The following is an 89,619-nucleotide window of genomic DNA, read 5'->3' as shown; positions in this document are numbered from 1 at the left end:
TGTCCGCGTACCCCTTTGTATGTCGTGAGGGGTACGCGTAGACGTGTCGTTCTGGCCGTACCGGGTCAGGCCACCTGCTCGTTCTCCTGGAGGGCGGCGAGGCGGTTGCGGAGCCGGTAGCTGGAGCCGTTGATCGTGATGACCTCGCAGTGGTGAAGGAGCCGGTCAAGGATGGCTGTTGCCAGTACCTCATCTCCGAACACCTGTCCCCATTCTCCGAAGCTCTTGTTCGAGGTGAGGATGATCGAGCCCTTCTCGTAGCGCTTCGAGATCAGCTGGAAGACCAGGTTGGCCTCGGCGCGGTCCAGGGGCTGGTAGCCGATCTCGTCCACGACCAAAACGTTCGGGCGGGTGTAGGTGCGCAGGGTGCCGGCGAGGCGGCCGATGGTGTCGGCGCTCTTGAGCTTGCGGACCATGTCGTCCAGCGTCGTGAAGTAGACGGAGAACCCGGCTCGGCAGGCGGCGACCGCGAGGGCGACTGCGATATGCGTCTTGCCCACCCCGGGTGGGCCGAGCAGGGCGGCGTTGCCCTTGTCCTCCACGAAGGACAGCGAGGCGAGGTCTTTGACCCGGCGGGGGTCGAGCTCAGGCTGGAAGGAAAAGTCGAAGTCGTCCAGCGTCTTGTGGTGCGGCAGCTTGGACAGCCGCAGCGCGCTGCGGAAGCGGCGCTCGTCGCGGTGGGCGGCCTCCTCGTCGAGGACCAGGTCGAGGAAGTCGAGGTAGCCCATGGAGGCTTCCTCGGCGCGGCGGGCGAAGGCGTCGAGCTGTTCGGGCAGGTGAGTCAGGCCGAGCCGCTGGGCGGTGGCACGGATGCGGGTGGTGACCAGTTCGTTCAACGGTCTTCCTCAACGGCTCGCAGACGGGCGGGAGATGGGGCGGGGTGGGCGTGGGCGAGTTGTTCGTAGAGTGAGAGCGGGCGGCGCTCGACCGCGACAGCCGCGGCAGCGTTGCGGGTCAGCAGCGCCTGCAAAGGGCCTGTGACCGGGGTGGGAGCGGAGCGGTGCAGGGGCACGACGGTGCCGCCCGCCGGCTCGGAGTCTTCGTGGCTGATGGTGACGGCGCGGGTGTGGCCGTCGGGCAGGCCGTCCCAGTGCGCCTCGTCAACGACGCGCTGGCGGGGACGGCAGGCGCGGGGGTGCTCGGCGAGGAGGTCGCGTTTGAGCCCGTCCGGGCCGACGGCGTGAAGGGTGACACTGTCTGCGGTGGCGCGGACCTCGACGAGCTGGCGGAAAGCGACCTTGCGGGCGGGCACCGAGTACAGGCTGCCGTTGAAGGAGACCAGGCAGTCCTTGCCGACGTGGCGCCACTCTCGGTGGGCGGGCAGGTAGTCGGTGGCCGGCAGCGGCTTGAGGGCGGCGTGGTCGCGGCGGGCGCGGAAGCCGATGATCTCGCCGTGGGTGGCGTGCACCCGGGCGCGGCGCAGCGGCACCCAGGCCAGGAACGCGGCGTCCAGTTCTTCGATCGAGGAGAAGGAGCGGCCGGCCAGCACGTGGTCGCGCACGATCCGCACTTGCCGCTCCACCCGGCCCTTGCCGGTGGGCCGGTAGGCGGCCAGCACGTCCGGTTCGAAGTCGTAGTGCCCGGCGAAGGCAACGGCCTCCGGATGCAGGGGGACTGCCTTGCCCGGCGCGACGTGGCGACGGACCACGGTCTTGGTGCGGTCGTAGACGATCGTCGCGGGCACCCCGCCGAAGTGCGCGAACGCGGCCCGGTGGCAGGCGAAGAAGGTCTCGATGTCCTGACTGGTGGTGAAGCAGCAGAACGGGTCGCGGGAGTACGACAAGGTCATGTGGAAGGAGTAGACCTTCTCGATGCCCATGTGGGCGAGGACCTTGCCCTCGTCGCCCCAGTCGACCTGAGCCTGGCTGCCTGGGATCACTTCGAAGCGGCGGTGCAGCCGTCGCATCTCGTCCACGGACATGCCCAGCTCGGCCGCGATCCGGGGGCGGGCCTCCTGCAAGTACAGCTTGACGCGCTGGTAGCTGCCGGTGAAGCCGTACTCGGCCACCAGCCGCTCGTGCACCACCGTGCCTTTGATCAGCAGCTCGGCCCGGAGCATCGCATCGATGACCGCAGCGAACTGACGGACCATCTGAGCCTTCTGACGTACCGGCCGCGCGGCCGCCTTCGGCGGCCCGTCCTCCACACCGTCGGCCAGGTACTTCTTCACCGTCCGCCAGTCCAGACCGGTCTCCCGGGCGATCTCCGCCAGTGTCGCCCCGGCCTCCAGCAGACCACGCCACCGACGCAACTCCAGCCAGCGTTCCGCATCCAGAACCATCCGGCACCCCGCAGCACAACCGACGCCATCAACGCCGCCGAGCCTGGCCGAGACACCTCACTGACGCGACCGACACGTGCACACAGACCTACACATCTACCCGTACGCACTCATGCACATCTCGTCGTACCGCGACAGCAGGTCCCTCGCCGGCCGCCTGCGCGAGGACAGATGATCAAGGACGCTCCAGACATGCGGGCGCCAGCCCGCGATCACCGAGTACCGCCAGCCGCAGGCGGCCGCCACTTCCCTGGCCGCCGCGAACTTCAGCGCGTCCTCTTCCTTGATCAGCTCCATCGGCCGGACGTCCAGCAGCCACATCCCGCCGTCGATCACCGCCAGGAAGTCCGGGATATGCCATGCCTGTCCGCCCGTATGCTCGAAGTCCAGCCGGAACGGCTGCGACAGCACCTCCGATGCCTTCAAGAAGTCCAGCGCGACGAGCAAGCGCAGCTCCTCCAGCGACTCGAAGCCGTGCATCCTGCCTGTTGAGGCCATCACCTCCAGGCCGGGGCGATGCCGCTGTTTCGCCCGCCAGGTGAACCCCCGCATCGGCCGTGATGACAGCACCGGCACGTGTGCCATGTCGCGGATCGGCCAGCAGACTTCGCCGACACCCACTCGCCATGACGAACTCCACCGACGAGGCCAGTCGTTATCGAGCCGTAGCCGATCCCGCTGGGTGACATCCCCGTCATACTCCATGGCCAACTGGTCAAGGTGACTTGACTCCGACGGGATCACTGCCCTCGTTGCGTCGCCCATCTATCCACGGCAGCATCCTCTGCTCAGCGATTGCGGCCTTTCTCTGAAATTGATCACAAGATGGCACCGGGAGTCGAAAATTTGCAAAGTGATGTACTCATCCCCTTCGCTTGGTGTCTCACGCAATGATGTAAAGCGGTGTCAGGGTGTGCCCCTGCAGTCATCGCACAGGGCCTTGATCCAGGTGCCGTGTTGGTCGCCGTGGAAGCGGATGCGGCCCGGCTTGCCGCAGGTCTCGCAGGTCTTCTCCGCTTCGACCTCTGCCGCTTCAGCGAGGCGGCCGGCGGTGTCGGCCCAGGTGCCGTCGAACTCGCCGTCGCTGTCGAACCGGTCCGCGACGTAGATCCTCAACCCGCCGAGCCTCGGCGTGAGTTCTTCGAGGCGATAGTCCGGGGCCAGGGCAAGGAGTTGATCGTGCAGCCGCATCAGCAGAGGGCGCCAGCCGGGTCCGACCGTAGACAGACAGTCGGGAATCTGCTGATCGAAGGCAGTGCTGCGGGACGATGCTGCGGTCATGAGCAACAGGGTCTCGCGCACCACTGACAATCAGGGTTCGCCGATAGAACCGCAGGTGACGGCCGAGGCCGCCCCGTGAACTCTGTCCGGGGGTGCCGTGCCCTTGCTGTCGTCGGTGAGGGTGTCACTCCGACTCGACGACTGCTGCCGGCATCGAGGGCCCTCCATAGCAAGTTGATGTGTTCAGAGCTAGGTGAACTTGTCGTAGGGGGCAGGCGGGGTGGTCAACGTCGAGGGCAACCGGGCGAGTGAATTTCCCGCAGCGCGTTGCTCGGCTCTCTTTGAGAGAGCGTCATTGTGCGTTGTCCTTCTGCTCGACGGCGTCGAGCACGCGTCCGCGGATCTTGCGCTGCTCGATCTTGAGGCGGGACAGGCGGAGCTCGCCGATCGCGGTGGTCCTGGCGAGTCTGCGGGTCTCCCAGAACTGGGCCATCCATTCCGGATGAGTGACCTCCCAGAGATAGATAGCGAGGTTCTCCCTGAGGAGTTTGGTGAGCTTCCTGCCGTCGAGGATGCGTTCGCGGACGTCGATGTTCTGGCGGGGGCCGAGGTATTGGACGGCGGTGAGGAGATCCTCGGTGTCCAGATGGTCCGGCGGGAGTTCTCCGGCCTCCTGCAGGGCATCTGCGAGCTCGCGGACCTGCTGGGGTGCGGGGAGGTCTGTGGCGGAGTGGAGGGCGAGCATCGCGGCGACCGAGTCGGTGTTGGTGGGGCGCATGACGCGGCCTTCGAAGCGGACCCGTTGCCGCCATTCGACGGCTTCGATCTGACGCTGCTGTCCCGTGAGCTCGGCGACGTTCTCGTCCGCCAGGGCGGCGGCTCCGGCGGGAGTGCCGGGGCGGGTGTTGCCGTGGTAGTGCGTCCACGAAGGGCTGCCCGCGCCCCAGGACAGGGCCCTGGTGGTGATCATGGTCTGCCAGAGGCGGCCGACGAGCAGGGCGTCGTCGCGTGGATCGCTGTCGCCGCGTTCGGGAGACATGCCGTGCATGCCACCGCCCGGTCGCAGTCCGGGGGCGGATGAGGGCTGGTCGGGCTTGGTGCGCGGATCGCGGAGGTTGGCCTTGGCCAGGGCGGCCAGGCCGCAGCCGGTGGGGTAGCGCTTGCCGCGGATGCGGTGGGCGAAGGCGAGGGTGTCGACCGTTCGCTTCAGGAGGGAGTCGGGATACCTCGGTGACCATGGCGGCCACGCGGAGGTCGGTGGTGAGGATGCCGTGGCCGATGACAAGCTGTTTGCCGTGCAGGGCGTTGATCATGCGGCTGGCGGGGCGGGGACCCTCGATCAGTTCCTGGCCGGTGACCCGCAGTTCCTCGCCGTTCCACTCGGCGTGGACGAGCCCGGCTCGGCCGATCACCCAGCCTTCCGGCGGTGCGGGTGCGACCCCGCGGCCGTGGGCGCGGGAACCACGTTCGAAGTCGACGTCGCAGAAGGTCAGCGTCACTGGACGTGGTGATTGCCCTTGCCTGTGTTCTCGGCGTCGCCGTGATGCTTTCCCCATGAGGGTGGCCCTCCATCCAGCTGGCGTGACGTAATGCGGTCGCATCGTGACATCTGGCACTGACAGTGAATGCTGAGCTGGGGGAACGCGGAGGGGCCTTGGCGTTTTCCCCGCCAAGGCCCCCGTACCGGTAGAAACTAGCGTCGTGGACGACGCCGGTGCGGCGGCCGGAGCACGATCGCCAAGCCGCTCAGCGGCGGGACATCAACGACGTGGCGGATGTTGGCACTGCGGCCGGGGATGACGATGCGCACGTCCTGGCCGTCGGCGATGGCCCTCCTGATGCGTCGGGCGGAACCATCGGGAACCCGCATGATCCGCAGAGCCCAGCCGTCCCTCGGCAGCGAGCCGGTGGCCAGACGGGCCCGGACCCGCTTGACGGTCATCGCGCAGTAGATCCAGCCCAGTAGTCCGAGGCAGGACAACGCGATGGAGGTCGTGACGAAGTCTGCCGGGCCCTCTGCAGTCTTGCTCAGGTGGGTGAGCCAGGATGCGAGAACTACGATCCCCAGCAGCATCCAAGGCCAGGGGCGGCGGCGCTGCGACGATCGCCCCAGCAATCCGGGGCTGCGGTAGTGCCCGGAAACCGTGACACCTCGGTGATGGTCTGCCGGCTGATTTCCGGCCTGGGCGTGCCGACTGCCGGGGACCTGGGATTCCGAGGGCGTTTCGGCGCGGGAGTCGTCGGCTCGGCCCGAGGGCGACGCCGACGTGGAGACGGTGGGCCGGTTGATGGCCCGCAGCGTCCAGGTGCCGCGCAGCGCGATCCAGATCGCGAAAAACAGTTTCAGCAGCTTGCCTGGCCGCTCCTCCAGCAGTGCGAGCCACTCTGCCTCGTAACGGTCGGTGGCCTCGGAGTTTCCGAGCATGCGCGCGGCGCCGCGCAGAATGCGGCGCGCGAGCCAGGGGGAGACCTCGGTGCACTCGCCGACAATCATGCCGAGGGCGGTGGGGACAAGCAGCTGGGTTAAGACGTCGCTCACCAGGCGCCCGCCCATCGCGTCAGGAAACCGAAGGCGAGCTTGGGGCGAGGCTGGGCCGGAGCCCGGGTCGGCAGCTGGCCGCGGCGCTCGATCACGACGCTGCGTGCCTCCTCGGCCCCGGTCGGGGTCAGGAAGTAGAACCGGCGGCGGGGCCGGCCTTCCTCGGGGTGCTCCGTCTCCCAGTGACTGTCGAGCCAACCCGCCTGCTCAAGCCGGGCCAGGATCGGATAGATGGAGCCGGTCGGTTTGCCGGCTGCTTTGGCGACCGCGAAGCCATGGAGCTCTTCGCCGGACACCAGGAACGCTTCGAGAACGTCGAGCGTGGCCGACGTGATGCGAAATGGAGTCCTCACAACTCCTAACTCTATATATGCGTCGGAAGCCGCAAGGCGGAACGCGGGAGTCCTCAAGTGGAGGTTCAGGGAAGGGAGTTGGGCAGCGCGCGCAGTCGTCCTTGTACTTGTTCGTCGTCATTGCGGTCATTGTGTCGACCCGCGCCCTGGGCCGGACAGCCCGAGAGCGGGTCTCAGCATCGGGCGGGCGACGCCGTCCGCGTCACTCCGGCTCGATGGCTGCTTCTGGCAGCGGAGACCGGGCGGTGTTGTGCAGCACCGGCTCGGCTGTGGGTGTGGCGGTCAGCGTGATGATCCCGCCCCACTGGACGGGGTAGGACTCGAGTTCTTGTCGGGTGGCGGGCGTGGTGCCGACGGTGCTTGCCTGCTCACCGGCTTGGTCGAAGGCCTCGACGCTGTCGTAGTGCCTGACATTGGTGACTCGGGCGAGCCGGGCGCCGTCTCGGCTGGTGAAGAGGAAGTGGTAGGGCTCGCCGCAGGTCACGTGGCGCCAAGGCCGGGCTGGCAGGTGCATGGTGATTGGCTGACCATCGCCAAGGCGGGCGAAGAGGTCTGGGGCGATGGGGAATTCATGCGCCGGGGTGTCGATGCGGGAGCGTGCGGCGCTCACGGTCTGGCGTCGCCGCTGGTGCTCGCGCTGCATGTCGCGGTGCTGCTTGGCGTCGGCGAGGAGACGTTCGAGGTCGGCGATGTAGGCGTCCTCGCGCGCATCTCGTGCTTCGGCCTGTTCCCGCTGCGAGCGGTCCCAGGCTTTGCGCCGGGCGTTCTGCTCCTCGTCGGTGAGGTCGTGGTGGAGGTCGTCCAGGGCCCGGCTGGCGGGCAGGTCGGTCGCAGGGGTGCCGCGGTGTCCTGCGGCCAGGCGCTTCGTGCTCTGCTTCAAGGTGTGCTGCATCGCGGCGGTTCCCACGACCATGGCGATGTTCCACCAGCGGGCCATGGCCCGGTCCAACGTGGGGCCGTGCTCGGCGGTCGTCATCTCCTGCCATGCCCGGACGCGCTCGGTCGGCGCGAGCGCATCAAGGATGCCCAACACCGTGCGGGGGACGTCTGCGATCTTGGTCAGGGTGGGGAGATCGTCGAGTTGATGCGGGCTCCAGCAGGACAGGAACACATCGTCGCCGGCGCGCGGGTCCGGCTTGGTCCAGGGGACGAACGCCGACTCGACCTCCTCGATCGCGAGGCGGGCCCGTTGGGTGACGATGAGCCCGGCTGTCTCGACGCACCAAGCGGTCACCGCCAACGCGTCGGCGTCGCGCGCGTCCAGTTCGCGGGCCTTGTCGAGCGAGGCGGCGTACTTCTCGGCGTGGTCGGGCAGCTCTGCGGCCATCAGGGCCAGTAGCCGGTCGGGGCTGCGTTCTGCGCGGCCGGGAATGGGGACCTCGGTGCGGTCCCGTCGGAGCTCGGGCTCCTCGCCGTCCCGGGCGAACAGGGCGTCCGTGAGGGCGTCACGGGCAGCGGTGTAACCGGTGCCGGTTCCGGTCAGGCCGTCGGCTGCCGCCGTCCAGTGGCCGTGTTCGTCCTGCTCGATGGTCGCGACGTAGACGCCCACGATGTCACTCCATTCGGTCCGGCAGACGAACGAGCCTATCCCTCGGGCAGCCGTGCGGCGTCCCTGTCCCCGATCCCCGGCGTCCAGGCCGCGGTCAACGAGGGGCGGGCGGTTCAGACTGCGGCGGAGCGGGCGCCGGGCCCTGTCACGATGGACGGCATGACGGGTGACGAGGGTGTGCTGGAGCAGGCCGTGGCGGAGCTGCGGACGGCGGAAGCGGCGGTGATCGAGGCCCGCCGGAAGGTCACTGCGACGATCATCGCCCAGCGCCGGGCCGGCATGCCGGTGCCGGAGATTGCCGAGCGGACCGGGAGGACACTGATCGACATACGAAACGTGCTGAACGTCGCCGGCCTGACCTAGCGGTCCGACTTCTCGGTGCTGCGAGCGTTGTGCAGGCGCCGGTCCAGCTCGGCGTCGACGATGTCGTCGGTGTCGATGAGGAAGCCGGGCGTGAGGAACTCTTCGACGCTCTGCCCGCGCCGGGCGGCGATCTCCTGGCGCAAGGCGTCCTTGGACTTCCCGTCCTCGGCCCGTTCGGCGGCAGCCTCCCGGACGTAGGTGTCGAGAGGGACGCCGCACTGGGCGGCTTGCTCAGCGACGGTCGCGTACTCGTCCGCGGAGAAGGTCACCGTGACCGTGGTGTCGGAGGAACTCATGGCCTCCATGGTTCTCCCGTCGGCGCCTCTTTGTCGAAAACCCGGCCCCTTCGGCCCCTTCGTCCCTTGTCTCTCAAACCAGCAGGCCCGTGACCATGTGGTCGCCCGGTCCGGGCCCGCCGTGAAGCGCGCCGGGGTCAGGGGCGGCCGAGAGCGCGGACGTTCCAACCAGCCTCGCGCCAGGTGTCGGCGTTGAGGGTGCCGCGGCCGTCGATGACGCGCGGGGTGGCGGTGCGGGTGGCGAGGCGGTGCGGGTCGATGTGGGAGAACTGCGGCCACTCGGTCAGGTGCAGCAGCAGGTCGGCGTCCTGGACGGCGGCGATCGGGTCGTCGACGTAGTCGAGCTCTGGGTGCGTCTTGCGGGCGTTGTCCAGGGCCTGGGGGTCGGTGACGGTGACCATGGCGCCGAGCTCGTGGAGCTTCTGGGCGACGGCGAGGGCGGGTGAGTCGCGGATGTCGTCGGTGTTCGGCTTGAAGGCGGCGCCCCAGACGGTGATGCGCTTGCCGGCGAGGTTGCCGTCGAGCTGTTCGCGGGCGAGGTCGACCATGCGTTCGCGGCGGCGGTTGTTGATGGCGTCGACCTCGCGGAGGATCGTCAGGGCCTGGTCGACGCCGAGTTCGCCGGCGCGGGCCATGAAACCGCGGATGTCCTTGGGCAGGCAGCCGCCGCCGAAGCCGAGGCCGGGCCGCATGCCGCGGCGGCCGATGCGGGCGTCGTGGCCGAGGATGTCGGCGAGCTGGCCGACGTCGGCGCCGGAGGCTTCGCAGATTTCGGCGATGGCGTTGATGAAGGAGATCTTCGTGGCGAGGAAGGCGTTCGCGGATGCCTTGGCGAGCTCGGCGGTGGCCCAGTCGGTGACGATCGTCGGCGTCCCCGCTTCGATGATCTTCTCGAAGCACTGTCGCAGCATCGCCTCGGCCCAGGAGTGCTCGGTCTCGAAGCCGAGGACGAGCCGGTCGGGGCGGAGGGTGTCCTCGATGGCGAACGACTCGCGCAGGAACTCGGGGTTCCAGGCGACCTCGACGCGGTCGCCGGCCGGGGCGTATTCGTGGAGGAGGTCGCGGACGCGGGGTGCGGTGCCGACCGGGACGGTCGACTTCACCGCGATGACGGCCGGGTTCTTGATGCGGGGTGCGAGCTGGCGGACGGCGGAGAAGAGGTGGGTGAGGTCGTAGGCGTTCTCGCCGGGCTGCTGCGGGGTGCCGACGCCGATGAAGTGCAGGTCGGCGAAGGCGGCGGCCTCAGCGTAGGAGGCGGTGAAACGCAGGCGGCCCGTCGCGGTGTGGCGGGCGAGCATGTCGTCGAGGTCGCGTTCGTGGAAGGGGGCTTTGCCGGAGTTGAGGACGTGGACCTTGTCCATGTCGCTGTCCATGCCGAGGACTTCGTGGCCGAGTTCGGCCATGCAGGCCGCGTGGGTGGCGCCGAGGTAGCCGCAGCCGACGACGGTGAGTTTCATGGGCGGGGTTCCTTTGCGAGGTGGGGGCCGCCCGGCGGCCCCCACCTCTTTCCCGCCCGGGAAGGGCGGGGTGCTCAGGCGGGCCGGGCGGCCAGGTAGCGGTCGATGCCGTAGCGGATGAACGGCGGGATCGTGAGGATGTCGAGGTGTTCGGGGGCGAAGAACTGGAGCTTGACGCCCTCTGCGAGGGGCAGCTGCGCCTCGTCGCCGTCCCAGGAGGCGGCGAAGAAGGTGATCAGCTGGCCGGAGCCGTGCTCGTCGCGGATCTCGAACAGCTCGGTGAGGTCGTCGACGACGAGGCCGGCTTCTTCGTCGAGCTCGCGGACGATCGCCTGGCGGGGGTCCTCGCCGGGGTCGCAGCCGCCTCCCAGAACGCTCCAGTGATCCGGCCAGGCGATCTTGCCGGGCAGGTTGTCACGCAGGTGGAGGAGGAGTTCGCCGCGGCGGTTGGCGATGATCGCGACCGCTCCGCGGGCGGTGGCCGGGCTCTCGGCAGTGGTGTCCTGGTGCATCCGGACACCGTAGTGAGGTGAGGGAACGTCATGCGGCAGCCCTCACGCTCTGGTTGCAAAACCAGGCGGCCGCCATGAGGGCCTGCATCCGGGTGCGGTCGAACCGGCCGCCCGGCTTGAGTCCGCCCTCCAGCAGCGGCCGCATCGCGGTCGGCGCGTCCGCGAGGGCGGTGTGGATCTGGGCGTCCGCCCAGGCCGCGAGCTGGCCGTTCAGCCAGGTGGGGACCGGGGAGGCGAAGCCGAGCTTGTCCCGGCTGCCCCAGACCTCCCGAGGCAGGCCCAGGGCCCGCGCGGCGTCGCGGAGGATCCGTTTGCCCTCGGCAGGGTGGTCGATCTTGTGGTCGGCGGGCAGCCGGTAGGACAGTTCGACCAGGTCGCGGGCCAGGTAGGGGGACCGTCGTTCGAGGGCGTAGGCGGAGGCGAGCTTGTCGCTCGTCATCACCAGCGGCCGCCAGGCCGTCGCCAGGTCGGCGAGGGTCAGCGCGCGGGCGAGGTCCCCGCCCGCCTTGTCCATCGCGGTGGCAATGTGGTCGCGGATGCGGCCGTCGGGGTCGGGGCCGCGCAGGACGAGCCGGGTGACCGCGTCAGCGGGGGCGAGTTCTTCGCCGGCGGTGTGCAGGAGCTTGGCGGCCAGCGGCCGGTAGGCGTCCATCCCCGCGGCCAGGACGGCGTCCGGGCCGAACAGGACCATGGAGTGACGGACGTAGCCCATGAGGAACTCGTCCGGGCCGAGCCCGCCGATGGCGACCTTGAGCCCGAGGTCGGCGATCTTCCGGTAGGCCATGTACTCGGAGAAGGTGGACGCGTTGCCCATCGGGTAGTCCAGCGCGGACATCATGTGCGGCAGGACCTTGGTGAAGTCGATCGGGTCCGGCTCGACCACAATGAGCTCGGCGCCGATATCGGCCGCGATCCTCGTGGCGATCACGGACTCGTCGAGACGGTCCTGGCCGGGGTAGCGGACGGTGACACAGACCGGCGGCCGCAGCAGGTAGGCCAGCACCGACGAGTCCAGCCCGCCGGAGAGTAAGAGGGCGAAGTCGCAGCCGGGGGCCCGCAGCGGGACCTGCTCGGCCAGGACGACGGAGAACTTCGCCAGGGCCTCGGCATAGGTGCCCTCGAAGGGCTGCCAGTCGGCCAGGTTCCAGTAGGTGTGCTGGTCGAGCGACCCCGTGGCGATGTCGAAGGTCAGCAAGGTCGCGGGCGCCAGCAGCTGGATGCCCTGGAACGGGGTGTCGACGCCGACCGGCGTCTCGATGGCGAGGACCTCGGGCCGCAGGACCAGCGGCGCCGGGCCGTAGCCGGTCAGGGTGGTGACCTCGGAGGCGAAGGCGAGCCGGCCGCCGTCCAGGCGCCAGTAGAGCGGCTTCTCCCCGAGCCGGTCCCGCGCGAGGAACAGCTTTCCGGCCCGCGGGTCATAGACCGCCAGGGCGAACATGCCGTCCAGTCCGTCCAGGCAGGACCGGCCGAGCTTGGCCCAGGCCCGCAGCACGAAGTGCGCGTCCGTGTCCTGCGGACCGAGCGGGATGCCCCAGGCGGCGGCCTGCTGACGGTAGTTGTAGATCTCGCCGTTGAAGGCCAGCAGCACCCCGGTATCGCGGTCGAGGTAGGGGCCGGGCATGGCCTGCGGGTCGACGATCAGCAGCGTGTTCATGGCCAGCACCGCCCGGCCATCGTGAGAGGCGGCGTGCATGGTGCCGTCCGGGCCGCGGTGAGCCTGCGTGGCACCCATGGCGCCGACCGTGTGCTCGTGCCGGGCAGCGTCGGCTCCGGCCAGTCCTGCGATTCCGCACATATCTGGTTCACCCCCGAGTGTGGTGGTGCCTTGGCGGCGGCCGCCGCCGGGGGCCTTCCTCCCAGCCCGGCGGCGGCCTGGGCTCTCATCACAGCCGCCCGCGAAGATCGCCGGGAGGGCTCGCAGGGGGGCTCACAACTCGCAAACGCGGTTCGCGGCCCACCGGGGAGGAATATCGTCAATGACCCAACACGCGGAACATGTACGACTCTTCGTCCCCAGTCGAGTACGGATCTCGTGCTCCACCAAGTACAGACATACGTACTCAACTACTTGTTCGAGTCGCGCATGCTCCCCTCCGCCGGCCAAGGGAGAGTCGTGGCATCGACCACCCGCCGGACCCGTCCGCCCAACGCGGACCTGGCCCGGCTCATCGAAGCCAGCGGCGCGAGCCACAAGTCTCTGGCTCTGCGCGTCAACCAGCTCGCCCATGCCGCCGGGATAGAGACCGACTATTCACACACGTCCGTGGCGAACTGGTGCAAGCGGGGGATGACGCCGAAATGGCCGGTCCCGAAGCTGTTGGCGCAGGCCATCGGCGAGAGGCTCGGCCGTCCCGTCAACCTCGGTGAGATCGGTATGGGCGAGGCGGAGACAATCGACGCGGATGTGGGGTTGGATTTCCCGCGAGACCCCGCCGACGCCGTCCGCGTCGCCACCACGTTCTGGAGCTCCGTGAACCGCCGCGACTTTCTGGCCGGATCCGGCTTCGCCGCCTCCGCCTTCACCACCCCCGTCACCAGATGGCTCGTCACCCCCGCCGACGAGACCGCCGACCACAAGGGCGGCGGCCAGGTCGGGCGGGCCGACCTCGACGAACTGCGTGAGGCCGCCGACGAAGCGAGGCGGTGGGACTCGAAATACGGCGGCGGGAACTGGAAGGCGAACTCCGTCACCGACTGCCTCGACCACCGCGCGGGCCCGCTGCTGCAGGGCTCCTTCTCCGACGAGATCGGCCGCGAACTCTTCAGCGTGACCGCCGAGTTGTCGCGTCTGGCAGGGTGGACGGCCTTCGACGTCGGCCAGCACGATGCCGCCCAGCGGCACTTCATCCAGGCCCTCCGCCTCGCCCGCGCCGGCGGGGACGTGCAGCTGGGCTGCTATGTGCTGACCACGATGGCGATGCAGACGCTGATGCGCGGGTTCGCGTCCGAGGCGGTGGACATGGCCCAGGGCGCCTTCAACCGCGCGAAGGGCCAGGCCGTTCCCAGGGTGCTGGCGTTCACCAAGCTCATCGAGGCCCGAGCCCATGCCCGCGAGAACGACCCGCGTGCCGCCTCGAAGGCCCTGAAGATGTCCGAGGACCTGCTGGACCAGGCCAAGGACGACAGCGGCGACGAGCCCGCGTGGATCGACTTCTATCACCACGCCCGCCTCTCCGCGGACGCCGCCGAGATCTTCCGCGACCTGAAGAACCCGAAGATGGCCCTCGCATGGAACCAGCAGGCCGCCGCCATGCCGACCGGCGTGTTCACCCGCTCCGTCGGCATGCGGCTCGCCATCGTCGGGACCGCCCACCTCCAGGCCCGCGACCTCGACCACGGCCTCGAGCTCGGCAACCGCAGCGTCGACATCCTCGCCCGCGTCCAGTCCAGCCGGGCCAAGGACTACGTGGCCGAGTTCAACGCCGCCCTCGCCCCCTGGCGGCGCGAGCCGGCCGTCCGGGACTTCGTCCAACGGACCCGCAAGGAACTCGGCGTCGCCGCCTGAGCACGACTTCGACCTGCGGCATAACCCGCAAGGCAGTGCCGGTCGCCGTGGGCGGCCGGCAGCGGAGCCAGGCAGCCCGGGGTAGACCGGGAGCCTGCTCTTCCGGATCTCATACGGAGCGGCAACATAGACCTTGACCTCCGTGCCAGACTCCCGGTTCGTGGCCAGCCCGTGCATCGCGTCGATGTAGGCGGCCCGCTGTTCAGCCGTGGCGTAGCTGGTCACCGGGGCGACAGAACCACTGCCCGTCGTCACGCCCTCCGTAGTACCCGCCACCCGGCGCTCTCTCCCGGCACGTCACCAGTGGCCGTGCTGCCGCCCGCGCCATCTCCGCCCGGGGACCGGGGCCTACCACTGAACGTCCGCAGCCGCGAACATCCTCCGCCGTACACCAGCGGGTACGAGGCCGCGTGCTCAACTCGCCGCGACCGGCTCTCCGGCTGCGCACCTGCTCTGGCTACACAGCGTTACAGGACCAAGATGTGCCAACTAGCGTGCTCCATGTGCCAACTAAAAGGCTCGGTCACAACACAGGCGGGCGATCGAATGCGGCGGATTGCATAAACGTGCAGGGAAACGTATAGTCATGCCGTCCAGGAGGAGGATGTCATGGCGGTACGTGCGGCAGTGGCCGGAGCGAGTGGATACGCGGGCGGTGAGCTGCTGCGTCTGCTGCTGGCGCACCCCGAGGTCGAGATCGGTGCCCTGACCGCGAACTCCAACGCCGGCCAGCGCCTCGGCGCGCTCCAGCCGCATCTGCTGCCGCTGGCCGACCGGGTGCTCCAGGAGACCACGGCGGACGTCCTCGCCGGACACGAGGTCGTCTTTCTCGCGTTGCCGCACGGCCAGTCCGCGGCCGTCGCCGAGCAACTCGGCCCGGATGTACTGGTGGTCGACATGGGGGCCGACTTCCGGCTGAAGGACCCGGGGGACTGGGAGAAGTTCTACGGCTCCGCGCACGCCGGGACCTGGCCGTACGGCCTCCCCGAACTGCCGGGTGCCCGCGCTGCGCTGGAGGGGTCCAAGCGCATCGCGGTGCCCGGTTGCTACCCGACCGCCGTCTCGCTGGCGCTCTTCCCGGCGTACACGGCCGGCCTCGCCGCGACCGAGGCCGTGATCGTCGCCGCGTCCGGCACCTCCGGGGCGGGCAAGGCGCCCAAGCCGCATCTGCTGGGCAGCGAGGTCATGGGGTCCATGTCGCCGTACGGCGTGGGCGGCGGCCACCGGCACACCCCCGAGATGATCCAGAACCTCAGCGCGGCCGCCGGCGAACCGGTCGCCGTCTCGTTCACGCCGACCCTTGCTCCCATGCCGCGCGGCATCCTCGCCACGTGCAGCGCGCAGGCGAAACCCGGCGTCACCGGGGACGCCCTGCGCGCCGCCTACGAGAAGGCCTTCGCCGACGAGCCCTTCGTCCATCTGCTGCCCGAGGGCCGGTGGCCCGCCACGGCGTCCGTCCACGGTTCCAACGCCGTTCAGGTGCAGGTCGCGTACGACGAGGCGGTGGGCCGCATCATCGCGATCAGCGCGATCGACAACCTGACCAAGGGCACCGCGGGCGGTGCCGTCCAGAGCATGAACCTCGCCCTCGGGCTCGACGAGACCACCGGGCTTTCCACGATCGGAGTCGCACCGTGAGTGTCACGGCAGCAAAGGGATTCACGGCGGCGGGCATCGCCGCCGGGATCAAGGAGAACGGCAACCCGGACCTGGCCCTCGTGGTCAACAACGGGCCCCGCCTCGCCGCCGCGGGCGTCTTCACCTCCAACCGCGTCAAGGCCGCGCCGGTGCTGTGGTCCGAGCAGGTGCTGAAGGGCGGGCTGGTCTCCGCCGTCGTGCTCAACTCCGGCGGCGCCAACGCCTGTACGGGGCCGAAGGGCTTCCAGGACACGCACGCGACCGCCGAGAAGGCCGCCGGCACGCTGGGGCTGAACGCCGCCGAGGTCGCGGTCGCCTCCACCGGCCTCATCGGAGTCCTGCTCCCGATGGACAAGCTGCTGCCCGGCGTCGAGACCGCGGCCGGAGCCCTGAGCGAGCACGGCGGCGAGAAGGCCGCCATCGCCATCAAGACCACCGACACCGTCCACAAGACGTCCGTCGTGACCAAGGACGGCTGGACCGTCGGCGGCATGGCCAAGGGCGCGGGCATGCTCGCCCCCGGCCTGGCCACCATGCTCGTCGTCCTCACCACCGACGCCGACCTCGGCGCCGACGTCCTGGACCGGGCTCTGCGGGCCGCCACGCGTACGACCTTCGACCGCGTCGACTCCGACGGCTGCATGTCCACCAACGACACCGTGCTGCTCCTCGCGTCCGGCGCCTCCGGGACCACCCCCGCGTTCGAGGAGTTCGCCGAGGCGGTACGGACCGTCTGCGACGACCTCGGCCAGCAGCTCATCCGGGACGCCGAGGGCGCCAGCAAGGACATCAAGGTCGAGGTGATCAACGCCGCGACCGAGGACGACGCCGTGGAGGTGGGCCGCTCCATCGCCCGCAACAACCTCCTCAAGTGCGCGCTCCACGGCGAGGACCCCAACTGGGGCCGCGTGCTCTCCGCCATCGGCACCACCGCGGCCGCCTTCGAACCCGACCGGCTGAACGTCGCCATCAACGGTGTCTGGGTGTGCAAGAACGGCGGTGTCGGCGAGGACCGCGACAAGGTCGACATGCGCTACCGCGAGGTGCACATTGTGGCGGACCTCGCGGCAGGCAATGAGTCTGCGACGATCTGGACCAACGACCTCACGGCCGACTATGTCCACGAGAACAGCGCCTACTCCTCTTGACGTGCCCGCTTGGTTGTCGCGGGTCCTCGTCGTCGCCGACGAGGGTTCCTGTTTCACAGGCGGCCGCTCGCCCTCGGACGAGTCCGGGGCAAGTCTTACGCCGCCTCCACAGGCCAACACCGCCCGCCCGGCGGCTGATCCAAGATTCTTCCGAAAGTCGGCTATGACGGTCAATCACTCAGAAGAGCGAAAGTCTTCGACCCGTAAGCACACCGCGCTACCCAAGGCCCAGATCCTCATCGAGGCGCTGCCCTGGCTCGTCCGGCACAACGGCAAGACCGTCGTCATCAAGTTCGGCGGCAACGCCATGGTCGACGAGGAGCTGAAGGCCGCCTTCGCGCAGGACGTCGTGTTCCTGCACCATGCCGGCCTCAGACCGGTCGTCGTGCACGGCGGCGGCCCGCAGATCAGCGCCGCCCTCGACAAGCACGGCATCGTCAGCGAGTTCAAGGCGGGCCTTCGGGTCACCACCGAGGACGCCATGGACGTCGTACGCATGGTGCTGGCCGGGCAGGTGCAGCGGGAGCTGGTCGGGCTGCTCAACCAGCACGGGCCGCTCGCCGTCGGCCTGACCGGCGAGGACGCGCACACCATCACCGCCACCAAGCACCAGCCCCAGATCGACGGCGAGCTGGTCGACATCGGGCGGGTGGGCGAGATCACCGAGATCGACACGGGCGCGATCGAGGCGCTGCTCGCCGACGGCCGCATCCCGGTCGTCTCGTCGATCGCCCGTTCCCAGGATGACGGACATGTCTACAACGTCAATGCCGATACGGCGGCTGCGGCACTCGCTGCCGCGCTGGGCGCCGAAACGCTCATGGTCCTCACCGACGTCGAGGGCCTCTACGAGGACTGGCCGAACAGCGACGAGGTGATCAGCCGCCTCACCGCTTCCCAACTGGAGAAACTGCTGCCGGAGTTGTCCTCCGGCATGGTGCCGAAGATGGAGGGCTGTCTGCACGCCGTGCGAGGCGGCGTCACCACCGCCCGGGTCATCGACGGCCGTGTCCAGCACTCGATCCTGCTGGAGATCTTCACCGACGAGGGCATCGGCACCATGGTCGTGCCCGACGAGCAAGAGGGGGATGCCGTATGACCGCCAATCAGGACCTGACCGCGCGGTGGCAGGGCGCGCTCATGAACAACTACGGCACCCCGCGGCTTCCCCTGGTGCGCGGGGAGGGCGCCAAACTGTGGGACGCCGACGGCAAGGAGTACATCGACTTCGTCGGCGGCATCGCGGTCAACGCGCTCGGCCACGCCCACCCGGCGATCGTCGAGGCCGTGAGCCGGCAGATCGCCTCACTGGGCCATGTGTCGAACCTGTTCGTCGCCGAACCGCCGGTCGCGCTCGCCGAACGGCTGCTCCAGCTCTTCGGGCGGGACGGCAGGGTCTTCTTCTGCAACTCCGGGGCCGAGGCCGTCGAGGGTGCGTTCAAGATCGGGCGGCTGACCGGGCGGACGCACATGGTCGCCACCGACGGCGGTTTCCACGGCCGCACCATGGGCGCCCTCGCGCTCACCGGGCAGCCCGGCAAGCAGGCCCCCTTCCTGCCGCTGCCCGGTGACGTGACCCACGTCCCGTACGGCGACGCGCAGGCGCTGGCCGCCGCGGTCACCGAGGAGACGGCCCTCGTCGTCATCGAGCCGATCCAGGGCGAGAACGGGGTCGTGGTGCCGCCGACGGGCTATCTGAAGGCGGCGCGGGCGATCACGGCCGCCACGGGCAGCCTGCTGGTGCTGGACGAGGTGCAGACCGGCATCGGGCGTACCGGGCACTGGTTCGAGTACATGGCGCACGAGGGCGTCCTGCCGGACGTCGTCACGCTCGCCAAGGGCCTCGGCGGCGGGTTGCCGCTGGGCGCGACCGTGGCCTTCGGGCGGGCGGCCGAACTGCTCCAGCCCGGGCACCACGGCACCACCTTCGGCGGCAACCCCGTCGCCTGCGCGGCCGGACTCGCCGTGCTCGACACCATCGCGAACGACGGGCTGCTGGACAACGTCAAGCGGCAGAGCGAGAGCTTGCGCGAGGGAATCGAGTCACTGGACCACTCGTTGATCTCCCATGTCAGGGGCGCGGGGCTGCTGCTGGGTATCGTGCTCACCGAGCCGCTTGCGCCGCAGGTGCAGCACGCGGCCCAGGTCGCCGGTTTCCTGGTGAACGCGCCCGCCCCCGATGTCGTACGACTGATGCCGCCCCTCAATCTGGGCGACGACGCGGTGGACGCCTTCCTCCGGGCGCTGCCAGGGGTCCTGGACGCGGTGGACGAAGGGGACGGACGATCCGGAGAATGAGACGACGACGATGAGTCATGCGCAGGATCACGAGCAGCACAACGGGCCTGCCGTGCCGCAGACCCGCACCGCACGTCACCGCCGGATCGTGGACATCCTCAACCGGCAGCCCGTGCGGTCGCAGAGCCAGTTGGCGAAGCTGCTCGCCGACGACGGGCTGACCGTCACCCAGGCGACGCTCTCCCGCGACCTGGACGAGCTGAACGCCGTCAAGATCCGCAACACCGACGGCGACCTGATCTACGCGGTGCCGAGTGAGGGGGGTTTCCGGACCCCCCGTGCCCCGCTGGGGGAGTCGGCGAAGGAGGAGCGGATGCGGCGCCTCTCCGCTGAGCTGCTGATCTCCGCGGAGGCGTCGGCAAACCTCGTGGTCCTGCGTACCCCGCCCGGTGCCGCACAGTTCCTCGCCTCGGCGATCGACCAGGCCGAGCTGCACGACATCCTGGGGACCATCGCAGGGGACGACACGTTGCTGCTGATCAGCCGGAATCCGACGGGCGGGCAGGCGCTCGCGGACCATTTGCTGCGGTTGGCGCAGAACGGCCATTGAGGTGGGTGGGGCGGTGTTCCGCCGAGTGCGTGGGGGCCGGTGGCCGGTCGCGCAGGGCGCCGGCGTCACTCGCGGCTGTTGAGGCGGGCGGCCTGGCGCGTCAGGTGGTCGACTTCGGCGAGGCTCGGGGCCCTTTGGGCTGCCTCGGCGTAAAGACGTGCCGCCGTGTCCAGGTCGCCGTCGCGCTCGTGGAGGTAGGCGGCGACCGCGGTGTGGCGGGGCAGTGATTCGTCCAGTTCCGAGAGCGCCGCGAGCCCGGCGCGCGGTCCGTCGGCCTCGCCCACGGCGACCGCGCGGTTGAGCCGGACGACCGGGCTGTCGGTCAGGCGCGTCAGCTCGTCGTACCACTCGACGATCTGTACCCAGTCGGTCTCCTCGGCGCGGGGCGCATCCGCGTGGAGGGCGGCGATGGCGGCCTGGGCCTGGAACTCGCCCAGCCGGTCGCGGGCGAGGGCGGTCTGGAGGATCTCGACACCCTCGGCGATCGACCTGGTGTCCCACCGGCTCCTGTCCTGCTCGGCGAGCGGCACCAGGCTGCCGTCGGGCGTGGTCCGGGCGGGGCGCCGGGCGTGGTGGAGCAGCATGAGGGCGAGCAGCCCCGCCACCTCGGGGTGGTCGATCGCCGCCGCGAGCCGGCGGGTGAGCCGGATGGCCTCGGCGGCGAGGTCGACGTCACCGGAGTAGCCCTCGTTGAAGACCAGGTACAGCACGCGCAGCACGGTGGCGACATCGCCGGGCTGGTCGAACCGCAAGGTGGAGACGGTGCGTTTGGCCCGGCTGATGCGCTGCGCCATGGTCGCCTCGGGCACCAGGTAGGCCTGGGCGATCTGCCGGGTGGTCAGTCCGCCGACGGCGCGCAGCGTGAGCGCGACGGCGGACGACGGCGTCAGCGAGGGGTGGGCGCACAGGAAGTAGAGCTGCAGGGTGTCGTCCACGGCGGGCGCGGGCCCGGGCGGCGGCTCTTCTTCTACGAGGTCCTCCCGCCGGCGGCGGGCGGCGTCCGCGCGGGTCGCGTCGAGGAACTTGCGCCAGGCCACGGTGACCAGCCAGCCCTTCGCGTCCCGCGGGGGGTCGGCCGGCCACACGCGGACCGCCTCGACGAGCGCGTCCTGCACGGCGTCCTCGGCCGCCGCGAAGTCTGCTCCGCGGCGGACGAGGATCCCGAGCACGCTCGGCGTGAGGCTCCTCAGCAGGGCCTCGTTCATCAATGGCACTCGGTGACGGTGGGCGACGGGGCCAGGAACGGGCGCAGCTCCAGCCACTCGTGGATCGGCTTCCCGCCCGCCCCGGGGGCGGCCGACAGCTCCCCGGCCAGCTCGACGGCGCGCTCGTAGCTGTCGACGTCGATCACCATCCAGCCGGCGATCAGGTCCTTCGTCTCGGCGAACGGGCCGTCGGTGACCGGCGGGCGCCCCTCACCGTCGTACCGGACCCACGTCCCCTCCGGGGCGAGCGCCTGACCGTCGACGAATTCGCCGGTCCCCTCCAGCCGGTCCGCGAAGTCCTTCATGTACTGCACGTGCGCCGAGATCTCCTCCGGCGCCCACTGGTCCATGGGCACGTCGTTGACCGCAGCCGGCGCACCGCGGTAGTGCTTGAGCAGCAGGTACTTGGCCATGACGGTTCTCCTCGGTGTCTTGCGACCCATTGTGGTCGCGTTCACTGCAGGGACGGAGCCCACGATGGATTCTCGACATCACCGAGCAACTTTTTTCCACACGGTCCCCCGGACCAACAAATCAGCCCCCATGACGCACGCCCCGTCTGGGGCGGCACCCACTTGGCATGCGCCTTCGCCCTGCGCACACCCGTCAGGCTGCGGGCAGTCGTGTCGCCTGTGCCGAGGCTGATACCGCGGCCAGGCGCATCCGCGCAGCTCGGGCATCTGCGCGGCCAGGGACGAGACTCACTCCGTAGACGACCGGGTACACGCGCCCAGCTGCGTCCACCCGCCAGACGGCCGGGCACGGGGCCTGCCGAGCTGCGGGTGCCGGGGCGGTCTGGGGCGGCCTCCACCTGGCAGACGGGCGGGCCAGGGTCCGCCCAGCTGCGGGCACCGGTGCAGCCGAGGGCGGCGCCCACCCGGGCAGGGGGCCACGCCCTGCGCCCGCCCAGCTGCGGGCAGTCGTGCCGCCTGGGGCGGCACGGGTGGGCGCAGGCGGCATCCCGTCAGCGCCGGGCTGCGCGCCCCCCCCGCCCGAGCCGCCGCGCCGGGCAGCGTACCCACTCGGCCCAGCCGCCGCGCCGGGCAGCGCACCCACCCCGCTCCCAGTCATCGCGGACAGTCACCGCACCCGCCCCGCCGCCGCGACCGGTCAACCCAGTCGTGCCGCCAACCCCCCGGTGCACCGCACCTCGTCGCCTGCCGTCACGAGCAGCGCCTCGACGTCGGGGAGGGACTCCAGCCACCGCAACCCCGCCCGCGAACCCATCGCGAACGCGGCGGTGGCCCAGCAGTCCGCCCACGTCAGGGAAGGCCCGACGACGGTCACCGCCACCAGATCGGTCACGGCGGAGCGCCCGGTGCGTGGATCGACGATGTGGGCGCCGCGCTCGGCCGTCCCGGACGTGGCGACGGCCAGCTCCTCCACCCCGGCAGCCGACACGACCGCCGCAAGCCCGCCCGGCCGCAAGGGATCCGCCACCCCGACCCGCCACGGCCGATGCGGCCCCGGGATGCCGAGCATCTGGACGTCACCCCCGCCGTTCACGCTCACCCCGCTGACCCCGACCGCCGCCAGCGACCGGGCCGCCCGTTCGACGGCCCACCCCTTGACGATCCCGGTCGGATCGAGCCGCCCCTCGTACGACGTGCTGAACCAGCCCTCGCTCGTCCGCTCCGCCTCCGCGGCCAGCTCCAGCACCTCGGCGACCTCCGGATCGCAGTCACCGACGCTCAGCTCACCGCGTGCCAGCCGCGACACCTGGCTGTCCTCCCGGTAGGTGCTGAACACCTCATTGACCCGGTGCAGCCCGGCGACCGCCTCCTCCAGCGCCGCCTTGACCGCACCGGGATCCCCGCCGCGGACGTCGAAGGAGAAGACGGTCCCCATGACCTCCTCCACACGACGTACCGCGGCGGGAGCTGCTGCCGATCCGGCGGGCTCGGTCACCGCCTCAGACACCGGCCTGATCCAGCGCCGACTGCAGGGACTCCTTGTACCCGGCGCTGGTGTAGGTCGCCCCGGACACCGCGTCGATGTCCGCGCTGCCCGCGGCCACCGTCTCCTGGTTGAGCTTGGGCACCGCGTCGTTGGAGACCGTGGTGCTCCGCCCACCACTGGGCGCCTGCACCGCCGCGGCCTGGACGATCTCGCCGTCGCGCATCGTGATCCGGACCTGCACCGGCCCGTACTCCGTCTGCACGACCTCGCCGGTGACGGTCCCGGTCCCGTTGGTGACACCGCCGCCCGCGTCCTGCCCGGCACCGGCACCGGCATCGGCACCGGCATCAGCAGGGGCGCTGGGGCTGGGGGCGGCACCCGCGTCCGCCTCCGCCCCGCTCCCCGCCTCCGCGCCGCCTCCCGCGGGCTCGACCTTGTCGAGCGCCGACTGCAGCGACTGCTTGTACCCGGCGCTGGTGTAGGTCGCCCCGGACACCGCGTCGATGTCCGCGGTGCCGGCCGCCACGGCGGCCTGGTTGAGCTTGGGCACCGCGTTGCTGGTGACCTGCGTGCTCTGGCCGCCGGTCGGCGTCTGCACCGCCTCGGCCTTGGTGATCTTCCCGCCGTCCACCGTGATCTGGACCTGCACGGGCCCGTACTGCGTATCCGCCACGTCCCCGGTGACGGTCTGGGCCTGCGCGGCGCCGCCCCCCGCACCGCCTTCGGCCGAGCCGCCGCCCTGCGCCGCGGCCTTGTCGAGCGCCGACTGCAGCGACTGCTTGTAGCCGGTGCTGGTGTAGGTCGCCCCGGAGACCGCGTCGATGTCGGCGCTCCCGGCGGCCACCGCGGCCTGGTTGAGCTTGGGGATCGCGTTGTCGTTGATCTGGGTGCTCTGGCCGCCGGTCGGGTTCTGTACCGCCTCGGCCTTGGTGATCTTCCCGCCGCTCACGGTCAGCCGGACCTGCACGGGCCCGTACTGCGTGTCGGCCGCATCACCGGTGAACGTTCCGGTGCCGATCGCCTGGGCGCCGCCCTGGGCGGACTCCTGTGCGCCGATCGACTGGCCCGGCGCCACGCCGCCCACCGCCTCGGACCCGGAATCCGAGCCCGGTTTCAGCGACAGCAACAGCACGATCCCGGACACGGTTGCGGCGCCGGCAAGCACGACACGCCGAAGGGGATGGGTCTTCCTCATCGCTCCTGAGCTCCTGATTCCCGAAGATTCCCGAAGGTCCTGAAGACCCCGAAGGTCCTGAAGACCCTGAAGGTCCTGAAGACCCTGAAGGGCCTGAAGATCCTGAAGGTGTTGAAGACCCTGAGGTCCTGAAGTTTCCCGTCGTCACATCTCGAACGACTCGTGATGGATACGGCGGGCGGGCACCCCCGCGCCGCGCAGCGCCTCGTACACGCCCTGCGCGAAGCCGGGGGGCCCGCACATGAACACGTCGTGCTCGTCGATGTCCGGCAGCTTCTGGCGCAACCGATCCGCCGAGATGTCCGGGCGTTCCCCGTCCGGGGAGTTGACGGCGTACATCAGCCGGGCGCCCCGCTCGTCGGCGATGGCGGCCAGCTCGTCCCACAGCGCCAGGTCCTGGGTGCTGTTGGCCCGGTACAGCAGGGTGATGTCACCGGCGGCGCCCGGCAGTGTCTCGAACAGCGCCCGCATCGGTGTGATGCCGACCCCGCCGGCCACCAGCAGCACCTTGCCGCGGCTGCGGCGTTGGGCGGTCATGGCGCCGTACGGGCCCTCGGCCCACACACGCGTGCCGGGCATCAGCTCCCGCAGCCGGGCGCTGTGGTCGCCGATCGCCTTCACGGTGATCCGCAGCATGTCCGGCCGCGGCGCCGCCGACAGCGAGTAGGGGTGCGAGCTGAACCGCATGCCCGGTGCCAGGAACCGCCAGCGGAAGAACTGGCCCGCCTCCGCGCCCATCCGGTGCAGCTTCCGGCCGCTGATCAGCACGGACACGATCCCGGGCGCCTCCTCGATGACCGCCTCGACCCGCAGACGGTGGCGCATGTTCAGCCGGATCGGGGTGAGGATGCGGTACCAGACCACCAGGGCCGTCACCGCACCGTACAGCCCGTACCAGAAGGTCTTCGCGAGGGGCTCCACGGCGAACTCGTTGCCGGTGGTGAGCTGGTGCCAGAAGGACAGGTACACCGCCGCGTACGTCAGCAGGTGGACGTGGTACCAGGTGTCGTACGGAATCCTGCGACGGACCGGGCCGATCGAGATCAGCCCGATGAAGAACAGCAGACCGGTGCCGATGGCGGCCTTGCCCATGTCCGGCAGTACGCTGATGGAGCCGATCGTCTGCTGGACGATGAAGCCCAAACCCTTTCCGGCCTGGAGGGCATAGCCCCACATGATCAGGAAGACATGGGCCAGCGTCAGCGAGAGCGTGTAGCGGCCGCTCATCGCGTGCCAGCGCGTCACCCGGTCGGAGCCCACCCGGCGCTCCAGCGCGGGCACCCGCGCCATCTGCAGCACCACGAGCGCCATGAGATAGCCGGCGAGCAGACCGGTGATCCGGCCCGCGGCGATGACCCTGCCGGTGGTGTCGCTGATGGACGGGGTGTTGGACCACCACAGCCACAGCACACCGGCCGCGCCGGCCCAGACGGCGACCAACAGCAGGGTCGCCGGGGAGCGGCGCGGACGGATGCGGCGCATCGTCTGGCGTCGGGCGGCGCGGCCGCCTGCGAGCGTGGTGGTCACGGTTCCTCCGGGGCGGGCAAGGGGGGTGGTGTGATCCCTTGGCCCTCAGATACGTGCCACGACGCCCGTGCGTTCAGAGCCCTGCGGAGTCCAGTGCGGACTGAAGTGACTGGCGGTAACCGTCACTCGTGTACGTCGCCCCCGAGACCGTGTCGATGTCGGCGCTCTGGGTGGCGAGCGCCTGCTCCTCCAACTGCGGCAGGGCGCTCTGGTTGAGCGCCGTTTCGAACGGATCGGCCTGCGGGTAGACGATGGCGGTGACATCGGTCAGCCTGCCGCCTTCCACCGTGATGCGGACCTGGACGGGGCCCCAGATGGTCTGCGCCGAGTCGCCGGTGATGGTCCTCGTCCCCGTGGACGACCCGCCGCTCCCGCCGGAGTCGGCGGTGGGCCCGCTGCTCGGAGCGCTCGACGGAGCCGGGGCGGGAGCCGCCGATGCCTCGGGCGCCTCGTGCGGCTTCAGAGCAAGCAGCATCACCATCCCGGTCACCGTGGTGGCGCTCGCCAGGACGATGCGTCGCAGAGGGCGGTTCTTCTTCAACGGATGCACGTCAACGCCTCACAGCTCTCGTGGCTCTACAGTTCGAACGACTCGTGGTGGATGCGCCGGTCCGGCACACCGGCGGCGCGCAGCGTCCGGTACACCTCCTGCGCGAAGGCGTGCGGACCGCAGATGTACACGTCGTGGGCGACGAGGTCGGGCACGGACGCCTTCAGGTCCTGCGTGGTGATGTTCGGGCGCTGCCCGTCCGGCCCGTTCAGCGCGTACAGCACCCGCGCCCCGCGCCACCGCGCGATGGCGTCCAGCTCGCCGCCCAGCGCGAGGTCCTGGACCGTGCGGGCCCGGTAGAGCAGGGTGACCTCGCCCGGCAGCGTCTCGAACAGTGCCCGCAGCGGGGTGATGCCGACGCCTGCCGCGATCAGCAGCGACTTGTGCGCGGTGCGCCGGTCGACGGTCAGGGAGCCGTACGGTCCCTCCGCCCACACCCGGGTGCCGGGCCGCAACCGCGGCACGGCCGTGCTGTGGTCGCCCAGCGCCTTGACGGTGATGCGCATCCGGTCCGGGCGCGGCGGCGCCGACAGGGAGTACGGCGTCGACGTCCAGCACAGGCCCTTCGCCAGGAACCGCCAGCGGAAGAACTGCCCGGGCCGCGCGCCCAGTTCGTTCAGGTGCCGGCCCGTCACGACGACCGAGTACACCCCCGGCGCCTCCTTGTGCACGGACTCCACCCGCAGCCGGTGGCGCAGGTTCAGCCACACCGGGGCGAGGACGCGGAACCACAGCACCAGCGCCGCCACGCCTCCGTACAGCGCCCGCCAGACGTCTTCCCTGGGGTGGATCTCGTTGCCCAGCCTCAACTGGTGCCAGAAGGCCAGGTAGATCCCCAGATACGTGAGCAGGTGCACGTAGTACCAGAACTCGTAGCTGAGCTTGCGGCGGGCGGCCCGCGCCGAGGTGATCCCGACGGCGATCAGGATGACGGTGCCGAAGGCGGCGGAGATCATCTCCGGGTAGTCGAAGATGATGGTCCTGGCCTCCTCCAGGAGCGAGACCTGTTCCCGGGCGGCGTACCCGGCGGTGATCAGGACGGCGTGCGCGATCACCAGACAGATCGTGTAGCGGCCCGCCATCGCGTGCCAGCGCGCCACCCGGTCCGAGCCGACCCGCCGCTCCAGCACCGGGACCCGCGCCATCAGGCCGACCAGCACCGCGCAGGAGTACCCGCCCAGCAGCCCCGCGATCCGCCCGGCGCCGGTCAGCCAGCCGTCCGTGCCGGCCACGGTGTCGGTGTTCGTCCACCAGAGGGCGATCACGGCCGCCGCCCCGCCCCACAGCAGGGCCAGCACAGCGCCCGCGGGGGTCAGCCGCGAGGCCGGTTCGGCCCGCTGCTCGTACACGGTGGTCATGGATGCCGTCCTCTCTCAGGTCCGGGGCCCAACTCTGCAAGGGGAAGCTCTCAGCACGCTCTGAACCGGGACCCGCTGAGCGCACTCTCAGAGAAAATTCAGAGCCTCCCCGGACCCCCGGCCCGCTGACGAGGGGTGATCCTTGGAGGGTCACGAATCCTGGAAGGGCCATGACCACCACCAGATCCGGCCGCCCCGCCCTCACCCGCCCCGACGGCACCCCGCTGCGCGTCCTCGTCGTCGATGACGACGACGACCTCGCCGAGGTCCTCTCCGGCGCCCTGCGCTACGAGGGCTGGCAGGTCCGCACGGCCGGCGACGGCGCCTCGGCGGTCGTCGCCGCCCGGGAGTTGCTGCCCGACGCCGTCGTCCTGGACGTGATGCTCCCGGACACCGACGGCTTCGCCGTGCTGCGTTCCCTGCGCACCGTGAAGGAGGACGTCTGTGTGCTCTTCCTGACCGCGCGGGACGCCGTGGAGGACCGCATCGCGGGCATCACGGCGGGCGGCGACGACTATGTCACCAAGCCGTTCAGCCTGGAGGAGGTCGTCGCCCGGGTGCGCGGCCTGCTGCGCCGCGCGGGCATGGCCCGGCAGCTGGACGGGGGGCCGCGCATGACCGTCGGCGACCTGGTCATGGACGAGGAGGCCCGCGAGGTCACCCGCGCCGGCGAGCTGATCGACCTGTCCCCGACCGAGTTCGAGCTGCTGCGCTTCCTCATGCGCAATCCGCGGCGCGTGCTCAGCAAGACGCAGATCCTCGACCGGGTGTGGTCCTACGACTTCGGCGGCCGCGCCCATGTCGTCGAGCTGTACATTTCCTACCTGCGCAAGAAGGTCGACGCCGGCCGCAAGCCGATGATCCACACCGTGCGGGGGGCGGGATACGTGCTGAAACCGGTGGCACGATGAGGCGCATCCTGCCGCACACCCTGCGCGCGCGGTTCATCCTCGGCCTCGTGGTGCTGCTGGCGGTCGGCTGCGCCGCCGTCGGTGTGGCCGCCGTGGTCGGACTGAAAGGCTTCCTCACCAACCGCCTCGACGAGAGGCTGATCGACACCGGTGACCGGTTCGCGGTCAGCCTGGAACTCAAGGGGCTGATGCCCGACGGTTACGACGGCGACGTGTACGGCGACACCCGCCTTCAGACCGCGGGCACGTTCGGCGCCCGGCTGATGGACGGCACGGTGACCCACGCGGCGGTCGCCCGCTCCACCGGCGCTCTGAACGTCCACCTGACCGCCGGCGACAGGAAAAGGCTCGCCGCGGTCCCGGCCGACGACAAGGTCCACAGCCTCGACCTGTCCGCCCTGGACACCTACCGGGTTCTCGCCTCCCGGGGCATGGACGGCGACATCCTGATCACCGGCCTGCCCCTGGAGCCCGTCGAGGCCACCGTCCACCGCCTGGAACTGGTCGCCGGGATCGTGTCCGGTGCGGCCCTCACGGCCGCCGGCGTCGCGGGCGCCCTGTGGGTGCGCTGGTCCCTGCGACCGCTGAGCCGGGTCGCCGCGACCGCCACCCAGGTCAGCGAACTCCCGCTGGCCAGCGGCGAGGTGGCGCTGCCGCCGCGCGCCCCCGAGGCCGACCCGCGCAGCGAGGTGGGCCGGGTCGCCGCCGCCTTCAACCTGATGCTCGGGCATGTCGAGGACGCCCTCACCAAGCGCCACGCGAGCGAGGAGCGGCTGCGCAGCTTCGCCGCCGACGCCAGCCACGAACTGCGCACCCCGGTCGCCTCGGTACGCGGCCACGCCGAACTCGCCCTCCTGCATCCGGGACCGGTTCCGCCCGAGGTCACCCGGGCCCTGGAGCGCATCACCGCCGAGTCCACCCGCATGGGCGCGATGGTCGACGACCTCCTGCTGCTGGCCCGTCTGGACGCGGGCCGCCCGCTGGAGGCATCCCCCGTCGACCTGACCCGCCTGGTCCTGGACGCGGTGGCGGACGCGCGGGCCGCGGGCCCGGACCACATCTGGGGACTGGACCTCCCCGAGGAACCGGTGACGGTGACCGGCGACGAACACCGCCTGCACCAGGTGCTGGCCAACCTGCTGGCCAACGCCCGCTTGCACACACCCTCCGGCACCAAGGTGACGGTGACCCTGGCGGCCACCGGCACGACGGCGACACTCCAGGTCCACGACGACGGCCCCGGCGTCCCCGAGGACCTTCAGCCGAGCGTCTTCGAACGCTTCACCCGCGCGGACCGCCGCACCAAGAGCGCGACCGGCGGCGCGGGCCTCGGCCTGTCGATCGTGGCGGCGGTCGTGGAGGCACACGGGGGCCGCGTGACGGTGCGCAGCCGACCGGGATCGACGACGTTCACGGCCTGGCTCAGTACCTGGTGATCGCCGCGGGCCCGCTCGTCGTCCCGATCGCGATGTGCGGACCGCGGCCGGGGTCCGCCCACTGGAGGATCCGCCGCATCGCGTCCACCGGTACCGACACACAACCGGCCGTCGCTCCGCGCCCGTTGACATGCAGGAAGATTCCGGCCCCGCGGTGGCGGACGGGCTTGCGGTAGTTGAAGTCGACCACGAGCGCGTGGTCGTACTGCGTGGGGTACGAGAGAAGCTGCTCCGACTCGGAGGCCCGGCAGTCGGCCGCCAGCGGCTCGGTCCAGCGGTTGTAGGACCGCGAGTCGTTGTCCTGGCACCACCAGGAGTTCCGGTGCACCGGGCGGTACTCGTACGCCGTCCCGCGCGGCGCCGCCTTGATGCCGAAGGCGTACGGCATGCCGTACAGCCCGGTGGGAGTGGTGTTCGTGCCCTGCCGGCGCGTGGCGCCCTCGGCGAGGCCGTTCGCGCCGAAGCGGGCGGCTGCGGAACCCGCCTTCACCCAGCGGCCGTCGCTCAGGTCCCACCACGTGACCGTGCCGGTCGTGGCGCCGGTCCGGGGTGCGACGGCCGTGATCAGCTGGGTGCCGCCACCGGTGTCCGCCATCCGCGCGGGCAGCGGCTCGGCGCCCTCGGGCGCGGCACCGAGCAGGAGGAAGGACGGGACGGCGAGGGCGGCGACGACACCGGGGCGCATGCCTCAGACCGTAGACGGCGGCAGCGGCAGCCCGGGTAGGCCATCCAGGCTCGTTCCGATGTGCTCCTTCTTCTGGAAGTAGGCGCTGAGCGAGGCGTCGTCCTCGCGCGCGAAGCGCCTGCCGTGCAGGTCGCGGTCCTCGTCGTAGGTCATGAAGGGCACGGCGTATCCGCAGCTGTCCCGCACCAGGTCCGCCGTCACGACGATGATCGCGCGCAGCCCGTGCGGCGTCGGGTCGATGTCCGGGAAGTGGGCGAGGAGTTCCCCGAAGCGGGGGTCGTCGCGGAAGACCGGCTCACCGCGACCGTGTACGCGGACGATGTTCGGCGGCCCCTGGAAGGCGCACCACATGAGGGTGATCCGGCCGTTCTCGCGCAGATGGGCGACGGTCTCCGCGGTGGAGCCGGCGAAGTCGAGGTAGGCGACCGTGTGCTCGTCCAGCACCGCGAAGGAACCCTTCAGGCCCTTGGGTGAGAGGTTGACCGTGCCCTCGCCGGAGAGCGGGGCGGTCGCGGTGAAGAAGAGGGGCTGTTCCTCGATGAAGGTGCGGAGCCGGCCGTCTATGCGCTCATAGGTCTTTCCCATGTCTAACGATCATAGGCGCAGTTAGTTCGCCTGTCTAAGGAATTATGCGGTCCGGTTGTCCGGCCCGTGGCCGCCCCGGCCGGCGCTCACGCGGGGCGGCCACAGCGCCTGTCACGTCACTCGGTGAGCGTGCAGGCAGCCAGGGAGTCCAGTCCCTGGGGCTTCTCGGCGCTGCGGCCGATGGCGGTGGCGATGCGGTTGACGGTGGCGACGCGCTTGTCCTCCAGCGGGCCGAGGATGGCGTTCTGTACGAAGTTGGGGCCGCCCTGGCCCACGGTGTCGACCAGCCGCTGGTTCGCCTCGGCGATCTGGGTGTCGAGCAGGGCCAGATTGCGGTCCACCTCGGCCTGGGCGGAGGCCGGGATCGCCGGAAGCTGCGAGGCGACGTCCGGGCAGCTGATCGTGGAGGCGCCGGTGTTCCCCGCGTCGCCCGCGGCGTCGCCCGCCTCGTCCGCGGCCTCTTCGCCGGCATCCGCCTCTTCGCCGGCACCGGCCTCTTCACCGGCACCGGCCTCCGCACCGGCACCGGCCTCGGCCTCGGCGCCCGTGTCCTCGCCGGTGGTGGCCTCCTCATCCGCAGCCGCGCCGCCGCCGTCCCCGTTGAGGGTGCAGGCGGCGAACGCCTCCAGCCCCTCCGGCTTCGCCGCCGCCCGGCCGATGGCGGTCTCGATGCGGTTGAGGGCGGCGACGCGCTTGTCCTCCAGCGGGCCGAGGATGGCGTTCTGTACGAAGTTGGGGCCGCCCTGGCCCACGGTATCGACCAGTCGCTGGTTGGCTTCGTCGATCTGGGTCTGGAGCTGGGCCAGGTTGCTGTCGACCTCGGCCTGGGCGGAGGCGGGGATCGCGGGCAGCTGGGAGGTGACGTCCGGGCAGCTGATCGTGCCGGGGCCCGCCAGGGTCCGGACGCCGTCGCTGCTCTCGGACGTCTCTCCGGCGAGGGCGGACTGGGCGATGACCGCGCCGGTCAGCACGACCGCGGCGGCGCCGCCGATGAACGCGACGCGGCGCTTGTTGTACTTCGGAAGAGCCCTGGACATGAGGATGCCTCACTCGGGTCGGGAGTCGGTTCGGTGGTTTCCGAACGACTCGGTTGTTGACAAACGCGGCGCCTGCGTCCGGCGAGAGATACGGGCAAGCGATTTCCCGCGTTCAAACCCGTCCGCGATTCGTCTTCCGAGCCACCGAGATTGACGAACCATGCAGACTCCTGCATACTCATGCATGTCAGCGAATGCACTGTGAGGAGAAACCCGTGACCGAGCGCGTCGTACTCGCCTACTCAGGCGGACTGGACACCTCCGTCGCCATCGGCTGGATCGCCGAGGAGACGGGCGCCGAGGTCATCGCCGTTGCGGTCGACGTCGGCCAGGGCGGCGAGGACCTGGACGTCATCCGCAAGCGCGCCCTCGCGTGCGGTGCCGTCGAGGCCGAGGTCGCGGACGCCAAGGACGAGTTCGCCGAGGAGTACTGCCTCCCGGCGATCAAGGCCAACGCCCTCTACATGGACCGCTACCCGCTGGTCTCCGCCCTCTCCCGGCCGACGATCGTCAAGCACCTCGTCGCCGCCGCCCAGAAGCACGGAGCCACCACCGTCGCCCACGGCTGCACCGGCAAGGGCAACGACCAGGTCCGCTTCGAGGCCGGCATCGTCGCCCTCGCGCCCGACCTCAAGTGCATCGCCCCGGTCCGCGACTACGCGATGACCCGCGACAAGGCCATCGCGTTCTGCGAGGAGAAGAACCTCCCGATCGCGACCACCAAGAAGTCCCCGTACTCCATCGACCAGAACGTCTTCGGCCGTGCCGTCGAGACCGGCTTCCTTGAGGACATCTGGAACGCCCCGATCGAGGACATCTACGAGTACACCCAGAACCCGGCCACCCCGCGCGACGCCGACGAGGTGATCATCTCCTTCAAGGCGGGCGTCCCGGTCGCCATCGACGGCAAGCCCGTCACCGTCCTGCAGGCGATCCAGCAGCTCAACGAGCGCGCCGGCGCCCAGGGCATCGGCCGGATCGACATGGTCGAGGACCGCCTCGTCGGCATCAAGTCCCGCGAGGTGTACGAGGCCCCGGGCGCGATCGCCCTGATCACCGCCCACCAGGAGCTGGAGAACGTCACCGTCGAGCGCGAACTCGCCCGCTACAAGCGGCAGGTCGAGCAGCGCTGGGGCGAACTGGTCTACGACGGCCAGTGGTTCTCCCCGCTCAAGCGCGCCCTGGAAGGCTTCATCGACGAGGCCAGCCAGCACGTCAACGGCGACATCCGGATGACGCTGCACGGCGGCCGCGCGGTCGTCACCGGCCGGCGCTCCGAGACCTCGCTGTACGACTTCAACCTCGCCACGTACGACACCGGCGACACCTTCGACCAGGCCGCGGCCAAGGGCTTCATCGACATCTACAGCCTGTCGTCGAAGATCGCGGCCAAGCGCGACCTGGCGTAACCGCCGCAGGACACCTCACCTGAACTAGCCTGACAACCGCCTCCTCACTCACGTCGTGGGGAGGCGGTGGCACATCCAGACCTCCCTAGGAGCAACGCAGTGAGCAGCAACAGCGGTGACGTACGCCTCTGGGGCGGCCGTTTCGCCGACGGTCCCGCCGAGGCCCTGGCGAAGCTGTCCGCGTCCGTCCACTTCGACTGGCGGCTCGCGCCCTACGACATCGCCGGTTCGCGCGCCCACGCGCGCGTGCTGAACAAGGCGGGTCTGCTCACCGAGGAGGAGTTGACGCAGATGCTGGCCGGGCTCGACCAGCTGGAGGCGGACGTGGCGGACGGTTCGTTCGTCGGCACGATCGCCGACGAGGACGTCCACACGGCCCTGGAGCGCGGCCTGCTGGAGCGCCTCGGCCCCGACCTCGGCGGCAAGCTGCGCGCGGGCCGGTCGAGGAACGACCAGGTCGCGACCCTCTTCCGCATGTACCTGCGCGACCACGCCCGTATCATCGGCGGCCTGATCGCCGACCTCCAGGACGCGCTGATCGGCCTCGCCGAGGCCCACCCGGACGCGGCGATGCCCGGCCGCACCCACCTCCAGCACGCCCAGCCGGTGCTCTTCGCCCACCATGTCCTCGCCCATGTGCAGTCCCTGTCCCGGGACGCGGAGCGCCTGCGCCAGTGGGACGAGCGCACGGCCGTCTCCCCGTACGGCTCGGGTGCCCTGGCGGGCTCGTCGCTGGGCCTGGACCCGGAGGCGGTGGCGAAGGACCTCGGCTTCGAGCACGGGTCGGTCGCCAACTCGATCGACGGCACGGCCTCCCGTGACTTCGTCGCCGAGTTCGCCTTCATCACCGCGATGATCGGCGTCAACCTCTCCCGGATCGCCGAGGAGGTCATCATCTGGAACACGAAGGAGTTCTCCTTCGTGACCCTGCACGACGCGTTCTCCACGGGCTCGTCGATCATGCCGCAGAAGAAGAACCCGGACATCGCGGAGCTGGCGCGCGGCAAGTCCGGCCGCCTGATCGGCAACCTGACGGGCCTGCTGGCGACGCTGAAGGCCCTGCCGCTGGCGTACAACCGCGACCTCCAGGAGGACAAGGAGCCGGTCTTCGACTCCTGCGACCAGCTGGAGGTCCTGCTCCCCGCCTTCACCGGCATGATGGCCACCCTCACCGTCCACCGCGAGCGCATGGCGGAACTGGCCCCGGCCGGCTTCTCCCTCGCCACCGACATCGCCGAGTGGCTGGTCAAGCAGGGCGTCCCCTTCCGCGTCGCCCACGAGGTCGCCGGCGAGTGCGTCAAGGCCGCCGAGGCCGAGGGCAAGGAACTGAACGACCTGACGGACGAGCAGTTCGCGAAGATCAGCGCCCAGTTGACCCCCGAGGTCCGCTCAGTCTTGAACGTGCCGGGCGCACTGGCCTCGCGCAGCGGTCGGGGAGGCACGGCGCCAAGTGCGGTGGCCGTACAACTGGACGAGGTCAAGGCGAACGTGGCGGCGCAGCACAGGTGGGCAGAAGCGAAGCACCCTTAGGAGCGCGGGAGGCGCCCGCGCTTCACCGCAGGTCATCTCGGGTTACGTTGGTCGCAAGCCGTACCGGAGCCGACCAACGGAGCCCGCGATGCCCTTCGCCCGACTGGCCTCAGCCACGACCGCCACCTGCCACATCGGCCTCGGCCTCGCCGCCGTCGGGCGCCCCGGCTACATCAACCTCGGCCGGGACCGGGACCTCGGAGACAACCGCAGCGTCGACACGCTGCGCGCCCGTACCGACGAACTCCTGGACGCCGCCTACGCCCAAGGCGTCCGCTACTTCGACGCGGCCCGCTCCTACGGCCGTTCCGAGGAGTTCCTCGCCGACTGGCTGAACGCCCACCCCGACGTCGACGACGTGGTCATCGGCAGCAAATGGGGCTACACCTACACGGCGGGCTGGTCCACCGACGCCGAGCAGCACGAGGTGAAGGACCACAGCGCCGCGACATACGAGCGCCAGCGCGCCGAGACCGGCGCCCTGCTCGGTGACCGGCTCGACCTCTACCAGATCCACTCGCTGACCCCGGACAGCCCGGCTCTCACCGACAAGGAACTCCACGCGAGGCTCGCCGAGGCCGCCGCCCAGGGCCTGACCATCGGCTTCTCCACCAGCGGACCCGCCCAGGCCGACACCATCCGTGCCGCCCTCGCCGTGACGGTCGACGGCGAGCCCCTCTTCCGTACCGTCCAGTCCACCTACAACGCGCTGGAGACCTCGGCCGGTCCCGCGCTCGCCGAGGCCCACGACGCCGGACTCACGGTCATCGTCAAGGAAGCCATGGCCAACGGGCGGCTCGCCGATCCCTACGCGCCGGACGCGCTGAAGGCCGTAGCCGAAGAAACGTCTCTGGGATGCGATGCCGTCGCCCTCGCGCTGATCCTGCGGCAGCCGTGGGCCGGTGTCGTCCTGTCCGGTGCCGCGACCGTCGTCCAACTGGCCTCCAACCTGCACGCCGCGGTCGTCGACCTCGACGAGGCCCAGCTGTCCCGGCTGGCGGCGCTGGTGGAGGACCCGCCCGCGTACTGGGAACGGCGCGGGCAGTTGCCCTGGCACTGAGAAGCCACGCGAGGGACAGGGAACCACGAGGGACAAGGGACCACGAAAGACAAGGAACCACGAGGGACAAGGTCCGTGAGACGCACGCGCACCGAATGAGACAAATATGTCTCACATGGAGTATGGTCGTCTCATGGCTGTCGACCGTGACCATGTGCTGCGCAGCGCAGCCGCCCTGCTCACCCGCAAATCCACCGCGACCATGGACGAGGTCGCCAAGGCCGCCGGGATCAGCCGGGCCACGCTGCACCGCCAGTTCGCCGGGCGTGACGCGCTCGTGCGGGCCCTCGAATCGCTGGGCATCGCGGAGTGCGAGGCCGCGCTGGACGGGGCCCGTCTGGACGAGGGCAGCGCAAGCGACGCCGTGAGACGGCTCGTCCGCGAGATCGAACCGGCCGCCGCACTGCTGGCCTTCCTCTACACCGAGAACCAGCTGTTCGAGGGCGGGCAGCAGAACGAGGGCTGGACCCGGATCGACGACCGCGTCGCGGCCCTGTTCCGGCGCGGTCAGGCGGCCGGCGAGTTCCGTATCGACCTCACGCCGGCCTGGCTCACCGAGGCGCTCTACGGCCTGCTGGCCTCCGGCGCCTGGGCGGTGTCCGAAGGCCGCGTGGCCTCCAAGGACTTCAACTTCATGATCGTCGAGCTGTTGCTCGGCGGCGCGGTACGGAGAGAGGAACCATGACCAGCACCCTGCAGTCGGCGAGCCCCACCGAGGCGGTGAAGCGCCCCGGACGCTGGCTGGCGCTGGCCGTCCTCGTGCTCGCCGTGCTGCTGGTGGCCGTCGACGCGACCGTCCTCGGCCTTGCGACCCCCTACATCAGCGAGGACCTGAGTCCCACGGGCACCCAGCTCCTCTGGATCGGTGACGTCTACTCGTTCGTGATCGCCGGTCTGCTCGTCTCCATGGGCAGCCTGGGCGACCGCATCGGCCGGAAGCGGATCCTGCTCGTCGGCGCCACGGCGTTCGGCGCGATATCCGTGCTCAACGCCTACGCGACGACCCCGGAGCTGATGATCGCGGCCCGGGCGCTGCTCGGTGTCGCGGGCGCGACGCTGATGCCGGCCACGCTCGCCCTGATCCGCAACCTCTTCCACGACCCGCGCGAACGCAGCCTCGCGGTCGGCATCTGGGGCGCGACCGCCTCCGCCGGTACGGCCGTCGGGCCGATCACCGGCGGCTTCCTGCTCGAACACTTCTGGTGGGGCTCGGTCTTCCTGATCAACCTGCCCTTGATGGTGGTCCTCGTCCTCGTCGGCATCAGGACGCTGCCGGAGTCACGCAATCCGAACCCGGGCCCGTGGGACCTGCCCAGCGTCGTGCTGTCACTCGTCGGCATGGTCGCGACCGTCTACGCCGTGAAGGAGGCCGCGAGCCATGGCTTCACCTGGCAGACAGCCGCCGCGGGCGTGCTGGGCCCGGCGTCGCTGTACGGCTTTGTGAGACGCCAACTCGTCCTGCCCAAGCCCCTGTTGGACATGAGGCTGTTCGGTAACCGGGGCTTCGGCGGGGCCGTCCTGGCCGACCTGCTGACCGTCTTCGGCCTGTCCGGCCTGGTGTTCTTCCTCTCGCAGTATCTGCAACTCGTCCAGGGCCGAGGCCCGTTGGAGGCGGGGCTGGCCGAACTGCCCGCCGCCATCGGCGCGGTGGCGGCCGGCCTGATCGCCGGTCGCGCGGCCCGGCGCTTCTCCGTACGCGCCGTCGTCTCCGGCGGCCTCGCGGCGGTCGGCCTCGCCCTGGCCGCCCTGACGGTCATCGACCAGTCCACCGGCTACCCCCTGCTCGGCGCCGCCCTGCTCGTCGTGGGCATCGGCGCGGGCTTCTCCTTCACCGTCACCGCGGACGTCATCCTCTCCAGCGTGCCGAAGGAGGAGGCGGGCGCGGCATCGGCGGTGTCCGAGACGGCGTACGAACTGGGTGCGGCCCTCGGCATCGCACTCCTCGGCTCGATCGTGACGGGCGTCTACCGCGGCTTCGCGGGTCCGGCGGAAACTCCGGGCGCGGCACACGAGTCGCTGGGCGGTGCGGTGGAGGCGGCGGCGGGGATGCCGGCGCAGACGTCGGGGGCGATGCTGGACGCGGCGCGGAGCGCCTTCGTGGACGGACTCGCCCTGGCGGCAGGAGCAGGCGCGGCAGTCCTGCTGGCGGCGGCAGCGGCGGCGTGGTTCATGCTGCGAACCCAACGGCTGGACAGCAGGCCTTGAGGTGCGCGGGGCTGGTCGCGCCCACAGGCCCGCGGACGGCTACGCGGCCTTCGCCTTCGTGGCGTACACGTCCACGTACTCCTGCCCCGACAACCGCATGACCTCTGCCATCACGGAGTCGGTCACGGCCCGCAGCACATACCGGTCGCGGTCCATCCCCTCGTACCGCGAGAACTCCATCGCCGCACCGAAACGAACGGTCACGCGGCCGGGCCGCGGAATCCCCGCACCCCCCGGCTGCAACTTGTCCGTGCCGATCATCGCGAACGGCACGACCGGCGCCCCCGTCATCAGCGTCAGCCGCGCGATCCCCGTCCGACCCCGGTACAGCCGACCGTCGGGCGAGCGCGTGCCCTCCGGGTAGATGCCGAAGACCTTTTCTTCCTCCAGGATCCGGCGCCCCGTCATCAGCGCGGCCACACCCCCGCTCGCACCGTCCCGGTCCACGGGGATCATGCCGACGCCGGTGAAGAACCAGGCCATCAGGCGGCCCTTGAAGCCCTTGCCGGTGACGTACTCGTCCTTGCCGATGAAGAAGACCTGACGGTCGCAGACCAGCGGCAGCACGATCGAGTCGATGAACGTGAGGTGGTTGCCGGCCAGGATGACCGGACCGTCGCCGGGGATGTGCTCCGCACCCTCCACCCGGGGGCGGAACATCAGGCGCATGATCGGGCCGAGCACTGCCTTGATGAGCGCGAAGCGGGACAACGGGCCCTCCGGTGTCAACGGGTTCGGTATAAGTCTGTGCAGGTGAGGACGATACTCGCGGCTCGGGGGGTAGTGCACATCGGGATTCGCGGGTTCACCGAGGTATTACGCACTGTTGACCCAGGTTTACCTGCGGTGGCGTCCCGATGCGCGCCGGTAATCCACCCGGAACGATGTGACGGAAGTCGCGCACGATGGGGCGACCGGTCCTCAACCGTGTCAACCGGTCGCCTACCCGGAGCCATGCACTCGATGCCGACGAACCATCAGAAGCCTGACCCCATACGACGTCAGGCGTCACCCCCGTGTTCCGACGCCGGTCTCCTGCTCGTCATGCGCACGCCCCTACGATCGGCCCGCATCAACGGGCCGATCGAGGGAGGGCGCTCATGGGGGCGCAGGAGTCGAACGAGCAGGCGCGCGGGACCGGACGACGGGCGGTGCTCGGCGCGGCGGTGCTGGGCACGGGCGGAGCGGTGCTCGGGCTGCCCGGCACGGCGAGAGCCGGCACACGGCACGGGGGCGGCGGAGTGAAGAGCCTGCCGGTACCGACGATCATCGGCCACCGGGGCGCCAGCGGCTACCGGCCGGAGCACACCTTCGGCTCGTACGAACTGGCCCTCGACATGGGCGCCCACGTCGTCGAGGCCGGCGACCTGGTGCCCACCAGGGACGGGCACATCGTCTGCCGCCACGAGCCGGAGATAGGCGGCACCACCGACGTCGCCGACCACCCCGAGTTCGCGGGCCGCAAGACCACCAAGGTCCTGGACGGCGTCTCCGTAACCGGCTGGTTCACCGAGGACTTCACACTCGCCGAGCTGAAGACGCTGCGCGCGATCGAGCGCATCCCGGACAACCGTCCGCACAACAAGCTCTACGACGGCCGCTGGGAGATCCCCACCTTCGAAGAGGTGCTCCAGTGGCAGGACGAGCAGACCCGCAAGCGCGGCAAGCAGGTCTGGATCTACCCCGAGACCAAGCATCCCACCTACTTCCGCAAGCTGGGCCTCGGCCTGGAGGAGCGGGTCGCCGACATGCTGCGCACGTACGGCAAGGACCGGAAGAACTCGCCGGTCATCCTGCAGTCCTTCGAGCCGAGCAGCATCCAGCGCCTGAACAAGCTCGTCGGCAACCCCCTCGCCGTGCTGCTGTCCGGCCCCACCACCCGTCCCTGGGACTTCGTCGAGGCCGGTGACCCGCGCACGGTCGCCGACCTCGTCAAGCCCGAGGGCCTGAAGTGGATCGCCTCCTACGCGAACGGCATCGGCCCCACCCTCGACCTGATCATTCCGAGGGACGCGAGCGGCAACCTCACCCGGCCGACCACGCTGGTCGAGGACGCCCACGCGGCGGGCCTGATCCTGCACCCGTGGACGCTGCGCAACGAGAACCCCTTCCTGCCGGCGAACTTCCGCAAGGGCACCGGCGCCGACGCGTACGGTGACGTCTTCGGCGCCTACCAGGCCTACTTCGCCACCGGTATCGACGGCGTCTTCACCGACCAGCCGGACACCGGTCTGCTGGCCCGCGAGGACTTCGTCAACGGCTGAGCCTTCCGGCCCCGATCGAAGTGACATCCGGCCGCCCGGGCAACCTGCCGCTCGGGCGGCCGCGTCGTGTCGCATATGACGTACGACCTGGTGACCGCACTTCGGCCGCTGCTCATCGCCGAGGCCTCGGCCGAGGCACATGCCTCCGGAACCGAGCCCGGCGACCTGGAGCAGGCGGTCTGGCTCCGTCTGCTGGAGCGCCTGGACGCGGAGGGCCCGCCGAGCGATCCCCAGCGCTGGCTCCGCCAGGCCGTCCGCTCCGAGGTCCGCCGCACCCGCCGTACGACCCGACACGAACGGCCGTACGACACCGAACCCGCCGACATCGGCGACCACGGCCCGGAACACCTCGCGCTCACCGCCGCCCGGCACCGCGCCCTGCGCGACGCGGTGCGCCGCCTCCCCGGCCGCTGCCCCCGCCTTCTCGAAGCCCTCCTCTCCCCGAATGACCTCACATACCGGGAAATCGCGGGGGAGTTGGGTATCTCACAGGGCAGTCTTGGCCCGGAACGCTCCAGATGTCTGGGATGTCTGCGTCGATTGCTCACGCCGGAGGTTGCGGCCCGCGAAGCACGGGGATAGGAACGAGGAACAACAGGCGACAGGTGAGCGGGAGGCGTGCACACATGGGCATGAGCGTGACCATCTCCGTGGCGGCCGAGCAGGATACCGAGCAGATCTTCCGGCTGCAGTACCTCTGCTTCCAGAGCGAGGCGGCGCTGTACGGCAACTACCGCATCGACCCGCTCGTCCAGACGCTGGACTCGGTGCGCGAGGAGGTCGCCAAGGACTGCGTCTTCGTCGCCCGCCTCGGCGACGAGGTGGTCGGCTCGGTCCGCGGCGCGCTCACCGACGACGGCGCCGCCGCCATCGGCAAGCTCTGCGTCCACCCCCGCCTCCAGGGCCACGGCATCGGCGCGAGGCTCCTGCGCGCCGCCGAATCCGCCCTCGCCGAGCAGCACGGCGCCAAGCGCTTCCGCCTCCACACCGGCCACCGCAGCGAGGGCAACCTGCGTTTGTACCGCAAGGTGGGCTACCAGACGGTGGGCACGTCGAAGGGCGAGGACGGGGTACCGATGATCGTCCTGGAGAAGCCGGCCGGCACATACGCGGCGACGGCCTGAGGTCCGGCCCAGGGCGCGCTCAGCCGGGCCGCTCGCTCGGCGACTTCCGCAGCCAGTACATGGCGGTCATGGGCAACAGCACGGGGATGAAGAGGTACCCCATGCCGTAGTCCGACCACACGGTCGCATCGGGAAACGCTGACGGCTCGACCAAGGTCCACGTGCCGACCGTCAGCACACCCAGCAACTCCGCGGCGCAGCATCCCAGCGCCACCTTGCGGGCCGTTTCCCCACCCCGCACCAGCGAGTACGTGATGAAGCCGTACACGAGACCCGCCACCGCGGACAGCGAGTAGGCGAGCGGCGCGTGGTCGAACTCCGTGGAGATCTGGACGACCGAGCGCGACACGGCACCGACGACCATCACGCCGTACAGCCAGACCAGCAGCATCCCGGGTCCGCTGATCAGCCGGGTCCGCTTCTCCTCCACGGCTGCCGCCACCTCAGCCTCCCCAGATGTCATAGAGCCGCACCTCAAGAACTGCCAGCACCACGCCACCGGCCGCCACCGTCACGGAGCCCCAGCGCGTCCGCTCCGCCAGCGACATGAACCCCGCCGCCGGAATGCACGCGAGCGTCCCGATCAGGTACGCGACGAAGATCGTCGTCCCCTGCTCCGGCTCCTCGCCCCGCGCCAACTGCACGATCCCGATCACCAGCTGGACGAGGGCCAGCACGGACACCACGGCCATCCCGATGAAGTGCCAGTCCTTGGTCGGCTGATCTCGGTACGCCGCCCACCCGCACCACGCGGCCAGCAGCAACGCGGCGACACCGGTCGTCAGCGTCAGGGCATCAAACATGCGGTGAGCCTAATACGGCCCAAAAGGCCTGGTGCCGCCGCCCCCGGAGCGCCCCGTAGGGTCGAGGGCATGAAGATCCGCGCACAAGCCCTGCTGTTCGACAACGACGGCACCCTCCTCTCCTCCCTCGACTCCGTGGACCGCTGCTGGGCGCGATGGGCCGAGGAGTACGGCATCACGGAGGAGTTCGGCGGGGTCGAGCTGCACGGACGCCCGGCCGTCGAGATAGTCGCGGAGCTGCTGCCTGCCGACGTCGTGCCGGAGGCCGTCGCGCGGATCGAGGAACTGGAGGTGGAGGACGTGCCCGGCGGGGGCGCGCACCTGCTGCCCGGTACGAAGTCGTTCCTCGACTCCCTGCCGGCCGATCGCTGGGCCGTCGTCACCTCGGCCACCCGGCGGCTCGCCGAGGCCAGGCTCGACGCCGTCGGCATCCTGCCCAAGACGCTCATCTCCGCCGACGACATCACACGCGGCAAACCCGACCCCGAGCCCTACCTCCTCGCCGCCCGCGAGCTGGGAGTCGACCCGGCCCACTGCGTCGTCTTCGAGGACGCCCCGGCCGGCCTCCAGGCGGGCCGCGCCGCCGGGATGACCACCGTGGCCCTGACCACGACCCACCAGGCCCACGAACTGGACGCCGACCTGGTGGTCACCGACCTCTCAGCCCTGTCCGCGCTGGTCACCGCCGGAGGAGTGGAGATCTCCGTCCGCCGTGTGGACGGCGGTGCCCGGTAAGGACGGTGGCTCTGATTTCAGGCACTGGGGAGCGCTCGCGCTCGACCCGCAGACCACCCGCTCGATCCTCCGGTTGGTGTGGGCCCCGTGGTGCGGTTCGGTGCTTTCATGCTGCATGCTGGGCAGTTCAGCAGGCCCTGCAGGTTCCCGAAGGTTACGGAGCGGCGCATGACGAGCACCTTCCCCGACATCTCCATCAGCACGGAGCGGTTGGTGCTGCGCCCCTTCGAGGCGCTGGACATCGACTCCCTGGCCGAGATGATGAACGACGAGATGGTCACCGCCTGGACCTCGGTCCCGCACCCCTACACCCAGGCCCACGCACGCACCTGGGTCACCGAACAGGCCCCCGCCGAGCGGGCCGACGGCCGCGGGATCGTCTTCGCGGTCACCGAGTTCCTCACCCAGCGTCTCGTCGGCATCGTGCACCTGCAGAACACCGACTGGCGGGTGCGCGCCAGCGAGATCGCGTATGTCATCGCCCCCTGGGCCCGCGGCGAGGGCTATGCCTCCGAGGCGGCCCTCGCCACCGCCCAGTGGCTGTTCCACGACCAGAAGTTCGAGCGGCTGGAACTGCGCACCGCCGCCGGCAACACCGCCTCCCAGCAGGTCGCCCAGAAGATCGGGTGCATCAGCGAGGGCGTCCTGCGCAACGCATGGATAGCCCGCAGCAGAACCGAGACCGGCGACTGGGCCGACGTACGCACCGATGTGATCGTGTGGAGCCTGCTGCCGGAGGACCTCGCGGGCGTCGGCGACGGCGGATTCACCGCGTTCGCGGACTGGAACTGAACCCGCCGGCGACCACCGCCCTCGCGGGTCTCCCGACGCCACCGGGTACCCTCACGGAGCCCGGGTACGGGCCACACCCTGACGACCTGCGTAAACCCTCTGGAGACTGACGACGATGGCCGACCGGGTCACGGTGATCGGCTGGGACGGTTCGCCCCTGACCGCCGCGGCACGCGCGGCCCTGGGCGCGGCCACGCTGGTGGCAGGCGCCGCGCACCACCTCGCGCTCCCCGAGGTACCGCACACCGCCGAGCGGATGCGCCTAGGCAGCGTCGCCCTCGCCGCCCGCCGCATCGCCGGACACCGCGGCACCGCGGTGGTGCTCGCCGACGGGGACCCCGGCTTCTTCGGTGTCGTACGGACGCTGCGCGCACCCGAGTTCGGCCTGGAGGTCGAGGTCGTACCGGCCGTTTCCTCCGTCGCCGCCGCCTTCGCGCGCGCCGGGATGCCCTGGGACGATGCCCAGGTGGTCGTCGCACACCGACGCACCCTGCGACGCGCGGTGAATGTGTGCCGGGCCCACACCAAGGTCGCCGTCCTCACCTCACCGGGCGCCGGCCCCGCCGAACTCGGCCTGCTCCTGGAAGGCGTTCACCGCACCTTCGTCATCTGCGAGGAACTCGGCACCGAACGCGAGCGGGTCACGATCCTCACCTCCGACAAGGCCGCCGACCACACCTGGCGGGACCCGAACGTCGTCATCGTCATCGGCGGGCCCGTCACCGCCGCCGCCGAGGGCGGAGGCTGGATCGCCGGACGCGAACCGGCCGCCGGGCCGCGCGGCTGGACGCTGCCCTCCGCGGCGTACGGCGGCCTCATGGGCGAAGGCGAGCTGGAACCGCTCCGCGCGGCCCAACTCGCCCGCCTCGGCCCGCGCGTCGGCGACCTCGTATGGGACATCGGCTGCGGCAGCGGCGCCTTCGCCGTCGAGTCCGCCCGGGCCGGCGCCGCGGTCATCGCCGTGGACGGCGCGCTCGAAGCGTGCGTCCGCACCGAGTCCTCCGCCCGGCACCACGGCGTCCAGCTGCAGGTCGTGCACGGCAGCGCCCCGCACGTCCTGGAGAACCTGCCCGAGCCGGACGTCGTCCGGGTCGGCGGCGGGGGAGCGGTCGTGGTCTCCGCGGTCGCCGACCGACGCCCGCAGCGCATCGTCACCCACGCCGCCACCCGCGACGCCGCCGAACTCCTCGGCCGCGACCTCACGGAACACGGCTACCAGGTCGCGTGCGCCCTGCTGCAGTCCGTCGAACTCGACACACGGGCCTGGACGGAGAAGGAACGCAGCGTGGTGTTCCTGCTCAGCGGGGTCCTGCCGGAACGCGCGGGCTGATCCCGATCCCGTCCCCGTGATCCTGTTGTCGTACTGCGCGCGGTAGGCTGGCCGATCGTTGTACCGCACTCGGTCACCCGGCGCTTCGTCGGTCAATGTCCGGAAAGCACACCCGTTTTGGGGTGGCTGTGGTACGGCAGAACCGGAGGACGCGCAACGTGGCGCAGTCCACAGCGGTCTCGTCGCGGATCATGCTGTCGCGACGGGGGAACGGCCGCGACAATGCCAGTTAATGGCTTTGTCGTCATTTGCCGACGGGTCGTTCGTGCCGCTGGGCACGCACGCTCGTTCTTCACTACGGGGGCGGTCGGTGCGCCGTCCCCGGTGAGCAGGTCGTAGAAGCACTAACCGATGGGCGAGGGGTACGCATGACCGACACCGGCCAGGTCCCGGGCGAGGGGCTGCCGGAGAACGCAGGCATGGTGGAGCAGCCGGGCGCCCCCGCGCACGGTGCGTACACCTACCTCTCCGAGACCACCGCCGAGGACGAAGACCTGTTGCTGCTGCCGGGCGCCCAGGGCGCATGGGGCAACGAGGTTCCGCCGCCCGCACCGGAGCCGGTCGTCGAGGCCGTCCACGAACCGGGCCCGCACGAGACCGCCGGCCGCGACAGCGGCAACGTGGACCTGGGCGGCGTCCGCCTGCCCACCCCGACGCCGCCGTCCACCCCGGCGGCGACCGCTCACCGCCGTCCGCTGCACCTCGGCCCGCCGATCCCCGACCAGTCGGCCAGCCCGGTCCGCTCCCTCGCCGACCGCGGCCCCGCGGGCACGCCCGCCGGCCGCCCCGGCCCGTACCCGACCGGTCCCGAGTACCTCGACGTCCCGCAACTCGCCGAGACGGCCCCCCAGAGCGCGTCCCCCTGGGGCGCCCCCGCGCCGGGCACGGTACAGGCCCCGGTGCACACCGAGGCCTCCCCTGCGGAAACGGTTGTCCCGACAGCCGAGCCCGTCGCCGAGCCGATGGGCACAGCCCAGGCCGCCGCAGCCCGGCTCGCCACAGAGGCGGTCGCGGTGGCGGCTCCGGGGACGGCGGAGGCAGAGATGGGTGCGGGTGCATACGGTGTGGAGGGCGCCGAGGATGCCGAGGGCGCGCTCATCGCGGAGGGCGCGGAGGGCGCGGAGTTCGCGCAGGACGGCGAGGCGTCGTACGGCGGAGAGGGAGTGCCGGGTTCCGGTGGGGTGTCGGGGACGGACGGTGCTCCGACTCCCACAGCTCCGGCGGTTCCGGCGGGCGCGGTCGGGCCGGAGGCCGGGCAGGCGCCCGCGGACGCGGCTGGTTCGTTTGGCGAGGTGCCCGGGACTTCGCCTTCCGAAGCGGGGACGACGCCGGAAGGCGCCGCGCTCGTAGCGGAGGGCGGGCAGGCTCCCGGGGCCGGGGCCGGGGCCGGGGCCGGATTCGCGGGCGGTGCCGGAGCCGATAGCGAAGCCGAAGCCGAAGCCGGTTCCGACGCCGGTCCGGTGGCCGAAGGCCTTTCGGCGCCGGACGCAGGGCAGGTGCCTGAGGGTGCCGCGGTGCCGGATGCAGGGCAGGCGCCTGAGGGTGCCGCGGTGCCGGATGCAGGGCAGGCGCCCCCCAGCCCCGTCATCCCGGGCGCAGGGCAGGTGGCCGAGGCTTCAACCGCTCCCGAAGCGGACCCCTTGCCCGGCACGGGCGTTGCCCCGGATGCCGCTCAGGCCCCGCTGACCGTAACCGCCCCGGACGCCGGGCACCCCGCAGAGGTCGCCGCCCCAGCCCCGGACGCCGGTCAGACCCCCGTTGCCGCAGACACCCTGAACGACCCCGACCCCGACCCCGACCCCGAGGCCGTGCCCGTCGCGGAAACAGCCGTCGTACCGGAGCCCGCGCACGCTCCGGACGCGGCCGTACCGGAGCCGCCACACGCCCCCGATCCCGCCGCCCCCATGACCCCGCAGGCCCCCGACCCGGCCGTACCCGAGCCCGTGTCGGATCCCGCCCCGGCCATGTCCGCGCCCGAGCCGCAGACCCCCGAATCCGCCGTGCCCTTCCCGGCGGCACCGGATGCTGCACAGCCTCTCCGGCCCGCCGACGTCGAGAGCCCCGCGCCGGCCCGGCACGAGCACCCGGTCACCGGCGTGCATCACACGCAGGGCCCGCAGCACGCGGCCCCGCACGTGCCCCCCGTCGAGACGCCGGACGCCGTGGCGGCGCAGGCGCAGGGCATGGCCGTAGGCACGCCGACGAATGACGCGGAGGAGGCTCAGCCGCTCGCCGCCGAGGACGTCGCCCCGGCCGAACCCGTCGACGAGCAGGCGCAGTTCGAGGCGCCCGCCGCCCCCGACCACGGGGGCGATGCCACGGTCACCCTCCCGGTCGCCGGTGTGTCCGAGGAGCCCGTGGGCCAGTTCGTCCCGGTGGAGGGCTCGGTGCCGACGACCCCGCACCTCGCGCCGACGCCCCCGGAGGCCCTTCAGCTCCCGGTGGACGACCACCAGGAACCCCAGGTCGTCGTCCCCGCCCCGCGGGACGGAGACGCCGAGCCCGCAGCGGCGGAGCCCGACCCCGAACTCGTACAGCACGCGGAGGATCTGGACACCCGGGCCGCCGACCTCGAAGACGGCACGGCCGTAGTGCCAGGAGCGCCGGAGCCCACCGGCCCGGCCGCGCCCGCCTACGAAGACACCGAGCGCGAGGCCGTCCTGAAGGTCATGCGCGAACGCCGCGACGTCCGCAACGGTTTCCGCAGCGACCCCATCCCGCACGAGGTCCTGCTCCGCGTCCTGGAGGCGGCGCACACCGCTCCCTCCGTGGGCCACTCGCAGCCCTGGGACTTCGTGGTCATCCGCTCCGCCGACACCCGCCGCACGATGCACGAGCTGGCCATGCGTCAGCGCGACGCGTACGCCAAGTCGCTGCCCAAGGGCCGGGCGAAGCAGTTCAAGGAACTGAAGATCGAGGCCATCCTCGACACCCCGGTGAACATCGTCGTCACCGCCGACCCGACCCGCGGCGGCCGGCACACCCTGGGCCGGCACACCCAGCCCCAGATGGCGCCGTACTCCTCCGCGCTCGCGGTCGAGAACCTCTGGCTCGCCGCCCGCGCCGAGGGCCTCGGCGTCGGCTGGGTCAGCTTCTTCGACGAGCGCGAGATGGTCCGCACCCTCGGCCTGCCCGAGCACCTCGAAGTCGTCGCCTACCTCTGCGTGGGCTACGTCGACGAGTTCCCGGAGGAGCCCGAGCTGATGCAGGCGGGCTGGTCCAAGCGGCGCCCGCTGTCCTGGGTCGTGCACGAGGAGACGTACGGCCGCCGCGCCCTGCCCGGCGAGGACCCGCACGACCTGCTCGCCGAGACCGTCGCGCAGATCCGACCGCTCGACGCCAAGGCGCTCGGCGAGGCCTGGGAGCGGCAGAAGCGGATGACGAAACCCGCGGGCGCCCTCGGCATGCTGGAGATCATCTCCGCCCAGCTCTCCGGCCTGTCCCGGCAGTGCCCGCCGCCGATCCCGGAGCCCGCCGCGGTCGCGATCTTCGCGGCCGACCATGGTGTGCACGCGCAAGGAGTCACCCCCTGGCCCCAGGAGGTGACGGCCCAGATGGTCGCCAACTTCCTCGGCGGCGGCGCGGTCTGCAACGCCTTCGCCGGCCAGGTGGGCGCCGAGGTCTGCGTCGTGGACGTGGGTGTGGCGACCGACCTCCCCGCCACACCCGGCCTCCTGCCCCGCAAGGTCCGCGCCGGTACGTCCGACATGACGACCGGCCCCGCGATGACCCGCGAGGAGGCCAAGCAGGCCATCGAGGTCGGCATCGAGACGGCCCGCGACCTGGTGGCGGCCGGCAACAAGGCGCTCCTCACCGGCGAGATGGGCGTCGCGAACACGACGGCGTCGGCGGCCCTGATCTCGGTCTTCAGCGACACGGACCCCGCCGAGGTGACCGGCCGCGGCGCCGGCATCAACGACGAGACCCTGGCCCGCAAGACCGAGGTCGTCCGCCGTGCCATCGAGGTCCACCAGCCGGACCCGGCCGACCCCATCGGCGTCCTCGCCGCCATCGGCGGCTTCGAACACGCCGCGATGGTCGGCCTCTTGCTGGGCGGCGCGTCCCTCCGCACCCCGGTCATCCTCGACGGCGTCAGCGCCGGCGCCGCCGCCCTGGTCGCCCGCGCCATCGCCCCCGAGGTCCTGGCCGCCTGCATCGCCGGCCACCGCAGCGCCGAACCCGGCCACGTGGCGGCCCTCAACAAACTGGGCCTCCGCCCCCTCGTCGACCTCGACCTCCGCCTCGGCGAGGGCACGGGCGCACTCCTGGCCCTGCCGCTGGTCCAGAGCACGGCACGGGCGATGCACGAGGTGGCGACGTTCGACTCGGCGGGCGTAACCGAGAAGTAGCGGTTCCTGAACGGGGAGATCCCGCAGGACGGCGGGAGGGAGGGGCTGCGGGACGACGGGAGGGCCCGCGGTCCAGCACCCTGGGCCCGTTGCCGGCCCGCCCTGAGCCTCCGGGCAGCCGCCCGTGGGCCTCCGGGCAGCCGCCCGTGGGCCTGTGGGCAGTCGTTCCGCAGGGCGGCACGGGTGGGCACGGACCCACGCACCCGCACCCGGCGACGAAGCCCAACCACCGGACACCTGACCCGCCACACCCGCCCGCCCCGTAAAATCCGCACGTCAGGGCCACCGCACCGCCGTAAAGAGGAGCCGCACCCTCATGGCCGAACACCCCGCCTACCCCGTAGGCCTCCGCCTCACCGGCCGCCGGGTCGTCGTCCTCGGTGGCGGCCAGGTCGCCCAGCGCCGTCTCCCCGCCCTCATCGCGGCCGGCGCCGACATCCTCCTCGTATCCCCCGAAGCGACCCCCTCGGTCGAGGCGATGGCGGACGCCGGCGAGATCACCTGGCACAAGCGCCCGTATGCCGACGGCGACCTCGCCGACGCCTGGTACGCCCTCATCGCCACCAGCGACCACGAGGCCAACGAAAGCGCCTCGGCGGAAGCGGAGCGCCACCGCGTCTGGTGCGTCCGCTCCGACGACGCGGATCAGGCGACGGCCTGGACTCCCGCCACCGGCCACAGCGAGGGCGTCACCGTCGCGATCCTCACCACCGACACCAAGTCCCGCGACCCCCGCCACACCGCCGCCGTCCGTGACGCGGTCGTCGAAGGCCTCCGCGACGGCAGCCTCGTCGCCCCCCACCACCGCACCCGCACTCCCGGCGTCGCCCTGGTCGGCGGCGGCCCCGGCGACCCGGACCTGATCACCGTCCGGGGCCGCCGCCTCCTCGCCGAGGCCGACGTGGTCATCACCGATCACCTGGGCCCCCGCGATCTGCTCGCGGAGCTGCCCCCGACGGTCGAGGTGATCGACGCGGCGAAGCTGCCGTACGGCCGGTTCATGGCCCAGGAGGCCATCAACAACGCGCTGATCGAGCACGCCAAGGAAGGCAAGTCGGTCGTACGTCTCAAGGGCGGCGACCCCTTCGTGTACGGACGCGGCATGGAGGAGGTCCAGGCGCTGGCCGAGGCCGGCGTCCCGTGCACGGTCGTGCCCGGCATCTCCAGCTCGATCTCGGTCCCGGGCGCCGCCGGCATCCCGGTCACCCACCGGGGCGTGGCCCACGAGTTCACGGTGGTCAGCGGTCACATCGCGCCCGACGACGAGCGCTCCCTGGTCGACTGGCCGTCCCTCGCCCGGCTGACCGGCACGCTGGTGGTCCTCATGGGCGTCGCCACGATCGGGAAGGTCGCCGAGACGCTCATCGCCCACGGCAAGTCCCCGGACACGCCGGTCGCCCTGATCCAGGAGGGCACGATGGCCGCCCAGCGCCGGGTGGACGCGACCCTCGCGACGGCGGGCGAGACGGTGCTGACCCACGAGGTGAAACCGCCGGCGGTGATCGTCATCGGCGAGGTGGTCAAGGTGGGCCCGCACCCGCCCGCGTAACCCGGGGTAACAGAACCCGTCCCGAGCCGTTGGCACCGCACGTACGACAAGGCAGTATCACCCTGTGGCCGATCTCATCACCGTCGAGGATCCCGACGACCCGCGCCTGCACGACTACACGGGCCTGACCGACGTAGAGCTGCGCCGTAAGCGCGAACCCGCCGAAGGCCTGTTCATCGCCGAGGGCGAGAAGGTCATCCGGCGGGCGAAGGACGCGGGCTACGAGATGCGTTCGATGCTGCTCTCCGCCAAGTGGGTCGACGTCATGCGCGATGTCATCGACGAACTCCCCGCTCCCGTCTACGCGGTCAGCCCGGAACTCGCCGAGCAGGTCACCGGTTACCACGTGCACCGCGGCGCGCTCGCCTCCATGCAGCGCAAGCCGCTGCCCACGGCGACCGAACTCCTGCAGACCGCACGCCGGGTGGCGGTCATGGAGTCCGTCAACGACCACACCAACACCGGCGCGATCTTCCGCTCCGCCGCGGCCCTCGGCATGGACGCCGTGCTGCTCTCCCCGGACTGCGCGGACCCGCTGTACCGCCGCAGCGTGAAGGTCTCGATGGGCGCCGTCTTCTCGGTGCCTTACGCCCGCCTGGACACCTGGCCCAAGGGCCTGGAGTCGGTCCGCGAGGCCGGCTTCACCCTCCTCGCCCTCACCCCGGACGAGAAGGCCAAGACCCTCGACGAGGCCGCGCCGCACCGCATGGACCGGGTGGCCCTGATGCTCGGCGCCGAGGGCGACGGCCTGTCCACCCAGGCCCTGGTCGCCGCCGACGAATGGGTCCGCATCCCCATGTCCCACGACGTGGACTCCCTCAACGTGGGAGCGGCGGCCGCGGTCGCCTTCTACGCCGTGGCCACGGGCCGCCCTCAGCTCTAGGTCCTGATCCAGGTCCTGCTCCAGGGCCTGGATCAGGACCTGGAGCCGCCCGCAACCTGCCGCCCGTCCGACGACGACGGCTCATGCGGTGGTACGGCCACCCGCTCCTGCTGTCGTACGAACGTCCCGGTCACCGCCGAGCCCCCGCGAGGGTCCCTGGCAGCCCTGGGCCGCCGCGATGCCGAGCGCGACCAGCAGGGTCACGACGACGAACACGAACAGCCGCTGCCGCAGCAGCCGCGGATTGGCGGGCCGTCGCCCGGCGCCCGTGGTCCGGGGAACGGGACGACCGCTGCCACCGCCCGCGCCTCGCGGCGCTGGTCTGCTGCCGTTGCCCGAGCGCGTCGAGTTCCGTGCCGCGGGCATGGTCCGCGGACTCCCCTGCCGGGGGGCCGACGTGCCGCCGCCGCGTGAGGCGTTGGCACCGCGGGGAGTGCCGGCGCCCCGCTGCGGAATCCCGTTCCGGGACGACGGCGCCGTGTTCCGCCCGGTGACAGGGCCGCGCGGCCCGGAGGCGGATCCCCGGGGCGCGGGCGGTCCGCTCTGCGTGCCCGGCGGCAGTCCGGGCTGGCCGGGCTGACCCTGAGGGCGCCGCAGGAGGCCGCGCTCGGGGTAGGTCTCGGCGAGCCGCCCGGTGGGCCGGTCCGCGTCCCCGGAGCGGGGCGCGGGTGGACGCGCCTCGGCGAACCCCTGTGCCTCGCGGGCCGCGATCTCCTTCAGCCGCAGCGACAGCTGGAGAGTGCTGGGGCGTTCCTCGGGGTCCTTGGCGAGACAGGCCCGCACGAGGGGGGCGAGCGCGTCGGGAACGCCGCGCAGTTGCGGCTCCTCGTGCACCACCCGGTACAGCATCACTTCGGAACTGCCGTGCCCGAAGGGCGAGTCGCCCATGGAGGCGTACGCCAGCGTCGCGCCGAGGGAGAACACGTCCGTGGCGGGCGTCACCGCGGCGCCACGCACCTGCTCGGGGGCGAGGAAGCCGGGCGAGCCGACGGCCGTGCCGACGTGGGTGAGGGTGGAGGCGCCGGTCGCCCAGGCGATGCCGAAGTCGATGATCCGCGGCCCCTTCGGGGACAGCAGGATGTTGGACGGCTTCAGGTCCCGGTGCACGACCCCGGCCTCGTGCACGGCGACCAGGCCCTCGGACAGGGCGGCCCCGACGGCGGCGACATCGGCGGCAATCAGCGCCCCCTCGCCGGCGACCTTGTCGTGCAGGGAGGGGCCGGGTACGTACTGCGTGGCGAACCAGGGACGTTCGGCGTCGAGATCCGCCGCGACCAGCCGGGCGGTGCAGCCGCCCCGGATCCGCCGGGCCGCCGACACCTCGCGCGCGAACCGCGACCGGAACTCCTGGTCCTCCGCCAGATCCGGTCGGATGACCTTGAGCGCGACCCGCTGCCCCTTCTTGTCAGAGCCCAGGTAGACCACGCCCATCCCACCCGCGCCGAGCCGTCTGTGAAGTCTGAATGAGCCGACGACGCGCGGGTCCTCGCGCCTCAGGCGCATCATCGCCATGTTCATCCCCGCTGCCCGGTCCCTGTGACGTCGCACAGCTTACGTTTCCGCGGCCGCCTGCGCGCAGAGGCCGCGCCCTCTCGGCCCGATGGATTGTCAGTGCCGGGTGGGAGACTTGAAAGGTGGTCAGGGAACGTGCGGGCAGGCGGACTTCGGGAGCGTACAGATGCCAACAACCCGTCACAGAAGGGCGATTGAACCCGTGAAGGGCGATCGCGTGGAGATCGTCGTGGACGCCGGGGACACGACGTGCACAGACGAGGCGGTGGCGAGCAGGGCGGGCCGCCGAGTGGAGACCGCGGTGCGCCGGGGTGCCGTGGAAGTGAGCGAAGTCACCCGGTGGGGGTTCCCCAGGCCCTTTAGGCAAGTGGGGGAGGGGCTGTGGTGCGCACGGCCCGGTTCATGGCCAACCGGGTTCTGGCGCTGGTAGGACAGCCGACACCCCGGGCGGACAGCTCGGAAAAGTCATGACACGGCGGGCACCCCCTCCGGGGAGACCCCGAGGCCCGCGACTCCGTCTCCACCCTGGGGAGTACTCCACCGGGAACCGCTCATCCTCCGGGAGGCCCGGCAATCGGTACGAGGGCATGACGCCCCCAGCCCGCCGCGCCCTTAGATTTGAAGTCAAGCGGCGGGTGCAGCACTCGTCCCCCGAGGTCAGACACCCGCCGCTGCCAACGACAACTGAGTTCGGTCAGGAGAGGGACCATGGCCCAGACGGCACCGCGGACGATGATCCGCACGCAGGGAAGCAGGGCATACAGCGCCGCGTCCCACCCCCGCCGCCAGGGCCGCCGCCACCCCTTGGTGGCAACGGCGATGGCCCTTCCCCTGGCGGTCCTGCTCCTGGTCGTCTTCGACGGCTGGGAGACAGTGACCACACAGGCGTCGTCCGTGGGCGTGATGCTGGGGCGCTGAGCGGCGACCCCAGGCCCGGAAGAGCGGTCCGGGCGGGGACATCCACCCATGAAACCCCGTGGGGACGGGGGTGCGGCGGACGGCACAAATGCCGGCGCAGCTGGGGAGCTGCGCCGGCATTGCTGTGCTGGCCGTTGCGCCTGAGCCGGCGCCGCTCTCGCGGACGTGGTTCCTCGCCGTCGTGGTATCTCAATCGATGGTTGCGGTGCGAGGGGCAACGCGGCTGACTCCGGCTCACGCGTGGCCGGGGCGCACGCCGGGGCGCACACCATCCGGACGTCGATGCGACGCCGTCCGGCGGAGGGCTACCGTCCGGCCAAGCTGCGGGCACGCGTGCCGCCTGGGGCGATGGGGGAGGGTGGGCGCAGGCGGCACCCCGCTGGCGCCGGGCCGCGTGACCCGCCCCCGCCCAGCCCCACGCCGGGCACCCCGTCGGCACAGTCCACGCCCACCCGAGTACCGGCCCCGTCATACCCGAGTACCGGCCCCGCAACACCCCGGCCGCCAAGCCCTCCGTACGCTCGCCACCAGACCTCCCACCCGCACACGCAAAGGGCCTCGTGACCGCCAACCCCCTCCTCCCCGCCCTCACCGCGAAGGCGAGGGCCGCCGCCCACGCCCGTACCCCTGCCTGCCCTTGCGGAGTGGGTGCCGTCACCCTCGCCGACCGCTCCGACGCCACAGTCGTCCGGCACGAGGACACCGTCGCCAAGGCGCACGCCCCCGACGCCACCCCCACCGACCTCACCGCCCGCCTCACCGTCGCCACCCACCTCCCGGACGTCCTGCTGCCCCCACTCACACAGGCTCCGGTCACACTCCACGGCCGTGTCGTGACGTTCTGGCCGTACGGCACCCCCGTAGACCCGGAGAACCCCGACACCGCCCCCTGGGAAGCCGCCGCCACCCTCCTCGCCCGCCTCCACGAGACCCCCGCGCCCGCCGCCCTGCCCCCCATGCGCGGCCCCGCCAAGGCGGCCCACTCCGTCGCCCGCCTCCGCGCCCTCGCCCCGCACCCGGCCGCGCCCCCCGTCCTGCGGGCGTGGACCGTGCTGCCCGCCTGGGCCCGCGCCGAGACCGCCATGCCGGACACCACCACCCTCTGCCACGGCGACTTCCACCTCGGCCAACTCGTCCGCCACCCCGCCCCGGACGGCCCCTGGCGACTCATCGACGTCGACGACCTCGGCACCGGCATACCCGCCTGGGACCTCGCCCGCCCCGCGTCCTGGTACGCCTGCGGCCTGCTCCCAGCCGGGGAATGGACCCGCTTCCTGGCCGCCTACCGCGCGGCCCGCGGCCCCGCCGTCCCCGCCGAGGGCGACCCCTGGCCGGCCCTGGACGTCCCCGCCCGCGCCCTCACCGTCCACACCGCCGCCCGCGCGATCGCCAAGGCGGCAGCCGCGGACCGCCCGCTGGACGAGGTCGAGCAGTCGCTCGTAGACGCCTGCGACCGAATGAGTTCCGCCCCACCGCAGTTGAGCCCACACTCGGCGAAGTAGTGTGCAACCGACCGCAGCCGGACAGAGTCTGTCCTGGCGAAACACGAAGCAGGACCGACCGGCGAGGAGTTGAGCCGACCATGCAGTGTCCGAAGTGCCATGCGCCGATGCACACGTACAACCGCAACGGCGTCCAGATCGAGCAGTGCAGCGGGTGCCGCGGAATCTTTCTCGACTACGGCGAGCTGGAGGCGTTGTCCCGCGTGGAGTCCCAGTGGTCCCAGCCCGCCCCACCGCCCCCGCCGGCCCCACAGGCGTATCCCGCCCCGCAGGCGCCCGCCTGGGGCGCCCCGCACGGCGGCGGCCACCACGGCGGTCACTACGGCCACAAGCGTCACAAGAGCTTCGGCCACATGCTGTTCTCCAGCTGACCGGACCACGATGAAGCCCCCGGCCGTACGAGACGGCCGGGGGCTTCGACGTGTGGACGATACTGGGATTGAACCAGTGACCTCTTCCGTGTCAGGGAAGCGCTCTCCCGCTGAGCTAATCGTCCTCGGGATCACAACCCGGAGGCTGTGGATCTTGCGTGCGCGATACTGGGATTGAACCAGTGACCTCTTCCGTGTCAGGGAAGCGCTCTCCCGCTGAGCTAATCGCGCGGGTCCGGATCGTGCCCACGAGCGGCAGATCCAGTGGACGATACTGGGATTGAACCAGTGACCTCTTCCGTGTCAGGGAAGCGCTCTCCCGCTGAGCTAATCGTCCTTGGAGGTGGAGACGGGATTTGAACCCGTGTAGACGGCTTTGCAGGCCGTTGCCTCGCCTCTCGGCCACTCCACCAGGAGTGTAGGGGGTCCGGGCGGACCCCCTGTTCCTTCGAGCGGACGACGAGGCTCGAACTCGCGACCTCAACCTTGGCAAGGTTGCGCTCTACCAACTGAGCTACGTCCGCTTGTCGTTTCGTTCCGCTCCCGCGGCCCGGCGACGAGTTGAACTCTAGCGGATTCCGGTGCCAGTACAAAAACGCGTTTGTGCAGCGTGCTGCGCTGCACATGCCCGCGGACCTGGCCGGGCAGCCGAAGCGACATGGCCAGGCCACCTGCGGGAGACCCGCCATAGACTCGACTGCGTGCCCGACCTGCTGCCTCTCGCGCGTTTCGGCGACCGCGTCGCCACCGGCCTCCTCGATGTCACCAGCGACCCCGCGGCTCTCGACTCCGCCGGGTTCTGGGCCGTTTGTGCGGACTTCGAGGGCGGGCTGACCTGCGCCCGCTTCGCCGATGTACGGCACGAGCGCGTGCCCGCCCCCGTGCCGAGCCGGTGGCGCGGACCGGCGACCCGTGACTGGACGTCGTCCCTCGATCGCGCCGCGTACATGGCAGGCGTCCGGCGTGTCCGCGAGTACATCGCGGCCGGCGAGGTCTACCAGGCGAACCTCTGCCGTGTGCTCTCCGCCCCCGTTTCGCCCGACGCCGACGTGGACGCGCTCACCGCGCTGCTGGCCCGGGGCAATCCGGCACCGTATGCAGGAACGATCCGGCTGCCCGCCCACGGGGTGGAGATAGCCACGGCCTCGCCGGAACTCTTCCTGCGCCGGTACGGCCGGGTCGTCGAGTCCGGCCCGATCAAGGGCACCGGACGCACCGAGGCGGACCTCCTGGAGAAGGACTACGCAGAGAACGTGATGATCGTGGACCTGGTGCGCAACGACCTCGGGCGTGTCTGCGGCACCGGAACCGTGACCGTGCCCGATCTGTGTGCCGTCGAGATCCATCCCGGCCTGGTGCATCTCGTCTCCATCGTCCGCGGTGAGCTGCGCGCCGGCGCCGGCTGGCCGGAGCTGCTCGCCGCCGCCTTCCCGCCCGGCTCGGTCACCGGGGCGCCCAAGTCGAGTGCGCTGAGGATCATCGACGCGCTGGAAACGGTGCCCAGGGGGCCGTACTGCGGAGGCATCGGCTGGGTCGACGCCGACCGGGGGAGAGGCGAGCTGGCCGTCGGCATCCGTACCTTCTGGATCGACCGGCCGGAGGGCGTCCTGCGCTTCGGCACGGGCGCCGGCATCACCTGGGGTTCCGACCCGGAGGGGGAGTGGCGGGAGACCGAACTGAAGGCGTCCCGGCTGCTCGCGGTAGCGTCGGGAACGTACGAGGACAGTGGAGCGGGAGTCTGACGCGCCGGCCCCGGCTGACCAGACACGTGCGCATGCTTGCGAGGTAGAACCAGTGAAGCTTTGGCTCGACGGCGGTCTGCAGGACATCGAGGCCGCCCGTGTCTCCGTCTTCGACCACGGCCTGACCGTGGGCGACGGCATCTTCGAGACGGTGAAGGCGGCCGACGGCAAGCCCTTCGCGCTCACCCGCCACCTCGACCGGCTGACCCGCTCCGCCCGCGGCCTGGGCCTGCCCGACCCGGACCACGACGAGGTACGACGTGCCTGCGCCGCCGTCCTCGACGCGAATCCGATGCCGCTCGGCCGGCTGCGCATCACCTGTACCGGCGGTCACGGACCGCTCGGCTCCGACCGCGGCGAACACGGACCGACCCTGGTGGTCGCCCTCGGTGAGACCACCCGGCGCCCCGACTCCACGGCGGTCGTCACCGTGCCGTGGACCCGCAACGAGCGCGGCGCGCTCACCGGCCTGAAGACGACCTCGTACGCCGAGAACGTCGTCGCGCTCGCCCGCGCACGCCAACAGGGCGCCTCCGAAGCGCTGTTCGGCAACACGGTCGGGCAACTCTGCGAAGGCACCGGGTCGAACGTCTTCGTCGTCCTGGACGGCGAGATCCACACCCCGCCGCTCGCCTCCGGCTGCCTCGCGGGCATCACGCGCGCGCTGACGATCGAGTGGACCGGGGCGAAGGAGACCGACCTGCCGCTGGACGTCGTGGAACGGGCCGACGAGGTCTTCCTGACGTCCACCCTGCGGGACGTCCAAGCCGTGCACCGGGTCGACGACCGGCTGTTCGCGGGCGTGCCCGGTCCGGTGACGGCCAAGGCGATGCGGATCTTCGACGAGCGGTCCCGGGCCGACGTCGATCCCCTCGGAAAATGAGCTGACCTGGTCGGCCCCGGCGGGTAGAACACCCTTGATGACCACGACCCTGCGGCCGACCGAGCCGCTTCAGTACCACGCGGACGGGACGCGCTCACGCCGCTACCAGGTGTGCGTGAACAGCCGTCCCGTGGGCGGGCTGCGCCTTGGCACCTCTCCCTCCTTCGGTGACACGGTGGCCCGCATCCTGGATCTGCGTATCGAGGAGCCGGACCGGCGGCGCGGCCGGGCGACGGTGGCCGCACTCGCCGCGGAGGAGGTGGCGCGCGGCTGGGGCTGCAAGCAGATCGAGACGGGCGTCCCCGCCGACGCCGGAGCGGCGCTTCGGCTCTTCCAGGCGCTCGGCTACGTCCTGCGCAACCGCGGCATGCGGAAGCAACTCGGCGACCCGCCGCCCGAACTGCCCGCCGACAGCCGGGCGCGGTCCATGACGGAGGCCGAGTTCGAATCGTGGCACGAGCACGAGGCCGAGCGGTACGCGCGCATGTGGACCGAGCGGGGTATGCCCGAGGCCGAGGCGTACGCCAAGTCGCGGCGCGATCACGAGAAGCTCCTGCCACAGGGCCTGACCACCGAGAACATGCTGTTCAGCGTGCTGGAGCACGAAGGTGTGGGCGTGGGCACCCTGTGGATCGCCCTTCAGGACGGCAAGGCGTTCGTCTTCGACGTCGAGGCCGTGGCGGCCCACCGCGGACACGGACACGGCCGTACGCTGATGCTGCTCGCGGAGAGCCAGGCGATCGCCGCCGGGCGGCGTGCCGTCGAACTCAACGTGCACGCGGGCAACATCCCGGCCGAGCGCTTGTACGAGTCACTCGGCTACGAGACGACGCTGTACGCCCTGTACAAGCCATTGTTGTAAGCCCCTGTGGTCAGCCCGTGGCTCAGGCCCCCTCGGCGAGCAGCCGGTCCGCGGTCTCCTCGATGCGCTCGCGCAGCCCTTCCTGACTCCTGCTCCCGTCCAGCCGCTCACCGCCGATGACATACGTCGGCGTGCCGGTCACGCCGATCGCCTTGCCCTCGGCCTGGTCGGCGTCGACGATCAGGATGTGCCGGCCGTCGATCAGGGCGGTATCCAACTCCTCCGCGTCGAGACCGAGTTCACGCGCGATCTCGACCAGGAAGGGTTCTCCCTCGCGGTCCAGCTCCTCGACCCGGGCCAGGACCGCTTCGACGTACGGCCAGCCCTGCCCCTGCTCCAACGCCTCCTCGGCGGCCTGCGCGGCGGCGAAGGCGTGCTTGTGCTTCTCCAGCGGGAAGTGGCGCAACCGCAGCTCCAGCCGGTCGCCGTAGCGGGCTCGCAGGGCGCGGAGATCGTCCAGTGCGCCACGGCAGTCCGGGCACTGCAGCTCGCACCACACGTCGAGAACGGGTGTGGCGGCGGGGGAGGGGGAGTCGCTCATGGTCACAGTCTCCCAGCCCCGGCGCGGACGACCCAATCGGCTCCCGTACGCCGCGGGGCCGTGCGGCATCGGCCGGCACTTTTGGAGGAGGCGACCCGGAGATGTCCCCGATGTCCGCCCGGACCATGGCACGCCGGGGGTCGGACGGTGCAGGATGGAAGGTACGAAGTGCCCGACCGAGCCCTGCCTGGAGGCCGGATGATTGCCGAGACCGTCTGTTCCGCCGTCGCCGCGGCAGGCCTGGGCATCGCGGCGGTCACGGCGTACCGCAAGCGTTTCCTCGCGGCCACCCGCATCGCGGCCTACTCCCTCGTGCCGCTCGGCCTGGTGATGACCGGGGTCGTCGACTGGGTCGCCGACACCGCGTTCAGTCCGACGGCCTGGGCGGGCTTCGGCGTGCTCGGTGCGTCCTGGGTGCTGTTCGCGGGGACGCGCGCGGTGGAGCGCCGCCGCGGCGGCACTCGCAAGGAGCGCAAGGCCGCCGCCCGGTCCGCACAGAGTGACGCCTTGGCGCCGGCGGCCTCGGCGCCCTCCCTGGGCCCGGCGTCCCGCTCGACGACCCGCCCCGCGACCGCACCCCGTGCCGACAAGGCGGACGACTTCAGTGACATCGAGGCCATCCTGAAGAAGCACGGCATATGACGGCGGCCTGCCGGACTGAAACGACACAGTCGACCGGCGCGCAGCCAGAAACGATCACGGTCTGAACCGGCCGTCACGGAATCCGGCGAACTCCCGTACATTCCGGGCGTGCTGATCGCGCCGGGGCCATCACCTGCGCCATCATCGCCGCGAGATGCTGGACACGACACAGAGCGAGGCCGCGCCGCCGCAGGACGAGCCGCGCGGATGCCTCTTCGCCCTTTCCCAGCCACCGCTGATGATCTTCCTTGCGGTGATCGGGTGTCTACTGCTCACGGCCGCGTTGCACGACCTGCTGTTGCTGTGAGCCGTACCCGTGGTCCCCGGCGCCACCCGCCGGGGCCACGTCGCATCGCTGTCCGCCCGCATGGCTGCCCGCTCGCAGCGCTGTCCGTCCGGTGCGCTGAATCCGTGGGGGCGACACACCCCGCCGGAACGTGCACGGAGGCCGACCACCGTTTCCGTCGGGCATCGGCTCGCTGGGCGCATCACGCGCCGCCTGGGCATCCGCTGGAGGTCGATCGCTGATTCGGGCAGCCGGAGCGTGCTCCCCCGCTCTCAGCCCGCAGCCTCTTTCCGCCGTGCCCGATACGCGGCGACATGAAGACGGTTGCCGCAGGTGCGGCTGTCGCAGTAGCGCCGGGAGCGGTTGCGGGAGAGGTCGACGAAGGCGTGCCGGCAGTCGGGCGCCTCGCACCGCCGTAGCCGCTCCTGCTCCCCCGCCACCACGAAGAAGGCCAGCGCCATCCCGCAGTCGGCCGCCAGGTGATCGGCGACGGAGGCGCCGGGGGCGAAGTAGTGCACGTGCCAGTCGTAGCCGTCGTGGTCGGTGAGCCGGGGCGTCGTGCCCGCGGCGGCGACCAGGTCATTGATCATCCCGGCCGCGGCCCGCGCATCCGGTGCCGCGAAGATCCCCGCGAACCGGCTGCGGATCTTCCGCACTGCGGAGAGATCGAACTCCGAGAGCACCCCGATGTCACTGATTTCGTGCTTTCGTACGAAACCCTCGAGAGCGGCGACATCCGGCAGCCCGTCCGGCGTCGCATCGTCCTCCGCCGCGGTGTTCACCAGATCCACCACGGTGTCCAGCGAGCACCGGGTGTCGTGGGTGATCAGCACGTTTCGCTCCCTGGCCTGGGGGTCGGGCAGACGCCCGCCGATGCAGGCCGATGGTAATGGCTGACCGACCCCCGCCGAAGCGGAGTGACGGCCCCGGGACCCCGTACAACGCATACAGCGGCACCGCCCGGACGCGCCGGGCGGTGCCGCTGTATGCGATATGCGGTTGTCTTGGCCCGAGCCGTCACCCCGAGTCGACGGCGCCGGGCGGCTTGGCGGGAGCCTCGCCCTAGCTTTCCGCCAGGATGTGCGAGAGCTCCTGATCGAGATCGAAGTGCCGATGCTCGGTACCGGGTGGCACAGCCGCATCCGTGCGCTTCAGAAAGGACTCCAGGGCCCTTGCCGGGGCCTCCAGCAGGGCCTCGCCCTCCGGAGAGCTCAGGGCGATGCAGACGACCCCCTGGCCGTGACTGCGCGACGGCCAGACGCGGACGTCGCCGGTGCCCGTGGGCCGGTGGAGGCCCTCCGCGAGAAGGTCGCGGGCGAACACCCATTCGACGGTCTCCTCGGCACCGGTGTGGAAGGTGGCGTGCACGGCGTAGGGGTCGGCCGTGTCATACCGCAGGCCTGCGGGGACAGGCAGGGAGGACTCGCTCGACACAACGAGGCGCAGGTGCAGCTCGCAGCTGACCGTGGTGTTCATAAGCGCCAGGGCCTTTCGCTCAGTGTGCGCTCGGGGATTCGCACGTCGGCGAAATCGACATGCCACCTACGGTGCCGTTGTAAACCCCTCTGAGTGTTTTGCGTGCCTTTACGTAACTCTTCCGGCCGAGAACCTGTTCGTGAGGTACCTCCATTCCGGTGACGGGTATCTCTCCGGTAGGGTTTGGCCGTATGAGCACGGGGAGTGACGAGCCAGGCGAAGTCGCCATGGCCGCGGACGAGACCAGGGCGGGCGGAGCGAAGAGCGGGCAGTCGCTCGGCTCAAGGGCACCGGAGTTCATCAGGAAGCACCGGCTGCTGCTCCTGAGCTGGCAGTTCTTGATCTTCGCCATCGGCCTCGCGGTCGTGGTCGTGGGCATCATCCTGCTGCCCCTGCCCGGACCGGGCTGGGTGATCATCTTCGGCGGCATGGCGATCTGGGCGACCGAGTTCGTCTGGGCTCAGCTGGTGCTCCGCTGGACCAAACGCAAGGTCACCGAGGCGACACAACGCGCGCTCGACCCGAAGGTGCGGCGTCGCAACATCATCCTGACGGCGATCACTCTCGTGATCATCGGGGTGATCCTCGGTATCTACCTGGTGAGGTTCGGCATCACGATGCCCTGGAACATCGAAAACCAGTGATCGCCGCACGGGGTGCGGTGGCCGCTCGTCGCAGGTCACAGGCACCCCCTGACATGGGGTAATGTTCTTCCTGCGCCCGGGCGATTAGCTCAGTGGGAGAGCGCTTCGTTCACACCGAAGAGGTCACTGGTTCGAACCCAGTATCGCCCACCGGGACCGGCGGCCCGTCTGCGAGAGAGCAGGCGGGCCGCCGTCGTATGCGCGCATCCGGGCGGCTGCGGCGCGCGTGACGAGCTTGCCCGGCGGGCCGCTTCCGACTCCGCCCGCTGAGCGGTGTTCGGTTGCCCGCCGCATCCGTGCGACAGGCCACTTCCGTTCGGCCGACCGACCGCACGCCCCTCACCTGCGCCGTCGCCCAGCCCGCCGCGTCAACTCCCGTCCGAACGCCGCCTGTTCGCCACTCACGGCTGCGAGAAATTCCTGTGCGAATCATTGACGCACCCTCAACCCCTTCGTACCTTGTGCCAGCAAGCGCTTACTTGAAACGATTCATGCGAAGCGGCGACGACGCCGCGGGGAGGGGCCCGATTTGGGAACCGGCACGAATTTTGAGAGGCGTACGATCCTGAAGGCGGCCGGCGCGACGGCGGCCACGCTTGGGCTGGCCACCACGACAGCGTGCGGTGGCGACGGAGGTACCTCCTCCGATGGCACGGTGACGATCCGTTATGCATGGTGGGGCGCCGAGGACCGCGCCCAGCGCATCAACGAAACCATCGCGCTCTTCGAGAAGAAGTATCCGAAAATCAAGGTCAAAACGGACTTCCAGCCGTACACGGACTTCTGGAAGAAGTTCAACACCCAGGCCTCCGGCGGAAATCCGCCGGACGTCTTCCAGAATGCGATTGCATTCCTGCGGAAATACGACTCCAAGAACGTGCTGCTCGACCTCAAGGAGCAGGTCGACGCGGGCAACCTCTCCATGGACGGCTTCCGGGCCGGCCTGGACACGTTCGGCGAGATCGACGGAAAGCTCCTGGGAGTTCCGGTCGGCTCCAACTCCATGGCCCTCGTCATCGACAAGCCCGTCTACACCAGGGCCGGCGTGACGCCGGAACAGGGCTGGACGTGGGACGACTTCGACGCGGCGATGAAGAGGATCCGCGACAGGACGGGACGTGCCGGTGACACCGGCCCGTACAACGTCATGTACCTCTACGACCTCTACCTGCGCCAGAACGGCAAGGCGTTCTTCACCGAGGACGGACTCGGTTTCACCGAGGCCGATCTGACGGACTGGTGGACGAAGGCCAAGAGGGCCGTCGAGGACGGCCTGTACGCCGACGTCAAGAAGATCGGCCAGATCAGACCCAAGTCGGCGGTCACCGGCGAACTCTCCGGCGGTGAGTTCACCTGGGACAACTTCACCATCCGCTACACCTCCGAGGGCACGAGCGAGTACGGCCTGGCGCCCATCCCGACCACGGACGGCAAGAGGACCGGTCAGTACCTCGGCTCCCTGATGCTGAGTGCCTCCAGGCGCACCGAGCACCCCAAGGAAGTCGCCCAGTTCATCGACTTCATGGTGCACGACCCCGAGGTCGCCAAGATCATGGGCTACGACCGTGGGGTGCCCGCGACGCAGGCCCAGTACGACGCGTTCAAGCCGACCGACGAGGTCAACAAGGCGATCGCCGCCTACGAGGAGTCGCTCGTCGAGGCGGGCGTCCTGGAGCCGATCACCCCGCACCCGAACGGCGCCGACATCTGCGAGGCCGCGTTCCTGCGCATCGGCGAGGAGGTCGGCCTGGGCAGCCGCTCCGTGGACGACGCCGTCAAGCAGTTCTTCAACGAGTCGGAGACGGCTCTCGTCGCCTGATGGGAACCCCAGTGACACACGCCCCTGCGATGGAGGGCCTGTCCAAGGACTCCGAGCCGCGGCACGGTCCGGTGAAGCCCGTGCGCCCCGCCGCCCTCAAGCGGCGGCGGCGCCAGGAGAACCTGGCCGGCTATCTCTTCATGTCCCCCTGGATCGCCGGGTTCCTGCTGCTCACCGCGGGCCCGATGATCGCCTCGCTCTACTTCGCGTTCACCGACTACAACCTGTTCGACTCACCCCAGTGGATCGGCTTCGACAACTTCTCCGAGATGTTCGGCGACCCCCGCTGGCGCCACTCGGTGCAGGTGACGATGTGGTACGTCGCCGTAGGCACGCCGCTCAAGCTGCTCGCCGCCCTCGGTGTGGCGCTGCTGCTCGCGCAGAACCGGCGCGGACAGGCCTTCTACCGGGCCGCCTTCTACGCGCCGTCGCTGATCGGGGCGAGCGTCTCCATCGCGATCGTGTGGCGGGCGATCTTCTCGGACGACGCGATCGTCGACCGTACGCAGCAGTTCTTCGGCATCGAGGTCGGCGGCTGGACCGGTGACCCGGAGCTGATCATCTACAGCCTGGTGGCGCTCACGGTCTGGCAGTTCGGCGCCCCCATGGTCATCTTCCTGGCCGGTCTCAAGCAGGTCCCGCGGGAGCTGTACGAGGCGGCCGAGGTCGACGGCGCGGGCAAGCTGCGGCGGTTCTGGAACATCACGCTGCCGATGATTTCCCCGGTCCTCTTCTTCAACGTCCTGCTGGAGACGATCCACTCCTTCCAGATCTTCAGCTCCGCGTACATCGTCGGCGGCGGCGCCGGAGGCAACGCCTGCGGTCCGGCGGACGGTTCGATGGTTTACACCTGTTACCTCTACGTCCAGGGCTTCGAGAACAGCCGGATGGGCCTGGCCTCCGCCATGGCCTGGATGCTGCTCGTCGCGGTCGCTCTGGTGACGGCGGTGCTGTTCTGGTCCCAGAAGCACTGGGTGCACTACGAGGAGGGCGCCTGATGAGCGCACAGGCCACCGACATCACGCCGGCCCGCTCCACGAGGGCGGGGGCGCTGCGCCGCAAGCTGCCGGGCTCCGTCGCCTGGCACGTGGGCTCCCTCCTGATCCTCGCGGTGATCCTCTATCCGGTGATCTGGGTCATCGGCGCCTCGTTCAAGAGGAGCGAGGACATCATCGGCAGTCTGGATCTCTTCCCGACCGATCCGATCACCGAGAACTACACCAGTCTCTCCGACGGCATCGCGGACATCTCGATCACGACGTTTTTCACCAATTCGCTGTTCCTCGCGGTCGGTTCGGTGATCGGCATCCTGCTGTCCTGCTCGCTGACGGCGTACGCCTTCGCGAGGATCCGCTTCGCGGGCCGCAATCTGCTGTTCACGCTGATGATCGGCACCCTCCTGTTGCCGTACCACGTGCTGCTGATCCCGCAGTACGTGCTGTTCCGCAACCTGGACATGATCAACACCTACACCCCGCTGCTGCTGGGGAAGTACCTGGCCACGGAGGCGTTCTTCGTCTTCCTGATGGTGCAGTTCATGCGCAACCTGCCCAAGGAGCTGGACGAGGCGGCCCGTCTCGACGGCTGCGGGCACCTGCGCATCTACTGGTCGATCGTGCTTCCGCTGTGCCGCCCCGCCCTGATCACCAGCGCGATCTTCACCTTCATCAACTCCTGGAACGACTTCATGGGGCCGCTGATCTATCTGAACGAGCCCGACAGGTACACGGTCTCGCTCGGCCTGAAGATGTTCGTGGACCAGGAGGGCGTGGCCAACTACGGCGGCATGATCGCGATGACGCTCATCGCCCTGCTGCCGGTGCTCGCCTTCTTCCTGGCCTTCCAGCGCTATCTGATCGACGGTATGGCGACGTCCGGACTGAAGGGCTGAGGCGCTCACGATGGCCCAGGTACGCGTGAAGCCGCGCAAGGAGTCGGTGTTCGCGGAGCGGTTCGCCGTCTTCGCCGAGTGTCTCCTCACCGGTGTATGGATCACGGTCGCCTCACTCGGCGTGGTCACCTACCCCGCCGCCTTCGCCGCCGGTGCCCGGCATCTGCGGCGCCACACCGCACACGAGGGCGGCGGCTGGCGGGAGTTCGTCGCCGACTTCCGGGCGGCGGTGCGGCGCGGGTGGGCCGTCGGACTCGCCGGGTGGCTCGCGGCGGCCGCGGTCTGGGTGGACGTCCAGGCCGTGCGCGCCGGAATTCCCGGGGGGCCGCTGGTGGGGGCCGTCGGGGTGGTCGCGCTGATCGGGCTCGCGGTCGCGGGGCTGCGTGCGGCGGCGGTCTGGACGCCGGGTGCCCGCTGGCGTGAGCTGCTCGCCGAGGCCGGACGCCGGACCGTCCTCGACCCGGCCGGATCCTTCCTGCTCATCGCCGGACTGGCGTTGGTCGCCCTGTCCGCCTGGTTCATCGCGCCGCTGGCGGTCCCCGTGCTGGGGGCCGTCGCGGCGGCGGCCATCGCCGTGGAGGAGCGGTACCGGCACCGCTGACGGACGGTGCCCTCGCACCAGGTCGGCGCCCCTGGGCGTCGTACCTCTCTCTGTCATGCCCCTGACCACCCTGCACTCGCACGGAAAGGAAAGGTGGAAAAGCCCATGTCTCCCATCCCTCGCAGGTCCCTCCTCAAAGCTGCCGCCGTCGCCGGAGCCGCCGCCCAGTTCAGCTGGGCGCTCGGTACGAACGCGGCGGCGGCCCCCAGAGCCGAGGCCGCCGACGCGGACCCGGTGACCCTGGACTGGCTGGAGGACGGCGGCCTCGGCGCCGCACCCGGCTCCACGGTCGGCGTTCCCTGGCCGAAGGGCGCGTACCAGGCGGACCAGACCTTCGCGCTGACGGACGCCGACGGCAAGGCCGTGCCCATGCAGTCCTGGCCGATCGCCTACTGGCCGGACGGCTCCCTCAAGTGGTCCGCGCACGCGGTGAGTTCGGGCAACGGCAAGCTCACCCTCACCGCCGGTGAAGGTGCCGCCCCCGAGCACAAGGTCACCGTCGACAGGAGCGGCGGCACCATCGACATATCGACCGGAGTCATCACCGCGAAGATCGGCAAGTCCGGCGCCACCCTGGTCAAGTCGGTCACCCGGGGATCGACGGAGATCGCGCGCAACGGCCGGCTCGTGCTGCTCCGCCAGCCGGAGATCGAGGACGGCGACCAGGGCACGGTGAAGTACGAGCGGTTCGAGGGCGCGATCGGCGAGGTCACCGTCGAGCAGGACGGCCCGGTCCGCGCGGTCGTCCGCATCGACGGCAAGCACCGCAAGGGCCGCCGCAGTTGGCTGCCGTTCTCCATCCGCCTGTACTTCTACGCCGGGGCCGACTCCTTCCGCATGGTGCACACCATCACCTACGACGGCACCCAGGAACCCGGCAAGGCAAGCGGCGACTTCATCCGCGGCATCGGCGTGCGCTTCTCCGTGCCGATGCGGGACGAGTCGTACGACCGCCACATCCGCATCGGCGGCGAGGGCACCGGGCTGCTGCGCGAGGCCGTCAAGGGCATCACCGGGCTGCGCCGGGATCCGGGCGCGGCCGTGCAGGCGGCGCAGTTCGCGGGGGAGAAGCTGCCCGACCCCTCGACCTGGGACCAGCGGGTGACGACCCGGCTGCAGTACATCCCCGAGTGGGGCGACTACACGCTCTCCCAGCTCTCCGCCGACGGTTTCACGCTGCGCAAGCGGACGAAGAAGGGCTACGGCTGGATCGGCGCGGGCGGTGGCAGGCGCGCGTCCGGCTTCGGGTACGTCGGTGGCGTCAGCGGCGGACTCTCCTTCGGGCTGCGGGACTTCTGGGAGAAGTTCCCGGCCCAGCTCGACATCCGCGACGCCCACACCGACGAGGCCGAGGTCACCATGTGGCTCTGGTCGCCCGAGGCGCAGCCGATGGACCTGCGCTTCTACCACGACGGCATGGGCCAGGACACCTACGCCGAGCAGCTGGAAGCCCTCAACATCACGTATGAGGACTACGAGCCCGAGTTCGGCACCCCGTACGGCATCGCCCGCACCTCCGAACTCCTCTTCTGGGCCAACGACTCGACGCCGGCACCCGACGCCATGGCCCGACAGGTCGAGGCCGTACGGGTGTTGCCGCAGCTCGCCGCGGAGCCCAAGCAGCTCATCAAGGCCCAGGTCTTCGGGCCGGGGCTGTTTTCCGAGCCGGACCGTTCGACGCCGGCCAAGGCCAAGATCGAGGACCACCTCGACTTCCTCTTCACCTACTACAAGGACCAGGTGGAGATGCGCCGCTGGTACGGCTTCTGGGACTACGGCGACATCATGCACTCGTACGACAGGGTCAGGCACCAGTGGCGGTACGACGTCGGCGGCTACGCCTGGGACAACTCCGAGCTGTCGCCCGACCTGTGGCTCTGGTACGCCTACCTCCGCTCCGGCCGCGCGGACATCTTCCGCTTCGCCGAGGCGATGACCCGGCACACCGGCGAGGTCGACGTCTACCACCTGGGCGAATGGGCGGGCCTCGGCACCCGGCACGGCGTGCAGCACTACGCCGACAGCGCCAAGCAGCAGCGCATCGCCAACACCACGTACCGGCGCTACTACTACTTCCTCACCGCCGACGAGCGGGTCGGCGACCTCATGCACGCCAATGTCGACTCCGACGAGACGTTCCTCGTCCTCGACCCCATCCGCAAGATCCGCACCGAGCCGTACACCCCCGACCGGAACGCGCTGTCGATCGGGTTCGGCACGGACTGGAGCGGGCTCGTGTCGGCGTGGCTGACCGAGTGGGAGCGCAAGGGCCCCAAGTGGGAGAAGGCACGCGCGCGCGTGCTGTCCACGATGGAGACGATCGCCGCGCAGCCCAACGGGTTCGTCCAGGGCAGTGGGCTGTACGACCTCGACACCGGCAGGTTCGCCATCCCGTCGGAAGCCAGGGTCAGCGTCTCCCACCTCGCCGCCGTCTTCGGCCTCAACGAGCTGTGCGCCGAACTCATCGACCTGGTCGACATGCCGGAGTTCAACGAGACGTACTTCGAGTACTGCCGCTACTTCAACGCCACGAAGGCCGAGCAGGCGGCGCGCTATGGCTCCAACTTCGGTTCCCTGCTGCTCTTCCAGGGCCACTCGCGCCTCGACGCCTACGCCGCCGTGCAGACGGGGGACGAAAAGCTGGCCACGCGCGCGTGGGAGAAGTTCTACAACTCCGACGGCTACTTCGAGTCGGACCCCTGGAAGACGGAGGAGTTGAGCGGGCCGGTCACGCTGGTGGCGGGAAGCGAGGCGAGTTGGGTGTCGACGAACGACACCGCGCTGTACGGGCTTGCCGCGATCGAGAACCTCGCGCTGCTCGGGGACCGGATGCCGTGACGGTCTGTGGGGAACTGCGGGTCAGCGGTGGCTGGTCGCGCGGTTCCCCACGCTCCTGTGGGGTGCGTGTCGCATCCAGGATCAGATGTGCCGTCCACGCACCCGTGAGCAGGGCAGACTCGGAGTATGGACTGGTTTCGCTACCGCTTCCGCAGTGTGTGGCTCCTGCGCGCGCCGCCCGACAGGGTGTACGCCGTGCTGGAGCGGGCCGAGGACTACCCCGACTGGTGGCCGCAGGTCCGGCAGGTCGACGCGATCGACGACGCCCGCGGCGTCGTCAGGGTGCGCTCCGTGTTGCCGTACGAGCTGACGTTCACCGCGCGTGAGGTGGTGCGCGACCGTGCGGCCGGGGTGCTGGAGATCGAGATGTCCGGTGACCTGGACGGCTGGGCGCGCTGGACGGTCCAGGCGCACGGTGCGGGCACGCTCGCGCGCTACGAACAGGTCGTCGATCTGCGTAGGCCGCTGCTCAGGCGTCTCGCGGTGCTGGGGCGGCCCGTCTTCCGCGCCAACCACCGGCTGATGATGCGGGCCGGACGGCGGGGGCTGGCCGCTTACTTGGAAGCAGTTTGATGGGAGCCCGCCGGGACCTGTATTGTTCTCTCCGTTCCCGGGCGATTAGCTCAGTGGGAGAGCGCTTCGTTCACACCGAAGAGGTCACTGGTTCGAACCCAGTATCGCCCACCGGGAAAGGCCGGTCCGCCGCAGCGGACCGGCTTTTTTGTGTGCTCGTGGTCCGTTCACGCGGCCGCCGGCAGATCCGGACGCAGGGGCCACGCAGGGTCCACCGCCTCCTCGGTGCCGCTGCGGGCGAACCACGCCTGCAGGCCGCGCGCCTGTGCCGCGTGCCACACGGCCTGCAGGGTGTGCAGTTCGGCGGCGGAGAGACGCTCCAGCCGGGCGGCGAAACGGCGCCCCACCGCCCGTACGACATCGAGCGCGGCCGCGGCGTCCGCCGCGGCGTCGTGCGCGCCGTCCAGGACGACGCCGTAGTGCGCGCACAGGTCGGTGAGCGTGCGGCGGCCCTTGCGGTAGCGGTCGAGATGCTTGTCGAGGACGCGTGGGTCGAGCACCAGCAACGGCGACGTCTCGAACCAGTGGTCCAGGGACGAGGCCCGATGGCGCCGCAACTCGCGGTCCAGGATGGTCAGATCGAAAGGTGCGTTCATCACCACGAGCGGACGGCCCGCGGCCGCCTGCTCGGCCAGTTCACTGGCTATCTCATGCATCACCGGCGCAGGCCAGCGGCCGTTGCGCTGCAGATGCTCCTCCGTCAGGCCGTGCACCGCCGTCGCCTCTTCGGGCACCGGCACACCCGGGTTGACCAGCCATCGGCTCACCCGCGGCCGGGTGCCGGGGGCGTCCTGGACGACGACGGCGGCCGACACGATCCGGTCGGTCTCGACGTCCACGCCCGTGGTCTCCGTGTCGAACGCGGCCAAAGGACCCTCGTACCAGCACGTCATACCTACACAACTCCTCGTTCACCCACGGCAGCTGACGTTCCGTCTTCTGCCTGTTTGGTGATACCCGGGCTGTTTGCGGCGTACGCGGGCCGGACACAACAGGAGTGCGGGTCTTTGCAGTTCAGCGGGCTCGTTCGCGGGGATTCACTTGCTGGGAAGGCTGTTGGCCATGGCGATAGCGCAGCCCGAACGGGGCGGGCTGCTGCCCGCTCGGACGGGCCCCCATCGCGGTTCACTCGCCACCACCGCCTGCATGGAGACACTGCAGGTGGGCTATCTCCATGCCGTCGCGGCCGCGGCGGGCTGCTCGCTGTCCCAGCCCTTTCCGGACAACGGCATCGACTGGCACGTCAGCCACAGCGCCGCCGGGCACACCGTCGACGACGAGGTGACCATCAAGGTGCAGCTCAAGGCGACGTACCAGATCCCGCCGAGCCCCCCTGGGCGCTTCTTCTCCTTCACACTCGACAACGACCACCTGGCGAAGCTCGCCCGCACCCCGGTGTCCGTGCACAAGATCCTGGTCGTGATGCTCGTCCCGCGGTCCCAGGACGACTGGCTGCGCGCCAGCCACGACCGGCTCGACCTCAGGCACTGCTGCTACTGGGTCAACCTGGCCGGCCACGCCATCACCGGTCGGCGCCGGAGCACCGTGCGGATTCCGACCTCACGCATCTTCGACGACCGGGCGCTGTGCGAGATCATGACGCGCGTCGGGACGGGAGGCAGGCCATGACACACCGTCCGCTTCAGGAGCCGGTACGGCCAGGGCGGCCGCATCCCGTGGACGCCCAGTGGAACCGGCCGCCCGAGCCCGGTGAGGTCGACCCCGCCGTGCTCGGCGCCCTGCTGCGCCGCCATGGCTGGCAGCGCCGCGGCGGAGCCGCCGGCCGGTACGGCCGCTGGACCCCACCGGGTCCCGGCGGCTCCGGCACGAGCCTGCTCGTGCCGGAGAACCGTGCCTTCCCCGACAGCGACGACCTGCTCGGCGAGGCCCTCGTCGCGCTGTCCCGCAGCGGCTCGCCCTCCGCGCGCGAGGTCCTGGTCGGCCTCACCGTGCCCAGCGACGAGATCCGCTGGTGGCGCGATGTACCGACCGGACCGGCCGGCGCCGCGCCATGGACGGTCGAGGAACAACTGCGCACCGCCGCCCGCCAGATGCTCCTGGCGGGCGCTCTCGCCACACGCGCGCGTGCCGGCTACCACGGCGCCCGGCACCGCCGCCCCGCCGCCGCGTCCCTGGACGACGTCCTCGTCGGCGCCGCCCCCGGTGGCCGTCAGCTGACCGCGTTCGTGCCCGTCGACACCGGCCGCACCCTCGCCGTGCGCCTGCACCAGGCCCTGTACGCCGCCCGCGAGGCCGTCGACTACAAACGGGCCACCGGCGGCATGGACGCCTTCGACGGAGCCATCGAGGCAGGCGTCAGCCGTGAACTGACCGAGGCCCTCGTCGCCCTGGTCCGCGGCACCGAGGGCGCCCGCATCGCCGTCGAGTGGGCGCCCGGCGCCGGGGTCCCCGACGGCTGCGCCGCACGCGCCGAGGCCGTCGAGTTCTCGCCCGGCGACCTGCCGGCGCTGCGTGAGGCCGGGGCCCGCTATCTGCGCGAGGAACCGTCCATGCCGGTGCGGGTCACCGGGACGGTGACCCGGATGCGCCGGTCGGGGCCGCGCGGCGAGGGCGCCGTACGGCTGCGGGTGATCGCGGGCGCCGAGGTCCCGCACCTCCGGCTGACCCTGGACGAGGAGGGGTACCGCATCGCCGGGCACGCCCATCTCGTCGGGCTGCCGGTGCGCGTGCACGGCCGCCTGGAGAGCCGAGGCGGCTTCCGGCGGCTCACCGGCGCCTTCGGCGTCGTACCGGTGCGGGTGGACGACGCCGAGCGGGACCGGCTGATCAAGTCGCTCCAGGAGCACCCTGAAGACGGGGCCTTCTTCGAGGAGGCCCGCGGAGGCGACGATCACGAGGCCGGCCTGGACGTCGATTTCGGGGACTGATTTCGCGGTGGGACGCCCCGGGTCGGTACGATCCGGTATTGCGCGCGCTCCAGGTACGGCGCCCGCACCCGCCTTCAGTCAGGAGAGACCGGTGTCAGACGTCCGTGTGATCATCCAACGCGATTCCGAGCGGGAAGAGCGCACGGTGACGACGGGCACTACGGCCGCCGAGCTCTTCGCCGGTGAGCGCTCGATCATCGCCGCGCGCGTGGGCGGCGCGCTCAGGGACCTGTCGTATGTGCTCTCCGACGGGGAAGCGGTCGAGGGCGTCGAGATCTCCTCCGAGGACGGCCTGAACATCCTGCGCCACTCCACCGCGCATGTCATGGCCCAGGCCGTGCAGGAGCTGTTCCCCGAGGCCAAGCTGGGCATCGGCCCGCCGGTCAAGGACGGCTTCTACTACGACTTCGACGTCGAGAAGCCGTTCACGCCCGAGGATCTCAAGGCCATCGAGAAGAAGATGCAGGAGATCCAGAAGCGCGGCCAGCGTTTCTCGCGCCGGGTCGTCACCGACGACGCGGCCCGTACCGAGCTGGCGTCGGAGCCGTACAAGCTGGAGCTGATCGGCCTCAAGGGCTCGGCCTCCGCGGACGACGGCGCGGACGTCGAGGTCGGCGCGGGCGAGCTGACGATCTACGACAACCTGGACGCCAAGACCGGCGACCTGTGCTGGAAGGATCTCTGCCGGGGCCCGCACCTGCCGACCACCCGGAACATCCCGGCGTTCAAGCTGATGCGCAACGCGGCCGCCTACTGGCGCGGCAGCGAGAAGAACCCGATGCTCCAGCGCATCTACGGCACCGCCTGGCCCACCAAGGACGAGCTGAAGGCGCACCTCGACTTCCTCGCCGAGGCGGAGAAGCGTGACCACCGCAAGCTCGGCAACGAGCTGGACCTGTTCTCGATCCCCGAGCAGATCGGCTCCGGCCTCGCCGTCTTCCACCCCAAGGGCGGCATCGTCCGCCGAGTCATGGAGGACTACTCGCGCCGCCGCCACGAGGAAGAGGGCTACGAGTTCGTCTACACCCCGCACGCGACCAAGGGGAAGCTCTTCGAGACGTCGGGCCACCTCGACTGGTACGCCGAGGGCATGTACCCGCCCATGCAGCTCGACGAGGGCGTGGACTACTACCTCAAGCCCATGAACTGCCCCATGCACAACCTGATCTTTGACGCGCGCGGCCGCTCCTACCGTGAACTGCCTTTGAGGTTGTTCGAATTCGGCACGGTGTACCGGTACGAGAAGTCCGGAGTCGTGCACGGCCTCACCCGTGCCCGTGGCTTCACCCAGGACGACGCGCACATCTACTGCACGCGGGAGCAGATGTCGGAGGAGCTCGACAAGACGCTCACCTTTGTCCTCGGCCTGCTGCGCGACTACGGCCTGACCGACTTCTACCTGGAGCTGTCCACCAAGGACGAGACCAAGTTCGTCGGCTCGGACGAGGCGTGGCAGGAGGCCACCGAGACCCTCCGCCAGGTCGCCGAGAAGCAGGGCCTGCCGCTGGTCCCGGACCCGGGCGGCGCCGCCTTCTACGGGCCGAAGATCTCCGTGCAGACGAAGGACGCCATCGGCCGCACCTGGCAGATGTCGACCATCCAGCTCGACTTCAACCTGCCCGAGCGCTTCGACCTGGAGTACACCGGCCCGGACGGCTCCAAGCAGCGTCCGGTCATGATCCACCGCGCGTTGTTCGGCTCGATCGAGCGATTCTTCGCGGTGTTGCTGGAGCACTACGCGGGCGCGTTCCCGGCGTGGCTGGCGCCAGTGCAGGCGGTGGGCATCCCGGTGGGGGACGCGCATGTGGAGTACCTGCAGAAGTTCGCTGCTGAGGCGAAGAAGCAGGGCCTGCGAGTTGAGGTCGACGCCTCGTCGGACCGCATGCAGAAGAAGATCAGGACGGCGCAGAAGCAGAAGGTGCCGTTCATGATCATCGTCGGCGACGACGACATGAACGCCGACACAGTTTCGTTCCGCTACCGCGACGGTTCTCAGGAAAACGGCATCCCGCGTGACGAGGCGCTGGCGAAGCTCGTTGATGTGGTGGAGCGCCGGACCCAGGTGTAATTCCCCGCCAACGCGGGGTCAGGCCCCCGGGGTGTTCCCCGGGGGCCTCTCGTCGTCCTCCCGCGAGAACGCCTGAAGCAGCCACGAGGAGATGCATCCGCGTAGGTCCGCGTCGTCGCGTCCGGCGCCGCAGGCTCCTGCTGGTGGACGGCCGGGGAACCGGCGAACCCGAGCAGCGCCGTCGACAGTCCGGCGTAGACGACCACGCGCGCGTGCAGCGCGAGCCGCGGTCGGCCGGGCCGGCGCTGCACACGCTCGTACGCCTTACACGGTCGTACGCCTTGACGAAGCGCGGCGGCCGCAGCAGCGGCAGTGTCCGGACCACGGTGTCCAGCCAGTGTGTCCGTACGAAACGCAGCCGCTGCCCGCTCAGCCGCCGACGCACCCCGTAGGCGACGGCGAACACCGCCCAGGCGGCCGGCGTCGCGGTGAGGCGGAGCGTCCGCCATCGTCCGGCATGGCACGTCCGGTATGTCAGGGGCGAGGACGCGGATCGCGTACGAGGTGAGACAGACCGGCGACGCGATCGCGAGTGGTACCTCGGTGCGCCGCTCCCAGCGAGTGTGCGGACGGTCGGCATCCACGGATCAGCTTCGTCCGACGAATCGCTGGTCGTGCAACCCCGCCGACACGCCGCGAACGGGCGAAGCCATATGCTTCCTTGCATGACGAGTGAGCCGGAGCAGCAGTTGGGAGTGGGGACGCAGGACGCCTTCCAGCGTCTGTGGACGCCCCACCGGATGGCCTACATCCAGGGCGAGGGCAAGCCGACCGGCCCGGGTGCCGAGGACGGCTGCCCTTTCTGCTCCATCCCGGCCAAGTCCGACGAGGACGGTCTGATCGTCAGGCGCGGCGAGCAGGTCTACGGCGTGCTCAACCTGTACCCGTACAACGGCGGGCACCTGATGGTCGTGCCCTACCGCCATGTCGCCGACTACACGGACCTCACCGAGCCGGAGACCGTCGAGCTGGCCGCGCTGACCAAGCAGGCGATGACGGCGCTGCGGACCGCCTCCGGCGCGCACGGCTTCAACATCGGCATGAACCAGGGTTCCGTGGCCGGCGCGGGTATCGCCGCCCATCTGCACCAGCACATCGTCCCGCGCTGGGGCGGCGACACGAACTTCATGCCGGTCGTCGGCCACACGCGCGTGCTGCCCCAGCTCCTCGCGGACACCCGCAAGATGCTGGCGGAGGCCTGGCCCGCGGCTTGAGCCCGGTTGCCGGCCCTCGGCCTCCGGCCGCCGCTAAGCGTCGTAGACGTCTGCCTTCCTGGGCGTCGGATCCTGTACGGCCGTGCTGAGGAACGCCGACCTGTTGCCGAACTTGTCCGTGTCCACGCCGTTCTCCTTCAGCACCTTGATCGCCGCCGAGTGCACCACCCGCAGCACCGGTGTGGCGGCGCGTAGCGCGTCGTCGGCCATGAAGCGGTGGCGCCAGGGCTGATCCGCCCACGCGTGCCGCAGGCCGAAGGGCTCGGGCAGGGCGATGGTGCCGCCGAGCCAGTTCAGCAGGGGCGGGTACCAGGAGATCGGGGCCCGCACCGCCAGCCGTACCACCTCGTCGCTGTTGACCAGGGGGAGCTTCACCTTGCGGGTCTCCCAGGGCTTGAGCGACTTGGCGACCTCCTTGGTCGGCGCCTCGGGCTTTTGATGGAAGAGCCCGTTCACCGGGCCGAGGGCATGGCCGGTGACCTCGATGCGCAGCGTCTGGTGCAGCACCGTCACCGTGATCAGCATGGTGATGACCAGCTGTCCGTCCCAGAGCACCCACTGGACGCCCAGGTAGTGCCGGTCACCGCTGCCGAACTGCTGCTTGTTGCAGATGTCCTGTATCGCGTGCGACTTGATCTGGAACGCTTCCACATCGGTGCCTTCGGGCCGGGACACCGCCTTGGCGTTCTCCGCGATCGGCGTCACGATCCAGTGGCGTACGGAAGCCTTCGGGAAGCCGCCCGTGTTCAGCGTGTTCCGCTCCAGCATGCGCAGCTGGTCGTGGATGGACCGGACGACGTCCCAGCTGCGGAACGGGTGGATCTCCCGGTCCGCGTCGGCCGGGACCAGATCCTCCGCGAGCTGCCAGGAGCCCCAGCGTGTGCCCATGCCGAGTATGCCCTTGGGCCCGGCGTAGAACACGGAGTTGGACTGCTGCTCGGCGCTGAGCTTGGCCAGGGACTGGCGCAGCTGCTCGGCCGCGGTCTCGCCGGGGCTGCTCGGCACCGCTTCCGGCACCTTCGCGCCCACGCTGCTGCCGGCCAGCAGGCTGTCCCACCGCCCCCGCAGGTCCTTCGCCGTGCGCTCGCAGATCTGCTTGGCCCAGAACCAGCCGACCACCGGCATGACGACACAGGCCCGCGCATACCAGAGCCAGAAGCCGGAGAACGGCGTGCGGATGAGGAAGATCACAGCGAGGGCGCCCGCCGCGACGAGCAGCACGGTCGCGAACGTGCCGGCCTGTTTGTCGTCCCGCCTGGCGATGATGGTCCGGAGCGTGAAGATCAGCAGCCAGACGAAGAGCCCGGGCAGGAACAGCACGCCGCACAGCACCATGACGAGGCTCAGCAGCCGGTCGCGGTCCTTGCGGATGTTGTTCGCGGCCAGGCAGTGCTCGACGACGACCTGCGGTTCGCTGCCGAAGGACTGGATGAGGGGCTTGCGGCCGGGGCCCAGCATGCGGTCCACCACGGCCCGGGAGAAGGCCTCACCCAGGTTGGGCCGGAAGATCTTCGCCCACTTGCGGCCTTCATTGACGGTGGTCTGGTGCCAGTCGTTGTCGGCCTTCTTGATGTCCGCGACCAGATTGTCCCGGTAGGCCGCCGAGGCCAGCGCGAACGTCGCCGTCTGGTCCCCGTCGCCCGTGCGCGGCACCTGCGGCCCGAAGATGTCCGCGTAACCGCTGTCAACGGTCATTCCCGCCCCCCGATCGCCGCCACTCTTGCTTCTGCGGCCTTCCCGACTTCCTTGCCCTGCACACCTGTTGATCAGGTCTTCAGAGTATCCGCAGGCACCGACATCTGTCGGCGGAGGGCCGAAGGCACCCTTTTTCAGGCTTGTTGGCCTCCGGCGCGCTCCGGCCGTTCAGGCTCATTTGTGTCGCGTTCACGGGGACCAGGGTTGCGCCCGGCGCCAACTACGAGGCGTCGCGCGCCTCTTCACGGACCCTTTCGGCGATCTGCGGCGGCATCGGCTCGTGCCGCGCGTACGAACGGTTGAAGCGTGCTGTGCCGTGCGACAGGGACCGCAGGTCGACGGCGTACCGGCCGATCTCGATCTCCGGCACCTCGGCCCGTACGAGGGTCCGCGCGCCGGTCGTCTGCTCGGTGCCCAGCACCCGGCCGCGCCGCCCCGACAGGTCGCTCATCACGGCCCCCACGTAGTCGTCGCCGACCAGGACGGTCACCTCGGCCACCGGCTCCAGCAGATGGATCCTCGCGTCGGCCGAGGCCTCCCGCAGCGCCAGCGCGCCCGCGGTCTGGAACGCGGCGTCGGAGGAGTCCACGGAGTGCGCCTTGCCGTCGAGGAGCGTCACCCGGATGTCGATGAGCGGGTATCCGGCCGCAACTCCCTTGGCGGCCTGGGCCCTCACGCCCTTCTCGACCGACGGGATGAACTGCCGCGGGACCGCACCGCCGACCACCTTGTCCACGAACTCGATGCCCGAGCCACCGGGCAGCGGCTCCACCTCGATCTCGCAGATCGCGTACTGACCGTGCCCGCCGGACTGCTTCACATGCCGGCCGCGCCCGGCGGATTTGTCGGCGAACGTCTCCCGTAGGGAGACCTTGTGCGGGATCACGTCGACCTGGACGCCGTACCGGCTGCGCAGCCGCTCCAGCGCGACATCCGCGTGCGCCTCGCCCAGGCACCACAGCACGACCTGGTGGGTGTCCTGGTTCTGTTCGAGCCGCATCGTCGGGTCCTCGGCGACCAGCCGGGAAAGGCCCTGGGAGAGCTTGTCCTCGTCGGCCTTGCTGTGTGCCTGGATGGCCAGCGGCAGCAGCGGGTCCGGCATCTGCCAGGGCTCCATCAGGAGCGGGTCGTCCTTGGCCGAGAGCGTGTCGCCGGTCTCCGCGCGGCTCAGCTTCGCCACGGAGGCCAGGTCCCCGGCGATGCAGTGGGTCAGCGTGCGCTGCTGCTTGCCGAACGGCGCGGACAGGGCGCCGATCCTCTCGTCGACGTCGTGGTCCTCGTGGCCACGGTCGGCGAGTCCGTGTCCGGAGACATGCACGGTCTCGTCGGGATGCAGGGTGCCGGAGAAGACGCGCACCAGGGAGACCCGGCCGACGTACGGGTCGGACGCCGTCTTCACCACCTCCGCGACCAGCGGTCCGTCCGGATCGCAGAGTTTCACCTCACGCGGCTTGCCGTCGACCGTGGTGATCCGGGGCGCCTCGCGCTCCAGGGGGGTCGGGAAGCCGCCGGTGACCAGTTCCAGCAGCTCGACCGTGCCGAGGCCCTGCCGGCCGCCGTCGGCCGCGGGGGCGGCGGCCAGGACGGGGAAGAAGACCCCGCGCGCGACGGCCCGCTCCAGGTCCTCGATCAGCGTTTTGACGTCGATGCTCTCGCCGCCGAGATACCGGTCCATGAGGGTCTCGTCCTCGCTCTCCGAGATGATCCCCTCGATCAGCCGGTTGCGGGCCTCCTCGATCAGCGGCAGCCGCTCCGGATCCGGGTCCGACTCCTTGCGCTCGCCGGTCGAGTAGTCGAACAGCTTCTGCGACAGCAGCCCGATCAGCCCGGTCACGGGCGCGTGCCCGTCGGGCCCCTCGGGACCGTGCAGCGGCAGATACAGCGGCAGTACGGCGTCGGGGTCGTCCCCGCCGAACGCCTCCGCGCAGATCCGCGTCATCTCCTCGTAGTCGGCGCGCGCGGCCTCCAGGTGCGTGACGACGATCGCGCGGGGCATGCCGACGGCCGCGCACTCCTCCCACACCATGCGGGTCGAGCCGTCCACCCCGTCCGACGCCGAGACGACGAAAAGGGCCGCGTCCGCCGCTCGCAGACCGGCCCTCAGCTCTCCGACGAAGTCGGCGTATCCGGGGGTGTCGAGGATGTTGACCTTGATGCCGTCCCATTCGACGGGCACCAGGGAGAGCTGCACCGAACGCTGCTGCCGGTGCTCGATCTCGTCGTAGTCGGAAACGGTGCCGCCGTCCTCCACCCGGCCCGCCCGGTTCACTGCTCCCGCCGTGAGTGCGAGGGCTTCCACCAATGTGGTCTTGCCCGATCCGCTGTGGCCGACCAGCACCACATTCCGTACGGACGCGGGGTGGTCGGCCGCTGTTGCCCTGCCGGCGGCTCCGGGGTGTGCGTTCGCCTTGTCGCCCATGGCCTTGCCTCCCGTGCACGGTGAGGTCACTGTGGCGCGGACACGCGGCTCCGCGTGCGGTGGCGGCTCCGGCGACGCCCGCGGTCCTTCGAGCTTTCCACTCTCGTCACGGTGCGTCCATACGGCGGACCTGATCCGGCCGCCCGCCGTCCGTGCGGACCGCCGGGCCGCTCCCACGGCTGTGGCAGCCCGGGCGTCGCCGACACGCGCGCGTGGCTACGATGGGCCAGCCGGTGGCCAGCAGGGGCGCCCGGCGACACCGAGACCCTCGGGAAGGCCATGCTGAACAAGTACGCGCGTGCATTCTTCACGCGTGTCCTCACACCGTTCGCCGCGTTTCTCATCCGCCGCGGGGTCAGCCCCGACACGGTGACCCTCCTCGGCACCGCCGGAGTGGTCGCGGGTGCGCTGGTCTTCTACCCCATGGGCGAGTTCTTCTGGGGCACGGTCGTGATCACGCTGTTCGTGTTCTCCGACCTCGTCGACGGCAACATGGCCCGCCAGCTCGGCCGCTCCAGCCGCTGGGGCGCCTTCCTGGACTCCACCCTCGACCGGGTCGCCGACGGCGCGATCTTCGGCGGCTTCATCCTCTGGTACGCGGGTGGCGGCGACGACCTCGTCCTGTGCGCCGTCGCGATCTTCTGCCTGGCCAGCGGCCAGGTGGTGTCGTACACCAAGGCCCGCGGCGAGTCGATCGGCCTGCCGGTCGCGGTCAACGGGCTGGTCGAGCGTGCCGAGCGGCTGGTGATCTCCCTCGTCGCCGCCGGTCTCGCGGGCCTGCACGACTTCGGCGTGCCCGGTATCCAGTACCTGCTGCCGATCGCCCTGTGGGTGGTCGCCGTCGGCAGCCTCGTCACGCTGGTCCAGCGCGTCGTCACGGTCCGCCGGGAGTCGGCCGAGGCGGACGAGGCGGCCGCGCGGGAGAATGCCTCCCAAGGGAGTGAGGCGGCGAAGTGAGCGCCCAGGAGCGGCTGACGGACGCGCTGTACGGGATCGGCTGGGGCACGGTCAAGAAACTTCCCGAGCCGGTCGCCGTACGCCTGGGGAACACGATCGCCGACGCCGCCTGGAAGCGGCGCGGCAAGGCCGTACGGCGGCTGGAGAGCAACTACGCGCGCGTGGTGCCCGACGCGAGCCCACAGCGCCTCGCCGAGCTCTCGCGCGCGGGCATGCGCTCGTACCTGCGCTACTGGATGGAGTCCTTCCGGCTGCCGGCGTGGAGCCCCGAGCGCATAAGGACCGGCTTCGACCCCAAGGACGTCCACCACCTGACGGACGGCCTCGCCGCCGGCCGCGGCGTCATCCTGGCCCTGCCCCACCTGGGCAACTGGGACCTGGCCGGCGCCTGGGTCACCACCAAGCTCGAAACGCCCTTCACCACGGTCGCCGAGCGCCTGAAGCCGGAGACGCTGTACGACCGGTTCGTCGCCTACCGCGAGGGCCTCGGCATGGAGGTCCTGCCGCACAACGGCGGCTCCGCCTTCGGCACGCTGGCCCGGCGGCTGCGCGGCGGCGGCCTGGTCTGCCTGGTCGCCGACCGTGACCTGTCCGCCTCCGGCGTCGAGGTCGAGTTCTTCGGTGACACGGCCCGGATGCCCGCCGGACCCGCCCTGCTCGCCCAGCAGACAGGCGCGCGCCTGCTGCCGGTGACACTGTGGTACGACGACTCGCCCGTCATGCAGGGCCGCGTACACCCTCCGATCGAGGTACCCGAGGCAGGTACGAAGGCCGAGAAGACGTCTGTCATGACACAGGCGTTGGCCGATGCCTTCGCCGGCGGGATCGCCGACCATCCGGAGGACTGGCACATGTTGCAGCGGCTGTGGCTCGCCGACCTGGACCCCCGACCGTCCGACGGGGAGCGGCCGTGAGGATCGGCATCGTCTGCCCGTACTCCTGGGACGTGCCGGGCGGCGTCCAGTTCCACATCCGCGATCTCGCCGAATACTTCATCCGCCTCGGCCACGAGGTGTCCGTCCTCGCGCCCGCCGACGACGACACCCCGCTCCCGCCGTACGTCGTCTCGGCCGGCCGCGCGGTCCCGGTGCCGTACAACGGCTCGGTGGCCCGGCTGAACTTCGGCTTCATCTCGGCCGCGCGGGTACGGCGCTGGCTGCACGACGGCGCCTTCGACGTGGTCCACATCCACGAGCCGTCCTCGCCCTCGCTCGGCCTGCTCACCTGCTGGGCGGCGCAGGGCCCGATCGTCGCCACCTTCCACACGTCCAACCCGCGCTCCCGGGCGATGGTCGCCGCGTACGCCATCCTCCAGGCGGCACTGGAGAAGATCAGCGCGCGGATCGCCGTGAGCGAGTACGCCCGCCGCACCCTCGTGGAACACCTCGGCGGCGACGCGGTGGTGATCCCGAACGGCGTGGACGTCGACTTCTTCGCCAAGGCCGAGCCCAGGCCCGAGTGGCAGCACGACACCATCGGCTTCATAGGGCGCATCGACGAGCCCCGCAAGGGCCTGCCCGTGCTGATCAAGGCGCTGCCGAAGATCCTCGCCGCCCGTCCGCAGACCCGGCTGCTGGTCGCGGGGCGCGGCGACGAGGAGGAGGCCGTGGAGAAGCTGCCCCAGGAAATGCGTTCCCGGGTCGAGTTCCTCGGCATGGTCAGCGACGAGGACAAGGCCCGTCTGCTGCGCAGCGTCGACCTGTACGTCGCTCCCAACACCGGCGGCGAGAGCTTCGGGATCATCCTGGTCGAGGCCATGTCGGCGGGAGCCCCGGTGCTCGCCTCGGATCTGGACGCCTTCGCGCAGGTACTCCACCAGGGCGCCGCGGGCGAGCTGTTCGCCAACGAGGACGCGGACGCCCTCGCCGAGGCCGCCGTACGCCTCCTTGAGGACCCCGGGCGCCGGGCCGAGCTGCGGGCGCGCGGCAGCGCCCACGTCCGGAGGTTCGACTGGTCGACGGTCGGCGCGGACATCCTGTCGGTCTACGAGACGGTGACGGACGGGACGACGGCGGTGGCGGCCGACGAGCGGACGCCGGGGCTGCGGGCGCGGCTGGGGCTGGCGCGGGACTGACCTCGCGCGCGTGGTCCTTCCGGTCGGGCACGCCTGGGCACAGCCGATCCGCGGCTCCCCGCTACCCTTGCCGCCTGTGACCGCAACCCTCATCTGGATCCTCGTCGCCCTCGTGGTGATCGGCCTCTACCTGAGCTGGACCGCGGGCCGGCTCGACCGGCTGCACGCCCGGATCGACGCGACCCGCGCCGCGCTCGACGCCCAGCTGCTGCGCCGCGCCTCGGTGGCCCAGGAACTGGCGACCTCCGGCGTGCTCGATCCGGCCGCCTCGATCGTCCTGTACGAAGCCGCGCACGCCGCGCGGCAGGCCGAGGAGGAGCAACGGGAGGTGTCCGAGAGCGAGTTGAGCCAGGCTCTCAGGGCCGTGTTCGCCGAGGCGCAGCAGGTGGAGGCGGTACGGGACGCGCCCGGGGGAGAGGCGGCCACGCACGAACTCACCGAGGCGGTACGCCGGGTGCCGATGGCCCGCCGTTTCCACAACGACGCCGTGGGAGCGGCCCGGAGGCTGCGGGCGCACCGCAAGGTGCGCTGGTTCCGGCTGGCCGGTCACGCGCCGTTCCCGATGGCCTTCGAGATGGACGACGAACCCCCGGCGGCCCTGGTGGAGCGGGCCGCGTAGCCGCTCCCGCCCGGAAAACGATCCACCGGCTCCTCATTGGCCCTTGCTGTGGCCTGGTCCCCTCGCGTTTCCTCGGTGTTCGCAGAAACCCTTTTTCACCGAGTGAGGTCACCTGTGTCCAGCACGCTTCCCAACTCCGCCCAGACCCCTGAGACCGGCACCGCACGCGTGAAGCGCGGCATGGCCGAGCAGCTCAAGGGCGGCGTGATCATGGACGTCGTCACGCCGGAGCAGGCGAAGATCGCTGAGGACGCCGGCGCGGTGGCCGTCATGGCGCTGGAGCGGGTCCCGGCCGACATCCGCAAGGACGGCGGCGTGGCCCGTATGTCCGACCCGGACATGATCGAGGGCATCATCGAGGCCGTCTCCATCCCGGTCATGGCCAAGTCCCGCATCGGCCACTTCGTCGAGGCCCAGGTCCTGCAGTCCCTCGGCGTGGACTACATCGACGAGTCCGAGGTCCTCACCCCGGCCGACGAGGTCAACCACTCCGACAAGTGGGCCTTCACCACTCCCTTCGTCTGCGGCGCCACCAACCTCGGCGAGGCCCTGCGCCGCATCGCCGAGGGCGCGGCCATGATCCGCTCCAAGGGCGAGGCCGGCACCGGAAACGTCGTCGAGGCCGTCCGTCACCTGCGCCAGATCAAGAACGAGATCGCCCGCCTGCGGGGCTACGACAACCACGAGCTGTACGCCGCCGCCAAGGAGCTGCGCGCCCCGTACGAGCTGGTCAAGGAGGTCGCCGAGCTGGGCAAGCTGCCGGTCGTGCTGTTCTCCGCCGGCGGTGTCGCCACCCCGGCCGACGCCGCGCTGATGCGCCAGCTCGGCGCCGAGGGCGTCTTCGTCGGCTCCGGCATCTTCAAGTCCGGCGACCCGGCCAAGCGCGCCGCCGCCATCGTGAAGGCGACCACCTTCTACGACGACCCCAAGATCATCGCGGACGCCTCCCGCAACCTCGGCGAGGCCATGGTCGGCATCAACTGCGACACCCTCCCCGAGGCCGAGCGCTACGCGAACCGGGGCTGGTGATGACCTCTCCCGTGGTCGGAGTGCTCGCGCTCCAGGGTGACGTACGGGAGCACCTCGTCGCCCTGGCCGCGGCCGACGCCGTGGCCAGGCCGGTACGGCGCCCCGAAGAACTCGCCGGGATCGACGGCCTGGTCATCCCCGGCGGCGAGTCCACCACCATCTCCAAGCTCGCCGTGCTCTTCGGCGTGATGGACCTCCTCCGCGCGCGCGTGCGAGACGGCATGCCCGTCTACGGCACCTGTGCGGGCATGATCATGCTCGCCGACAAGATCCTCGACCCGCGCTCGGGCCAGGAGACGATCGGCGGCATCGACATGATCGTGCGCCGCAACGCCTTCGGACGTCAGAACGAGTCGTTCGAAGCCGCGCTCGACGTGAAGGGCATCGCGGGCGAACCTGTGGAGGGCGTCTTCATCCGCGCCCCCTGGGTGGAGTCCGTCGGCGCCGGGGCAGAGGTGCTCGCCGAGCACGACGGCCATATCGTCGCGGTCCGCCAGGGCAACGCGCTGGCCACGTCGTTCCACCCGGAACTGACCGGCGACCACCGCGTGCACAGCCTGTTCGTCGACATGGTGCGCGCCGACCGGGCAGCGGAGTCCTTGTAGGATCTGGGGGTCCCCCCGAAGCCTCAAGGTCCGGGGGAGTTCGTTCGGAGATGGGTTACGCGAAGGAGACAGGCAGATGTCCGGCCACTCTAAATGGGCCACGACGAAGCACAAGAAGGCCGTGATCGACGCCAAGCGCGGCAAGCTCTTCGCGAAGCTGATCAAGAACATCGAGGTCGCGGCCCGTACCGGTGGCGCCGACCCCGACGGCAACCCGACGCTGTACGACGCCATCCAGAAGGCGAAGAAGTCGTCGGTCCCGAACAAGAACATCGACTCCGCGGTCAAGCGCGGCGCCGGCCTGGAGGCCGGTGGCGCCGACTACGAGACGATCATGTACGAGGGCTACGGCCCGAACGGTGTCGCGGTGCTCATCGAGTGCCTCACCGACAACCGCAACCGCGCAGCCTCCGAGGTCCGCGTCGCCATGACCCGCAACGGCGGCAACATGGCCGACCCGGGCTCCGTGTCGTACCTCTTCAACCGCAAGGGCGTCGTGATCGTCCCCAGGGGCGAGCTGACCGAGGACGACGTCCTGGGTGCCGTCCTGGACGCGGGCGCCGAGGACGTCAACGACCTCGGCGACTCCTTCGAGGTGCTCAGCGAGGCCACCGACCTGGTCGCGGTCCGCACCGCCCTCCAGGTCGCCGGCATCGACTACGACTCCGCGGAGGCCAACTTCGTCCCGACCATGCAGGTCGAGCTGGACGAGGACGGCGCCAAGAAGATCTTCAAACTGATCGACGCCCTGGAGGACAGCGACGACGTCCAGAACGTCTTCGCCAACTTCGACGTCAGCGACGAGGTCATGGAGAAGGTCGACGCGTAACGCCGCCGCGGACTGAGCGGTTTCGGCGGGCCGGTGGGACACGTCCCACCGGCCCGCCGTCGTGTGTGCCCAGCATGGGCGATTGCTTGGGGGTGGAAGTCCCCTGGGGGAAGAGGTGGTGCTAACCCCGAGCCGGAGGCAAGGGCGTCATCGTGAGGTGGGGTCTGGAGGAAGCCCGAGGCGAGACCTGGGTACCGAGGAACGCGAATCGCGTATGAGGCGTACTGGTCGGGTGAGCCTGCACGAGAAGGCGATGCCCGTCACTGCCAAGAGGGCCAGTGCGTAAACGCGGCGGGGATCCAGGGACAGTGATCGTTCTTACCTGGGGAGATCTGTCCGGGTGTCGGTTGTGCTGAAGTTGTCGCCGCGCCGACGGTCCGTGCCGGGAGGCGCGGGCTGACCGGGCAGAAGTCAGCAGAGGTCGTAGTACCAGCCGGGATGGCTGCCGGTGCGTGGCGGGCTGGGAAGGGCCGAACATCGAGTGGAACGGGTGATGTGGTGGTTGCTCGTGCTGGTCACGTGGACCGCAGTAAGTCCGCTTCGGCGGTGCCGACCGGGAAGGGACCGGTGCATTCCGGAAGTGTCCTGGCGGAGCGTAGTGGCCGGTCGGCGCACTCCACGGAGGGCGTTCACCGGGAGCGGGAGTCTTCGCTGTGGGAGTTGATGCTCTCGAAGGAGAACCTGCTCGCGGCGCTCAACCGCGTTGAAGTCAACCGGGGTGCTCCCGGGGTGGACGGCATGACCACGGCTGAGCTGAGGCCGTGGATCGCGGTGCACTGGCCCGAAGTGAGGGCCGAACTCGACGCGGGCATCTACCGGCCGGCGCCGGTCCGTCAGGTGATCATCCCCAAGCCTGGCGGCGGTGAGCGGATGCTGGGGGTGCCGCGGGTGCTGGACCGCTTGATCCAGCAGGCCATCGCGCAAGTGCTCGTGCCCATCTTCGACCCGCAGTTTTCGGGGTCGTCCTTCGGGTTCCGTCCCGGCCGGTCCGCCCATCAGGCGGTCCGTGTCGCGCGGCGGGCCATCGAGGACGGACACCGCTGGGTCGTGGACCTTGATCTGGACCGGTTCTTCGACCGGGTTCAGCATGACGTCCTGATGGCGCGGGTGGCGCGCAAGGTCGATGACCGCAGGGTCTTGAAGCTGATCCGCAGGTATCTGGACGCCGGGATCATGGTGGGCGGCATCAGGATGCCGAGCGCGGAGGGGACCCCCCAGGGTTCCCCGCTGTCGCCGGTCTTGTCGAACATCATGCTCGACGACCTGGACCGGGAGTTGTTCAAGCGCGGTCACCGGTTCGTGCGTTACGCAGACGACGTTCGTGTCTTCGTGCGGAGCAAGCGAGCCGCTTGCCGGGTGCTCGCCTCGGTCACGGCCGTGGTCGAGCAGCGGTTGAAACTGAAGGTCAACCGGGACAAGTCGAAGGTGGTCCCAGCTTCTGTCATGACGATGCTGGGGTTCGGCTTCTATTTTGCCCGGCGTGGGAAGGTTGGGATCCGCGTCGATCCGAAGGCGGTCGTCCGTCTGAAGATGCGGCTGCGGGAGCTGACCTCGCGCCGGTGGAGCATCGCGATGAACGAACGTATCGCGAAGATCAACCGCTTCATCGTTGGCTGGATGGGCTACTTCCGGCTCGCGGACGGTGCGCATCTGTTCCGCGAGCTGGACAAGTGGCTGCACCGCAGGATGCGGCAGATCCGTTGGAAGGAATGGAAGATCCCCCGGGCCCGCCGGGCCATGCTGCGCAAGCTCGGGTTCAACGAGCAGTTCTCCCGTGAGTGGGGGAACAGCAGCAAGGGCTACTGGCGGATCGCGGGCTCCCCCGTCCTCGCGCGGGCACTGCCCAACTCCTACTGGGACGACCTCGGCCTGAAGACGCTCAAGCCGACCTGGCAACGGTTGAGATCAGCTTGGTGAACCGCCGGATGCGTGACCCGCATGTCCGGTGGTGTGGGAGGAGGGCCGGGCGACCCGGCCCTCCTACCCGATT

At 70.5% G+C, this 89,619-nt stretch carries 83 protein-coding genes, 7 tRNA genes and 1 pseudogene; 54 read left to right on the top strand and 37 right to left on the bottom strand.

Going from position 1 to position 89,619, the window contains the following annotated elements:
* Positions 1-65 precede the first annotated feature (65 nt).
* The 5 genes from istB to GFH49_RS37235 form a co-directional block, all read right to left on the bottom strand.
* Positions 66-836, bottom strand: a complete 771-nt coding sequence (istB, locus tag GFH49_RS37255) for an IS21-like element helper ATPase IstB (protein WP_155055342.1) — start codon at positions 834-836, stop codon at positions 66-68.
* Positions 833-2,281: an IS21 family transposase gene (gene istA / locus GFH49_RS37250; RefSeq protein ID WP_155055341.1), complete on the bottom strand. Its 1,449-nt coding sequence runs from the start codon at positions 2,279-2,281 to the stop codon at positions 833-835. Before istA ends, istB begins: the two co-directional genes overlap by 4 nt.
* Positions 2,282-2,377: 96 nt before the next feature.
* Complete coding sequence (locus tag GFH49_RS37245) at positions 2,378-2,866, bottom strand: hypothetical protein (RefSeq protein WP_230396712.1); 489 nt, start codon at positions 2,864-2,866, stop codon at positions 2,378-2,380.
* Between the two features lie 321 nt (positions 2,867-3,187).
* Positions 3,188-3,562 carry a TraR/DksA family transcriptional regulator gene (locus GFH49_RS37240; protein WP_155060480.1) on the bottom strand — a complete coding sequence of 125 codons (375 nt, stop codon included), beginning with the start codon at positions 3,560-3,562 and terminating at the stop codon, positions 3,188-3,190.
* A 292-nt stretch (positions 3,563-3,854) separates the two neighbouring features.
* On the bottom strand, positions 3,855-4,787 hold the full coding sequence (locus GFH49_RS37235) for a hypothetical protein (protein ID WP_155060479.1): 933 nt from the start codon (positions 4,785-4,787) through the stop codon (positions 3,855-3,857).
* Between GFH49_RS37235 and GFH49_RS37230 the strand changes: the two genes are divergently transcribed.
* Positions 4,774-5,013, top strand: a complete 240-nt coding sequence (locus GFH49_RS37230) for a hypothetical protein (RefSeq protein ID WP_155060478.1) — start codon at positions 4,774-4,776, stop codon at positions 5,011-5,013. The two genes, GFH49_RS37235 and GFH49_RS37230, sit on opposite strands and share 14 nt — an antisense overlap.
* A gap of 182 nt (positions 5,014-5,195) precedes the next feature.
* Here the strand turns inward: GFH49_RS37230 and GFH49_RS37225 are convergent, their stop codons facing one another.
* The 3 genes from GFH49_RS37225 to GFH49_RS37215 form a co-directional block, all read right to left on the bottom strand.
* A complete protein-coding gene (locus GFH49_RS37225; RefSeq protein WP_155060477.1) occupies positions 5,196-6,056 on the bottom strand; it encodes a hypothetical protein in 861 nt (286 codons plus the stop codon).
* Positions 6,038-6,394, bottom strand: coding sequence for a PadR family transcriptional regulator (locus GFH49_RS37220; RefSeq protein WP_196218261.1), 357 nt, complete (start codon positions 6,392-6,394; stop codon positions 6,038-6,040). Before GFH49_RS37220 ends, GFH49_RS37225 begins: the two co-directional genes overlap by 19 nt.
* Before the next feature lie 202 nt (positions 6,395-6,596).
* Positions 6,597-7,943, bottom strand: coding sequence for a hypothetical protein (locus tag GFH49_RS37215; RefSeq protein WP_155060475.1), 1,347 nt, complete (start codon positions 7,941-7,943; stop codon positions 6,597-6,599).
* 159 nt (positions 7,944-8,102) lie between these two features.
* On the opposite strand from GFH49_RS37215, the gene GFH49_RS37210 reads away from it, so the two are divergent.
* Positions 8,103-8,306, top strand: coding sequence for a hypothetical protein (locus GFH49_RS37210; RefSeq protein WP_155060474.1), 204 nt, complete (start codon positions 8,103-8,105; stop codon positions 8,304-8,306).
* Here GFH49_RS37210 and GFH49_RS37205 read toward each other — a convergent pair.
* The 4 genes from GFH49_RS37205 to GFH49_RS37190 form a co-directional block, all read right to left on the bottom strand.
* A complete protein-coding gene (locus GFH49_RS37205; protein WP_155060473.1) occupies positions 8,303-8,602 on the bottom strand; it encodes a hypothetical protein in 300 nt (99 codons plus the stop codon). The genes GFH49_RS37210 and GFH49_RS37205 overlap by 4 nt on opposite strands.
* Positions 8,603-8,739: 137 nt before the next feature.
* A complete protein-coding gene (locus GFH49_RS37200) occupies positions 8,740-10,059 on the bottom strand; it encodes a UDP-glucose dehydrogenase family protein (RefSeq protein ID WP_155060472.1) in 1,320 nt (439 codons plus the stop codon).
* A 74-nt stretch (positions 10,060-10,133) separates the two neighbouring features.
* Positions 10,134-10,571: an NUDIX domain-containing protein gene (locus GFH49_RS37195; RefSeq protein WP_155060471.1), complete on the bottom strand. Its 438-nt coding sequence runs from the start codon at positions 10,569-10,571 to the stop codon at positions 10,134-10,136.
* 28 nt (positions 10,572-10,599) lie between these two features.
* Complete coding sequence (locus tag GFH49_RS37190) at positions 10,600-12,366, bottom strand: asparagine synthetase B family protein (RefSeq protein WP_155060470.1); 1,767 nt, start codon at positions 12,364-12,366, stop codon at positions 10,600-10,602.
* Positions 12,367-12,684: 318 nt separating this feature from the next.
* On the opposite strand from GFH49_RS37190, the gene GFH49_RS37185 reads away from it, so the two are divergent.
* From GFH49_RS37185 to GFH49_RS37160, 6 genes are all read left to right on the top strand, one after another.
* Entirely contained in the window at positions 12,685-14,076 is a 1,392-nt protein-coding gene (locus GFH49_RS37185; RefSeq protein ID WP_196218260.1) for an NsdA family TPR-like regulatory protein, read from the top strand.
* A 609-nt stretch (positions 14,077-14,685) separates the two neighbouring features.
* On the top strand, positions 14,686-15,714 hold the full coding sequence (gene argC, locus GFH49_RS37180; RefSeq protein WP_155060469.1) for an N-acetyl-gamma-glutamyl-phosphate reductase: 1,029 nt from the start codon (positions 14,686-14,688) through the stop codon (positions 15,712-15,714).
* Positions 15,711-16,862 carry a bifunctional glutamate N-acetyltransferase/amino-acid acetyltransferase ArgJ gene (gene argJ, locus GFH49_RS37175; RefSeq protein ID WP_155060468.1) on the top strand — a complete coding sequence of 384 codons (1,152 nt, stop codon included), beginning with the start codon at positions 15,711-15,713 and terminating at the stop codon, positions 16,860-16,862. Before argC ends, argJ begins: the two co-directional genes overlap by 4 nt.
* A gap of 163 nt (positions 16,863-17,025) precedes the next feature.
* Positions 17,026-17,961: an acetylglutamate kinase gene (argB, locus tag GFH49_RS37170; RefSeq protein WP_155060467.1), complete on the top strand. Its 936-nt coding sequence runs from the start codon at positions 17,026-17,028 to the stop codon at positions 17,959-17,961.
* Positions 17,958-19,160, top strand: coding sequence for an acetylornithine transaminase (locus tag GFH49_RS37165; RefSeq protein ID WP_155060466.1), 1,203 nt, complete (start codon positions 17,958-17,960; stop codon positions 19,158-19,160). Before argB ends, GFH49_RS37165 begins: the two co-directional genes overlap by 4 nt.
* 10 nt (positions 19,161-19,170) lie before the next feature.
* Positions 19,171-19,710 (top strand): arginine repressor, encoded by a 540-nt coding sequence (locus tag GFH49_RS37160; RefSeq protein WP_155060465.1) that lies wholly within the window; start codon positions 19,171-19,173, stop codon positions 19,708-19,710.
* A 65-nt stretch (positions 19,711-19,775) separates the two neighbouring features.
* Here the strand turns inward: GFH49_RS37160 and GFH49_RS37155 are convergent, their stop codons facing one another.
* The 7 genes from GFH49_RS37155 to GFH49_RS37120 form a co-directional block, all read right to left on the bottom strand.
* Positions 19,776-20,915 carry an RNA polymerase sigma factor gene (locus GFH49_RS37155; RefSeq protein WP_155060484.1) on the bottom strand — a complete coding sequence of 380 codons (1,140 nt, stop codon included), beginning with the start codon at positions 20,913-20,915 and terminating at the stop codon, positions 19,776-19,778.
* A complete protein-coding gene (locus GFH49_RS37150) occupies positions 20,915-21,328 on the bottom strand; it encodes a YciI family protein (RefSeq protein WP_155060464.1) in 414 nt (137 codons plus the stop codon). The genes GFH49_RS37155 and GFH49_RS37150 overlap by 1 nt, the downstream gene beginning before the upstream one ends.
* 697 nt (positions 21,329-22,025) lie before the next feature.
* Complete coding sequence (locus GFH49_RS37145; RefSeq protein WP_155060463.1) at positions 22,026-22,763, bottom strand: FAD:protein FMN transferase; 738 nt, start codon at positions 22,761-22,763, stop codon at positions 22,026-22,028.
* Positions 22,764-22,827: 64 nt separating this feature from the next.
* Positions 22,828-24,009, bottom strand: a complete 1,182-nt coding sequence (locus GFH49_RS37140; protein WP_155060462.1) for an FMN-binding protein — start codon at positions 24,007-24,009, stop codon at positions 22,828-22,830.
* 144 nt (positions 24,010-24,153) lie between these two features.
* Positions 24,154-25,536 (bottom strand): ferredoxin reductase family protein, encoded by a 1,383-nt coding sequence (locus GFH49_RS37130; protein ID WP_196218259.1) that lies wholly within the window; start codon positions 25,534-25,536, stop codon positions 24,154-24,156.
* Between the two features lie 73 nt (positions 25,537-25,609).
* The gene (locus GFH49_RS37125; protein WP_155060461.1) at positions 25,610-26,086 is read right to left on the bottom strand and encodes an FMN-binding protein; all 477 of its coding nucleotides are present in this window, start codon (positions 26,084-26,086) and stop codon (positions 25,610-25,612) included.
* 26 nt (positions 26,087-26,112) lie between these two features.
* Positions 26,113-27,444, bottom strand: coding sequence for a ferredoxin reductase family protein (locus tag GFH49_RS37120; RefSeq protein WP_155060460.1), 1,332 nt, complete (start codon positions 27,442-27,444; stop codon positions 26,113-26,115).
* Between the two features lie 170 nt (positions 27,445-27,614).
* Here GFH49_RS37120 and GFH49_RS37115 point away from each other — a divergent pair, with 170 nt between their 5' ends.
* Together GFH49_RS37115 and GFH49_RS37110 are read left to right on the top strand one after the other, a co-directional pair.
* A complete protein-coding gene (locus GFH49_RS37115; RefSeq protein ID WP_155060459.1) occupies positions 27,615-28,355 on the top strand; it encodes a response regulator transcription factor in 741 nt (246 codons plus the stop codon).
* Positions 28,352-29,791: a sensor histidine kinase gene (locus GFH49_RS37110; RefSeq protein WP_155060458.1), complete on the top strand. Its 1,440-nt coding sequence runs from the start codon at positions 28,352-28,354 to the stop codon at positions 29,789-29,791. The genes GFH49_RS37115 and GFH49_RS37110 overlap by 4 nt, the downstream gene beginning before the upstream one ends.
* Here the strand turns inward: GFH49_RS37110 and GFH49_RS37105 are convergent.
* The 3 genes from GFH49_RS37105 to GFH49_RS37095 all read right to left on the bottom strand — a co-directional run bounded on the left by GFH49_RS37105 (position 29,778) and on the right by GFH49_RS37095 (position 32,098).
* Positions 29,778-30,476, bottom strand: coding sequence for a L,D-transpeptidase family protein (locus GFH49_RS37105; RefSeq protein ID WP_155060457.1), 699 nt, complete (start codon positions 30,474-30,476; stop codon positions 29,778-29,780). The genes GFH49_RS37110 and GFH49_RS37105 overlap by 14 nt on opposite strands.
* 3 nt (positions 30,477-30,479) lie before the next feature.
* Positions 30,480-31,061 carry a pyridoxamine 5'-phosphate oxidase family protein gene (locus GFH49_RS37100; RefSeq protein ID WP_155060456.1) on the bottom strand — a complete coding sequence of 194 codons (582 nt, stop codon included), beginning with the start codon at positions 31,059-31,061 and terminating at the stop codon, positions 30,480-30,482.
* Positions 31,062-31,177: 116 nt separating this feature from the next.
* Entirely contained in the window at positions 31,178-32,098 is a 921-nt protein-coding gene (locus GFH49_RS37095; protein ID WP_155060455.1) for a hypothetical protein, read from the bottom strand.
* A 215-nt stretch (positions 32,099-32,313) separates the two neighbouring features.
* Here GFH49_RS37095 and GFH49_RS37090 point away from each other — a divergent pair, with 215 nt between their 5' ends.
* The 5 genes from GFH49_RS37090 to GFH49_RS37070 all read left to right on the top strand — a co-directional run bounded on the left by GFH49_RS37090 (position 32,314) and on the right by GFH49_RS37070 (position 38,302).
* Positions 32,314-33,507: an argininosuccinate synthase gene (locus GFH49_RS37090; RefSeq protein ID WP_155060454.1), complete on the top strand. Its 1,194-nt coding sequence runs from the start codon at positions 32,314-32,316 to the stop codon at positions 33,505-33,507.
* 99 nt (positions 33,508-33,606) lie between these two features.
* Positions 33,607-35,037, top strand: coding sequence for an argininosuccinate lyase (argH, locus tag GFH49_RS37085; protein WP_155060453.1), 1,431 nt, complete (start codon positions 33,607-33,609; stop codon positions 35,035-35,037).
* 88 nt (positions 35,038-35,125) lie between these two features.
* Entirely contained in the window at positions 35,126-36,097 is a 972-nt protein-coding gene (locus GFH49_RS37080; RefSeq protein WP_155060452.1) for an aldo/keto reductase, read from the top strand.
* 133 nt (positions 36,098-36,230) lie between these two features.
* Positions 36,231-36,782 (top strand): TetR/AcrR family transcriptional regulator, encoded by a 552-nt coding sequence (locus tag GFH49_RS37075; protein WP_230396710.1) that lies wholly within the window; start codon positions 36,231-36,233, stop codon positions 36,780-36,782.
* Positions 36,779-38,302: an MFS transporter gene (locus GFH49_RS37070; RefSeq protein WP_155060450.1), complete on the top strand. Its 1,524-nt coding sequence runs from the start codon at positions 36,779-36,781 to the stop codon at positions 38,300-38,302. Before GFH49_RS37075 ends, GFH49_RS37070 begins: the two co-directional genes overlap by 4 nt.
* Before the next feature lie 39 nt (positions 38,303-38,341).
* Here GFH49_RS37070 and GFH49_RS37065 read toward each other — a convergent pair whose 3' ends face one another.
* Positions 38,342-39,013, bottom strand: a complete 672-nt coding sequence (locus GFH49_RS37065) for a lysophospholipid acyltransferase family protein (RefSeq protein WP_155060482.1) — start codon at positions 39,011-39,013, stop codon at positions 38,342-38,344.
* 389 nt (positions 39,014-39,402) lie between these two features.
* On the opposite strand from GFH49_RS37065, the gene GFH49_RS37060 reads away from it, so the two are divergent.
* The 3 genes from GFH49_RS37060 (at position 39,403) to GFH49_RS37050 (ending at position 41,690) form a co-directional block, all read left to right on the top strand.
* Complete coding sequence (locus GFH49_RS37060; protein ID WP_155060449.1) at positions 39,403-40,566, top strand: glycerophosphodiester phosphodiesterase; 1,164 nt, start codon at positions 39,403-39,405, stop codon at positions 40,564-40,566.
* Between the two features lie 75 nt (positions 40,567-40,641).
* Positions 40,642-41,148 carry an RNA polymerase sigma factor gene (locus GFH49_RS37055; RefSeq protein ID WP_155060448.1) on the top strand — a complete coding sequence of 169 codons (507 nt, stop codon included), beginning with the start codon at positions 40,642-40,644 and terminating at the stop codon, positions 41,146-41,148.
* Between the two features lie 44 nt (positions 41,149-41,192).
* Entirely contained in the window at positions 41,193-41,690 is a 498-nt protein-coding gene (locus GFH49_RS37050) for a GNAT family N-acetyltransferase (protein ID WP_155060447.1), read from the top strand.
* 19 nt (positions 41,691-41,709) lie between these two features.
* On the opposite strand, the gene GFH49_RS37045 is transcribed toward GFH49_RS37050, so the two are convergent.
* Together GFH49_RS37045 and GFH49_RS37040 are read right to left on the bottom strand one after the other, a co-directional pair.
* Entirely contained in the window at positions 41,710-42,153 is a 444-nt protein-coding gene (locus tag GFH49_RS37045; protein WP_155060446.1) for a hypothetical protein, read from the bottom strand.
* On the bottom strand, positions 42,134-42,493 hold the full coding sequence (locus tag GFH49_RS37040) for a hypothetical protein (protein ID WP_155060445.1): 360 nt from the start codon (positions 42,491-42,493) through the stop codon (positions 42,134-42,136). The genes GFH49_RS37045 and GFH49_RS37040 overlap by 20 nt, the downstream gene beginning before the upstream one ends.
* A 69-nt stretch (positions 42,494-42,562) precedes the next feature.
* Between GFH49_RS37040 and GFH49_RS37035 the strand changes: the two genes are divergently transcribed.
* The 6 genes from GFH49_RS37035 (at position 42,563) to GFH49_RS37010 (ending at position 52,131) form a co-directional block, all read left to right on the top strand.
* Positions 42,563-43,228 carry an HAD family hydrolase gene (locus GFH49_RS37035; RefSeq protein ID WP_155060444.1) on the top strand — a complete coding sequence of 222 codons (666 nt, stop codon included), beginning with the start codon at positions 42,563-42,565 and terminating at the stop codon, positions 43,226-43,228.
* Positions 43,229-43,396: 168 nt separating this feature from the next.
* A complete protein-coding gene (locus GFH49_RS37030; protein WP_155060443.1) occupies positions 43,397-44,020 on the top strand; it encodes a GNAT family N-acetyltransferase in 624 nt (207 codons plus the stop codon).
* Between the two features lie 115 nt (positions 44,021-44,135).
* Positions 44,136-45,350, top strand: a complete 1,215-nt coding sequence (cbiE, locus tag GFH49_RS37025; RefSeq protein WP_155060442.1) for a precorrin-6y C5,15-methyltransferase (decarboxylating) subunit CbiE — start codon at positions 44,136-44,138, stop codon at positions 45,348-45,350.
* A gap of 368 nt (positions 45,351-45,718) precedes the next feature.
* Positions 45,719-49,699, top strand: a complete 3,981-nt coding sequence (cobT, locus tag GFH49_RS37020; RefSeq protein ID WP_155060441.1) for a nicotinate-nucleotide--dimethylbenzimidazole phosphoribosyltransferase — start codon at positions 45,719-45,721, stop codon at positions 49,697-49,699.
* A gap of 316 nt (positions 49,700-50,015) precedes the next feature.
* On the top strand, positions 50,016-51,248 hold the full coding sequence (cobA, locus tag GFH49_RS37015) for a uroporphyrinogen-III C-methyltransferase (protein WP_155060440.1): 1,233 nt from the start codon (positions 50,016-50,018) through the stop codon (positions 51,246-51,248).
* 64 nt (positions 51,249-51,312) lie between these two features.
* The gene (locus GFH49_RS37010) at positions 51,313-52,131 is read left to right on the top strand and encodes a TrmH family RNA methyltransferase (protein ID WP_155060439.1); all 819 of its coding nucleotides are present in this window, start codon (positions 51,313-51,315) and stop codon (positions 52,129-52,131) included.
* A gap of 81 nt (positions 52,132-52,212) precedes the next feature.
* Here GFH49_RS37010 and GFH49_RS37005 read toward each other — a convergent pair whose 3' ends face one another.
* Positions 52,213-53,649 carry a serine/threonine-protein kinase gene (locus tag GFH49_RS37005; protein ID WP_196218257.1) on the bottom strand — a complete coding sequence of 479 codons (1,437 nt, stop codon included), beginning with the start codon at positions 53,647-53,649 and terminating at the stop codon, positions 52,213-52,215.
* 196 nt (positions 53,650-53,845) lie between these two features.
* Here GFH49_RS37005 and GFH49_RS40870 point away from each other — a divergent pair.
* The 4 genes and pseudogenes from GFH49_RS40870 (at position 53,846) to GFH49_RS36985 (ending at position 56,434) form a co-directional block, all read left to right on the top strand.
* Positions 53,846-54,114 (top strand): annotated as a pseudogene (locus tag GFH49_RS40870) (DUF8836 family protein).
* Positions 54,115-54,351: 237 nt separating this feature from the next.
* A complete protein-coding gene (locus tag GFH49_RS36995; protein ID WP_155060437.1) occupies positions 54,352-54,561 on the top strand; it encodes a hypothetical protein in 210 nt (69 codons plus the stop codon).
* A 560-nt stretch (positions 54,562-55,121) separates the two neighbouring features.
* Positions 55,122-56,063, top strand: coding sequence for a phosphotransferase family protein (locus GFH49_RS36990; protein ID WP_155060436.1), 942 nt, complete (start codon positions 55,122-55,124; stop codon positions 56,061-56,063).
* 80 nt (positions 56,064-56,143) lie between these two features.
* Positions 56,144-56,434, top strand: coding sequence for a TFIIB-type zinc ribbon-containing protein (locus GFH49_RS36985; protein WP_155060435.1), 291 nt, complete (start codon positions 56,144-56,146; stop codon positions 56,432-56,434).
* A gap of 53 nt (positions 56,435-56,487) precedes the next feature.
* On the opposite strand, the gene GFH49_RS36980 is transcribed toward GFH49_RS36985, so the two are convergent.
* The 5 genes from GFH49_RS36980 to GFH49_RS36960 form a co-directional block, all read right to left on the bottom strand.
* Positions 56,488-56,559: transfer RNA gene (locus tag GFH49_RS36980), tRNA-Val, on the bottom strand.
* 34 nt (positions 56,560-56,593) lie between these two features.
* Positions 56,594-56,665, bottom strand: a tRNA-Val gene (locus GFH49_RS36975).
* A gap of 34 nt (positions 56,666-56,699) precedes the next feature.
* A tRNA-Val gene (locus GFH49_RS36970) sits at positions 56,700-56,771 on the bottom strand.
* A gap of 1 nt (position 56,772) precedes the next feature.
* Positions 56,773-56,846: transfer RNA gene (locus GFH49_RS36965), tRNA-Cys, on the bottom strand.
* Between the two features lie 39 nt (positions 56,847-56,885).
* A tRNA-Gly gene (locus tag GFH49_RS36960) sits at positions 56,886-56,958 on the bottom strand.
* 177 nt (positions 56,959-57,135) lie between these two features.
* Between GFH49_RS36960 and GFH49_RS36955 the strand changes: the two genes are divergently transcribed.
* Genes GFH49_RS36955 through GFH49_RS36945 form a run of 3 tightly spaced genes read left to right on the top strand, consistent with a single transcriptional unit; the run spans position 57,136 to position 59,921 of the window.
* Positions 57,136-58,176, top strand: coding sequence for a chorismate-binding protein (locus tag GFH49_RS36955; RefSeq protein WP_155060434.1), 1,041 nt, complete (start codon positions 57,136-57,138; stop codon positions 58,174-58,176).
* Between the two features lie 52 nt (positions 58,177-58,228).
* The gene (locus GFH49_RS36950; protein WP_155060433.1) at positions 58,229-59,059 is read left to right on the top strand and encodes an aminotransferase class IV; all 831 of its coding nucleotides are present in this window, start codon (positions 58,229-58,231) and stop codon (positions 59,057-59,059) included.
* A gap of 37 nt (positions 59,060-59,096) precedes the next feature.
* Complete coding sequence (locus GFH49_RS36945; protein WP_155060432.1) at positions 59,097-59,921, top strand: GNAT family N-acetyltransferase; 825 nt, start codon at positions 59,097-59,099, stop codon at positions 59,919-59,921.
* Positions 59,922-59,943: 22 nt separating this feature from the next.
* Here the strand turns inward: GFH49_RS36945 and GFH49_RS36940 are convergent, their stop codons facing one another.
* Positions 59,944-60,462: a DsbA family protein gene (locus tag GFH49_RS36940; RefSeq protein ID WP_196218256.1), complete on the bottom strand. Its 519-nt coding sequence runs from the start codon at positions 60,460-60,462 to the stop codon at positions 59,944-59,946.
* A gap of 198 nt (positions 60,463-60,660) precedes the next feature.
* Here GFH49_RS36940 and GFH49_RS36935 point away from each other — a divergent pair, with 198 nt between their 5' ends.
* A complete protein-coding gene (locus GFH49_RS36935) occupies positions 60,661-61,104 on the top strand; it encodes a hypothetical protein (protein WP_155060430.1) in 444 nt (147 codons plus the stop codon).
* A 154-nt stretch (positions 61,105-61,258) separates the two neighbouring features.
* Positions 61,259-61,411 carry a hypothetical protein gene (locus tag GFH49_RS39605; RefSeq protein WP_167358920.1) on the top strand — a complete coding sequence of 51 codons (153 nt, stop codon included), beginning with the start codon at positions 61,259-61,261 and terminating at the stop codon, positions 61,409-61,411.
* 251 nt (positions 61,412-61,662) lie between these two features.
* On the opposite strand, the gene GFH49_RS36930 is transcribed toward GFH49_RS39605, so the two are convergent.
* Both GFH49_RS36930 and GFH49_RS36925 read right to left on the bottom strand, forming a co-directional pair.
* Positions 61,663-62,223 carry a CGNR zinc finger domain-containing protein gene (locus tag GFH49_RS36930; RefSeq protein ID WP_155060429.1) on the bottom strand — a complete coding sequence of 187 codons (561 nt, stop codon included), beginning with the start codon at positions 62,221-62,223 and terminating at the stop codon, positions 61,663-61,665.
* A 229-nt stretch (positions 62,224-62,452) separates the two neighbouring features.
* Positions 62,453-62,866 (bottom strand): SsgA family sporulation/cell division regulator, encoded by a 414-nt coding sequence (locus tag GFH49_RS36925; RefSeq protein ID WP_004002642.1) that lies wholly within the window; start codon positions 62,864-62,866, stop codon positions 62,453-62,455.
* A 191-nt stretch (positions 62,867-63,057) separates the two neighbouring features.
* Here GFH49_RS36925 and GFH49_RS36920 point away from each other — a divergent pair, with 191 nt between their 5' ends.
* From GFH49_RS36920 to GFH49_RS36880, 9 genes are all read left to right on the top strand, one after another.
* A complete protein-coding gene (locus tag GFH49_RS36920) occupies positions 63,058-63,510 on the top strand; it encodes a TIGR02611 family protein (RefSeq protein ID WP_155060428.1) in 453 nt (150 codons plus the stop codon).
* Positions 63,511-63,588: 78 nt separating this feature from the next.
* A tRNA-Val gene (locus GFH49_RS36915) sits at positions 63,589-63,660 on the top strand.
* A 379-nt stretch (positions 63,661-64,039) separates the two neighbouring features.
* Positions 64,040-65,329 carry an ABC transporter substrate-binding protein gene (locus GFH49_RS36910; protein ID WP_155060427.1) on the top strand — a complete coding sequence of 430 codons (1,290 nt, stop codon included), beginning with the start codon at positions 64,040-64,042 and terminating at the stop codon, positions 65,327-65,329.
* Complete coding sequence (locus GFH49_RS36905; RefSeq protein ID WP_196218255.1) at positions 65,329-66,327, top strand: carbohydrate ABC transporter permease; 999 nt, start codon at positions 65,329-65,331, stop codon at positions 66,325-66,327. Before GFH49_RS36910 ends, GFH49_RS36905 begins: the two co-directional genes overlap by 1 nt.
* Positions 66,327-67,220 carry a carbohydrate ABC transporter permease gene (locus tag GFH49_RS36900; RefSeq protein ID WP_155060426.1) on the top strand — a complete coding sequence of 298 codons (894 nt, stop codon included), beginning with the start codon at positions 66,327-66,329 and terminating at the stop codon, positions 67,218-67,220. The genes GFH49_RS36905 and GFH49_RS36900 overlap by 1 nt, the downstream gene beginning before the upstream one ends.
* 10 nt (positions 67,221-67,230) lie before the next feature.
* Positions 67,231-67,821, top strand: a complete 591-nt coding sequence (locus GFH49_RS36895) for a hypothetical protein (RefSeq protein ID WP_155060425.1) — start codon at positions 67,231-67,233, stop codon at positions 67,819-67,821.
* 105 nt (positions 67,822-67,926) lie between these two features.
* Positions 67,927-70,659, top strand: coding sequence for an exo-rhamnogalacturonan lyase family protein (locus tag GFH49_RS36890; RefSeq protein WP_155060424.1), 2,733 nt, complete (start codon positions 67,927-67,929; stop codon positions 70,657-70,659).
* Between the two features lie 126 nt (positions 70,660-70,785).
* Positions 70,786-71,232: an SRPBCC family protein gene (locus GFH49_RS36885; protein WP_155060423.1), complete on the top strand. Its 447-nt coding sequence runs from the start codon at positions 70,786-70,788 to the stop codon at positions 71,230-71,232.
* A gap of 39 nt (positions 71,233-71,271) precedes the next feature.
* Positions 71,272-71,343: transfer RNA gene (locus GFH49_RS36880), tRNA-Val, on the top strand.
* Positions 71,344-71,399: 56 nt separating this feature from the next.
* On the opposite strand, the gene GFH49_RS36875 is transcribed toward GFH49_RS36880, so the two are convergent.
* On the bottom strand, positions 71,400-72,125 hold the full coding sequence (locus GFH49_RS36875; protein WP_155060422.1) for a 3'-5' exonuclease: 726 nt from the start codon (positions 72,123-72,125) through the stop codon (positions 71,400-71,402).
* 169 nt (positions 72,126-72,294) lie between these two features.
* Here GFH49_RS36875 and GFH49_RS36870 point away from each other — a divergent pair, with 169 nt between their 5' ends.
* The 4 genes from GFH49_RS36870 to GFH49_RS36855 all read left to right on the top strand — a co-directional run bounded on the left by GFH49_RS36870 (position 72,295) and on the right by GFH49_RS36855 (position 77,402).
* Entirely contained in the window at positions 72,295-72,861 is a 567-nt protein-coding gene (locus GFH49_RS36870) for a DUF4365 domain-containing protein (protein WP_155060421.1), read from the top strand.
* Positions 72,858-74,120, top strand: coding sequence for a hypothetical protein (locus tag GFH49_RS36865; RefSeq protein ID WP_155060420.1), 1,263 nt, complete (start codon positions 72,858-72,860; stop codon positions 74,118-74,120). Before GFH49_RS36870 ends, GFH49_RS36865 begins: the two co-directional genes overlap by 4 nt.
* A gap of 91 nt (positions 74,121-74,211) precedes the next feature.
* Positions 74,212-76,188: a threonine--tRNA ligase gene (gene thrS, locus GFH49_RS36860; RefSeq protein WP_155060419.1), complete on the top strand. Its 1,977-nt coding sequence runs from the start codon at positions 74,212-74,214 to the stop codon at positions 76,186-76,188.
* Between the two features lie 653 nt (positions 76,189-76,841).
* Positions 76,842-77,402, top strand: coding sequence for an HIT family protein (locus GFH49_RS36855; RefSeq protein ID WP_155060418.1), 561 nt, complete (start codon positions 76,842-76,844; stop codon positions 77,400-77,402).
* 33 nt (positions 77,403-77,435) lie between these two features.
* Here the strand turns inward: GFH49_RS36855 and GFH49_RS36850 are convergent, their stop codons facing one another.
* Together GFH49_RS36850 and GFH49_RS36845 are read right to left on the bottom strand one after the other, a co-directional pair.
* Entirely contained in the window at positions 77,436-79,097 is a 1,662-nt protein-coding gene (locus GFH49_RS36850; RefSeq protein WP_155060417.1) for an AbeC-like domain-containing protein, read from the bottom strand.
* A 220-nt stretch (positions 79,098-79,317) separates the two neighbouring features.
* Complete coding sequence (locus GFH49_RS36845; protein WP_155060416.1) at positions 79,318-81,516, bottom strand: elongation factor G-like protein EF-G2; 2,199 nt, start codon at positions 81,514-81,516, stop codon at positions 79,318-79,320.
* Between the two features lie 279 nt (positions 81,517-81,795).
* Here GFH49_RS36845 and pgsA point away from each other — a divergent pair, with 279 nt between their 5' ends.
* From pgsA to ltrA, 8 genes are all read left to right on the top strand, one after another.
* Positions 81,796-82,473, top strand: coding sequence for a phosphatidylinositol phosphate synthase (gene pgsA / locus GFH49_RS36840; RefSeq protein WP_155060415.1), 678 nt, complete (start codon positions 81,796-81,798; stop codon positions 82,471-82,473).
* Positions 82,470-83,387: a phosphatidylinositol mannoside acyltransferase gene (locus GFH49_RS36835; protein ID WP_155060414.1), complete on the top strand. Its 918-nt coding sequence runs from the start codon at positions 82,470-82,472 to the stop codon at positions 83,385-83,387. Before pgsA ends, GFH49_RS36835 begins: the two co-directional genes overlap by 4 nt.
* On the top strand, positions 83,384-84,547 hold the full coding sequence (locus tag GFH49_RS36830) for a glycosyltransferase family 4 protein (RefSeq protein WP_155060413.1): 1,164 nt from the start codon (positions 83,384-83,386) through the stop codon (positions 84,545-84,547). The genes GFH49_RS36835 and GFH49_RS36830 overlap by 4 nt, the downstream gene beginning before the upstream one ends.
* Before the next feature lie 67 nt (positions 84,548-84,614).
* A complete protein-coding gene (locus GFH49_RS36825; RefSeq protein WP_196218254.1) occupies positions 84,615-85,166 on the top strand; it encodes a LemA family protein in 552 nt (183 codons plus the stop codon).
* A 114-nt stretch (positions 85,167-85,280) separates the two neighbouring features.
* Positions 85,281-86,195, top strand: coding sequence for a pyridoxal 5'-phosphate synthase lyase subunit PdxS (gene pdxS / locus GFH49_RS36820; protein ID WP_155060411.1), 915 nt, complete (start codon positions 85,281-85,283; stop codon positions 86,193-86,195).
* Complete coding sequence (pdxT, locus tag GFH49_RS36815; protein WP_155060410.1) at positions 86,195-86,800, top strand: pyridoxal 5'-phosphate synthase glutaminase subunit PdxT; 606 nt, start codon at positions 86,195-86,197, stop codon at positions 86,798-86,800. The genes pdxS and pdxT overlap by 1 nt, the downstream gene beginning before the upstream one ends.
* Positions 86,801-86,876: 76 nt before the next feature.
* Positions 86,877-87,629 (top strand): YebC/PmpR family DNA-binding transcriptional regulator, encoded by a 753-nt coding sequence (locus tag GFH49_RS36810; RefSeq protein WP_155060409.1) that lies wholly within the window; start codon positions 86,877-86,879, stop codon positions 87,627-87,629.
* A 663-nt stretch (positions 87,630-88,292) separates the two neighbouring features.
* Complete coding sequence (gene ltrA / locus GFH49_RS36805) at positions 88,293-89,546, top strand: group II intron reverse transcriptase/maturase (protein ID WP_230396118.1); 1,254 nt, start codon at positions 88,293-88,295, stop codon at positions 89,544-89,546.
* Positions 89,547-89,619: the final 73 nt, after the last annotated feature.

Source organism: Streptomyces blattellae, from assembly GCF_009709555.1.
Taxonomy (GTDB): Bacteria; Actinomycetota; Actinomycetes; order Streptomycetales; family Streptomycetaceae; genus Streptomyces; species Streptomyces blattellae.
This window is presented reverse-complemented; position numbering and strand designations above follow the sequence as displayed.

What these genes read in the sequence shown, in the direction of transcription:
- cbiE (WP_155060442.1), top strand. Translation starts at nt 44,136, where the DNA reads ATGGCCGACCGGGTCACGGTGATCGGCTGGGACGGTTCGCCCCTGACC.
- GFH49_RS37080 (WP_155060452.1), top strand. Translation starts at nt 35,126, where the DNA reads ATGCCCTTCGCCCGACTGGCCTCAGCCACGACCGCCACCTGCCACATC.
- argB (WP_155060467.1), top strand. Translation starts at nt 17,026, where the DNA reads ATGACGGTCAATCACTCAGAAGAGCGAAAGTCTTCGACCCGTAAGCAC.
- GFH49_RS37150 (WP_155060464.1), bottom strand. Translation starts at nt 21,328, where the DNA reads ATGGCCAAGTACCTGCTGCTCAAGCACTACCGCGGTGCGCCGGCTGCG.
- GFH49_RS36985 (WP_155060435.1), top strand. Translation starts at nt 56,144, where the DNA reads ATGCAGTGTCCGAAGTGCCATGCGCCGATGCACACGTACAACCGCAAC.
- GFH49_RS36885 (WP_155060423.1), top strand. Translation starts at nt 70,786, where the DNA reads ATGGACTGGTTTCGCTACCGCTTCCGCAGTGTGTGGCTCCTGCGCGCG.
- GFH49_RS39605 (WP_167358920.1), top strand. Translation starts at nt 61,259, where the DNA reads ATGCTGGACACGACACAGAGCGAGGCCGCGCCGCCGCAGGACGAGCCG.
- GFH49_RS37225 (WP_155060477.1), bottom strand. Translation starts at nt 6,056, where the DNA reads ATGGGCGGGCGCCTGGTGAGCGACGTCTTAACCCAGCTGCTTGTCCCC.
- GFH49_RS37240 (WP_155060480.1), bottom strand. Translation starts at nt 3,562, where the DNA reads ATGACCGCAGCATCGTCCCGCAGCACTGCCTTCGATCAGCAGATTCCC.
- GFH49_RS37050 (WP_155060447.1), top strand. Translation starts at nt 41,193, where the DNA reads ATGGGCATGAGCGTGACCATCTCCGTGGCGGCCGAGCAGGATACCGAG.
- pdxT (WP_155060410.1), top strand. Translation starts at nt 86,195, where the DNA reads ATGACCTCTCCCGTGGTCGGAGTGCTCGCGCTCCAGGGTGACGTACGG.
- GFH49_RS36855 (WP_155060418.1), top strand. Translation starts at nt 76,842, where the DNA reads ATGCTTCCTTGCATGACGAGTGAGCCGGAGCAGCAGTTGGGAGTGGGG.
- GFH49_RS36845 (WP_155060416.1), bottom strand. Translation starts at nt 81,516, where the DNA reads ATGGGCGACAAGGCGAACGCACACCCCGGAGCCGCCGGCAGGGCAACA.
- GFH49_RS37140 (WP_155060462.1), bottom strand. Translation starts at nt 24,009, where the DNA reads ATGAGGAAGACCCATCCCCTTCGGCGTGTCGTGCTTGCCGGCGCCGCA.
- GFH49_RS37160 (WP_155060465.1), top strand. Translation starts at nt 19,171, where the DNA reads ATGAGTCATGCGCAGGATCACGAGCAGCACAACGGGCCTGCCGTGCCG.
- GFH49_RS37200 (WP_155060472.1), bottom strand. Translation starts at nt 10,059, where the DNA reads ATGAAACTCACCGTCGTCGGCTGCGGCTACCTCGGCGCCACCCACGCG.
- GFH49_RS37210 (WP_155060474.1), top strand. Translation starts at nt 8,103, where the DNA reads ATGACGGGTGACGAGGGTGTGCTGGAGCAGGCCGTGGCGGAGCTGCGG.
- GFH49_RS36925 (WP_004002642.1), bottom strand. Translation starts at nt 62,866, where the DNA reads ATGAACACCACGGTCAGCTGCGAGCTGCACCTGCGCCTCGTTGTGTCG.
- argC (WP_155060469.1), top strand. Translation starts at nt 14,686, where the DNA reads ATGGCGGTACGTGCGGCAGTGGCCGGAGCGAGTGGATACGCGGGCGGT.
- GFH49_RS37095 (WP_155060455.1), bottom strand. Translation starts at nt 32,098, where the DNA reads ATGTCCAGGGCTCTTCCGAAGTACAACAAGCGCCGCGTCGCGTTCATC.
- GFH49_RS36935 (WP_155060430.1), top strand. Translation starts at nt 60,661, where the DNA reads ATGATTGCCGAGACCGTCTGTTCCGCCGTCGCCGCGGCAGGCCTGGGC.
- GFH49_RS37100 (WP_155060456.1), bottom strand. Translation starts at nt 31,061, where the DNA reads ATGGGAAAGACCTATGAGCGCATAGACGGCCGGCTCCGCACCTTCATC.
- GFH49_RS36870 (WP_155060421.1), top strand. Translation starts at nt 72,295, where the DNA reads ATGGCGATAGCGCAGCCCGAACGGGGCGGGCTGCTGCCCGCTCGGACG.
- GFH49_RS36865 (WP_155060420.1), top strand. Translation starts at nt 72,858, where the DNA reads ATGACACACCGTCCGCTTCAGGAGCCGGTACGGCCAGGGCGGCCGCAT.
- GFH49_RS36920 (WP_155060428.1), top strand. Translation starts at nt 63,058, where the DNA reads ATGAGCACGGGGAGTGACGAGCCAGGCGAAGTCGCCATGGCCGCGGAC.
- GFH49_RS37060 (WP_155060449.1), top strand. Translation starts at nt 39,403, where the DNA reads ATGGGGGCGCAGGAGTCGAACGAGCAGGCGCGCGGGACCGGACGACGG.
- GFH49_RS37035 (WP_155060444.1), top strand. Translation starts at nt 42,563, where the DNA reads ATGAAGATCCGCGCACAAGCCCTGCTGTTCGACAACGACGGCACCCTC.
- GFH49_RS37190 (WP_155060470.1), bottom strand. Translation starts at nt 12,366, where the DNA reads ATGTGCGGAATCGCAGGACTGGCCGGAGCCGACGCTGCCCGGCACGAG.
- GFH49_RS36905 (WP_196218255.1), top strand. Translation starts at nt 65,329, where the DNA reads ATGGGAACCCCAGTGACACACGCCCCTGCGATGGAGGGCCTGTCCAAG.
- cobA (WP_155060440.1), top strand. Translation starts at nt 50,016, where the DNA reads ATGGCCGAACACCCCGCCTACCCCGTAGGCCTCCGCCTCACCGGCCGC.
- GFH49_RS37195 (WP_155060471.1), bottom strand. Translation starts at nt 10,571, where the DNA reads ATGCACCAGGACACCACTGCCGAGAGCCCGGCCACCGCCCGCGGAGCG.
- GFH49_RS37110 (WP_155060458.1), top strand. Translation starts at nt 28,352, where the DNA reads ATGAGGCGCATCCTGCCGCACACCCTGCGCGCGCGGTTCATCCTCGGC.
- GFH49_RS36850 (WP_155060417.1), bottom strand. Translation starts at nt 79,097, where the DNA reads ATGACCGTTGACAGCGGTTACGCGGACATCTTCGGGCCGCAGGTGCCG.
- GFH49_RS36945 (WP_155060432.1), top strand. Translation starts at nt 59,097, where the DNA reads ATGACCACGACCCTGCGGCCGACCGAGCCGCTTCAGTACCACGCGGAC.
- GFH49_RS36875 (WP_155060422.1), bottom strand. Translation starts at nt 72,125, where the DNA reads ATGACGTGCTGGTACGAGGGTCCTTTGGCCGCGTTCGACACGGAGACC.
- GFH49_RS37005 (WP_196218257.1), bottom strand. Translation starts at nt 53,649, where the DNA reads ATGAACATGGCGATGATGCGCCTGAGGCGCGAGGACCCGCGCGTCGTC.
- GFH49_RS36895 (WP_155060425.1), top strand. Translation starts at nt 67,231, where the DNA reads ATGGCCCAGGTACGCGTGAAGCCGCGCAAGGAGTCGGTGTTCGCGGAG.
- istA (WP_155055341.1), bottom strand. Translation starts at nt 2,281, where the DNA reads ATGGTTCTGGATGCGGAACGCTGGCTGGAGTTGCGTCGGTGGCGTGGT.
- GFH49_RS36900 (WP_155060426.1), top strand. Translation starts at nt 66,327, where the DNA reads ATGAGCGCACAGGCCACCGACATCACGCCGGCCCGCTCCACGAGGGCG.
- GFH49_RS37055 (WP_155060448.1), top strand. Translation starts at nt 40,642, where the DNA reads ATGACGTACGACCTGGTGACCGCACTTCGGCCGCTGCTCATCGCCGAG.
- GFH49_RS37075 (WP_230396710.1), top strand. Translation starts at nt 36,231, where the DNA reads ATGGCTGTCGACCGTGACCATGTGCTGCGCAGCGCAGCCGCCCTGCTC.
- GFH49_RS37105 (WP_155060457.1), bottom strand. Translation starts at nt 30,476, where the DNA reads ATGCGCCCCGGTGTCGTCGCCGCCCTCGCCGTCCCGTCCTTCCTCCTG.
- GFH49_RS37030 (WP_155060443.1), top strand. Translation starts at nt 43,397, where the DNA reads ATGACGAGCACCTTCCCCGACATCTCCATCAGCACGGAGCGGTTGGTG.
- GFH49_RS36940 (WP_196218256.1), bottom strand. Translation starts at nt 60,462, where the DNA reads ATGAGCGACTCCCCCTCCCCCGCCGCCACACCCGTTCTCGACGTGTGG.
- GFH49_RS37115 (WP_155060459.1), top strand. Translation starts at nt 27,615, where the DNA reads ATGACCACCACCAGATCCGGCCGCCCCGCCCTCACCCGCCCCGACGGC.
- GFH49_RS37245 (WP_230396712.1), bottom strand. Translation starts at nt 2,866, where the DNA reads ATGGCACACGTGCCGGTGCTGTCATCACGGCCGATGCGGGGGTTCACC.
- GFH49_RS37120 (WP_155060460.1), bottom strand. Translation starts at nt 27,444, where the DNA reads ATGACCACCGTGTACGAGCAGCGGGCCGAACCGGCCTCGCGGCTGACC.
- GFH49_RS37045 (WP_155060446.1), bottom strand. Translation starts at nt 42,153, where the DNA reads ATGACATCTGGGGAGGCTGAGGTGGCGGCAGCCGTGGAGGAGAAGCGG.
- GFH49_RS37165 (WP_155060466.1), top strand. Translation starts at nt 17,958, where the DNA reads ATGACCGCCAATCAGGACCTGACCGCGCGGTGGCAGGGCGCGCTCATG.
- GFH49_RS36890 (WP_155060424.1), top strand. Translation starts at nt 67,927, where the DNA reads ATGTCTCCCATCCCTCGCAGGTCCCTCCTCAAAGCTGCCGCCGTCGCC.
- GFH49_RS37145 (WP_155060463.1), bottom strand. Translation starts at nt 22,763, where the DNA reads ATGGGGACCGTCTTCTCCTTCGACGTCCGCGGCGGGGATCCCGGTGCG.
- pgsA (WP_155060415.1), top strand. Translation starts at nt 81,796, where the DNA reads ATGCTGAACAAGTACGCGCGTGCATTCTTCACGCGTGTCCTCACACCG.
- GFH49_RS37070 (WP_155060450.1), top strand. Translation starts at nt 36,779, where the DNA reads ATGACCAGCACCCTGCAGTCGGCGAGCCCCACCGAGGCGGTGAAGCGC.
- cobT (WP_155060441.1), top strand. Translation starts at nt 45,719, where the DNA reads ATGACCGACACCGGCCAGGTCCCGGGCGAGGGGCTGCCGGAGAACGCA.
- GFH49_RS37040 (WP_155060445.1), bottom strand. Translation starts at nt 42,493, where the DNA reads ATGTTTGATGCCCTGACGCTGACGACCGGTGTCGCCGCGTTGCTGCTG.
- GFH49_RS37205 (WP_155060473.1), bottom strand. Translation starts at nt 8,602, where the DNA reads ATGAGTTCCTCCGACACCACGGTCACGGTGACCTTCTCCGCGGACGAG.
- GFH49_RS36810 (WP_155060409.1), top strand. Translation starts at nt 86,877, where the DNA reads ATGTCCGGCCACTCTAAATGGGCCACGACGAAGCACAAGAAGGCCGTG.
- GFH49_RS37155 (WP_155060484.1), bottom strand. Translation starts at nt 20,915, where the DNA reads ATGAACGAGGCCCTGCTGAGGAGCCTCACGCCGAGCGTGCTCGGGATC.
- GFH49_RS36995 (WP_155060437.1), top strand. Translation starts at nt 54,352, where the DNA reads ATGGCCCAGACGGCACCGCGGACGATGATCCGCACGCAGGGAAGCAGG.
- ltrA (WP_230396118.1), top strand. Translation starts at nt 88,293, where the DNA reads ATGCTCTCGAAGGAGAACCTGCTCGCGGCGCTCAACCGCGTTGAAGTC.